This window comes from Kitasatospora sp. NPDC002551, from assembly GCF_040296005.1.
Lineage (GTDB): Bacteria > Actinomycetota > Actinomycetes > Streptomycetales > Streptomycetaceae > Kitasatospora.
On sequence record NZ_JBEOWI010000017.1, the window covers coordinates 1,550 to 116,892 of the forward strand.

The window sequence follows — 115,343 nt, forward strand, 5'->3', positions numbered from 1 at the left end:
CGGGACGACCGTCCGTCGGGCGGTTACGACCGTGGCGGCCGTGACGACCGTGGTGGCGACCGTGGCGGGTTCCGTCGCGATGACCGTCCGTCCGGCGGTGGTTTCCGCCGTGACGACCGTCCGTCGGGCGGTTACGACCGTGGCGGCCGTGACGACCGTGGTGGCGACCGTGGCGGGTTCCGTCGCGATGACCGTCCGTCCGGCGGTGGCTTCCGCCGTGACGACCGCCCGGGTGGCTTCCGCCGCGACGACCGTGACGACCGTCCGCGTCGTGAGGACCGTCCCTTCCGCGACCGCGATGACCGTGGTGGCGACCGTGGCGGGTTCCGTCGCGACGACCGCCCGGCCGGCGGTGGCTTCCGCCGCGACGACCGTGGCGACCGGGGTGACCGCGGCGGCTACCGTGGCGGCCGTGACGAGCGTGGTGGCGACCGTGGCGGCTTCCGCCGTGACGACCGCCCGGGTGGGTTCCGCCGTGACGACCGTGACGACCGTGGCGGCTACCGCGGTGGCCGTGACGAGCGCGGCGGCCGGGACCAGGACGACCGCCGGGGCAACTACGAGCCGGTCAAGCGCCTGCCGATCCCGGAGGACGTCACCGGCTTCGAGATCGACGCCGACGTGCGCCAGGAGCTCAAGAGCCTGCCCAAGACGCTCGCCGACGACGTCGCCCGCAACCTGGTGATGGTCGCCCGCCTGCTCGACAGCGAGCCGGAGGAGGCCTACCAGTACTCGCGCGTGGCGCTGCGGCTGGCCTCCCGCGTCGCCGCCGTCCGCGAGGCGGCCGGCTTCGCCTCCTACATGACCCAGCGCTACTCGGAGGCGCTGACCGAGTTCCGCGCCGCCCGCCGGATGACCGGCCGCGCCGACCTGTGGCCGGTCATGGCCGACTGCGAGCGCGGCCTGGGCCGCCCGGAGCGGGCGCTGGCGATGGCCGGCGAGCCCGAGGTCAAGCAGCTGGACAAGGCCGGCCAGGTCGAGATGCGCCTGGTCGCGGCCGGTGCGCGCACCGACATGGAGCAGTTCGACGCGGCCGTCGTCACCCTGCAGAGCCCCGAGCTGGCCTCGCCCGCCGTGCACTCGTGGACCGCGCGCCTGCGCTACGCGTACGCCGACGCGCTGATCGCGGCAGGCCGTGGCGAGGAGGCCCGCGACTGGTTCTCCAAGGCCGCCGAGGCGGACACCGACGGCACCACCAACGCCGCCGAGCGTCTCGCCGAGATCGACGGTGTGGAGTTCGTGGACGCCCTCGACCCGGAGGTCGCCGAGGAGGAGGCCGAGCAGGCCGTCACCGAGCCGGCCCGGCGCAAGGGCGGCGAGACCTCGGACGAGCACGTCATCTTCGAGGACGAGGAGGACGTCGAGGAGTACTACGACGAGGACGACCTCGAGATCGACGACGACTTCGACGGCGTGGTCCCCGAGCGCACCCCCGCCGCCGAGAAGGCCGACGAGGCCGAGAAGGCGGAGCAGCCGGAGCAGGACGACGAGGCCGGCAAGTAGGCACCGGACCTGACGACGAGTGAGGCCCTGCCGCGCCCCGGGAGATCCCGGAGTGCGGCAGGGCCTCACTGCGTGTCGGACGGGCCGCGCCCGCGCGGCCCGGGCCGTCCGCGTCAGCCGAGTTCGAGGTTGCGCAGCACCAGCCCGGTGGCCGGCTTCGGGCCGAAGGACGTGGACTTGCGCGGCATGGTGACGCCCTGTTCGGCGAGCCGCCGGACGACGCTCTCCCGTACCGGGTGCAGCAGCACGGCCGTCCCGCCGCTGCGGGCGGCCTCCCGCTCGGCGGCGGCCGCGGTGTGCAGGTAGCCGATGTCGTCGGGGCCGTCCGGGACCCGCCAGGTGTGGTCGAGCAGGGTGGCGTGCAGCACGGTGGCGTCCAGGTGGCGCCACTCCTCGGGCTTGTCGTGCGGCACGGTGGCGTCGAGCAGGCTCTCGTCGGGGTCGCCGACGAGCCGGTAGACGCCGTCCCCGCCGGTCAGCAGGAAGCCGCTGCCGCCGTGCCGCTTCTGCTCGGCGAGCGCCTGCAGGGCGGTCTCCAGCGGGCCCGGGACCTCCTTGACCCGCCACTGGTCGCCGAGCCGCTGGAGGGCCTCGGCGACCGGCAGGCGGTACAGCACCCGGTGGATGGCCCGCACCCGCAGCGGGTAGCGGGCGGTGTCGACCAGCAGCACCAGGCCGCGGTCCCAGGGGCTGCGCGGCAGGTGGCGGTGCTCGCGCTGGAGCCGCAGGTACATCTCCCAGCGGTGGTGGCCGTCGGCGATCAGCGCCCGGCAGGTGGCCAGGTCGCGGCCGACCGCGGCGATCTCGGCGGAGCCGGTGACCGCCCACAGGCGGTGGTGGGTGCCGTCGGAGGTGGTCGTGGTGAGCAGCGGTTCGCCGCGCACCGCGTTCTCGATCACCTCGGCGGCCCCGCCGCTGCCGCGGTAGGTGAGCAGCAGCGGTTCGAGGTTGGCCCGGGTGGTGCGCATCAGGCCGACCCGGTCGGCGACCGGGCGGGGCATCACGTCCTCGTGGGGCAGGACGACGCCGGCCTCGCTGCCGCTGACCGCGAGGGCGCCGATGAGCCCGCGCTGCAGCAGTTCGGGGCTGTCGCCGGTGGCCGGCACCCGCTGCTCGTAGACGTAGAGGGCCGGCTCGGGGTCGGCGGCCAGGACGCCCTCGCGCTGCCACTCGCGCAGCAGCCGGGCGGCGTGCCGGTAGCGGGTGTCGCGGTCGGGGCGGTCGCCGGTGTCCTCCGGCTCGGGGCGCGGCAGGATCAGCCGGACGACGTTGTGCGGGTCGGCGGTCTCCAGATCGAGCCGGCGGCCGGGGTCGACGACGTCGTACGGCGGTGAGGTGACGGCGGCCAGGGCGCCGACCCGGTCGGGGACGTATCGCAGGCCGCGGAACGGGGACAGGGACAGACCTGCGGTGGCGACGTGCCCGGGATCGCCGGGGCCGCCCTGCGGAGACTCCACTCCGCTTTCTGCACTGGGTGTGCTCATTCTGGGCATCGTAACCGGGTACGCGTTGTTCAGAGATCGGAACACCCGTGCCGGTCCGGTGGGCGGGTGTCGTGACCGAGGGCGAGGTACGGGGTGAAAGAGCGCGACGAGCGGGTGGACGACGGCGTCGGCGGCGGTGCCGGCGGGGCCTTCGGTGGTGGCGGCGTGCCGGAGCAGCAGCGGCGGTCCGGGGAGCCGGAGGGGGACGTCTACGAGTGGTTCCGCCGGGGTGTGAAGCTGCTCGCCCAGGGCAATCCGGCGGCGGCCGAGCAGCTGCTGGCCCGGGCGGCCGCGGCGGAGCCGGCCTCGCGCAGCATCCGGGAGGCGCTCGCCCGGGCGCAGTACGACGCGGGCTCGTACGCGGCGGCGCTGGAGAACTTCCGGGCGGTGGCGCTGGCCGATCCCTCGGACGACTACGCTCAGTTCGGGTGGGGTGTGGCGGCGGCCCGGCTGGGGGACTTCGAGACCTCCGCCGAGCACCTGGCGCTGGCCGTGGCGATGCGGCCGGACACCGACCACTACCGGGCCGCGTTGCGGCAGACCCGGGCGACGCTGGCGGCCCGCGCCGGGGCGTTCGGCCCGCTGCTGCCGGGCGCGCCGGGGTACCTGGAGCCGCCGGCCGGGGCGGATGAGCCGCGCGGGCGGGCTTCCGGGCAGGAGCCGGGAACCGGGGCGGGCCCGGAGCCGACGGGTGAGCGGGACCGGCAGGACGGCTGAGCCCGGAGGGACGGTGCGCGCCGTCGACGGCGCCGGCAGCACCGACGAGCAGGACTGACGCGATGAGTGAGGTAGAGCAGGCATGACCGAGACGGCCACCACTGTGCGACGGACCGCCCCGGGCGGCAGCGAGCCGCCGCTGACCGAGGCGTACGACACGGCGCTCCTGGACCTCGACGGCGTGGTGTACGCCGGACCGGACGCGATCGAGCACGCCGTCGACTCCCTGGCGGCGGCCCGCGCGGCCGGGATGAAGCTGGCGTACGTGACCAACAACGCCTCCCGCCCGCCCCGGGTGGTGGCCGCGCACCTGAGCGAGCTGGGGGTGCCGGCCGAGCCGGCGGACGTGATCAACTCCGCGCAGGCGGCGGCCCGGGTGCTCGCCGACAAGCTGCCGGCCGGGGCGAAGGTGCTGGTGGTGGGCGGTCTGGGCCTGGAGGAGGCGCTGGCCGAGCGCGGCCTGGTGGCGGTCCGGACGCTGGCCGAGGGGCCGCTGGCGGTGGTCCAGGGCTTCGACGCCTCGGTCGGCTGGACGCACCTGGCGGAGGCCTCCTACGCGGTGCAGTCGGGGCTGCCGTGGGTGGCGTCCAACACCGATGTGACGGTGCCGACCGCGCGCGGGATCGCGCCGGGCAACGGGATGCTGGTGGCGGCCGTCCGCGCGGCGACCGGGGTGGAGCCGGAGGTGGCGGGCAAGCCGCTGCCGCCGATGCACCGGGAGACGGTGCTGCGCACGGGTGCGGAGCGGCCGCTGGTGGTCGGCGACCGGCTGGACACCGACATCGAGGGCGCGTTCAACGGCGGGGTGGACAGCCTGCTGGTCTTCACCGGGGTGACGACGCCGGCGCAGCTGCTGGCGGCCCCGGCCGAGCACCGGCCGACGTACCTGGCGGCGGACCTGCGGGGGCTGCTGACCGGGCACGCGCCGGTCGGCGCGCAGCCAGGCGGCGGGTTCTCCTGCGGCGGGTTCGTCGCGGTGGCGCAGGACGGCGTGCTGCGGCTGGAGGGCGTCGGGGCGGACCGCTGGGACGGGCTGCGGGCGCTGTGCGCGGCGGCGTGGACGGCGCTGGACGCGGACGGCGAGCCGGCCGACGGCCGCAAGGCGCTGGCCGAGCTGGGGTTCTAGCCGGGGTTCCGTCCGGGAAGGGGAGCGGACCGGGTCAGAGCAGGGTGCGCAGCCGCAGCAGGTCGCGGAAGCCGGCCTCCAGCCTGACCCGGCCGCTCGCCCAGGCGGACGCGAAGTTGAGCCGGCCGCCGACCAGGGCGAGCAGGTCGTCGCTGGTCATGGTGAGCCGGATGTCGGCCTTCCCGGCGGGGCTGCCGGGGGCCTCCTTGAGGTCCTGGATGCTGCCCTCGCGCAGCCGCCCGGTGAAGGTGAGGTCGAGGTCGGTGATCCGGCAGCTGAGCGAGCGGTCCAGCTCGGTGGCCTTGCGGACGTCGCCGGTGGCCTTGGCGAGGTTGCGGCTGAGCTGCTCCAGCGCCTCGCGGCACTCCTCGGCGTCGGCCATGACGGCGGATCCCTCCCTCGGCGGGCCGCGGTGCCCCGGCGGGTGGCCGGACCCGGCGGCGGGTGACTGCCGGGCCACGGTACCGCAGGACGTATTTGGCGGTAGCGTCGTCTGTGGGATGCCCGGATTCGTCCGGGCGTCGACGCGACGGAGCGATGCGCGCAGGCGAATGGGAGGCACCCGGATGCTGCCGAGGACGGTGCGAGGAGCGGTGGCGGCCGCGGCCGTGCTGGTGGAGGAGGTCGGCAAGCGGGTCGTCGGGACGGCGGCCGGCCTGCTGGAGAAGGGCGGGGTCGACGTCGCGGAGGTGGAGCGCCGGCTGGGCGGGCAGTTCCCGCCGTCGGCGAAGTCGCTCCAGACGCTGGCCGAGGAGGCGGTGACCGCCGGCCGAGCCGGGGTGGACCTCGCGGTGGGGGTGGCGCGCGGTGAGGTCGAGAAGGTCTTCGAGCGGGTCGGTGACCAGGTGACCAAGGTCGGCGTGGTGCTGGCCTACCTGGAGAACAAGCTGCGCGAGGTCGAGGAGGACGAGGCGGGGGCGGACGGGTCCGCGCCGGCTCCGCCCGCGCCCCGGGCCGGCGGGCTGTTCGAGGACGGCTGGGAGCGGGAGACGGCGGGATCGGCGGAGGCCGAGCGGATAGCGGTCGACGAGCCGGTGGAGGTCGACCCGCCGGTGCCGCCGGCCGGGACGGCTCCGGTCGCCCGGGCGCCGCAGACGGCGGCCCCGGCGCCCTCGGTGGAGAAGGCGGCCACCGGGAAGCCCGTCGCCGCGAAGAAGACCGCTGCGGCGAAGAAGACCGCCGCCGAGAAGACGGCCGGGAAGAAGACGGCCGCGAAGAAGACGGCGGCGAAGAAGACCGCGGTGAAGAAGACGGCCGTCAAGAAGACCGCGACCGCGAAGAAGTCCACGACCGCGAGGGCGGCCGGCGAGGCCGGGCAGGAGCAGCCGCCCGCCAAGCGGACCGCGACCAGGAAGACCACCGTCCGCCGGACCAGCACGAAGAAGCCCGATGCCTGAACCCGAACCCGGACCGCAGACCCCGGCCGGGGCCCCCGTCCCGGTCCCCGCGCCCCTGCCCGCCCCCGGTGAACCGCTGCCGCTCGGTGTCGGGCTGACCCCGACCGGGCACCCGGCCGTGGACGCCGGTCTGGCCCGGCTGGAGGCGCTGGACGGGGTGCCGACCGACGCGCACGTCCCGGTGTACGAAGATGTCCATCAGCGGCTGGTCGACACGCTGGCCGCCCTCGACCGGGACTGACCGGGCGAACGAGAACCACCCGTAGGAGCTGAAACACCAGTGGCAGTGGCACGACGCCGACTCGACGCGGAGCTGGTCCGCCGCAAGCTGGCCCGGTCGCGGGAGCACGCCTCCGAACTGATCGCGGCCGGCCGGGTGACCGTCGGCGGGACCACCGCGACCAAGCCGGCCACCCAGGTGGAGACCTCGGCGGCGGTCGTGGTGGCCAAGGACGAGAACGACCCGGACTACGTCTCGCGCGGCGGCCACAAGCTCGCCGGGGCGTTCGCGGCGTTCGTGCCGCAGGGCCTGGTCGTCGAGGGCCGCCGGGCGCTGGACGCGGGCGCGTCCACCGGCGGGTTCACCGACGTGCTGCTGCGCGCCGGGGCCGCGCACGTGCTGGCGGTGGACGTCGGCTACGGACAGCTGGCCTGGTCGCTGCAGAGCGACGAGCGGGTCACCGTGATGGACCGCACCAACGTCCGCGAGCTGACCCCGGAGATGATCGGCGGGGCCCCGGTCGACCTGGTGGTCGGAGACCTGTCGTTCATCTCGCTGGGCCTGGTGCTGCCCGCGCTGGCCGGCTGCGCCGCCGAGGACGCCGACCTGGTGCTGATGGTCAAGCCGCAGTTCGAGATCGGCAAGGAGCGGCTGGGCAGCGGCGGGGTGGTGCGCAGCCCGCAGCTGCGCGCCGAGATGGTGCGCCAGGTGGCGGGACAGGCGTGGGAGCAGGGACTGGGCGTGCGGGCGGTCACCGCGAGCCCCCTGCCCGGCCCGTCCGGAAATGTCGAGTACTTCCTGTGGATGCGCCGGGACGCGCCGCCGCTGGACCCCGCGGAGGCGGACCGGGCCGTCGCCGAAGGCCCCCGATAGGGTGCTTTGCGGACGTCCGGTCCGTCATGCTGGGTGGGGCGGCCGTACCGGGCCGACGGTGACCCGGCCGGCGTAGGGAGAGGGCAGCGGGCATGAGTGATGAACGTACGGTCTTCCTGATCGCGCACACGGGCCGGGAGGCGGCCCTGCGCAGCGTCGAGGGGCTGGTGCACGGCCTGCTCAAGGCGGGGATCCGGATCAGACTGCTGGCCGCCGAGGCGGTCGACCTCGATCTGCCGGACGGGGTGGAGACGGTCGCCGGGGGTCCGGGCGCGGCGGACGGCTGTGAGCTGATCCTGGTCGCGGGCGGGGACGGCACGCTGCTGCGGGGGGCCGAGCTGGCCCGCGAGCACGGCCTGCCGATGCTCGGCATCAACCTGGGCCGGGTCGGTTTCCTGGCCGAGGCGGAGCGGGACGACCTGGCGGTGGTGGTCGAGCGGGTGGTCGAGGCCGACTACGAGGTCGAGGAGCGGATGACCCTCGACGTGATCGTCCGCACCAACGGCGACGTGGTGCACCACGACTGGGCGCTGAACGAGGCCTCGATCGAGAAGGCGTCCCGGGAGCGGATGCTGGAGGTGGTGACCGAGGTGGACGGCCGCCCGGTCTCCAACTTCGGCTGCGACGGGGTGGTGTGCGCGACGCCGACCGGCTCGACCGCCTACGCGTTCTCGGGCGGCGGGCCGGTGGTCTGGCCGGAGGTGGAGGCGCTGCTGATGGTGCCGATCAGCGCGCACGCGCTGTTCGCCCGTCCGCTGGTGACCTCGCCGGATTCCGTGCTGGCGGTGGAGGTGCAGCCGAAGACCCCGCACGGGGTGCTGTGGTGCGACGGCCGGCGTTCGGTGGAACTGCCCGCCGGGGCGCGGGTGGAGGTGCGCCGGGGGCAGACGCCGGTGCGCCTGGCCCGGCTGCACCGGGCGCCGTTCACCGACCGGCTGGTGGCGAAGTTCGCGCTGCCGGTGACCGGGTGGCGCGGCCGGACGGACACCCACTGAGCACCGCGCGCCGACCCGCTGACGGTGCGGCGGTGTGACGGTATGACCGTGTGACGGCCCGCCCGGGAAGTGGCGGGCCGTCAGACCGCGAGCGGCTGGGTGTCGACGCCGCCCTGCCAGCGCCCCTCCTCCTCGGCGCGGGCGGCGACGCCGGCCAGCCGGCGGACGGCGTCCGGCACGGCCGGGGCGGGCACGGTGAGCGGGAGCCGCAGGTGGTGCTCGAAGGCGCCGTCGGAGCCGAACCGGTTGCCGGCGGCGATCCGGACCCCGGCGCGTTCGCCGGCCCGGGCCAGCGCCGTGCCGGAGACCCCGCCGGTGGCGACCCAGAACGACAGGCCGCCCGGTGGCACGGCGAACCGCCAGTGCGGCAGCTGCGCGCGCAGTTCGGCGCTCAGCGCCTCGGCGGTGTCCCGCAGCCGGGCCAGCTGGTGGGCGCGGACGGCCGGCAGGTCCTCGGTCAGCAGCTCGGCGGCGATCAGCTGGTCCAGCACGGGCGCGCCGACGTCGCTGTAGACCCGGGTGGTGGCCAGCCGGCGGATCAGGGCGGGCGCGGCGCGCACCCAGCCGATCCGCAGGCCGCCCCAGAGCAGCTTGCCGGCCGAGCCGACCGTGACCACCTGGGCGGCGCGGTCCAGGGCGGCCGTGGGGCGGGGCGGGGCGACGCCCGCGGGCAGGCCCCAGCCGAGTTCGGCGGTGGTCTCGTCGACCAGCACGACGGTGCCGGCGGAGCGGGCGGCGGCGAGCAGCGCGCGCCGCTGCTCCTCGTCGATCAGCGCGCCGGTGGGGTTGTGGAAGTCCGGGATGACGTACGCCGCCTTCGGAGCGGCCCCGTTCAGCACCCGCCGCCACTCGGTGAGGTCCCACCCCGGCCGGGCGGCGGGTTCGCCCGCGTGCCGCCAGGTGTCCTCCGGGCCGGTGACGAGCGGGACGGGGACCAGGCGGGCCTCGTTGAGCCGCAGCGCCTGGAGGGTGTGCGCGTAGCTGGGCGCGTCGACGGCGACCCGGTCGCCTCGGCCGAGCAGGGCCTGGCGCACCAGGTGCAGGGCGCCCATCGCGCCGATGGTGATCAGGATCTGGTCGGGGGTGGTCGGCACCCCGCGCTCGGTGAAGCGGCGGGCCACCGCCTCGCGCAGCACCGGGACCCCGGTCGGGTAGTGGCCGTGCCCGGCGGCGTAGGCGGGCAGCTGCTCGACGGCGCGGGCGGCGGCCGCGGAGAGGAAGGGCTGCGGGGCGGGCAGCGCGGCCACGCCGAGGTCCAGGGTGCGGCCCTGCTCGTCCGGCGGCACCGGGTGCAGCGCGTCGCTGGGCGGGGCGGAGCCCTCGGGCAGGGCGGTCCAGCTGCCGGAGCCGCGGCGGCTGCGCAGGTAGCCGTCCGCCCGCAGGGCCTCGTAGGCGGTGGCGACGGTGGTGCGGCTGAGCCGCAGGGCGAGGGCGAGCTCGCGTTCGGCGGGCAGCCGGGCGCCGACCGGCAGCCGGCCCTCGGAGACCAGCAGCCGGACCTGGGCGGCGAGCGTGCGGTAGGCGGGGCGGCGGGCGGCCCCGGGCGGTTCGGGCAGCCGCGCGGTGGCGAGCAGCCGGGCGAGCGCCGGGGACGTCACGGTGGTCTGCCAGTCGGCCATGGCACATCAGTCCACTTGCTGGGGATTGGCCCTGTCGGGGGCCGTATTGGCCTGGCCATCATGACAGGGCGGCCGTCTCGTCCGCCACCGCCGGGCCGTCGTGTCGCGGCGGTGCAGCACCACCTGCCCGGAGATTCCATGGCCACCACCGCGACCCCGTTGCCGCCGTCCCCGTCCGATGCCGCCCCCGCCCCCGGGCGGCCGGGTCTCGCCGTCCGCGTGCTGGGCGACACCCACGCGCTGGGCCGCCGGCTGCCGCAGCTGTTCGTGGGTCTCGCCCTCTACGGGGCCAGCATGGGCCTGATGCTGCGCTCCGGCCTCGGCCTGGACCCCTGGGACGTCTTCCACCAGGGACTGCAGGGCACCTTCGGACTCTCGGTGGGCGCCTGGGTGACGATCTGCGGCGCGCTGGTCCTGCTGCTGTGGATACCGCTGCGCCAGCTGCCGGGCGTCGGCACCCTCGCCAACGTGCTGGTGATCGGCGCCGCGATGGACGCCACCCTGCGCCTCGTCGGCGCGCCCGGACCGCTGCCGGCGCGGATCGCGACGATGGTGGGCGCGATCGTCCTCAACGGCCTGGCCACCGGTCTCTACATCGGCGCCCGGCTCGGCCCGGGACCGCGCGACGGCCTGATGACCGGCCTGCACCGGCGCACCGGCCGCTCACTGCGGCTGATCCGCACCGGCATCGAGCTGACCGTGCTGGCCGCGGGCGTCCTGCTCGGCGGCACCGTCGGCGTCGGCACGGTCGCCTACGCCCTGGCCATCGGCCCGCTCGCGCAGTTCTTCCTGCCCTGGTGCACCGTCCCGACGGCGGGTCCCTCCGGCAGCCCGGAAATTCCCGCCGGGGACTCCCGGAAGGGGTGAACTTCGGGGTACGGAGTTGCCGCGCGCCGTTGTCGCTCGTCGCGCGCCGGGGGCGGAACCTCGTAAGGTCGTCTCCGTGTTGGACGAGATGCGGATACGGGATCTTGGGGTCATCGACGACGCGGTCGTCGAGCTCGCCCCCGGCTTCACCGCCGTGACCGGTGAGACCGGCGCCGGCAAGACCATGGTGGTGACCAGCCTCGGCCTGCTGCTCGGCGGACGAGCCGATCCGGGCCTGGTGCGCAACGGCAGCGCCCGCGCGGTCGTCGAGGGCCGCCTCGAACTGCCCGCCGGTTCCCCGGCGGCCGCCCGCGCCGTGGAGGCCGGCGCCGAGCTGGACGACGGCGCGCTGCTGATCAGCCGGACCGTTTCCGCCGAGGGGCGCTCGCGCGCCCACGTCGGCGGCCGGTCCGTCCCGGTCGGCCTCCTCGCCGAGCTCGGCGAGGACCTCATCGCCGTGCACGGCCAGACCGACCAGCAGCGGCTGCTGCGCCCGGCCCGCCAGCGCGGCGCCCTCGACCGGTACGCGGGCGAGTCCGTCGCCGAGCCGCTGGCCCGCTACCGCGAGGTCTACCGCCGGCTGCGCGAGGTCTCCGCCACCCTGGAGGAGCTGACCACCCGGGCCCGCGAGCGCGCCCAGGAGGCCGACCTGCTGCGCTTCGGCCTCGACGAGGTCGCCGCCGCCGAGCCGGTGGCCGGCGAGGACGAGGAGCTGTCCGCCGAGGCCGAGCGGCTCGGCCACGCCGACGCGCTCTCCTCCGCCGCGACCCTGGCGCACGCCGCGCTGGCCGGGGACCCGGCCGACCCGGAGGCGCTGGACGCGGGCACCCTGCTCGCCCAGGCCCGCCGCGCGCTGGACGCCGTGCGCCACCACGACGAGCGGCTCGCCGGCCTCGCCGACCGGCTGAACGAGGTCGGCTACCTGCTCGCCGACGTCGCCGGCGACCTGGCCGGCTACGCCGACGACCTGGACGCCGACCCGGTCCGGCTGGCCGCCGTCGAGGACCGCCGGGCCGTCCTGTCCCAGCTGCTGCGCAAGTACGGCGGCCCGGAGAACACGCTGGCCGAGGTGATCACCTGGGCCGAGGCGGGCGCCGCCCGGCTCGCCGAACTCGACGGCGACGACGACCGGATCGACGAGCTCGGCGCCCAGGAGACCGCGCTGCGCGCCGAGTTGGCCGAGCTCGCGGCCGAGGTCTCGGCCGCCCGGCAGGCCGCCGCCGGGCGCTTCGCGGACGCCGTCTCCGCCGAACTCGCCGAGCTGGCCATGCCGCACGCCCGGGTCACCTTCTCGATCGGCCGGCTGGACGACCTGTCCGGGATCGAGATCGAGGGCCGGACCGTCGCCTACGGCCCGCACGGCGTGGACGAGGTCGAGGTGCTGCTCGCCCCGCACCCCGGCGCCCAGCCCCGGCCGATCGCCAAGGGCGCCTCGGGCGGTGAGCTGTCCCGGGTGATGCTCGCCGTCGAGGTGGTCTTCGCCGGCGCCGACCCCGTCCCCACCTACCTGTTCGACGAGGTGGACGCGGGCGTCGGCGGCAAGGCGGCGGTCGAGATCGGCCGCCGGCTCGCCAAGCTGGCCGAGAGCGCCCAGGTCGTCGTGGTCACCCACCTGCCGCAGGTGGCGGCCTTCGCCGACCGCCACCTGGTGGTCGAGAAGACCAACGACGGCACGGTGACCCGCAGCGGCGTCAAGGTGCTGAACGACGAGGAGCGGGTGCGCGAGCTCTCCCGGATGCTGGCCGGCCTGGAGGACTCCGAGCTCGGCCGGGCGCACGCCGAGGAGCTGCTCGCCGCGGCCCGCGCCCCCCGGCGGCGGTAGCCGTCCCGCGGCGGCCCTCGCGGACCGGTCACGACGCGCCCCACCGGGGGCGCCGACTGTCCAAGAGGGCCGCCGACCTGGCATGGTGGCCGCTGGACACTGGCCTTCCTGTCCCGAGCGCCGCCGGCGGGAAACCCCCGCCCGGGGCGCGCGTAGCTGATCGAGTCGGAAGCGATACGACGTGGACCATTCCGCCGCCCGGGCCGCCGCGGCCACCCCCGAACCGGGGCAGCTGCACGTGGTGCTCGTCCTGGCCGCCAGTACGGGCGGCATCGGTGCGCATGTGCGCTCGCTGGCACAGGGCCTGGTCGCGCACGGAGTGACCGTCACGGTGTGCGCCCCCGCAGGCGCGGACGCGCTGTTCGGCTTCTCCCGCACCGGCGCCCGGTTCCACCTGGTCGACATCACCCCGACCGCGGGCGCCCGCAGCGACGCCACCGCCATCGGCGAGCTGCGCCGCGCCTTCACCGGTGCCGACGTGGTGCACGCCCACGGCCTGCGCGCGGCGCTGCTGTCCGACCTCGCGCTGCGCACCGCCGGCCGCTTCCCGGGCCTGCGCCCGGAGACGCCGCTGGTGGTCACCTCGCACCACGCGCTGCTCGCCACCGGCATGGAGCGCCGCCTCCAGCGGCTGATGGAGCGCCGGGTGGCGCGCGCCGCCGACCTCGTCCTCGGCGCCTCCTCGGACCTGGTGGCCCGGGCCCGGGAGCTCGGCGCGACCGATGCGCGGCTCGGCCCGGTCGCCGCCCCGCCGATGCCCGAGGGCCGGCCGGAGCGTACGCGGGCCCGGGCCGCGCTGCTCGGCGGGGAAGCCGACCGCCCGCTGGTCCTGGCGGTCGGCCGGCTCGTGCCGCAGAAGGCGTTCGGGCTGCTGCTGGACGCGCTCCAGGAGCTGTCCGCGACGGACCCGCAGCCGCTGCTGCTGCTCGCCGGGGACGGCCCGGAGGCCGCCGCTCTGCGCGAGCGGGTGACCTCCGAGAGGCTGCCGGTGCGGCTGCTCGGCTACCGCACCGACGTGCCCGACCTGCTGGCCGCCGCCGACGTGGTGGTGGTCCCCAGCCGCTGGGAGGCCCGCTCGCTGGTGGTCCAGGAGTCCATGCGGGCGGGCGTGCCGGTGGTCGCCACGGCCGTCGGCGGCATCCCCGAACTGGTCGGCGACGCCGCCGTGCTCGTCCCGCCCGGGGACGCGGCGGCGATCGGCCGGGCGGTGCGCGAGCTGCTGGCCGACCCGGCGCGCCGCGAGCGCCTGGTGGCGGCCGGCCGGCAGCAGGCGGAGACCTGGCCGGACGAGGCCGCCACCGTCGCCCAGGTGCTCAGCACCTACGACGAACTGGTACAGCGCGACGGGTAGCCCGTCCCGGGAGGAGCGGACGGGGGCCGGACGGGGATCAGACGGTGGCCTGCTCGCCGGCCCGGTCGGCGGCCAGGCCGTCCGGCTGGGCGGAGAGGTAGGCGCCGCCGCAGGCGGTCAGCCGCAGCGCGGTGTCGATCAGCGGCACGTGGCTGAAGGCCTGCGGGAAGTTGCCGACCTGCCGCTTGAGCCGCGGGTCCCACTCCTCGGCGAGCAGGCCGAGGTCGTTGCGCAGCGACAGCAGCCGGTCGAACAGCTCGCGCGCCTCCTGCACCCGGCCGATCATCGCGAGGTCGTCGGCCAGCCAGAACGAGCAGGCCAGGAAGGCGCCCTCGTGGCCGGAGAGGCCGTCGACGTTGGTGCCCGACTCGTCGTGGGTCGGGTAGCGCAGCACGAAGCCGTCCTCGGTGGCGAGTTCGCGCTGGATCGCCTCGATGGTGCCGATGACCCGCTTGTCGTCCGGCGGCAGGAAGCCGACCTGGGGGATGAGCAGCAGCGAGGCGTCCAGCTCCTTGCCGCCGTAGTACTGGGTGAAGGTGTTGCGGCCCGGGTCGTAGCCCTTGTCGCAGACGTCCCGGTGGATGGTGTCGCGCAGTTCCCGCCAGCGCTCCAGGTGGCCGCCGGTCGGGGCGTCCTCGGGGGTCTGCTCCAGCAGCTTGATGGTGCGGTCGACGGCCACCCAGGCCATCACCTTGGAGTGGACGAAGTGCCGGCGCGGGCCGCGCACCTCCCAGATGCCCTCGTCCGGCTCCTGCCAGTGCTCCTCCAGGTACTCGATGAGCCGCAGCTGGAGGTGGTGGGCGTGGTCGTTGCGGACCAGGCCGGTCATGTGGGCCAGGTGCAGCGCCTCGACGACCTCGCCGTAGACGTCCAGCTGGAGCTGGCCGGCCGCGCCGTTGCCGACCCGCACCGGCTGGGAGCCCTCGTAACCGGGCAGCCAGTCCAGCGAGGACTCGGTGAGCTCGCGCTCGCCGGCGATGCCGTACATGATCTGGAGGTTCTCCGGGTCGCCGGCCACCGCGCGCAGCAGCCACTCGCGCCAGGCCTTGGCCTCGTCGCGGTAGCCGGTGCGCAGCAGCGAGGAGAGCGTGATCGCGGCGTCGCGCAGCCAGGTGTAGCGGTAGTCCCAGTTGCGCTCGCCGCCGATGTCCTCGGGCAGCGAGGTGGTGGGGGCGGCGACGATGCCGCCGGTGGGCGCGTAGGTCAGGCCCTTGAGGGTGATCAGCGAGCGGACCACGGCCTCCCGGTAGGGGCCCTGGTAGGTGCACTGGCCGACCCACTCGTGCCAGAAGTCCGCGGTGGCGTCGAGCAGTTCCTCGGCGTCCGGGGCCTTGGGCGGCTCCAGGTGGGAGGCCTGCCAGGTGAGCGCGAAGGCGATCCGCTCGCCGGCCGAGACGGTGAAGTCGGCGTAGGTGGTGAGGTTGCGGCCGTAGGTGTCGGCCTCGCCGTCCAGCCAGACCGAGTCGGGGCCGGCCACGGCGACGGTGCGGTGGCCGCCGTCGGGCTGCTCGACCCGGTGCACCCAGGGCACCACCCGGCCGTAGCTGAACCGCATCCGCAGCGCGGAGCGCATCCGCACGGTGCCGGCCACGCCCTCGACGATCCGGATCACCTGCGGGACGGCGTCCTTGCCGGCGAGCGGGCGGGGCGGCATGAAGTCGATCACCCGGACGGTGCCGCCCTGGGCGTCCCACTCCTGTTCCAGGATCAGCGAGTCGCCCCGGTAGCGGCGGCGGTCGGCGGGGACGGCGGGGGCGGCGGCGGTGGGCGGCGGGATCCGCAGCTCACCGGTGTCGGCGAGCGGGAGCCTCCCGGCGGCCGGGGCGGCCGGGGCGGCCGGGGCGGCCGGGGCGGCCGGGGCGGCGGGGACGGGCGAAGGCAGTTCGACGGCCACCGCCTCGGCGGGACCGATTCGCCAGAAGCCGTGTTCGTCGGTGCCGAGCAGGCCGGCGAAGACCGCCGGCGAGTCGAATCGGGGCAGGCAGAGCCAGTCCACCGCTCCGTCCCTGCTGACGAGGGCGGCGGTCTGCATGTCCCCGATGAGTGCGTAGTCCTCGATACGGCCGGCCACGTGATCTCCAGTTCGCAATGTGGTCACGACGCATCGGCGATCCGAGGGGGAGCCAGCGGGTTTGCGGCGGGACCGGTGCCACCCCGGGACGTCCGGCCCGCCGTGGGGTGGTGGCGGGCCTTGCTGGAGTGTCCGCGAGGGCTCGGCCGAGCCTCTGGGTGGGTGGGGCGAGCGGGAAACAACGGGGAGGTCCGGTCGCGCATCGGGGACCGAGAGGTTCCTGACCCTCCCACGCCCTCCGCGTGCTCGTGTTGTCGGCGATGCGTCCGAGCAGCTTACGACGGACGAAAGGGGCGAAGCACGCGGGCGCAGCGCGGTGTGGCGCCGCATTTCGGCGGAAATACCGCGCATCGCGGGAGCGGCGGCCAGGATGGCTCGGACGGATCAGCTCCGGATGGCACGAAGTGGGGATCCGCGATGGCCCGGAGGAGCTGGTCCGGACCGCCTGGAGGTGGCCCGGTCGGGCCGGTGGTGCGACGCGTGTGACGCTTGCGCCGGGTGGTGCGCCGGCGGCGCGCCCGGCGTGCGCCCCGGGAGCGCTCCGGCGTGTTCCGCCCGGGAAACCGGCCCCCGGGCGGCGCGCGGCGGCGGCCCGGAACGCGTCCGGGCCGGGTCACTGTTACCCTGGTATCCCGTGGACCGGTGGGATCAAACGCCCCGGACCGGCCGAACCGACGACCTCACGGCGCCGTGCTCCGCACCGCCCCCCTCCGTCGGGACGGCGAGCCGCGAGCCTCCCACCACGTCACCTTCGACTCGCGACCCACGGGAGCCCCCTCTTGGCACAGCCCCATTCCGGCAAGGCATCGAACGGCCGCGCCGTGACGACCAAGCACCTCTTCGTCACCGGGGGTGTCGCCTCGTCGCTCGGCAAGGGCCTCACCGCCTCCAGCCTCGGTGCCCTGCTCAAGGCCCGTGGCCTGCGCGTCACGATGCAGAAGCTCGACCCGTACCTCAACGTGGACCCGGGCACCATGAACCCGTTCCAGCACGGTGAGGTCTTCGTCACCGACGACGGCGCCGAGACCGACCTCGACATCGGCCACTACGAGCGGTTCCTGGACACCAACCTGCACGGCTCGGCCAACGTCACCACCGGCCAGGTGTACTCGACCGTCATCGCCAAGGAGCGCCGCGGCGAGTACCTGGGTGACACCGTCCAGGTCATCCCGCACATCACCAACGAGATCAAGTCCCGGATCCGCCGGATGGCGACCGAGGACGTCGACGTGGTGATCACCGAGGTCGGCGGCACCGTCGGCGACATCGAGTCGCTGCCGTTCCTGGAGGCCGTGCGCCAGGTCCGCCACGAGGTCGGCCGGGACAACGTCTTCTTCGTGCACGTCTCCCTGCTCCCCTACATCGGCCCCTCGGGCGAGCTGAAGACCAAGCCGACCCAGCACTCCGTCGCCGCGCTGCGCAACATCGGCATCCAGCCCGACGCCGTCGTGCTGCGCGCCGACCGCGAGGTCCCGCAGGCCATCAAGCGCAAGATCTCGATGATGTGCGACGTCGACGAGGAGGCCGTGGTCGCCGCGATCGACGCCAAGTCGATCTACGACATCCCCAAGGTGCTGCACGGCGAGGGCCTGGACGCCTACGTCGTCCGCCGCCTGGACCTGCCGTTCCGCGACGTGGACTGGACCACCTGGGACGACCTGCTGCGCCGCGTCCACGAGCCGCAGCACATCGTCAAGGTCGCGCTGGTCGGCAAGTACATCGACCTTCCGGACGCCTACCTGTCGGTGACCGAGGCGCTGCGCGCCGGCGGCTTCGCCAACAACGCCCGGGTCGAGATCAAGTGGGTCACCTCCGACGACTGCGAGACCCCCGAGGGCGCGCAGGAGCAGCTCGGCGACGTCGACGCGGTCTGCATCCCCGGTGGCTTCGGCGACCGAGGTGTCAACGGCAAGGTCGGCGCGATCACCTACGCCCGCGAGAACCGGATCCCGCTGCTGGGCCTGTGCCTGGGCCTGCAGTGCGTGGTCATCGAGGCCGCCCGCAACCTGGCCGGCCTGCCCGAGGCCAACTCCACCGAGTTCGACGCCGCCGCCAAGCACCCGGTCGTCTCCACCATGGCCGAGCAGCTGGCCATCGTCGACGGCAAGGGCGACCTGGGCGGCACCATGCGCCTGGGCCTGTACCCGGCCAAGCTCGCCGAGGGCTCGATCGTCCGTGAGGTCTACGGCGGCGAGCAGTACGTCGAGGAGCGCCACCGCCACCGCTACGAGGTCAACAACGCCTACCGGGCCGACCTGGAGAAGGCCGGTCTGATCTTCTCGGGCCTCTCCCCGAAGGGCGACCTGGTCGAGTACGTCGAGTACCCGCGCGAGGTGCACCCCTACCTGGTGGCCACCCAGGCCCACCCGGAGCTGAAGTCCCGGCCGACCCGCCCGCACCCGCTCTTCGCGGGCCTGGTGAAGGCCGCGATCGAGATCAAGACGGCCCCGGCCGACGCCGAGTAGGCGACCCGCGTTCCACCGGACGGCGGCCCCGCGATTCCTGCGGGGCCGCCGTCCGGCGTTAGATTGTGTCGTACTGACGAAAAGGGGAGAGCGTGATGGACGACCGCAGCTTTGCCGATGTCGCCGACATGGCCGAGGAATGGGAGATCCGGGGGAGCAGCACACCGTTCCAGGGCCGGGTCACCGGCGTGCGCAGCGAGGAGGTCCGGATGCCCGACGGCAGCTGGGCCCGCCGCGACTACCAGACCCACCCCGGCTCGGTCTCCGTCCTGGCCCTGGACGACCGGCAGCGGGTGCTGATCCTGCGCCAGTACCGCCACCCCGTGCGCCAGCGCCTCTGGGAGCTGCCGGCCGGCCTGCTCGACGTGCCCGGCGAGAACCCGCTGCACGCCGCCCAGCGCGAGCTGTACGAGGAGGCGCACTGCAAGGCGGGCAGCTGGCGGGTGCTGGTCGACTTCTACACCTCGCCCGGGGGGACGGACGAGGCGCTGCGGCTCTTCCTCGCCACCGACCTCGCCGAGGCGCAGGAGGAGCGGTACGAGGCGCACGGGGAGGAACTGGAGCTGGAGGCCGCCCGGGTGCCGGTGGAGGAGCTGGTCCGGCTGATCCACGCCGGGAAGCTGCACAACCCCACCCTGATCACGGGCACCCTGGCGCTCTACGCGGCCCTGCACGGCCCGGGTGGCCTGGACGCGCTGCGCCCCGCCGGCTCCCCGTGGCCGGCCCGCCCCTTCTAGCCCGGCCCTGTTCCCGGCCCTGTTCCGAGGGGCGCGACTCCCACGGGGCTCGGCCGGCGGGGTGATTTGCCGATTGGTACGACCGGATGTCACCTCGGCCGGGGCGGACGGTCGAACTACGCTTCGCAGACGGGGCGTCCGCTGCCGGCCGCCCCCGGTGAGTGCTGACGAGGTCGGGAGTGGCACGGGTGGCGAGGAAGACGGTGACGATGGAGGCCGGGACCGCCGCGCCCGCCGGGCGCGTTCCCGGGCTGGACCGGCTGCCCGCCGGCCCCGCCCTGTTCGTCGGCCGGCGCTCCGAGCTGGCCGCGCTGCGGGCCGCCGCCGCGCGGCCGGCGGAGGGCCGCAGCCCCGTTCTGGTGCTGGCCGGCCGCCCCGGCTCCGGCCGTACCGCGCTGGCCGTGCGGTTCGCCGTCACCGTCGCCGAGCAGTACCCCGACGGCGTGCTCTTCGCCCGGCTCTCCGCGCCCGACGGCGGCCGGGTGCCGCCCGCGCGGGCCGCCCGCCGGCTGCTGGAGCAGCTCGGCGCGGACACCGCCGGCGTCCCGCTGCCCGGCGCCGTCGAGGACGGCCGGGACGACCCGGCGTGCGTCGCGCTGCGCGCGGCCCTGGCCGGGCGGCGCGTCCTACTGCTGCTGGACGACGTCCGGGACGCCGGACAGCTGTGGCCGCTGCTCGCGGACGAGCCGGGCTGCCTGGTGCTCGCCACCACGGCCGGACCGCTCACCGGGATCGAGGACATCGACCCGGTCATCCTCGGCGGGCTCGACCGCCCGGCGGCGGCCGACCTGCTCGGTGACCTGGTCGGCGGGACGCGGATCAGCTGCGACCCGGTCGGCGGGGCCGATCTGGCGGAGGCCTGCGGCTCCCAGCCGGCCGCGCTGCGCCTGATGGCGGGGCGGTTGCGCGGCAACCCGAAGCTGGCGGTGACGGAGGCGGCCGAGGAACTGGTGCGGGCCGTCGCCGAGGCCTTCGCGCCGGGCGCCGGGCCCGCGGCGGAGGCGAAGCCCGAGAAGCCGGAGAAGACCGAGAAGGCCGAGAAGACCGAGAAGACCGAGAAGACCGAGAAGACGGAGAAGTCGGGGAGGACGGGGAAGGCCGACAGGCCCGGGACGACGGCGAAGGCGGCCGGGACGGCGAAGCCCGGGAAGGCCGCGCCGGGCAAGCGGAGAAGAGGGGCCGGGGAGGAGCCGAAGACCGCCGGGCCCGAGCCCGTCGCGACGCCCCCGGCCGAGCCGGCCCGGGACCCGGCGTCCTGGGTGCGGCCCGCGCCGGAACCCGCCGAACCCGTTCCGGTACCGGACAACGACCCGCTGATCGGCGCCTTCACCCTCGCCTACGCGGCCCTGCCCGCCGCCCAGGCGCGGATGCTGCGCGCGCTCACCCTGGCCCCCGCGCAGTGCGCCGACCTGCGCACCGCCTCCGCCCTGGTCGGCTGTCCGGCCCCGGAGGCCGCCGGGACGCTGGCCGCGCTGGCCGAGCGGGAGCTGCTCACGGAGGAGCCGCCGGCCGCCGACGGCACCGCCCGCTACCGCGTCCCGGGCCGGCTGCACCCCCGGCTGGTCCGGCTGCGCGAGCGGGAGGACCGGCCCGCCGAGATCGAGCTGGCCCGGGCCCGGCTGCTGGAGCGGCTGGTCCGGCTCACCGAGTCCGCCAGGGCGCTGCTGGACCCCGCCGGCGGCCCCGGCCCCGACCCGCTGCCCGGTCCGCTGCGGCTGACGTCCGCCGCGCACGCCCGGCAGTGGCTGCTGGGCGAGCGCGACCTGTTGCTCGGCGCGGTCGCCGACGCCATCGGCCAGGGCGACCTCGACGGCTCGGCCGGCCGGCTGGTCACCGCCCTGCTGCGGGCGCTGCCGCTGACCGGCGGCGCCGCCCCGGCCGACCTCTACCAGCTGCACGAGCTGGTGCTGACGGTGGCCGAGCGGCACGGCCGTCCGCGCCGGGCCTCCGCCGCGCTGCTCAACCTGGGGGACCTGCAGGCCGCCGACGGCCGCTGGGAGCAGGCCCGCGGCCACTACCGGGCCGCCCTGGAGCACGCCCGGGGCGCCGACGACGAGGCGCTCTGCGCCCGGGCGCTGGAGGGCGCGGCGGGCTGCCACCGGGCCCTCGGCGACGCGGTGCGCGCGGCCGACTGGTACGGCCGGGCGCTGGGCCTGCGGCAGTCGATGGGGGACCAGGCCGCCGAGGCCCGGCTGCTGGCCAGGGTGGCCGAGGCGCACACCGCCCAGCGCCGGTTCGAGGAGGCCGAGCGGGAGTACCGCGCGTCGCTGGCGGTGCTGCGCAGACTGGGCGACGAGCGCGGCCGGGAGGCCGTCGGCACCGCCCTCGCGGACCTGCGGGAACGCGTTTCCGCCGGGTGGTAGCGGGCGGTTGGGGAGTATTGTCGAAGATGCCCGGTCGGTGCGACTTTGTCAGGAAGATCGAGAGGGAAGCCTACGAACCTGCCAATGTCTCCGGCAGATTTATTCACTTTGGAAGGCTGACAGGCCGCCTGGGCTTCATTACACTCGAACTCGTCGCGCAGCGATCGTGCCCCGGTGTCGTCCGGAGGCTTCCCCCCGTGCGCGTCGCCCGCCGGTCTTCTCCGGTAGGGACCCCCATGGCAAGAGGACGTGTTTAGCCGTGAAGGTCGGCATCCCCCGCGAGGTCAAGAACCACGAGTACCGCGTGGCCATCACGCCTGCCGGTGTGCATGAGCTGGTCCGCAACGGACACGAGGTCTACATCGAGGACAACGCCGGCGCCGGCTCCTCGATCCCGAACGAGGAGTACGTGGCCGCCGGTGCCACCATCCTCCCCACCGCCGACGAGGTGTGGGCCACCGCCGACCTGGTGCTGAAGGTCAAGGAGCCCATCGCGGAGGAGTACCACCGCCTGCGCAAGGGCCAGACGCTCTTCACCTACCTCCACCTGGCGGCCGACCGGCCCGGCACCGACGCGCTGCTCGCCTCCGGCACCACCGCCATCGCGTACGAGACCGTGCAGCTCGCCAACGGCGCCCTGCCGCTGCTCGCCCCGATGTCCGAGGTCGCGGGCCGGCTGGCCCCGCAGGTCGGCTCGTACCACCTGATGCGTCCGGCCGGCGGCCGCGGCACCCTGCCGGGCGGCGTGCCCGGCACCCACCCGGCCAAGGCCGTCGTCATCGGCGGTGGCGTCTCCGGCTGGCACGCGGCCACCATCGCCATCGGCATGGGCTACGACGTGACCCTGCTGGACCGCGACATCAACAAGCTGCGCGAGGCCGACAAGATCTTCGGCACGAAGATCAAGGCCATCATGTCCAACGCCTTCGAGCTGGAGAAGGCCGTCGTCGAGGCCGACCTGGTCATCGGCGCCGTGCTGATCCCGGGCGCCAAGGCCCCGAAGCTCGTCACCAACGAGCTGGTCTCCCGCATGAAGCCGGGCTCCGTGCTCGTCGACATCGCCATCGACCAGGGCGGCTGCTTCGAGGACTCGCACGCGACCACGCACGCCGAGCCGACCTTCCAGGTCCACAACTCGGTCTTCTACTGCGTGGCCAACATGCCGGGCGCCGTCCCGAACACCTCCACCTACGCGCTGACCAACGCGACGCTGCCGTACGTCGTCGAGCTGGCCAACCGCGGGTGGAAGGAGGCGCTGCGCCGCGACGCCGCGCTGGCCAAGGGTCTGAACGTGCACGAGGGGCAGATCACCTTCGCCGCCGTCGCCGAGGCCTTCGGCCTGGAGTCGGTCTCCCTGGAGTCCGTCCTCGCCTGAGTGTGACGTGCGTTGCCCCCGGCCCGGTGCATTCCGGGCCGGGGGCTTCGCCGTGCCCGTGCACAGGGGGTCACCGGATCTCTTCGGAAGCCGTGTGAACGAGGGGTGAATCCGGTGGTGACATCGGGAATGGCGAGGGCGGGTCGCTCTGTCGTCAATTTCCGTCGGTCGTGTCACCCGACCCCGGAAACCCCGGAGTCACGGGCCCTCACTCCCCTTGACAGGGGGTTGCCCGATAGTCGACACATCCTGCCCACTACCGTGGATTGTGTTGCTGCGAACGCCTTGAACGGCCTAGAGTCGCAAACCGTCGGCATGCTGCCACGCTGACGAATCGACATAGAGTCCTGGATGCCCAAGGAGGTAAGACGACTTGTGAATGAGTCGACATTTGCTCCCGGGGGTGGTCAGCCAGGACTGGCGGCGCACACCGCCGGCCAGCCGAGTGAGGAGCCCGGGGCCAGGCAGCCCTCCGTGGGCTCGGCCGAGGTCGGCTCGGTCGCTCTCCGTACTTTCGAAGCACGCCAGAACACAGCACAGGTGACCACGGTGACCGACTACGACGCCGAACTGCCGGCCCACGGCCTGGCCTACGGCGAGTTCGCCTACGGCGCCTACGACGACCCCGACGCCGAGTACGAGCCGGACCCGGAGTACGCGGCCACGCTCGCCCCCGACGCCGCCCGCCAGCGTCGCGAGCGGATCGGCCCGACCGGGCGTCCGCAGCCCTACTTCCCGATCCCCGCGCCGGTGGCCGAGCACGGCCCCGCGCAGATCATCGCGATGTGCAACCAGAAGGGCGGCGTCGGCAAGACCACGTCGACCATCAACCTGGGCGCGGCGCTCGCCGAGTACGGCCGCCGCGTGCTGCTCGTCGACTTCGACCCGCAGGGCGCCCTCTCCGTCGGCCTCGGCGTCAACCCGATGGAACTCGACGTCACCGTCTACAACCTGCTCATGGAGCGCGGGCTGACGGCCGATGAGGTGCTGCTGAAGACGGCCGTGCCGGGCATGGACCTGCTGCCGTCCAACATCGACCTCTCCGCCGCCGAGGTGCAGCTGGTCAGCGAGGTGGCCCGGGAGTCCGCGCTGGCGCGCGCCCTGAAGCCGCTGCTGCCCGACTACGACTACGTCATCATCGACTGCCAGCCCTCGCTGGGCCTGCTGACGGTCAACGCGCTGACGGCCGCTCACAGCGTCATCGTCCCGCTGGAGTGCGAGTTCTTCGCGCTGCGCGGCGTCGCGCTGCTCACCGAGACCATCGAGAAGGTCTGCGAGCGGCTCAACCCCGAGCTGCGGCTGGACGGCATCCTCGCCACCATGTACGACTCGCGCACCGTGCACAGCCGCGAGGTGCTGGCACGCGTCGTCGAGGCGTTCGGCGACCACGTCTTCCACACCGTCATCGGGCGGACCGTGCGCTTCCCGGAGACCACCGTCGCCGGCGAACCGATCACGACGTACGCGACCAATTCGGTCGGTGCCGCCGCCTACCGCCAGCTCGCCAGGGAGGTGCTCGACCGGTGCCGCCCCGCCGAGTGAGTCTCCCGGGTGCCGACGAGCTGTTCCGGACCACCGGCGGGATGGCGCTGTCGCCGTCCCTCGCGTCGCGTTCGGCCTCCGAGGCGCCCAGAGCGGAGACCGCGCGGGCGCTCAACGGCGCCGGTGACGCGGACGGCGCCGAGGGCGTCGACGGCGCCCCCGGCAGCGGTGCTTCCGCCGCCGGCGAGGGCCCGGAGCACGCCGAGGGCGGCGCCGGGCCGGCCGACGACCAGGCGGGGACCAGGCGGGCGCCGCGGCGCGGGATCGGCGCGCCGGGCGCGGCCACCGTGCCCGCCCCCGCGCAGCCGGGCGGCCAGGGCGCCACCGGGCCGGGCAGCGGCACGACGGCGGCCGCCAAGGCCGCGCCGGGCCGCGCCGCGGCCCCGGCGCCGCGTCAGCACGCCGGTGCGGCCGAGGACCAGACGGGCGCCGCGGGGCGGCCCCGTCCGCGCGGCCGTGCGCCGCGCCGTCCGAGCGGGCGCGAGCGGCACGACGAGAAGATCACCGTGTACGTGTCCGCCGAGGAGCTGATGGACCTCGAACACACCCGGCTGGTGCTCCGCGGCGAGCACGGCCTGGCGGTGGACCGCGGCCGGATCGTCCGGGAGGCCATCGCGGTGGTGCTGGCCGACCTGGAGCAGCGCGGCGAGGCGAGCATCCTGGTGCGGCGGCTGCGCGGGCGCTGAGCACGCGCCTCGGGGCCGCGGGGGGTCCGGGGCGGTTCGGTGCGGTGCGGCCGTCGGGCCGGGCGGTCCGGCGTGTCGGCGGGCCCCGGTGCGCGGCACGCGGTGCGGGCGGGCGAAGATGGACCGTCATGCCGAGCACCCCTGAGAGTCCCGTTGTCGCCCAGGCCGCCGCCGGAGCGGCCGGGCCGGGTGCGCCGCAGGACGGGCCGCAGGGCGGCTTCCTGGTCCGGCTGGACAACTTCGAGGGCCCGTTCGACCTGCTGCTGAGCCTGATCGCCAAGCACCGGATGGACGTCACCGAGATCGCGCTGGCGACCGTCACCGACGAGTTCATGGCCCACATCCGCGCCATGGGGCCGGACTGGGACCTCGACGCGGCGACCGAGTTCCTGGTCGTCGCCGCCACCCTGCTCGACCTCAAGGCGGCCCGGCTGCTGCCCGCCGCCGAGGTCGAGGACGAGGAGGACCTCGCCCTGCTGGAGGCGCGCGACCTGCTCTTCGCCCGGCTGCTGCAGTACCGGGCGTACAAACGGGCGGCGGCGCTGTTCGGCGAGCGCTGGGCCGCCGAGCTGCTGCGGCAGCCGCGGGACGTCGGCCTGGAGCCGCGGCACGCCGCCCTGCTGCCCGAGGTCGTGATCGGCATCGGTACCGAGCGCTTCGCGCAGCTCGCCGCCCGGGCGATGGTCCCGAGGCCGAAGCCGGCCGTCTACGTCGACCACATCCACACCCCGCCGGTGAGCGTGCGCGACCAGGCGGGCCTGGTGGTCGGGCTGCTGTCCGAGCTGGGCGAGGCGACCTTCCAGCGGCTGGTCGCCGACGCGCCGGACACCATGGTGGTGGTCGCCCGGTTCCTGGCGCTGCTGGAGCTGTACCGGGAGCGGGTGCTCGCCTTCGAGCAGCCGGACGCGCTCGGCGAGCTCGTGGTGCGCTGGGTGGCGGAGGCGGACCGGGGCGCGGTCGAGGTGACGGACGAGTTCGACCGGCCGGCGGGCGAGGCCGCGGCGCGGGCGGCGAAGGGCGAGGAGGACGGGCGATGACGGCCGGGAACGGCGGCGCGGGCGGCGGGCGGCCGGCCCGGCGGGTGCTGGGGCTGCCCGGGCGGCCGCGCGCCGGGGAGTGGCTGGAGCCGGCGCCGGGCGTGCCGGCGGAGGCCCCGCCGGCGGAGCTGCCGGAGCTGCCGGAGCCGGAGCCGCGGCCGGAGCCGTGGCCGGCCGCGTTCGCCGGCCCGCCGGCCGACGCGGCCGGCCCCGGGCTGCGGGCCGAGCTGGAGGCGATCCTGATGGTCGTCGACGAGCCGGTGGGCGAGGCCCACCTGGCCTCGGTGCTGGAGCGCCCGCGCGCCGAGGTCGCGGTGGCGCTGCGCGAGCTGTCCGCCGAGTACACCGCCCACGGACGGGGCTTCGACCTGCGGCTGGTCGCCGGAGGCTGGCGGTTCTACAGCCGCGACGCCTGCGCGCCGGCCGTCGACCGCTTCGTTCTGGACGGCCGGCAGGCCCGGCTGACCCAGGCGGCGCTGGAGACCCTGGCGGTCATCGCCTACCGGCAACCGGTGTCCAGATCGCGGGTCTCGGCCGTCCGCGGTGTGAACTGTGACGGCGTGATGCGTACCCTGGTACAGCGAGGACTGGTGGAAGAGGCCGGATCCGAGCCCGAAACAGGTGCGATCCTGTATCGGACGACGAACTACTTCCTGGAACGGATGGGGCTCCGCGGCCTGGACGAGCTGCCGGAGCTCGCTCCCTTCCTGCCCGAGGTCGACGACGTGGAAGCGGAGTCCCTGGAGGGCACGATGATCGCGGAGGCGGTCGCCGCCGCTGCCGTGCAGGCCGCGGACGGCAGTGGCGAGGCCGGTCGGGCTGCGCCCGATCGGTAGGGGGCGGTGAGGTCGGCCGAAACGACCGCACAGCCCAGACGGTAACGACGTACGGACACTTTGATGCGTAGCAGTGGCAACGGCAGGAACAGCAGCGGCGGCGGCAGCGGTCGCGGCGGACAGGGCGGGGGCGGCCGGGGCGGCTCCTACGGGGGCGGCTCGGGGGGCCGCGGCGGCTCCGGCGCGCGCGGGGGTTCGTACGGCGGCGGGTCCGGCGGCGGGCGGGGCGGCGCGGGCTCGCGCGGCGGCTCCGGCTCCGGCTCGTACGGCCGGGACGACCGTCGCGAGGGCCGCCGGGACGACCGGCGGGACGACCGCCGCTACCCGGACCGCCCGCTGCGGCCCGAGGAGCGCAAGTACGACCGCCCCGAGTACGGCGGCGGCCCCAACGCCACCCCGGCCCGCGGCGGCTTCGCCGGGCGCCGGCCCGGCCCGGCCCCGCGGCCGCGCCGCGAGGGCCAGGGCGCCCCGGGCGACCCGCGCCGCCAGCCGCAGCGCTCGCGCGAGCTGCAGGCCCGGATCGAGGACGCGGTGCTGGCCCGGCACGACAAGCCGGCCGTGAAGCTCCCGAAGACCTTCGGCGAGCCCGAGGGCGAGCGCCTGCAGAAGGTGCTGGCCCGGGCCGGCGTCGGCAGCCGGCGCGCCTGCGAGGAGCTGATCGACCAGGGCCGGGTCGAGGTCAACGGCAAGCGGGTCACCGAGCAGGGCAAGCGGGTCGACCCGCAGAACGACGAGATCAAGGTGGACGGCCTGACCGTCGCCACCCAGTCCTACCTGTTCTTCGCGCTGAACAAGCCGGCCGGCGTGGTCTCCACCATGGAGGACCCGGACGGCCGCCAGTGCCTCGGCGACTACGTGACCAACCGCGAGACCCGGCTGTTCCACGTCGGCCGCCTGGACACCGAGACCGAGGGCATCATCCTGCTCACCAACCACGGTGAGCTGGCGCACCGCCTCACCCACCCCCGGTACGGCGTGACCAAGACCTACCTGGCCGCCATCCAGGGCCCGATCCCGCGCGACCTGGGCAAGCAGCTGGCCAAGGGCATCGAGCTGGAGGACGGCTACGCCCGCGCCGACAGCTTCAAGGTCGTCTCGAACGTCGGAAAGAACTACCTGGTCGAGGTGACCCTGCACGAGGGCCGCAAGCACATCGTCCGCCGGATGCTGGCGGAGGCGGGCTTCCCGGTCGAGAAGCTGGTGCGCACCCACTTCGGTCCGATCGCGCTCGGCGACCAGAAGTCCGGCTGGCTGCGCCGGCTGACCAACCCCGAGGTCGGCCAGCTGATGCGCGAGGTCGGGCTGTAACAGCGACCCCTCGCAGGGCCTCCCCGTCGTTCGGCGGGGGGCCCTCCGTCGTTCGGCGGCTCCTGCTGTGAAGCGGGCCGCATCGGGGGTGATCGCCTTGTCAGCCCGATCATCCGTGGCCGAGGATTGCCACCTGACCACGACCCGCCGGGTGGCGGGACTGCGCCACCCGGCGCGGGGCGAGGGGCGAAACGGGGAGCGACGCCGTGTCCGATGCACCACTCAGCGCACTGGGACTGGCCGGAGCGGACGGCCGGGTCTACGCGGCGCTGGTGGCCAACCCGCAGTCGACGGCCGAGGACCTCGCCGTGCTCTGCGAGCTGACCCTCCAGCAGAGCCTGCGGGCCCTGGACCGGCTCGCCCAGCAGGGCATGGCCACCCGGGCCCCGGTGGACCGCCAGCGCTTCCTGCCGGTCGCCCCGGACGTCGCCATCGGCACCCTGATCGGCCACCGGGAGTCCGAACTGCGCCACGCCCGGGCCGAGATGCACCGGCTGATGGACGCCTTCCGGGAGGCCTCGCGCTACACCGACCCGGCGCACTCGGTGGAGGTGCTGACCGGCGCCGAGGCGATCGCCCAGCGGCTGGAGCACATCACAGGGACCAGCCAGTACCAGATCCGCGGCTTCGACTGCCCGCCCTACATCCAGGACCCGGTGGCCAACATCCCGCTGCAGCGCCAGCGGCTGAAGGAGGGCGTGCGGTTCCGGACCATCTACGACCGGGAGGCGGTGGCCTGGCCGGGCCGGCTGGAGAAGAACATCCTGGCCGGGGTCGCCGACGGCGAGGAGGCCAGGGTCCGGCCGGTGCTCCCGATGAAGATGGTCATGTCGGACGACCGGATGGCGATCATCCCGATCAGCGTCGGCGACAGCGTCCTCGACGCCGCCTACGTCATCCACCCCTCGGCGCTGCTCCAGGCGCTGGACACGCTGTTCGAGGCGGAGTGGGAGCGCGCCGTCCAGCTGCAGGCCGCGATCGGCGCGGGCGACGGGGCGCTGGAGCCGGAGGCCGACCACCGCAAGCTGCTCGGACTGCTGGCGGCCGGCCTCACCGACGAGTCGATCGCCCGCTCGCTCGGCTGGAGCGCCCGGACCACCCAGCGCCGGCTCCAGTCGCTGATGCGCGAGCTGGGCGCCACCACCCGCTTCCAGGCCGGCATGGCGGCCCGGGAGCGGGGCTGGCTGTAGGGCCCCCGTGGTCCCCTCGCACCTGCGGTCCCGCCGCGGGCGCGGGGCGTCAGCTCCAGGGGGAGAGCGAGACCCAGCGGCCGTCCGGGCCGCGCTCGACCTTCTCCAGGCCGACCACCGCCGTGCGGTTCAGCCGCCCGTAGATGTGCGGGTACAGCACACCGGGGGTGGCCCCGGGCGCCGGTGCGCCGTGCGGGGCCTCCCACTTGACCATCGGTTCCACCAGCGACTCCTCGATCAGCAGCACCATCAGCGGCTCACGGGCGTCGGCGAAGAACGCGTTGGCCACCGCGAGCGCGGTCTGCTCGTCCGCCGAGCAGTGGATGAACCCGTCGGTGAGCAGCGAGGCGGTCGCGTACGGCCGGCCCGGGTCGGCCAGCCAGTCGTCCAGGGGGGCGAGGTGCAGGATCATGCTCCTGTTGTACCCGCTCCGGCCGGGCCGGGGCGGGCGCCCGGACGGCGGTTCGCGCGCCCGGGCCCCGTGGCTCCTCCGGGGGCGCCCGCCGTCAGAGGCCCGCGACCTTCCCGGAGGCGGAGATCTCGTACACCAGGGTGAGCGTGCGGCGGGCGCCCGGGCCGAGCGGGACGTCCCAGCGGACCACGCCCTCGGCGTCGAAGGCGTCCGGCGCGGGCGAGCACTCCTCCTTGCGCAGCCGCACCTCCACGGCCGACACCTCGGAGACCGGCACCCGCTCGCGCACCGCGACCAGCTGCTCGTCCCGCTCCTCCGGGCCGGAGAACCGCGACAGGTGCAGCCGCACCGTGCGGGTGGTCACCGACCGCTGGCTCAGCCCGGCGGTGGAGCGGCGCTCGTCGGTCTCGCGCACCACCCGGTAGCCGTCCGAGCTGCCGAAGGACAGCTCCGCGTCGGCGCCGGCCGCCGTGAACGGCAGCCGCCCGCGCCCGGTGAAGCCGCTGCCGCGGACCAGTTCGACCGGCCCGGCGAGCAGCGGGTGCCCGGCCGTGTTGCGGAACCGGACCACCTGGGTGACCAGCGGCGACAGCTCCGGCGCGCAGGCGTACTCGCTGTGCGCGGCCCCTTCGAAGGAACCCAGCGGCACCCGGTGCGCCCGTCCGTCGGAGGGCACGGTGGCCGGCGCCGGGGCGGTCAGCACCCGCACCTCGCCGCCGTCGTCCACGCCCGGCAGCGCACCGTCCGGGCGCAGCTCGGAGATCGTCTCCTCGCGCAGCTCCACCTCGACGGTGCGCCGCTCCTCGGCGGTGCGCTCGCGCAGCGTCAGCACGTCCTCGGCGAGCGCGGGCGGTTCGGTGGCGAGGGCGGAGCGGGCGGTGGAGAAGGTGAGCCGGGCGCCGGTCCAGGCCTCGCCGGTGCGCTGCCAGACCACCGCCTCGGACTCCAGCCGCAGCACGCCGTCGGCCAGGGTGGCCCGGTAGGACGGCCGCCACAGGGCGCACGGCACCAGGTGGTGCACGCTCAGCCGGGCGGGACCGGCCTGCCGGGCCTCGACGGTCAGGTCGAGGTGGGCGAGCAGTTCGGCGGGCTCCTCCTCGGCCTCGGCCGCGGCGGCGAAGGCCGCGTTGCGCTCGTCCTCCAGCCGGTCCAGCCGGGAGCGGGTGGCGCGCAGTTCCTCGCCGTGGCGCTCGCGTTCGGCGTCCACGCGTTCCAGCTCGCGGTGCCAGCGGGTCCGCTCCACCTCGCCGACGCCGGCGCCCTCGCCGACCTCGCGCAGCAGGTCTTCGGCGAGCTGGGCGAGCAGCGCCAGCCGGGCCTCCAGGCGCTGCGCCAGCGCCTTCTCGGCGAGGTCGCGCCGGTCCAGCTCGTGCAGGCGGTGGCGCAGCGCGGAGTCCTCCGGGCCGGGCGGCAGCGGGGCGCGCGGCGTCCAGACGCGGGTGATCCGGGCGTCCAGGACGCGCACGCCGGCGGTGTCGGACTCCGCGCGCAGGGTGCGGTCGACGGCGAGCGCGGTGAGCGGGCCCAGCCGCAGCCGCTGGACGCCGGCGGCCAGCTCGGCGGTGGCGGTGCGCTCGACCTGGGCCCGGTCCTCCAGGCAGGTGACGGCGGTGACGGGCAGCGGCGTCGCGGGCCGCGGGGGGAGGGGGGTGACGGTCACGTTCAGTTCCTCCGGTTTCCGCCGACGATGGCCTTTCCGGCCGGGATCCTGATCTGGTAGCCGGCGTCCAGTTCGGCCCGGCCGCCCGGCGGCAGCTCGACCCGCCGGAGCCGGGTGCTGGGCGGGCACTCGGTGGACGGTTCGTCCGGGGCGTGCCAGCCGGGGCGTTCCTCGATCCGGATGTCGGCGTCGGAGCTGACCGGCACCCGTTCGCGGACCTCGACGGTGACCGGGCGGCCGAGCCGGTTGGCCAGCTCGACGCGCACCCGGTGGTCGAGCACGGTGCTGCTGTTCAGCATGCCCGCGGTGGACTCGCGCAGCTCGGTACGGCGCGTCACCTCGACCGACTCGGCGACACCGATGCCCAGTCGGCGCACACCGCCGGGGGCGAGGGTGGGCAGGGCGGCGGTGAGCAGGAACTGGTCGTCGACGGTCACCTCGACCGGGCCGGCGAGCACGGCCTGCGCGGTGCCGTTGGTGATCACCAGGGTGGCGTAGACGCGCTCCTCGACGGCGGGCACGGTGACGTACTCGGGGCTCACCTGCACCGGGATCTCGTCGATGGTGACGGTGTGCCAGGTGGCGTCGGACGGCAGGTCGGCGGGGGCGGCGGCGTCGAAGCGGTGGTCGAAGGAGCCGGCCGAGACGCGCGGCGGCACGGCGTGGTGCGGCAGCGGGAGGTGGGGCAGCCCGGGGGCGGGCCGGCCGGCGGCGCGCCGGTCGTCCGGGTGGTGCAGGGTGCCGCGCCGGGCGGCGGCGTCCGGGCCGGAGAGTTCCAGCGCGGGGTAGTCGAGCAGCAGCTCGTCCGGGACCGGCGGGCCGGGCGGGGGCGTGAAGGGGGCGGGGGCGTCGAACCTGGCGAGGGCCTCCTCGGCCGGGAACGGGGCGCCGGGGGCGGGCGGGGGCCCGCCGTAGCCGGCGAAGGCGACCGACTGCCCGGCCCCGCCGGCCTCGTCCGCCGAGCGAAGGCCGCCGGTGCGGGCGCGGGCCCGGGGGGCGGGCCCGCCCGGGGGCTGCGGCGCCGGGGCGGCGGCCGGGGGCGGGAGCGGCGCGGCGACGGCCGGGCTGACCGGGGCGGAGAGCCGGGGCTCGGCGGCCGCGCCGACGGGCCGGGCGGACCCGGCGTGCATCCGGCGGGGGCCGGACGGCACCGGGCGGGGGCCGGCCGCGTCGTAGCCGGTGAACAGGTCGGCCAGGCCGGCCGGGGGCTCGCGCCAGCCCGACGGCGGCGGGGCCGGCTGGCTGCGGCCGATCCGCAGCGAGCGCAGCTTGGGCAGCTCGGTGCGGCGGTCGAGGTCGGCGGTGGAGAGCGCGAGGCGCACGCCGGTCCAGTCCTCGCCGGTCTGCTGGGCGACCGAGGCGCGCAGCAGCAGCCGGCCGGTGTCGGCGCCCTGGCGGTAGGAGAGCCGGTAGGAGGGCACCCAGCGGGCGGCCCGGACGGTGTACTCCAGTTCGATCTCGACGGCGGGGGAGTCGTCGGCGGAGCGCTCGGGGGCGGTGAGGGTGAGCAGGGCGGTCCGCGCGGTCCCGACGGCCTCGCGCCGCCCGGCGGAGGACGCCCGGGCCACCCGGTCGGCGAGCACCTGGGTCTCGTGGTCGGCGAGTTCGAGCTCCCGGGTGAGCCGCTCGGCGCGCTCGTGGAGGGCGGTGAGGCGCTCGTCGACGAACTCGGCCAGCTCCAGCCAGGCGTCGGCGGGGGTGCGGCGCAACGGCTCGTCACGGCGCCGGGGCGGCGGGACGGCGCGCAGCGCGCGGGTCTCGACGACGGCGGCGTGGACCAGCCGGCGCCGCTCGCGCAGCGCGTCGGCGTGCTCCTCGGCGGCGGCCAGCCGGCGTTGCAGCTCGGGCAGTTCGGAGGCCTCGCGGAGTTCGGCGAGCGCCTCGGTGCGGGCCTCGGTGACGGCGGTGCCGGCCGGGCCGGTGAGCACCCGGGCGCGCAGCGAGCGTTCGTCGAGCCCCTCGGGCAGGCCGGTCAGCCGCAGCCGCCCGCCCGGGGGCAGGGCCGTCCGGGCCCGGCGGCGGCAGACCGCGCCGGCCGCGTGGACGACCACGGAGTCCAGGACCGAGGGCACGGCGGGCACCGTGCTCCGGCCGGTGCCGTCGTCGTGCGGTCGATGCTGGTCGCTGCTGTGTTGATCGTTCACCCGGCCAACCCCTTCGTCGCGTACCGTCGGCGGCCCATCCTGCCGTGCGGTGCCGCCCGCGTCGCCGGCTTTCCGCCGTGGGCGGCGTGCGGGCGGCGCGGCGGGCGCCCCGGTGGCGCGCCCGCGTGAGGGGGACGGCCGGGGGTAGTGGTGCGGTTGCGGTACCGGCGGGGGTGATGGGGCAGGATGGGGGCCGACCCGTTCCACCCAGTCGACCGCGTTCCGCGCCGTTCCGTGAGGAGAACCACCCCACCATGCGCACCGCCGCCGTCGTCGGTACCGGACTCATCGGCACCTCCGCCGCGCTCGCCCTCACCGGACGGGGCCTGACCGTCCATCTGGAGGACGCCGACCCGGACGCCGCCCGCACCGCCGCCTCGCTGGGCGCCGGGACCACCGAGCCCGCCGACGGGCCGGTCGACCTCGCGATCATCGCCGTCCCGCCCGCGCTGGTCGGCAAGGTGCTCGCCGACTGCCAGCGCCGCGGACTGGCGCGCTGCTACACCGACGTCGCCAGCGTGAAGGCCGGCCCGCGGGCCGAGGTCGCCGCGCTCGGCTGCGACACCACCCACTACATCGGCGGCCACCCGATGGCCGGGCGGGAGCGCTCGGGCCCGCTGGCCGCCCGCGAGGACCTCTTCGAGGGCCGGCCGTGGGTGCTCACCCCAACCGCCGACACCGACACCGAGACGCTGAACGCCGTCCTCGAACTGGTCGCGCTCTGCGGGGCGGTGCCGATCGTCATGGACGCCGTGGCGCACGACCGCGCGGTCGCGCTGGTCTCGCACGCCCCTCAGCTGCTCTCCTCGCTGGTCGCCGCCCGGCTGGAGAAGGCCGACGAGACCGCCATAAGGCTCTCCGGCCAGGGCGTGCGGGACGTGACCCGGATCGCCGCCTCCAACCCCGCGATGTGGGTGGACATCCTCTCCGCCAACGCCGGCGCGGTCGCCGACGTGCTGGAGGAGGTCGCCACCGACCTCGGCGAGACCGTCACCGCGCTGCGCGCCCTGCAGGCCGCCGAGGAGGACCGGCGGCGGGGCGGCGCCGAGGGCATCGAGGCGGTCATGCGGCGCGGCAACACCGGGCAGGCCCGGATCCCCGGCAAGCACGGGGCGCCGCCCACCCGGTACGAGACGGTGGCCGTGGTGCTCGGCGACCAGCCGGGCGAGCTGGGCCGGCTGTTCGGTGAGGTCGGCGCGGCGGGCGTGAACATCGAGGACGTCGACATCGAGCACTCCACCGGGCAGCAGGTGGGCTTCGTCCAGCTGTCGGTGGCGCCGGCGGCGGTGCGCCCGCTGACGGCGGCGCTGCGGGCGAGCGGGTGGAGCGTGCGGGACTGAGCGGGCGGCGCCGGGGCGCTCCGGGGGCCGGTGCGGGGGCCGGTCCGGCGGGAGCGCCACCGGCGGGGCCGGGTGGGTCGGCGGTCCATTAACCTTGAGGGAGACCATCCCCGGCTTCCCCGTCCTTCGGGTTGCCATGCTCAGAGATTCAGAGAGAGGTTCGCGCCGTGGACACTGCCGACCGAGCGCACGCCCCGGTCGTCGTCGCCATCGACGGACCCTCCGGCTCCGGCAAGTCGACCGTCTCCCGGGCGGTCGCCGCCCGACTGGGCCTGAGCTTCCTGGACACCGGTGCCATGTACCGGGCGATGACCTGGTGGATGCTGGCCAACCACGTCGACGTGAACGACCCGGAGGCGGTGGCCCTCGCGTGCGGCAAGCCGGTGATCGTGTCCGGCACGGACGCGGACGGCCCGACCATCACCGTCGACGGGCGGGACGTCGCCGGCCCGATCCGCGGCCCCGAGGTGACCGCGCACGTCAGCGCCGTCGCCGCGGTGCCGGCGGTGCGCGCCCGCCTGGTGGAGCTGCAGCGCGGCTGCGCCCGGGTCGCCGCCCGTGGCATCGTCGCCGAGGGCCGGGACATGGGCAGCGTGGTGTTCCCGGACGCCACCGTCAAGATCTTCCTGACCGCCTCGGAGACGGCCCGCGCCGAGCGCCGGGCCGCCGAGCTGCGGGCCAAGGGCGTCGACGAGGCGACCATCACCGCGATGGCCGCCGACCTGGCGCGCCGGGACGCGGCGGACTCCTCGCGGGAGACCGCCCCGCTCACCCAGGCCGCGGACGCGGTCCTGGTGGACACCAGCGCGCTCACCCTGGAGCAGGTGATCGACCGGATCACCGCGCTCGTGGCGGGGCGGGCCGGGGCTGCGCTGTCGACCGTCTGAGCCCCCCCGGGGCCTTGAGACCGGTCGGTCATCATCCGATGAACGGGGTGCCGTGGTGGCACCCGGAACCATTCGCGCTGCCCCGGTGGGGCAGGTACGCACGGCACGTCCCTGGGAAGGGCCGGGCCGGGAAACGGACAGTACGAACATGACCGCAGAGCACTCCACCGCCGGCCACGGCGAGCTGGACGCCTCCGAGTACGCCGAGTTCATGGCGCTCGCCGCCGAGGAGGGTTTCGACCTCGACGACGTCGACGGCCTCGGCGACGGCAGCCACGCCCCGCTGCCGGTGCTGGCCGTCGTCGGCCGCCCCAATGTCGGTAAGTCGACCCTGGTCAACCGCATCATCGGCCGCCGCGAGGCGGTCGTCGAGGACAAGCCCGGCGTCACCCGCGACCGCGTCACCTACGAGGCCGCCTGGAACGGCCGCCGCTTCAAGGTGGTCGACACCGGCGGCTGGGAGATCGACGTCCTCGGCATCGACGCCATGGTCGCCGCCCAGGCCGAGCTCGGCATCGAGCAGGCCGACGCGGTGCTGTTCGTCGTCGACGCCACCGTCGGGGCCACCGACACCGACGAGGCCCTGATCAAGATCATCCGCCGGGCCGGCAAGCCGACCGTGCTCTGCGCCAACAAGGTCGACGGCCCGTCCACCGAGGCCGAGGCCGCCTACCTCTGGTCGCTCGGCCTCGGCGAGCCGTACCCCGTCTCGGCCCTGCACGGCCGCGGCTCCGGTGACCTGCTCGACGCCGTGATGGCCGCGCTGCCCGAGGCCCCGCCGCAGACCTTCGGCGACGCCGCCCCCGGCGGCCCGCGCCGCATCGCGCTGATCGGCCGGCCGAACGTCGGCAAGTCCAGCCTGCTCAACAAGGTCGCCGGCGAGGAGCGGGTGGTCGTCAACGAGCTGGCCGGCACCACCCGCGACCCGGTCGACGAGATGATCGAGCTCGGCGGCAAGACCTGGAAGTTCGTCGACACCGCCGGTATCCGCCGCCGGGTCCACCTGACCGCCGGCGCCGACTTCTACGCCTCGCTGCGCACCGCCGCCGCACTGGACAAGGCCGAGGTCGCGGTCGTCCTCGTCGACGCCAGCGAGACCCTGGCCGAGCAGGACACCCGGATCATCTCGATGGCCGTCGAGGCCGGGCGCGCCGTCGTCATCGCCTACAACAAGTGGGACCAGCTCGACGAGGAGCGCCGCTACTACCTGGAGCGCGAGATCGAGCGCGACCTCGTCCAGGTGCAGTGGGCCCCGCGGGTCAACGTCTCGGCGAAGACCGGCCGGCACATGGAGAAGCTCGTCCCGGCGATCGAGACCGCGCTGGAGGGCTGGGAGACCCGCATCACGACCGCCCGGCTGAACGCCTTCCTCGGCGAGCTGGTGGCCGCCCACCCGCACCCGATCCGGGGCGGCAAGCAGCCGCGCATCCTGTTCGGCACCCAGGCGGGCATCCGTCCGCCGCGCTTCGTGCTGTTCGCCTCGGGCTTCCTGGAGGCGGGCTACCGGCGGTTCGTCGAGCGCCGGCTGCGCGAGGAGTTCGGCTTCGTCGGCACGCCGATCTCGATCTCGGTGCGGGTGCGGGAGAAGCGGAAGAGGAAGTAACGGCAGCAGCTGACGGAAGGGCCCCGTCGGCCGGTCTCGGGACCGGGCGGCGGGGCCCCTTCGTTCGTGCGGGCGGTGCGGGTGGTTCGGGCGGTTCGGGCGGTGCGGGGGCGGTTCGGGCGGTCTTTCGGTGCGCCGTGCGCGGTGTGCGGTTCGTGCGCGGGGTCAGCGGTGGTCGCCGCCGCGGCCCGGGGGGAGGGAGAGCAGGCTGCGGTGGCGACCACCGCCGCCCGTGCCCCGGGCGCCGTGGCCGAAGGCGGCGCCCACCGCCGGGGCGGGCGCCGGAACCGGGACCGTCACCGGGGCGGGCGCGGGCACCGGCGGCGGGACCGGGCCGAGGTAGCCGGCCGCGACCCAGCCCTGGCCGTTGCCGGCCTGGGAGCCCGCCGGGGTGGCCGACGGGGCGCCGCCCGGGTGGCCACCCGCCGGACGGCCGGGGGCGGGGGTGGCGGGGAAGCCGGCCGGGTACGGGCCCGCCGGGTGGCCGGTGCCGGCGGCGCCAAAAGGGTCGTGCGGGTGGCCGGTGTGGCCGGTGTGGCCGAAGGGCTGGTCCGGCTGCCCGGGTTGGTCGGCTCCGCCCGGCCGGCTGGGCATGAACTGCGGGATGCCGACCGCCTGTCCCGCGTACGTCTGGAAGGCCTGGTGCTGCGGCGGGTACGGGCGCGGGTCGGTGCGCGCCGGAGCGGTGTCCCGGACGGCGAAGCCGGTGAAGGCCAGGTCCTCCTCGCCCGAGCGGTCGCCCGGCAGGGCGCGGAAGAGCCGGCGGTACTCGGAGTACAGCTCGTCGTAGATCGGCGTCGCCGAGTGCGGGTGCTCCGCGTCGTACGAGGGGCGCATGCCCGGGATCGGGCGGGAGGCGGTGGTGGACCGCCGGGGGGAGGCGGGGACGTCGTAGCTGTACACGCAGGGCCCAACGAGCGAGGGCGCCCGGGGGATGCGGGTGGGCGCCCCCGGGGGCGGGGTGGGGCCGTGGGGCCGTGGGGCCGCCCCGGGGGCGGGGTGGGGCCGTGGGGCCGCCCCCGGAGGCGCGGCGCGGCTCAGGTGCCGGCGAGCGGGAGGGAGGCGGCGACCACCTGGCCGAGTGCCACCGCCCGCTCCAGCGCCTGGCGCAGCAGGTCCTCGCGCGGCTGCCGGCCGACGGTTCCGGCCGGGACGGCGTACATGGTGACCTCGCCGAGCTGGTTGGCGGCGAACCGCCAGGCGTCGGTCACCTGGAGCGGCTGGTGGGCCTGCCACCAGCCGGTGCTGCCGCCGGCCGCCGCGGGCTGGAGGATCGCGTGCAGCTTGCCCATCGCGACCAGCACCGACCAGCCGGGCAGCTGGTCGGGCGTCTTGTCGAGGTCGGTGACCGGCTGGAAGCCCGCGTCCTGGAGCAGGTCGAGGAACTCGTCCTCGCCGGAGGTGTTGCCCGGGCGCCCGACCGGCCCGGTCGGCTCGACGACCAGCGAGGCGTGGCCGGTGTCGCCGTGCAGGACCAGCCCGCAGGTGATGCCGAGGATCGCGGCCTGGCCGGGAGCGACGGGCCGCCCGTCCGCCGGGGCGGAGGCCGCGTCCGGGGCCGGCACGCGCACCGGCGGCTGCGGGGGGACGGGCGCGGCGTCGGCGGCCGGGGCGCCCTGGGACTCGCTGATGCTGCGGACGGCGCCGGCCAGCTGCTCCTCGGAGACCGGGACCACCTGGGAGGGGATGCAGCGGGCGTGCGCGAAGGCCAGCACCGCCGTCTCCTCGCCGACGAACAGCACGGTGCTGGTGGGCTCCTGGAACGCGTCGCCGGGGGTGCGGCAGGAGGTGCACTCGTAGCTGTCGGGTGCGTGGGCGCCGCCGAGCAGGCGGTCGGCCTCGTCGTCGCCGATCTCGGAACGGACCTCGTCGCTGACGTCGAGCATGCGCGGCACTGGGTTTCTCCTCGGTGCGGTGTCGGGGGTCGAAGGGGAGGGGTGGAAGGCCGGCTCTGTTCGAGCCGGAGACGGGGGCGCCCCGGCCGCCCTTACCAACGGGCCCTTGTGGCAGGGGTCACGGGTGGGGTGCCGGGCTGACGGGAATTGCCTCGGATTCGATCGCGGAGGGTGCCGGTGGCATCGCAATGTGTCGATCTCGGTGGCGGGAGTGCCGGAATGCCGGTGTGAGGTAGCCCACGGCCTGCGGATGTTTGATCTAGGAAATGACGCCTAAAACGGACATTAAGGACATGAATGCCAGGTCATTACCGGCGGTAACCCCCTGCTGAGCTGGGGAGACCCGAAAGTGTTTGGTTCCCAGGCGGCCGACTCGTAGCTTCATTGGCGGTGCAACGAGCACCACCCGGGTTCACCCCCGACGCACAGCCCGCCGGTTTCCTCCGGCGCCGGCCGTGCCCGCCGATGCGACCGCTCGAACAGGTCGCCGGTGCGTGGCGGGTGGCCGGGGCGGCGCGGGACGTCCGACACGTCTCCGGCCGCCCGACGGACGCGGCGAGCGATTCCAGTCCCCTTCCAGGGCTTGGTTCCGCATGCCCGCCCGGGGCTGTCGAGAGGAACCCCATGACCTTCCGTCACGAGACCGCCGCTGCCACCACCGCCTCCGCCACCAAGCGCAACCGCGTCCGGATGGCTGTCGTGGCGGGCGCCGCTGTCGCGGCCCTGCCGGTGGCCGGCCTCGTCACGGCCACCTCGGCCTCCGCCGCCTCCGTCTCCACCTGGGACGCCGTCGCCCAGTGCGAGAGCGGCGGCAACTGGGCCATCAACACCGGCAACGGTTTCTACGGCGGTCTGCAGTTCACCTCCAGCACCTGGGCCGCCTTCGGCGGCACTGCCTACGCCCCGCAGGCCAACCTGGCCACCAAGGCGCAGCAGATCGCCGTCGCCGAGAAGGTCCTCGCCTCGCAGGGCCCGGGCGCCTGGCCCGTCTGCTCCGTCAGGGCCGGTCTGACCAAGGGCGGCGCCCCGGCCGCGGTCGACACCTCCGCCCCGGCCGCCAAGCCGGCCGCCCCCGCCGCGAAGCCGGCCGCCCCGGCCGCCACCGCGACCCCGAAGCCGGCCGCGCCGAAGGCCGCCGAGGCTCCCAAGGCCGCCCCGAAGGCCGCTGAGGCCCCCAAGGCCGCCGCCGCGCCGAAGGCCGACACGACCGCGAAGTCGGGCAAGGGCTGGACCTCGAACGACGCCAAGAAGGCCAACGGCACCTACACCGTCAAGGCCGGCGACACCCTGAGCACCATCGCCGCCGCCCAGGGCGTCGACTGGCACGACCTGTACAGCAAGAACGCCAAGGTCATCGGTGGCAACCCGAACCTGATCCTCCCGGGTCAGACCCTCGCCGTCTGATCCGCACGCCCGGTCCGCCGGCCGCCCTCCCGCACCCGGGAGGGCGGCCGGCGGCGTGCGGGCCGCTCCGCCGTCCGGGGCCGGTGTCGGACCGGTGCGCGAGGATGGGGGAGTGACCCAGGGCGAGTTGTTCGGCTTCGGCGGTGCGGACGGCGCCGGTCCGGGGCGGGGGCGGTTCGAGCCGGCGCCCGGCGCGGTGCTGCTCCCGGGCTGGCTGGACGCGGCGGCGCAGCGGCGGCTGGTCGCGGCCTGCCGGGCGTGGGCCCGGCCGCCCGCCGGGATGCACACCGTCCGGATGCCCACCGGCGGCATGATGTCCGTCCGGATGGTCGGCCTGGGCCTGCACTGGTACCCGTACGGATACCGGCGGGTGGCCGAGGACGGAGCGCCGGTCAAGCCGTTCCCGCCCGAGCTCGGCGCGCTCGCCCGGCGGGCGGTGGCCGAGGCGTACGGCGCCGCTGTCGGCGGGATCGCGGGCGCGGCCGGCTACGCGCCGGACATCGCGATCGTCAACCACTACCCGCACGGGGCGCGGATGGGCCTGCACCAGGACCGCGACGAGCGGGCGGACGCCCCGGTGGTCTCGCTGTCGCTCGGCGACTCGTGCGTCTTCCGGCTCGGCAACACCGCGACCAGGACCAGGCCGTGGACCGACCTGGAGCTGCGCAGCGGGGACCTGCTGGTGTTCGGCGGTCCGGCCCGGTTCGCGTACCACGGCGTGACGCGGACGCTGCCGGGGACGGCGGACCCGGCGCTGGGGCTGACCGGGCGGCTCAACATCACCGTGCGGCAGTCGGGGCTCTGAGTGCGGGCGCCGGGGGTTGGGGGCTGGGGTCCGGGTTTCGTGCTGCGGTGCTGCTGGTGCTGCGGCGCTTCGGGGGCGGGGGTCCGGTGCTTCGGGGGTGCTGGGGCCCGGTGGTGCGCCCGTCCACCTGTGCGCCGTGTTCGACCTCGTTCGAGTGAATCGGCGTCCGCGGCCCCGATCCCGGGAATGCCCCGGCTCGCTGAGGAATTCGATTGAGCTGGAGAATTCGAGAGGAACGGGTCGCGGCAGCCGGGCGGAAGACCTCCGGCCGGGCGGCGGCCCGGAGAGGACGTGTTCCATGGGTACCCCGGTCGACGATCTCGTCGCGCTGCTGGACCTTGAGCAGATCGAGCTGAACATCTTCCGCGGGCGCAGCCCCGAGGAGGCGCTCCAGCGCACGTTCGGCGGACAGGTCGCCGGTCAGGCGCTGGTCGCGGCGGGGCGCACCGTGGACGGCGACCGGCCGGTCCATTCGCTGCACGCCTACTTCCTGCGTCCCGGGGTGCCGGGCGTGCCCATCGTGTACCAGGTGGACCGGCTGCGGGACGGCCGCTCGTTCACCACCCGCCGGGTGCTGGCGATCCAGGGCGGGCGGTCGATCTTCGCGCTGACCGCCGACTTCCACGCCCCGGAGCCGGACAGCATCGAGCACCAGTTCCCGGTACCCGAGGTGCCGGCCCCCGAGACGCTGCCCAGCGCGCTGGAGGAGGTCGGCTCCCGGCTCGGCGAGCTGCCCCCGTTCATCAGCCGCCGCCAGCCGTTCGACATCCGCTACGTCGACCGGCTGCGCTGGAGCACCGAGGAGCTGGCCGGTGTCGAGGCGCGCAGCGGCGTCTGGCTGCGGACCAACGGCGAGCTGCCGGACGACCCGCTGATCCACGTCTGCGCGCTCACCTACGCGAGCGACATGACCCTGCTGGACGCCGTCCGAGCCCCCGTGGAGCCGCTCTGGGGCACCCGGCACTTCGACATGGCCTCGCTCGACCACGCGATGTGGTTCCACCGGCCGTTCCGGGCCGACGACTGGCTGCTCTACCAGCAGGAGTCCCCGATATCCCACGGCGCCCGGGGCCTGGCGCGCGGCGAGATCTTCGACCGCAGCGGCCGGCTGGTGGTATCCGTGGTGCAGGAGGGCCTGTTCCGCCGGATCAAGGACTGACCGGTACCGGCGGGGCGGGTGTGACCGCCGTGTTGAACGGCGTGGCCGGCGCGTTGAACAGCGTGACCGCCGCGTTGAGCGGTGTGACGGTCGTACGAAGGGATCCGGGGCCGGGAATGCCCGGCCCGGGTGCCGGGCGTTCGACCGGGTGACGGAGAACGGACGGCCCGCCCGGCGGGCCCTGGAGCACAGTGGGAGGGCGAGCCGATGACGGCGACGGCCGCGGAGGAATGGAAGCACTGGAGCGATCGGCGGGCTGCGACGGTCAGCACCCCGCACGGTCAGCTGGCGCTCACCGGCACGTACTGGCTGGAGCCCGAGCCCGCGGAGATTCCGGGGCTGCCCGGGGTCTGGTGGGCCGACGCCGAGGGCGTCCGGGTCCGGGCGGCGGCGGCCGACGGCCTCGCCGTGGCGGGTGCGGACGCCCCCGTCGACGGTGAGGCGCTGCTGCGTCCGGACACCGACCCGGCGGCGGACACCGCCTCGCTGGGTGAGCTGCTGCTGGTGCCGATCGAGCGCGAGGGCGAGCTGGCGCTGCGGGTCTTCGACCCGGCGGCGCCCCGGCGGGCCTCGTTCGCCGGGATCTCCGCCTACCCCTACGCGCCGGAGTGGGCGGTCTCCGCGGTCTTCACCCCGTTCGAGGGCGAGCAGGCGCAGGCGGTGGTCGTCCCGAACGCCGACGGCAAGGAGCGGCCGCTGGCCGTCACCGGGCAGATCGCGTTCACCGTGGCCGGCGAGCACCGCACCCTGACCGTCAGCCGCTCGGCCAACGGCCTGAGCGGCGTGATCGCCGACGCCACCAGCGGCCGGGACACCTACCGGTTCCGCTTCATCACCCTGCCCGCGCCGGACGAGGACGGCCGCACGGTGCTGGACCTGAACCGCGCCTACCTGCCGCCGTGCGCCTTCGCGGACCACTTCATCTGCCCGTTCCCGCCGCCGGGCAACCGGCTGGACTTCGCGGTGGAGGCGGGGGAGAAGCAGGTCCTCACCCGGTAGCGGTCGTCAGCTGGTCGCTGGTCGCTGGTCGCTGGCCGGTCGCCGGTCGCCGGTCGGCCACCGGCCGGTGGCGGCTGCTGGTCGGCCGCTCTTGGTCGCCCGTTGGTCGCTCGTTGGCCGGGCCCGGATCCCCGGGCCCGGCCAACTGTGCGACGCGCCGCCTTCGTTGACAGCCCCGGGGGAGCGTGCCACGCTAATCAATAGCACGCTATCTATGTTCTTCGAAAAGTTCTCCGGGGGGCGCCAGCCATGCCCAATGCCACTGCCAGTACCACCGCCCGTGTCCGGGTGACCGGGTTCCAGAGGTTCGGCAACAAGATGATGGAGGTCTTCCACGGGATCGGCCTGCCGGTCGGCCCGTTGCAACTGTTGAAGGTGAAGGGCCGCAAGTCCGGCCGGGAGTACACCAATCCGGTCGCCCCGCTGAAGGTCGGCGGCGCGGTGTACATCCTGCAGGCGTTTCCCGGGTCGGACTGGGTGAAGAACGTCCGGGCGGCCGGCGAGGGGGTGCTGGTCCGCGGGCGCAAGACGCAGCGGGTCAGGCTGGTGGAGGTGCCGCCGCACGAACGCGGGCCGATCGCCCGGCACTTCCCGACCCAGGTCCCGATGGGCGCCGGCATCTTCGTCAAGAACGGCGTGGTGCCGGACAAGCGCCCGGAGAGCTTCGAGCGGGCCGCGCGGGACATCCCGGTGTTCCGGGTCGTCCCGCTCTGATCGTCCGCCGCCGCGAACCTCCGCCGCCTGGGCACCCGTTCCGGCGCGCGGGGGAGGGGCCCGCACCGTGGTCACACGGTGCGGGCCCGCCTCTTGTCCCCACGTCGGTGCCACTCACGGCTGTTCCGATCGGCGTCCGGCCCCACAGCTGCCCGGGGCTGGTCAAGGCGCCGGTCGGCGCTACGCTGCACAGAGGATTTCGTGACGAATGGGAGGCTCGGATGCCCGGCCGGCAGAGCGCAGAACGGGTCCCTGCCGAGGCGGACGCCGGCCCGACGTGGCTGCGCAGCAGCGTCGCGCCGAAGCTGCACCTGACCGCGAAGTCCTGTCGGGCGTTCTTCGAGGAGCGCCTCGCCGAGGCGGGCGCGACCTTCGCGGCGTGGACGGTGCTCGCCGCCCTGAAGCTGGAGGGCCCGATGATCCAGCGCGCACTCGCCCAGTACCTGAGCATCGAGGGCCCGACGCTCTCCCGTCACCTGGAGTCGATGGAGCGGCGCGGTCTGGTCGTCCGCAAGCGCACCGGCGTCGACCGCCGGGCGGCGACCGTGGAGATCGCGCCCGACGGCGAGGAGATGTACAACCGGATCGCCTCGGTCGCGGTCAACAGCCAGCAGGAGATGCTCAAGGGCCTCAGCGACCGGGAGGTCGCGCAGCTCGCGACACTGCTGGACCGGATCCTGGAGAACGTCGGACCGCGCTGACGCCGGGCCGCGCATCCCACCCCGGTGTCAGCGGGCCGGGCGGGCGGGGCCACGATGGTCCACTGTGTCGACCAATCATCCTGCCAATTCCGAGGCCGACGGGGACACGCCGCCCGCTCCGTCCGACGCCGTCGCCGCCTCTGCCGTCTCCTCCGTCTCCGCTCCCGTTTCCTCGCCCGTCTCCTCTTCGTCCTCCTCCCCGGCCGTTTCGCCGCCGGCCTGGTACCGACGGTTCGCCCGCGGTGCCTTCGCCGACCTGAGCCCGCTGCGCGACCACGCCGACTACCGGCGGGTCTGGTTCGGGCAGTCCGTCTCCTCGATCGGCCAGCAGATGACGGCCGTCGCCGTCTCCGTCCAGGTCTACGACCTGACCGGCTCCACCTTCGCCACCGGCCTGGTCGGCCTCTTCTCCCTCGTCCCGCTGGTCGCCTTCGGCCTCTACGGCGGCGCCATCGCCGACAGCGCCGACCGCCGCCGCCTCGGCCTGATAGGCGCGGCCGGCCTCGCCGCCGTCTCCGCCGTCCTGGCCGCCCAGGCGCTCGCCGGCCTCGGCCTGGTCGCGGTCCTCTACGCGGCCGTCGCCCTCCAGGCCGGCTTCTTCGCGCTTGCCTCGCCCGCCCGCTCGGCGATGATCCCGCGCCTCGTCCCCGCCCACCAGCTCCCCGCCGCCAACGCGCTGAACACCGTCAGCATGAACCTCGGCCTCACCGTCGGCCCCATGCTCGGCGGCGTCCTCATCGGCGCCTACGGCGTCCAGGCCGCCTACGTCGTCGACACCGTCGCCTTCGGCGCCACCCTCTACGCGATGTGGCGCCTGCCCGCCATGCTCCCGCTCGGCGACCGCAAGGGGCGGGCCTCCGTCCTCGACGGCCTCCGCTTCCTGCGCGACCAGCCCAACCTCCGCACCAGCTTCCTCGCCGACCTGGCCGCGATGATCTTCGGCATGCCGCGCGCCCTCTTCCCGGCCCTCGCCGTCACCTTCTACGGCGGCGACGCCCGCACCGTCGGCCTGCTCGCCGCCGCCCCCGCCGTCGGCGCCCTGGCCGGCGCCCTCTTCTCCGGCTGGATCGGCCGCGTCCACCGCCAGGGCGCCGCCGTCATGGCCGCCGTGATCGCCTGGGGCCTCGCCATCGCCGCCTTCGGCCTGGTCCGCGACCTCTGGCTCGGCCTCCTCCTGCTCGCCGCCGCCGGCTGCGCCGACACCATCAGCATGATCTTCCGCAACACGATGATGCAGGTCGCCGCCCCGGACGAGATGCGCGGCCGCCTCCAGGGCGTCTTCATCGTGATCGTCGCCGGCGGCCCCCGCCTCGGCGACTTCGAGTCCGGCGCCGTCGCCTCCCTCACCAGCCCGGCCGTCTCCGTCGTCAGCGGCGGCCTCGCCTGCGTCGCCGCCACCCTCCTCCTCGCCGCCCGCCGCCCCGCCTTCCTCCGCTACGACGCCCGCCACCCCACCCCCTGACCCCCGCACCCCCAACCCTGCAGCGAGCACCCCCCGACGTGCTGTATTGTTTTCCTCGTCGCCGGGACAACCGGCCGACAAGGTCGAGAAACCCGAAGGCCGAGCCCCCCAGGCTCAGCCCAGGGCCACGAGACCACGGGACGTGGCGCAGCTTGGTAGCGCACTTGACTGGGGGTCAAGGGGTCGCAGGTTCAAATCCTGTCGTCCCGACAGTGATGTCGGAGCCCCGCTGACTGGACGAAGGTCCAGGCCAGCGGGGTTTTTGCCGTTTCCGAGGATGGGTCAGCGCACGAGCCGCAGGCGGCGGCCGGGGGAGTCCGGCGGGACCACTTCGGGACCAGGGGCCTCACGGGGCCCGCTCAGGTGCGCGCTCAGCGCCTCGCCGGCCAGCTCGATCGAGCGCCGGTCCGGGTGTAATGGTGGAGTCGGGTATTGGAACTCCCTGAATGCCCTCGCCCTCGGGCTCCTGTTGTTGATGCCTTTAGCTGACATATAGCGCCGACATCTGTCACCGCTGGCCGACCCACCGACAACGCCCCTGGTCATTCAGATGGGTGCGGCTCGTTTCGAGTGACGGCCGCGAAGGGGCCGGCACCGGCACTGCGGGGGCCAGGGTCGTGTGGGCCAGCACCTCCGGTGAGCGCAACGACACGGCGCTCGTGCTCGTCGACTGGCGGGGAGCGTCATTCCGATCGTGCGATATTCCCTGGCACGCTGGCGGTTGTCCTGGGGAGAACATGGTGGTGGCCGGTGGTTTCCAGGGCAGGGCAGCCCCTGCTGATGCACCGGCGAACGGGGCTGCTGGCAGCCCTGGTGGGTCCGGGGCGGTCCGGGCCCACCAGGGGCGCGTCTCGGTCAGGCCGGGGTGACCTGGGCCCGGTAGCGGGCCGGGTTGCTGCCGGGGTTACGGTGGGCCTCTACGCTGATGGTCACCGTGCCGGGGGTGGGGCCCGCGGTGAGCTGGGGGGCCTTCGCCGTGCCCTGGGCGTCGGTGACCGCTTCCGCGGTCGCGGCACCGTCGGGGAAGTGGGAGCCGGTGCCGCCGGAGACGGTGAACAGCACGGGAATTCCCGCGAGCAGCGAGCCGTCGTCGGTGCTCCTGGCGGTTACCGTGAGGCGCTTCTTGAAGGCCGCGGCCGGCGTGGTCCTCTGGTTGTCGCAGGACGCCTGCCCGGAGAGGTTCGCGCGGGTCTTCGGCACTGTGGGTGCCGGTGCGGGTGCCGGCTTCGGAGCGGTGAACGTCACCTTCCGCACGGTGCCGCTGTCAAGGATGTAGAGGTTGTCCTGCGCGTCCACGGCCACCGCGTTCGGAAGCGCCAGCCGCGCTTTGATGGCGGGGCCGCCGTCCCCTCCGGTGCCCTGCTTGCCGTCTCCCGCGACGGTGGTGATGGTCCCGTCGCCGGCCGACACCATGCGCACCCGGTAGTTGTGTGAGTCTGCGATGTAGAGGTTGCCCCGGGAGTCCAGCGCCACCCCTTCAGGACGGTCGAAGTAGGCCTCGCGTGCGGGGCCGCCGTCACCGCTGTACAGGCGAAACCCTCTTCCCGCAATGGTGGTGATGGTCTGGTCGCTCGCCGACACCCTGCGCACCGCTTCGAGCATCCCGTCGGCCAGGTAGAGGTTGCCCTCGGCATCCACCGCCAGACCGTTCGGGGTGTAGATGGCCGTGAGCCGAGCGGGGCCTCCATCGCCGCCGCCCTCGGCCCTGCCGGTGCCCACGACGGTGGTGATGGTCTGGTCGACGGCCGACACCCTGCGCACCCGGGAGTCGCTCGCGATGAAGAGGTTGCCTTGCGCGTCCACGCACAGCGCCTCCGGCGCCTGGAGCCGGGCACGGGTGGCGGGGCCGCCGTCACCACCGAAGCCGCGCTCACCGGTACCCGCCACCGTCGTGATGGTCCCGTCACTTGCCGACACCTTGCGCACCCGGTGGTGCTCGGTGTCGGAGATGTAGAGGTTGCCGTGCGCGTCGACCGCCACCCCTTGCGGCTCATACAGCGGCGGGCGGGTGGCGGGACCATCACCACCGCTCCCGGCATGCCTGTTTCCCGCGATGGTGGTGATGATCCCGTCGCCCGCCGACACCTTCCGTATCCGGCTGCGGCCGGTGTCGGCGATGTAGAGGTTGCCGTGGGTGTCCACCGCCACCGCCGACGGGAAGGTGAGATCCGCTTGTGTCGCGGGCCCGCCGTCGCCCTTGCCGTCCGTGAACTCCAAGCAGCCCGCGACGGTGGTGATGATCCCCACCACGCCGTCCCCGGGTCCCGTCTTCGCCATGCGAGCCCTCCCCTTGGTCGTATGAACATCACGGGAGCCTAGTGAGCCGCACCGTTCGGGCTCGCAGTACCGGCCGGTATCACCCGTTCGGCCTATGCGGGCCCCCGTCGATCGCAGCGACGGCCCCGGCGAGCCGCGTCCGTCCACGGCCCAGGGCCGCGCGCTCGGCGTCGTCCGGTCCGGGCCGGCCAGGACCGGGGAAGCTCCGGCGTCCTGCGCGACTTTCGGCCTTCGCCCCCAATGGGTGCCGTGCTGTGGGTCGTTCCCTGCGCGAGGGGTGAGCGACGTGGACTCGGCCGGGACCATCGCGCGCTTCGAACGGCACACCGGCCCCGGCTCGCTACTGCGGTCCCGTGCGGTGTCCGCGACAGGCGGTGCGCGATGTCCGGTTAGCGCCTTCAACAGGTCGTAACCGACTGATTGTCTGGGCTTCGCGTGGCGTGCCGGCCGGTGCACCGCGAACCGCGGGGCGGGGAGGGGCAATGAGCCAGGAGCGAGGAACCGGCGAGCGGGCCGGCGCCGACACCACGGCCGGGGCGCTCGGTCAGTGGGCACGCGAGGGCAAGGACATCTCGCAGACCGCGATCGACGCTGTCAAGGTCGCCTTGCCGGCGCTGCTGAAGCTGGTTCCCGGCATCGGGACGGTGGCGGGCGCGGCGATGGGGCTGATCCTGCAGCACCTGTTCCCCGGCCCGGACGTGTGGAGCCAGCTGCGCGAGAAGGTCGAGAAACTGATCGGCGAGAAGCTCAACCAGGCGTACTACGAACAACTGCAGGCGGACCTGAACGGCCTGCGGACCGCCGCCGAGGACTACAGCGACCTCGCCCGTCTCGGCGAGGACCTTCCCGCCATCCGGGCGAAATGGATCGCCACCGAGACGGTCATCGCCGCGGCGGCACCACGCTTCAACCCCACCGGCACGCAGCTGAACCCGGTCCTGGTCCTGCCGCTGTTCATCCAGGTCGTCAACCTCCACCTGGTCCTGCTCCGTGACATGACCCTGCACGGCCGCGCCTGGGGCTTCGAACCCTCGACCGTGGACACGTTCAGCGGGAAGCTCACCAAAATCGTCGGGACCCAGGACCCCGACTCCTACCCCAACCGTGCCAAACGCACCTACGACAAGGGCTTCAACGCCTACAGCGCCGACGAGGACCGCCTGCGCTACGAACGCGAGATGGTCTTCAACGGCTGGGCCCAGCACAGCTCCTGGCCCTACTTCGACGCCCTCCAGTACCCCGAGGGTCACGATGTCGACCTGGACTGGGTCGTCTACGACGGCCCGCTCGGCAGGATCATGGAGGATATGCCCGCCGCCGTGCGCGCACGTCCCCTGCCGTACACGCAGGTCCGCGACCTCACCGTGTACCGCAGCAGCGTCAAGGACGGCTCGCGCGTCGCGGGCGCCCGCTGGCAGCCCTGGAACGGCAAGCCCGTCGGTCCGGTCGTGTCGGTCGGCAAGACCGACACCGGCGCCCCGAGCCCGATCGAGACCGGCGCCCGCCCCGTCACCCACGTGTGGGGCATCGAGTGGGACGGCGCCGAACACGGGGTGCTCAAGCTCGCGTTCGGCGTCGGCGGCGAGAACGACACCACCAAGGCGCCCCCGGGATGGGTCGGCAACACGGGCACCCTGAGCCGCGACGGGATCGACTTCTACCGCACCGACTACGTCCTCTCCGACATCCAGGGCGGCAAGTTCAACGACTGGGGGCGCCCCGTCATCGCCGGCATCGAATGGATGGCGTTCGGGTTCCGCCCGCTGCCAACACACCACAGGCCCTCGGAGAAACCCGCGGCGGGCGGACAGTACCTGCTCCAGTCCGTGCACGACGGCCGCTACCTCGTGCCGAAGAGCCTCGCGCAGGGCTCGCAGATCGGCCTGACCCGCGACTTCGACGCCACAGGGGCCCTCTGGTCGCCCGACGACGCCGGACGCCTGAGGAACACCACCTCCGGGGCGTACCTGCGCGTGAAGCCTCCCGCGGTCGCCGTGACCCTGGACGTGCCAGGCACGTCGTTCGCGTGGACGCGCCAGGACGACGGCACGTACGTCGTCAGCCGAGGAGCACAGGGATTCCTGACGACGAACGTGGACACGCTCGTGGACGCCGCCGTGTTCGACCCGGAAGACCTCCGGATGAGGTGGGTCTTCGTCAAGGTCGCCCCCCGGCGCCGACACGACGGGACCCGGCCGAGCCTGGCCCTTCGCACGCGGCGCCGCGACGTGGGCTACTTCGAGGCCGCCGTCACCGTCTCCAACCCCTCCCGAGGCAGGACCATCCCGGCAAACTGGCGCCTGTCCCTCGTCCTGCCCCCACAACTCGGCGGCCCGGTGAACGCCACCGGCCACCCGATCACACCCGAGGTGGTCTCCGCGAAACCCCACGACCGCGGACTGCTCGTCGAACTGAGCGCCGCGCCCTGGTCGGCCCGCAAGGCGATCGAACCGGGCGAGACCTTCACCTTCACCCTGACCGGGGGAGCAGCCACCGCCACCACCGACATCAGGGACGTCCACATCTGGGCGGACGTCCCGCGCATCGACGGCCTTCCGATCGAGAACACCACACACCCCGAGCACGGTACCCACCCGAACCCCTGACACCCCCGTCCCTGGTACGCACGGCGCGCCCCGGGCCTCGGCCTTCGGGCCCGGGGCGCGAGGACCGAGCCGGTTCACGGGCCCGGTGGTTCTCGCCGGTGATCAACGCCGAGGACACCGTGTCGCCGTCGCCCCGCAGCCTTCGGTGGGGTTCTGGCGGCCGTCCGGCCCAGCCGGAGATCCGGCCCACGGTGTTCAGGCGGCACGGCAACAGCTCGAAGGAGCGGAGGCACTGCCGGCCCCGTGGCCGCAGACCTGTCCGGCGTACCTGGAGGCCGGTCGGCCCGCCATCTCGCGGCGAGCCGACCGGGCGAGAGGCGGGGGCGTGGCTAGCTCGCGGCGGTGACGGGGACCGGGACCATGGGCAGGCGGGTGGGGAAGTGGATGGCCAGTGCCGTGGAGCGCACCGGCCCGGTGGCGGCCGGGGTCAGGTGCCAGCGGCGGGTCACGGTGGCGAGGATCGTGATGATCTCGTTGACGGCGAACGCGGAGCCGATGCAGCGGTGCGGGCCGGCGCCGAAGGGCAGGAAGGCGCGCTTCGCTTCGGCGGTGGGCTCGATCCACCGGTCCGGGTCGAACCGCTCGGGCGCGGGGAAGAACGCCGGGTCGTGGTGCAGGACGTAGGGGCTCCACAGCATCAGCGTCCCCGCCGGGACACGGTGCCCGCCCAGGTCGAGGTCGGTGTGCGGGGAGCGGGTGAACAGGAACGCCGGCGAGTGGAACCGCAGCACCTCGTCGACCAGACGGGGCAAGTAGTCGAGGCGGGTGATGGCCTCGTACGTCACCGGGCCGTCGCCGAGGACGTCGTCGAGTTCGGCCCGTACCTTCGCCGCGATGTGCGGACGGGATCCCAGGATGTGGAACATCCAGGCCAGCGTACGGGCGGTGGTCTCGGACCCGACCGCGAGCAGCCCGGCGCACTCGTCGTGGATCTGGGCGTCCGTCATCCGCTCGCCGCTCTCCTCGTCCTGGGCGTCCAGCAGCATGGACAGCAGGTCGCCGTGGCGGACCGCGGTGGCACGGTAGTCGGCGATGATCCGGTCGATCACCGCGTGCATGTCGTGCAGCGACCGCTCGTAGCGCCGGTTGGCAGGCAGCGGGAGCCGGAACGGCAGCTGCGAGGGGGACAGGGCCCGCATGGCGACACCGGTGGCCACCGTCGGCATGGAGCGCATCGCCACCGCGGCGGCCTCCTCCGCCAGCCCCGGCGCCGAGAACAGGCACACCATCACCGCCGCGGCGCTGATCCTGAACATCTCCTGGTCGACTGCGATGGTGCGGCCGCTGTGCCAGCGCGCCGACATGTCCTGCGCGACGTCGCGGATGAGTTCGGTGTAGGCGCCGAACCGCGAAGCCGAGAACGCTGGCCGCAATAGGTTCCGTTGACGTTTGTGGAAGTCCCCTTCCGAGGCGACGATGCTGTTCCCGGTGACCGCCTTGCCTTTTTCGAACAGGGCGCCCTTGTTGAAGTCCTGATTGCGGGTCACCAGGACTTCCCACACCGCCTCGGGACTGACCAGGAGATGCGCCGGCCGGGGTCCCAGCCGCAGTGCGGCCACGTCACACGTTCCCGCCAGGGAGGACAGGAACGCCAGCGGCCGGCGCCACAGCTCCCACGCGTGCCCCAACAAGGGAAGGGCACCGGGGGCGTCAAGCACCCTCGATCGATCCATCATTCGAGCTCCAGCAATGTCGGACGACATGGTCTCCGGCCCGCTACGTGCCCCTGGCAGACGTCGTGCAAGCACGCCAGGACGGCACTCAAGGGCACCCAACACCGGTGGTTCGGCCATATCGGGCAAGAGGGGATCAGCAGAGCAAGGGGGACCATTCGCCGGTCGGGCCGGTGTAGCGGGATGAGGGATCCGCTGCCCACCAGAGGTGGTCGAGCGAGGCGAGGATCGAGTAGGTGCTGAGGGTGTTCAGGCAGCGGCAGTCGGTGTACTTGGTGCGGTAGGCCGCCTCGATGAGGGGGACCCGCTGCTGCCAGGTGGCGGTGTCGTAGCCGCGGCATCCGGGGCAGTTCTGGAAGTGGGCCAGGCAGGCGTGGAGCAGGTGGTCGTAGCGGGCTTTGTCCTGGCAGCGCGAGCGCAGGTCGTAGTCGTCGGGGGTGGGGCTGGGCGGCAGAGGGTTGAGGGTGTTGAGTACGGGGTCGCCGTAGGGGTCGACCTTGGCTTTCTTTCGGCGGGCGGGGGCGGTCAGGTGGTCGAGGAGGACGTCGGCCTGGTAGCGGGCCATGTAGACCTGCCAGACCAGCAGCCGGCCCGCGATGTGCAGGGCCCAGTCGGCGCCTTGGTCGATGGCCCACGCCCAGACATCGGTACAGAACCGGCGGACGATGTCGACGCTTTCCATGCCGGTGTGGGCGGCGATGAAGGTGAGGGTGTTGTAGTACTCGTTGGCGGTGTTGTCGTGGCGGCGGTCACAGGCGTCGTGCGTCACCGCAGCGGCCAGCGCGACCGCGTCGATGGTGTTGTCGTCCCCGATGAGTGGGCCCTGCTCGTGGCGGGCTTGGAGGGTCAACGCCCGGATCGCGGCGTTGATCACGCGGTACCGGATGGTGCGGAGCTCGTCGTCGGGGAGACGAAGCCGCTTGGCCTTGGGGTGGAGGACGTCGGCGTAGATGGCTTGGGTCGACGCCAGCCAGGCGTCCATGATCTTGCGTTCCTGGCCGTCGACCGCGTGGTCGCGGTGGACGTGGTCGATGTACTCCACGACGCGTTGTGCGCAGATGTCGAGGGTCTCGGGCATCTGTTCGGCGAAGTGGTAGTAGTCGGCGAAGGAGTCGAACAGGCTGACGGAGCAGGATCCGTGTACACACTCTCGGCACAGACGGTTGTTGTCGATGAGGCACCAGGCGTACCCGTAGGTCTGTTCGGCCACTGCGTGCCAGAAAGGGGTGTCGGGTACCGGGATCGCTTCGGTCATGGCCCGCAGCAGTGCCGTGCCGCGGGCAGCGAAGCCGTGGCGGCGTGGGGCGTCCGTGGCGAGGGGAAGGTCGGGAAAGTCCTTCAGGGCCCGGGTCTTGGCCAGGTTCTCCTGGAAGGGGATGCCTTTCATGTGGGAGTCGTAGGTGCCGACCGGATTGCGGCTGTCGAACAGCCGGGTTCCCATCGTCGGGTTCCAGGTCTTCCTGAGGTCGGGAATGCGTCGCATGTCGGCGGCGAGGCGGCTCGCGGTCAGCTCGTCGGGCCGGAAGAGGTCCGGCCCGTACAGAGCGGTGGCGACGGCGGAGTCTCCTCGTCCGTGGAGACGCCCTGCTATGCCCATGAGATGTCGTCCTCAGCGTTGTCGTCGTCGCATCCCGTGCACCTTCGGGAGAGTTCTTTCCAGACGCGCCATCGCTAATCTCACGGTCAATCCCCTCCAACCGAAATACCGGCGATTGGGTCATTTCCCGACTGCTTGAGGTGGCTCGGTCTTCTGCGGGCCGAGCCCCGTCAGTTCCGCGAGGCGGACCGGGGACCGGTGGAGGCGGAAGGACACCGCAGCAGGTGGCCGGCCACGGACTCCTCCGGTAGCGGTGCCAGGCTGCGGGCCATCGGCCGGGAGGTCATGGGGTCGTCCGTTGTTCGCCGGTCCGTGCACCGCCGTCGCACCAGGCGGCTGTCTGCTGCGTGTAGGCGGCCAGGCGGGGAAGGAGGCGTGCCTTGGCGCCGCGGCGGGCGCCCGCGAGGCGGGGCAGGTCGCGAACAAGGTCCGGGCCTCCCGGCAGTCGCCCGCCCCAGCCACGGTCCCGCACCAGTGGGCTGAACAGGTAGTCGCCCTCGGTGGCCTGAGTCCACACCAGAACCGACGCGCAGATCCGCAGTTCGGGAGCCGCGTCGAGGGTGGGCAGGCCATCGGTGAGGTGGGCCCAGTGGGCCGGCGGGATGCTCCAGTCCTCAAGCACCGTTCGGCGGCGCTGGTAGTCGATGCGGTGTTCCTGGCCGTCGAAGCTCGCGCGGGTCGTGCGCCAGCGCTGGAAGGTCCGCAGGTGCTTGCCGCAGTCGCGGCAGACCGGCGGCGAGGTCGTCACGGCTCCGGCCTTGCGGAGGGCGATCAGCAGGTCGCCGATGGCCCGGAGTGCTGGAGAGCGGCCGTCGGTCAGGACCTCGGGCTGGGCCTCCAGGGCTTCGGCGAGCCGGCGCGACTTCGCGCGGCCGCCAACGACGCCGAGGACCACGGCCCGGACGGCCGCGGGGTCGAGGTTCTTCTCGACGCGGGTGATCAGGTCCGTGATCAGGCCGACGGGGTCCGTGACCGCGCGGGCCGACTGGTCGGTGGTGGTCATGGCAGGTCGACACCCCTGATCCGGGCCCGCTTGGGCCGCAGGTCACCGAGTCCGTCCGCTGCCGGGGGCGCGGCACCCGCGGCAGCGGCCTTCTTCGGCTTCTTCACCGTGCCGGCCGCGGCGGTCGGCTCGATGAGGTCGTCCATCCTGCAGTCGAGGATGTCGAGCAGGGCCATGAGGATCTTCAGGCTGAGGCGCTCGGGACGCTCAACGGCGAGCCGGTAGACCTGGCTCGTCGACAAGGTGATGCCCCGTTCGGCGAGCGGTGGGATGAGGTCGGTGGTGGAGAACATCCCGCGGTCCGCCATCACCTTGCGCAGGTGCCAGCGGTAGTCGAGCTTGGCGGTCATCGTCAGGTCCTTCCCGTCAGACTCCGGCGAACGCCGGGGGCAGTGCCTTGTGCAGGGCAGTGTTCATGAAGTCGTCGCTGACGTGGGTGTAGATCGCCGTGGAGCTGTCGCACTCGTGGCCGACCTGTTGCTGGATGAAGCGCCGGTCCCCTCCGTCCTCGGTCAGATGGGTGACGTACGAATGCCTTGTCTCCGCAGAGGCCGTGTGCGCGTGAGTTCGTGTGGTCATTGAGTGGCCGCTTTCTGCAACCGCACTCGCGACGGCCGTGACGCCCTGTGTTGCCTTTCCAGCGATGCCATGTGAGGTAGATCACTGTCTTGGTTCGTGGTCGGGCAGCAGCTGGAGCCCACCAGTATCGCGGCGGAGAAATGCCGTTGAACGTGTCTGCTCCGCAGTGGAGGCTGGGCAAGATCACCGATGAAGAGCACCGCGAGGAGTCGTCTGTGACGAGCGACGTGGCCGCCGACCTCTTGCTGGGCGGCGTCGTCTTGTTGGGCGCATCCGTGCAGCGGCTGGCCGGGATCGGCTTCGCGCTCGTCGCGGCGCCTGCCCTGGTGCTGCTTCTCGGCCCGGGCGAGGGCGTGCTGCTCTCGAACTGCGCGGCTGGTGCCATCAGCGCGGTCGGCCTCGCTGGCAGCTGGCGGCAGGTCCGCCTGACCGCGATGCTGCCCTTGGTCGTGGCGGCTGCGTGCACCGTCCCAGCCGGGGCCTGGGTGGCTGCCCGGCTGCCCGCGCCGGTGCTGCTGGTCGGCATCGGGGTGCTGGTCAGCGCGGCCGTACTGCTGGTGATGTGTGGCACTCGGGCGCCTGCTCTGCGTGGTGCCAAAGGCGCGCTCGCTGCCGGTGCCGCAAGCGGGTTCATGAACTCCTCGGCCGGGGTGGGCGGCCCAGCGGTGTCGTTGTATGCGATGAACGCGGGCTGGACCGTGCGGGAGTTCGTGCCCAACGCACAGTTCTACGGGGTCTTGGTGAACGCATTCTCCCTTGCTGCCAAGGGCATGCCGCAGCTCACTGCCCCTGCCTGGCTGCTGGCTGCAGTCGGGATTGCGGCAGGCGCCGTCATCGGGAGGGCACTTGCGGAACGGGTGCCGGAGGGTCGGGCCCGACTGATAGTGCTGGCGCTTGCGCTGGCCGGCGGACTCACCACGCTGGGCAAGGGACTGTGGGGACTGTGATCCCGGAACAGCGCGGGACGAGGACGGGGCAGCCATGTCAGCTGCACGATCCGATCGTGTTCCCTCGGACTGCGGGGATCCGGGTCACGCGGTTCGCCATGGCAGCAGCCCCGCGCAGGTGGACGATCTCCTCGTGCTGGGCGGCGAGCCGGGCGATGGCCTGGGTGCGGAAGTCGGCGAGCTCTTCGATGTCGCTGTCCGCTCGGGCGAGCCGGGCCTTGAGCTTGGTGATCTCTGTTTTGAGCCGCTCGATCTGGGCGTCCCTCGGGTCGGGGCTGTCGCCGGCGGCTTGGAGGGACGGCAGGCGGTGTTCGAACTCCTCGCGGAGGTGGGCATAGGGGCGGGTGCCGTAAAAGGCGGTGCGGTCGACGGCGGCCTCTCGGGCGAGGGTCTTGATGTCGCACTTGCCGCCGGGCGGGATCTCTCCGCGCAGGAGCCGGTCCATGGCCGCCCGGACGCGGTTCTCGTTCTCGGTCCGTTGTGCTGCGGTGATCCTCATGCGCAGTCCTCGTCGGGCTGGTCGGTGGCGGCTGCGTCGATCTCAGCGACGACCCGAAGGGCCCGCTCGTAGTCGTTTCGCAGGCGGGCGTGCTCGGTCTTGCGCGTCTTGCCCAGGTCGCCGAGGAACGTCTTCGTCCGTTCGGCGTGCTCGGCCCAGACGGGCCGATGGTAGGGGTGGTGGGTGGCCTGCGGGCAGCGAGCGGAGTCACACATACCGACCAGTGGACGGTCGGCGGTGGGGGTGCCGGCGAGCTTGAGGCAGAGCGCCCGGGACGGGTCGGTGAACCAGCAGTAGTTCGCCGGACCCAGGTGGAGCACGTTCGCGCGCTTGGTCAGCAGGTTCAGCACGTCGCGGTCATTGCGCTGGGTCTTCGGCGCCGCCGACGTCGAGGTGTCGAGCTGTGCGTCGATGCTGGCGAAGAACTCGGTGAGGCTGCGGGCGCCGGGACCGGCGGGCAGGACGCCCTGCTGGTAGTTGCGGAACTCCGTCAGGACCAGGTCGAGATTCCGGTCGCTCTCGTGCCGGTTGACCTCGGCCAGCAGCTCGGCCTGAGCCCCGCCGGGACGCGAGGCATACCCTTCCGTCGTGGCCACGGCGATATGCTTCAGGTGGATCTTGGCAGCCAGAACACCGCCCGGACGGTAGGCCATCTCCAGGGCCAACGACCTGCGGAGCATCCTCAGATTCACCTGGCCCTGCGGGATGGGAGCGAGTCCGAGACGTTGCCCCGCCGGTGAGTTAACCCAGTTCCGGAACCACGTGTAGCGGACGGTGAAGGCGAACCGGCCGAAGAGCAGGGCTCCGTCCCGCTGGTCCTCGTGCAAGTCTTCGGCGAGTTCGACGGCGCGATAGACGGGCTCGATGACGACCCACTCGTCGTCGGTGCCGCCCAGCGGCTGGCCTTTGATCACCTTGCTGGCGAGGCGGTAGCGGGTGAACCCGGGGACGGGCTCCTCCGGGGGACGGCGGCAGCCGATCCGCAGTTCCATCAGCTCGCTCGCCCGCATTCCTGATGCGGTGGCCAGCACGATCATCGCGGCGGTCCGGACGATGCCGACCAGGGCGACGGCCTGAGCCCGGTGCAGAGGCAGCGTCCAGGGCAGCAGGGAACAGGTGTCCGCCGTGGTGATCTGGTCGGCGCCGCGGCCGAAGACCTCCATGACGCCAACTGCGGCAACCGCCTCTTCCAGACGGCCGCGCAGTGCGGGCATCCACTGGGCCCTGAACTGACTCTCGCCGGCCTGACGGGCCAGCACGCCCGTGGCCACCGACAGCAGCGGATCCTCGGCGGACCAGCCGTCGGCGAGCCGGCTGGCGACGTAGTGCTGAGCCAGCTTCGGAAGCGGTGTGCTCGCTTGCTCGTACTCGCCCAGCAAGCTGGCGAACTCGCCGACGGGAGCGCGGTTGCTGCTGCGGAACCCTGACGTCTTCCTCGACGAGAGGCGGTCGGCCTGTCGGATCTGCTGGGCGAGTTCAATGGCGTGGGGCCCGAGCGACGAGGTGAGGAACAGGGCAGCGGCCAGCATCGGCTGCAGGACCGCGTCGTCGACGGGCTGGGTCTTGTTCTCCGTCCGACCATTGGGCATCTCGGCGATCGCGGAGGCGGTGGCCCCACCCCAGGGCCGCAGGTCCACGGGAACGCGATCAGCGGTGAACAGCTCCCGGTAGTTGACCAGATCCACCACGACCTGCGCGGCCGAGCGCCGAGTTGCCGGGCCCTGCTCGCCGACGACGGCACCGTGTTCGTCGAGCACGTAGCGCCGGTGCGCCAGGTAGGCGTCGCAGAGGCGGGTGTCGAGCTGCTGGAGGCTCGACGTCCCGCGCTCAGTCAGCCACCGGAAGAACCGGGTGAACTCGTCCAACCGGCCCGCGCAACTGCGCAGGTGCAAGGTGGTGCGATGAGCCCGGGGCAACTCGGCGACGGCCGGGTGCCGCGGGGCGAGCATGGCCAGCACCAGTTCCTTCGCGACCAGCCGCCACCGCGAGTCGGTGATGTCGGCGAAGTCGAATCGACGGGTGCAGAGCGCGAGCTGAACGGGCAGGCCGACGACATCGGTGAAGTCCCAGACATCGTCTTCGAACAGAATCCGAGGGGTCCCTTGAGGCAGGGTGAGCCCGGCTTCGTGGCAGACGTCGGCTCGGGCGAAGACCGCGGACCGGCCGTCGAAGGCTGGTGTGGCGAGGGCGCTGGTCACGCGGTCATCTCCTCGGGTCGCAGGGGAAGTTCGCAGTCCTGGTCGTCGACACGCTGGGCTGCCGCAGCCAGGACGGCGGGGTCGAAGCGGTCCAGGACCTGCTGGATCCGGGCGGCGTAGGGGCCGAAGACGGCCATGAAGTGGGCGGCGGGCATCTGCTGCCACTGCCGGGAGAAGAACGCTTTCAGCCGTAGCAGGTTGACCGCATGCCGCGGCGCGAACACCGCGAGCGGGCAGAGCAGGCAGACCCACGGCCTGGCCGGGCAGGGCTTGCCCTTCGGCCCGTGCAGCCCGGAGAGCTGGTCGCCGCAGGCGGCGGTGAACACGTCCCGCTGCCCGCCGATCAGCTCGGCGATCGCCGCGTCGTCCAGGTCCATGGCCGCGACCAGCTGCGGATATCCGGCGGCCAGGGCCGCGGCCTCCTCCTCAGTGATCACTGTGGGCGGGTGGGCGCGTCGCAGCATGTCGTGCTGGGCGTCCTCGATGACCGCCTCGACGGCGTGCTGCTGGGCCGGGGTGGTTGCGGTGAGGTAGTGGTCGCCCTCGACGGAGGGGGTGTGGTTCGGGTCGATGGTCGCCCGTCCGCTGCCGGTCCAGGCGCTCTTGTCCCGCATGGCCTCGTGGGTGGTGCGGATCCGCGACCGGTGGATCTTCAAGGGGGCTTCGTCGTCGCCGGTGAGCCCGTGGCGAAGGACCCAGCGCTGGACGGCGACGCGGTCGATCTGACGCACTCGCCGGTCTCCGCCAGCGCGGCTCAGACCCAGCCAGAGCCCGCGGCGCTCGTCCAGTGGAACGAAGCTCCGCAGCAGGGCGGAATGGGCCAGCCACTGCTCCAGCAGCCGGACCGCCCGACGGGGAAGATTCAGGCTCTCCGCCGCGGTGCGGCCCTTGACGTAGGAGAGCAGGATCGTGGAGTCCCCGGCCCAATCGACGTCATCGGTGACCAGGTCGTCGATGCCGTCGGGCACGATGCCCGAGTAGATGCCGAACAGCAGCCGGTAGGCGATGAGCACCCCGAGGTCCGGGAACATGGCGCGGACCGCGTCATGGAAGCCGCCACGTTTGTGAACCACGGCGGCCGAGACACCGAGACTCCGCCCGAACTCGCCGATGCCCACCGGCCCTAGCCCGGCCAGCAGCCAGCACACATTCTCCGGCTTCCACCCGCCCTCGGCCGGATGCCGGGCACGAGCAACGGCGGCCAAGCTCTGCCGGTGGGCAGTGTAGGACTCCTCGACCAGCTCACCGCAGACCTCGGTCAGCCGTCGCCACTCAGTCTCGGAGTAGGGAGGCAGGGTGTGGTGGTTCGGCTGGACATTGAAGTTCCGTCCGACCGCCAGGTCCAGCACGCCGTCGGCCAGCGTGCCGGCGGCCTGCCCGAACACCGTCACCATCGCTCGGGCGCAGGCTTCCTGCGAGCCCGAGCACCCCATCAGGTACTCGGCCAGCTGACCGCGTCTGACTCGGTGCAGACCACCGACCAGGCCCCGCGCCGACAAGGTCCGCGTCATGCGCCGAATGGCCTGGGCGTAGTGGTTCACGGTGCCGGCGGAATCGGCGGTGCCGTGAGGGTGGATCAGGTCCACCAGGCCAGTGGCCAGGTCCCGGGCCAGGTCCGGGTTCGGCAGACCATCGAGCGAGAACTTCGCGCGACTGCCGTCGCTGAAGACGCAGGTGATGCCGAGCGGATCGTCGATGAGCATCGTCGGCATCAGGCTTCCCCGTCCTCAATGTCGGCGCCGAACTCCTCCGCGGCCTCGCGGTCGGCAGCCAAGTCGCTGGTCAGCCCGGCCGCAGCCCCCGCGCCGTCGTATGCCTCCCGGTAGATGCGGGTCGTGTCCAGGCGCCGGAGGTACTTTTCCGTCGTCAGGACAGTGGAGTGGCCCAACAGGTCGCGCAGGACCAGCAGCGGGTCCGCCTTGGTGAGGTAGAAGACCAGCGCCGCGTCGGCTTCGGTCTCCCGCACGAGCTTCGCGGCCTGTCGGTAATGCCCGGTGACCAGGTATTCCAGGGTCCTCATCGAGAACGTATGGCGACATCGATGGGGCCAGACGTGCGGGAACCGGGGCTCGAAGCGGGCTCGGATCCGGTCCGAGGTCCGTTCGAAGACGGTGGCCCAGGCGGTGAACGGGCCGCCCCCGTTCTTCACCGCCAGCAGGCACGAGCCGCCCTCGGGGGCGACCAGGCGTCGGCGTTCGGCCGGGGTCAGCGAGTCCCACGAGCGGCGCACCCCGTTGATCCGTCCGCCTCGGGGACCGGGATCTGTGACCATGAGCGGCTCGCCCCACCGGCGCGGCGGTCGCCAGCCGGAGCCCTCGGCAGTGGCCGCGCGGTCCAGCTCCAGGTAGTCGTGCAGCCCGGCCAATGCCTGGTAGGAGGTCCAGGTCGTGCGGAACTTGCGACCCTTGGTGACGCCCGCGGGCACCGGGAACGGGATCGGCACTGCGGTCGGCTCCGGCGGCAGCACCGGGATCTCCCACGGCAGCAGGTAGGTGAACTCCTGCAGCCGCAGCCCGGTGGACAGTGCGAGGTCCCCGACCGCGGCGTTGCGGGCCAGCTCCCGTCCGTGGAAGCCGGTGTCCTGGGTGCCGTCCGGGGCCAGACCTCGCAGGCCGCACCGGAACAGCTCGGTGAAGTCCGGCTCCAGGTACTTGATCGTCACGTGCGGCTTCGGGGTGCGGCGCACCGCCAGATTGACCTTCACCTCCCGCCCGGTCCCGGCGAACAGAGCCTTGGCGGCGCGATAGGTGAACGGCTCCGCTGCCGCATGCCCCTCGGCGATCGCCCAGCGGTAGAACACGGAGAGGATGCTCATGTGCTGGCCCCACGTGGTAGCTGCGAAGCGGGCCTTGGCCGGACCGGCCGCACGGTGCTCGGCGTACCGGCTCAACCCCGCCTTCAACCGTTCACGCGAGTCGAACAGCCCCACGCCGTGTTCGGCGAGAAACTCTGTCCACCCCTTGACCGCCCGCGCGTAGGTCTCCCACGAGCTCGGTGCCGGGGCCCCGCTCGCCGGGAGCTCACGCAGCCACCGGTTCACCACCACCGTCGGGCGTGGTGCGGCGGGGCCGTCCTCGAAGCGCAGGTCGTCGTCGACGAGCACGGGCATCCCCTCAGGGATCAACGGCCGGTGCCCAACATCCCAGGACTGCCAGCCGTGGGACGAGAAGAAGGTCAGGATCACGAGCCCTGACTGTAGGAACACCACACGAGCCAGCGCAAAGCCCAAACACCAAGACCAGGAGCCAACTTGGGTTCATTCGCTACACGGGAACTAAGCAGAGACAAAATGTCTCATCGAGTGCGGAACCAGCTCTTTTGGGAGTTTCAGGGCGTCGCGGTATGCCTCGAAGCGGTCGTTGATGGAGCCGGGCTGGAGGCGTCCACCGCGCTCAGTGATCCACAGGGCCGGATGGTCGGGGAACCCGAACCGCGGCCGGACGTTCTCGACGTAGTCCGCGACCGCATCGACGGCCCAGTCCATCACAGACAACACGTTCCGGCGCCGGGGCTGCTGACCCCTCTTCGCCTTGCCGTAGCGGACGTTGAGGGTGCCGTACCGGCCGAACTGCGGAGCCTGCGGGTTCCGTCCGAAGTCGACGACATCGAGCTTGGACGTCTCGGTCCGCCGAAGTCCCCAGCCGTAGATGAGCTTGAAGAGGGTGGCGTCGCGGTAGGCGGCCAGGGCGCCCTTACGCTTCGCACGCACCGCGCGGTCGACCTGGTCGTCGGCGTAGTCCAGGAAACGCTGCAGCTCTTCCCGCGTGAACGGCCGGGCTTCCGGGCTGCCTTCGTACTCCTGCAGGTGCGGGATGGTGTTCCACTCGTGGCAGATCGCCACGGGGAAGACGCCGAAGGCTTCCTCGCAGGCGGGCACCCAGCCGTACCGGCTGTCGATGACGAACTCGCTGAACAGGCGGACGGTGTCTTGGTAACCGCGGATCGTGGACGGTGCCAGGTGCTTCTCGCCGGTCAGGCACACCGACCACTCGTCCATGTGGGCCGGCGTCCACTGCCACGGATAGTCGTTCGCGAACTCGTGGAACCGGCGGGCCTCACGCCCGTCCCGTGAGCTGCCGACCTGCGACTTCTCGCCCGTCTGATGCAACTCCCGAGGGTTGGCGTACTCCTCCGTCGTGATCAGCCCTGGAGGGCTCGTAACCAGCAGGTAGCCCCTGCCCAAAACGCCCCGAAGGCCGTCGTGATCAGCCCTGGAGGGCTTGCAACGTGTATGGGGAACAGCGGGCCTGTCATGAACTCGTTGCACTCCGCTCGCCCCATCGGTCAGCCGAGCTTGGCGAGCCGGGACTACCTCAGCCACCGAGGCATCCGGGTGCTTGACAGCCGAGCCTTCGGGCTCGAGAACTGGCAGGCGAATCTGTGCTCCCTGGCCGAGTCGGACAGTGCGCCGAACCGGATCGTCTTGATCGAGGAGCCCTTCGTACTCCTGCATCCCACTACGGAACGCGCGGTGTTCGACACACTCTCGGGACTTGCAGACCAGGGCTTCCAGCTGATCGTCACCTCGAAGCGGACCACCTTGACAACCTTCCCGGCGGCCCGCGTCATCCAGATCGGTCGAAGCGCCTACCGTTTTCCGGAACCGCTTGCTGTGTGGAGATCCCGGGGCATAGCTTCATGCCTTCTTCATCGAGTTCGAAGGCGGTACGGGAACGTGGGTAGCGGGATAGCCGGAACAGCCGCGCGACGGGTGTTCCGGCCGGCGGCGATCGGGTACGCGGGATTGGCCGCACTGGCGTTGTTCGTGACGGCGTGTGAGCCGCCGTCGCCGTCCGCGCCGTCCGCGGGGGCGAATTCGGTCGCGGCGGCGGCGCCGAGCGGGACGTCGGTGCCGGAGCTGGTGGGGCTCCAGCTCGACAAGGCCAAGACGGCGGCGAAGCAGGCCGGGTTCAAGAGCGTCGAGTCGACCGACGTCGCCGGGGGAGACCACAAGCGGACCCAGATCGTCGACGCGAACTGGAAGGTCTGCCGGCAGACCCCGGCCTCGGGCACCGCCGCGCCGGTGACCACGAAGGTCACCCTCGGGGTCGTCAAGGACGCCGAACCCTGCCCGGGTGCTGCTGCCGCCCCGACCACGGCGGCGCCGAGCCCGACGACACCCCCGACGACGCCCCCGGCGGCCGCGCCCGCCCCGCCGGTGCCGACGCCCACGAAGGCGGCCCCCGCGCCGACTGCCGCGCCCAGCTCCGAGCCCGCGGCGGCGGCCCCGGCCCCCGGCGGGACCTGCGCCCACCACACCGTCGGCCTCTGCGGCTGGGACCACGGCCAGACGCCGACGGTCGCCGACCAGATGGCGGTGTGCAAGGACGGAACCCCGTCGACCTCCAAGACCCCGAGTGGGACGTGCTCGAAGCACGACGGCGTCCAGTACTGGTTCAAGTAGGAAGCCCGGCCGCCCCGGCCGCTCATACGGCCGTGGAGAGGGAGACGTGCTGCCAGGTGTCGAGCTCGCCCTGGACCAGGGCGAGCTCGGCCTCCACCTGGTCGACGGCGTCCGCGCCGAGCTGCAGGCGTAGCGGCGGGTCGGCGGCCTCGATGACGTCGACGATGGCCTTGGCCGCCTTCGCCGAACCGCCCGGCTCCACGACCGTCACCCGCACGCCGAGCGGGGCCAGCTCGCCGTGCAGCGCCTCGGTGATGCCCTCGACGGCGAACTTCGACGCCCCGTACAGGCCGGTGCCCGGTGCGGTGGCGAAGCCGGCCACCGAGCCGATGTCGAGGACGTGCCCGGAGCGCTGGGCCCGCAGCGTCTTGCACAGTGGCCCGCGGGGTGTTCAGCACTCCGAAGACGTTGACGTCGAGAGCGCCGTGACCGCGTCGTCCACCTCGGGCCCGACGACGGCCCGAGCCATGGGAGGCTCTGCCGGGACGCGCTGGAGTTCACCGGCCTGTTTGGGGACGGCCGCCGGCCTGATCGTGGCGGTCCGCGCGACCCCACGCGGATGGACGCGGCGCTCGGGATCAGGATCCCGCCCGAGGCGGCCGTCCCGTGGCCGGCGGCCACTCTACTCTGCGACCTCGGCCGTCGCTCCGCATCCATCCCCGTGCGGCACCGTGACAGCGAGATCGGCGAGTACGACTGCGGATTGATCTCCCACCGACCCGCTGAACACCCCGCGCCTGCTCGGCACCGCGACCGTAGGCGGTGGGATCGGCGGGCGAACGCGACTGACCTCCCCGAGGACGACGGCTCGGGCACGGGACCGGCGCCGGCGCTCCACGCCGAACTCGCGGCGGGCCGCGCTCCGCTGCGCCGTGGGCGTTCCCCGCCGGTGGTGCGCGCGGCGATCCGCAGTGCCCGCTCCTCGCTCCCGCCCCGGCGTTCGCGGCTCCTGCCCGAACGGGCCCGGGCTCCGGCGGGAGTCGGCGGCTCAGGCGGCCGTGACCGCGAGGAGGCCGGTGACGCGGTCGGCCCTCAGGACGCCGAGGATGTAGCCGTCCTCGTCGACGACGGGCCAGACCACCAGGTGCTTGACGCGCATGGTGACCGCGGCCAGGGCCAGGCCCATGGTCGGCCAGGCGAACGGGCCGCGCTGGTGGGAGGTGGCGCTGATCGCGGTGCGCTCGGTGTACCAGGAGCGGGCCAGGAACGGGTGGAGGCCGGTACGGGTGACCAGTCCCTCGCAGCGGCCGTCGTGGCCGCGGACGAGCAGGTACTCGACGTCGGCGCCGCGGAAGATGTCGTTGGCCTGGTCGACGGTGCTGTCGTCGGCGATCTGGTACTCGCAGGGGTCCATGGCGTCGGCGACCGTCAGGCCCTGGCCGGGCCGTGCGAGCTGGGGCGGGTACATGGTCACGGCGTCACCGTTCCCGTCTCCGGCGGCCCGCCGGAGCGGGATCTGCCGGGCTGTCCTGAACCCAGAACGAAGCCGGAACGGGTACCGGGATGCGGGATGCCCTGGATGTCTCCGAGGCTACTCCCGCGACGCACGGTCCGAGGAGGCTACGGCGGAGTAGCGTGGAAGGCAGCCGAGGACGTTCCGCACACCGGCATCAGCGTCGACGTCGCCCTGGGTCATGACGGGTCCCTCGTGGACCGGACGGGCGGCTTCGCATGATGCCGATCCCCCTTCCCGTTCCTCCCCCTTCCGGGTCGTGGACCGTGCCCGGTGTCCCGCTTTTGCCGCGCCTGGAGCTGGAGCCGACGATGGCGCGGGAGGGCGTCTTCGACGGGGCCTGGTGGCCCCGCTCGAACCACGTCCTCGCCGAACTCCCGGACCTGGTCACCGCGCTCGGCGCCCACCTGGGGCGCATCGTCCGGGTCGGCCTCGACACCTCGGCCTGGGACGGCGTGCCCGGGGCCGTCGCCGCGAACGGGCTGGTGATCAGGATCAACCGGTTCGCCGGAAGCGGCGCGACGATCAGCGTCACCCGGGGCCTCCAGGACCACTTCCTCCTGCTGGTGGTACCGCCCGGCACCGACCCGGCGACGGCCGCCTCGGCCATGGCCGGCGCCTCCAGGACCGGGAACCACACCCCGGCCGCGGAACTCCTGCTCGGCTGAACGGCCCGGGCGGACGCGGGCACCGCGGCCGTGCCGGGTCCGGGCCGGACCAGGAGTAGCCTGGACATCACCGAAGGCACTTCGCATGCCGGCACCGGACACTGGCGTCGTCTCCGGCGAACGGCAATGCCGGACCCGGCTTCTCGGCCGGGCCCGGGGACGGGTCCCAGATCATGACCACGACCCTCGATCGTGCGACGACGCCCACCGCCCCGGATCCCACGGCACGGCTCTCCCTCACGCCCGGTGGCGTGCGGCCCGGCCGCCTGGACGGAGCCTGGTGGCCCCGCTCGCGTGATCTTCTCCTCGAACTCCCCGCCCTGGCCGCCGAGATCGACGAACGGTGGGGCCGGATCACCCGGATCACCCTGAACCCCGCGCAGTGGCCCGTCATCCCCCGGCGGATCCCGGTCGCCGGGCACACCGTCCACGCGGGCTGGTTCACCACCGAGCAGGACGAGCACACGATCGCGGTGTTCTCGTACGCCCCGCGCCGGCTGAACCTGCTGGTCGTCCCGCCGGAGACGGACGCCGTCGGTGCCGCCCGGCTGATGGCCGAAGCCGCCGACCCCGCGAACACCATGGCCGCGAGCGGTCTCCTCGCGGTGGAGACGGGCGGCGACGCACGGCGGCCGAGGTCCGGTTCCGATTTCCTGCCGTCGGCCGTCACCCCCTCCGACGCCGCCGGCGAGGCGGACCGACGGGCGGATGTCGCGCGCGGCCGGGCCGCCTCCTGGCCGGTGCCCGCGTAGCCGGCGGAACGGCGGCCGGCCGCTCCGCCCGCTCCGGCCGCGGGGCCGGGTGTGTCACTCGCGTGACCACTCGGCCTCGGCGTGCGGCGGGCCGGCGACATCGGCGCCCTCCCAGAGGCGGATCCTGATCGCCCGGGGGCCGGGCGCGGGCCGGGAGAGCGTACGCACGAACACCTCCCGCAGGTGGTTGGCCGCCCGCTGGGGCGGCCCGTCGTACTCCAGCGGATCCTGCATCGGAGCGCCGCGCTGCCGGGACCAGCGGCCGTCGTCGTCCTGCGTCTCCAGAACCCACCGGTACTGCCGCATCCTGACCTCCGTGCCGACGATCCCGGCCCCCGGACACGACGGTACGGACCGGGCGGATCGACCGCGACCGGTGGACAGGCGCCGCGTCCCGGCCCGCCGGGGCGGCGGGCCTCGTCCGTGCCGGTCATCCGTGCCGGTTCGGCGCGCGTGTCACGCGGAGGAGTTCCTCGTGGAGCAGCCGGCCGACCAGCGCGCCGCCGAAGACGACGACTCCCACGCCGACCAGCCACGACTGGATGACCAGGACGGTCCCGAACGAGCCGTAGGTGACCGCGTTGGACGCGATCAGCGGTGAGAAGACGAGCCGGGAGAAGAGCCGCAGGCCGATCAGCCCGACCACGGTCGCGACGGCTCCCGGCAGCAGGGCCCGCCAACGCACCCGTCCGCCGAGCAGGAACCCTTGCGACCACCAGACGAACAGGACGGCGCCCAGCGCCGCCACGAGCCCGCCGGCCGGGGAGCGGCGCCAGAGCGTGCTGGTGGCGGACAGGAAGAGGAACCCGATGAGCACGGCGAGCCACAGCACGTGCCGCCACCGGGCCCACCAACGGGCCGGCGGCAGGCTCCAGGCCTTCTCGTAGCCGCTCTGCACCGCCGCGCCGAACGACAGCCCGAACACCGCCAGGGCGGCGAGGCCGAACGCCGTCGTGGCGCGGAACGCCTGGCCGGGCCGTCCGAAGAGCTGCTCCACCTCCTGCCTGGAAGCCAGCGACACGCCGAGCCCGTCCCCCAGCCACTGCGCGAACCCCCGGCCGCGGTCCGGATCGGCCGCGGAGACCACGATCAGCAGCGGGACCAGGGTGAGGAACCCGAGCGCCGCGAAGCCCAGCGACCGCTGCGACAGCTGGAGATCGCCGGCCCGCGCCCAGCCGCGCCCGGCCGGCGACCGGCGGACCGCCTGCCGCAGCCGCTCGAACGGGCGCGGCCGGTCTCCGTCACCGGGGGGCTCCTTCGGCATGTACGTTGACTACCACGGCCGCCACGCCGCCGGGGGAGGGCGCGACCACCGGGGCCGGCCGGGTCCCTCCGGCGACGGCCTGCGGGCCGAACGGCCCGGCCGGGCCGTTCCCGCGGTTCGTCCGGGGCGGATCGCCGTCAGTACTCGGCGCCGCTCCGCAGGTAGCTGCCCACGACCTGGAGCCACGCCCCGGGGCCGAAGCAGACCTCGATCCGGTACGGCGTGTCCTCGAAGACCCGCAGGACGCGCAGTGCACCGCTCGGGTGCAGGTCGTACTCGAAGGTGACGCCGTCCGCACCGTCCTCGTACTGCATGTCCAGCGGCCCCTTCGAGGGCTCCGCCGGCGCCCGGGCGTCGGCCGAGAGCTTCACGTAGACGGACATCTCGCCGTCCCGCCTTTCCTGTCTGCCCGAGGAGCCGGCCCACGGGGCCGGCCCTCAGGACTCCTCGCCCGGCGGCTCGGAGCCGATGCCGGTGGTGACGAGGATCTGCCGCGCGGAGTCGGTTCCGCCGGCCTCGACCGCACGCGCCATCGCGGCCAGGGCCGCCTCCCGGCTCGCCCGCGGGGGGACGACGAGCAGGCTGAAGTGGTCGCGGTCGTCCCGCGTGACGATCACGGTGTCGTCGCCGACCGGGTACCGGTCGATGCGCACCGACCGCCCGTCGACGACCAGCCGGGCCGGCACGTCGTCCCAGGCCTCGGTGTCCAGGCCGACGCTCGCCACGGGGCCCAGGTGTTCGGTCAACGCCCTCACCAGGCCGGGCAGTTCGGCGTCGACGTCCCGTGAACGCGGCCACCACGCGCCGTCGAGCACGCCCTCGCGCGACCGTGTGGTCTCCAGGCGCAACAACACCGTTCCCGGCTTCGCGGCCTGCCGGAACCGGTCCGGCAGGAGCCCCGGGAGCGCGGCACCGGTATCGTCCGACATGGCCCGCCACCTGTCCGTGGACGCACGCCGACCCCGCAGGGCGAGGGCCGGCCATCGGGGAGCGGCGGTCGGGCCGCTCCGATATCCCCACGGTACTCCGCCCGCGCCCCGCCGACCCGGCGCGGCGGGGGAGCCGGCGCGGGGGCCGGCCCGCTCAGCGCCACTCGATCAGGAACAGGGTGGCGTCGTCGCTCGTGCGACCGCCCCGCCTCTCCTTCAGGACGTGGGAGAGCGCGCGCACCGTCGCCCGGACACCGGCCCGCGAGCGCTCGACGCGGTTGACCCAGTCGATGAGCTGTTCCTCCCCGAACTGCTCACCGCCCGGCTCGCGCTCCTCGACCAGGCCGTCGGTGAAGCACAGGACCCGGTCGCCGTGCCGCAGTGTCCGCTCGCTGATCACCGGCTGCTCGCCGCCGAACCCGACCGGCAGCGTGGTGGCGCTCTCCAGCCGCTCGACGACGGCGTGGTCGCGGATCAGCAGCGGCCGGGGATGGCCGGCGTTGACCCACTGCAGGTGGCCGGTCCCGGTGTCCAGGCGCATCATCTGCGCGGTGACGAAGTGGTCGGGGCCGAACTGCTCGGCGATGGCGCGGTCCATGAACGCGTAGATCTCGGCCAGTCCGGTGTCGGCGCGCCGGGCGTGCCGGTACGCGCCGATGGCCACGGTCGCCATGGTCGCGGCGTCCAGCCCGTGGCCCATGGCGTCGATCGTGGCCACGTGCAGGAGGTCGTCGTTGAGCGCGTAGTCGAAGCTGTCGCCGGCCACCTGGTAGGCGGGTTCGAGGATGCCCGCCACCGCGACCCGGGGCACGGTCATCGACAGCGGCGGCAGCAGCGACCACTGGATCTCCGCCGCCACGCTCATCGGTTCCAGGCGCCGGGCCTGGAAGATCCGGTCGGTGTAGCCGCTCTTGGTCACCAGCAGATCCGCGACCAGGGCGGCGAGGCGCCGCAGCAGCGGCCGCACGTCCTCGCCGACGGTCTCCAGTGTGAGGGCCAGCACCCCCACCTCGTCGCCGCCGTCCAGCAACGGCAGGAACACCCGCACCCCGTCGGGCCGAGGCACCTCGACGGGGACACCGCGCAGGAACGCCGCACCCGCGGGGGTGCCGTCGATCGGGACCGGCTCCCCCGCGGCCAACCCCTGGCCGGGCAGCGGCACCAGCACCAGCTGGCCGTAGTCCTGCAGCAGGAGCACCGGATCCCGGCCGCCGACCCTCGTCACCGTTTCGGCGACCAGCGGGCCGATGAGCCGGGGCGGCAGCTCATGGGCCCGGTCGAGCAGCGCGCCCAGCAGGTGCCCGCCGGATTCCTCCGGTCGGCCCGGTCGGCCCTCGTCGTCGCTGCTCACCGCCGCGTCCTCCCTAGCCCCGTGCCATCGGCGCGGGCGCGATCGCCCCCGACACCCGGTGCGGTTCGCCGGACCGGTCCTTCCATTACGCCCGACGGCAGCGCGTCGCGCCCCTCCACGCCCTTCGGGCCCGCAGGGCCTGACGCCCCTCGTCTCCCGGCGGCGGACCGGATGCCGTCTCGGCCCGGAGCGCGTCGACCTGTACCTGATGCACCAGCCCTACGGCGACGTCTACGGCCAGTGCCGCGCCATGGCGGCCGCCCGATCGGGAGGGACTGGCGCGGGTGATCGGCGTCGCCGACTTCAACCCCGACCGCCTGCTGGACCGGATCCTCGACGACGAGACCGTCCCGCAGGTCGACCAGATCGAGACCCACCCCTTCCTCCAGCGCGACGTCGACCACGCCCTGATGCGCGAGCACGGCGTGCGGCACCGGTGAGGCGCACGGCAAGTCCGTGGCCCGGGTCGTGCTGCGCCGGGTCGTGCTGCGCGACATCGTCACCATCCCCAAGTCCGTCGACCCCGGCCGGACGGCGCAGAACATCGACGTGTTCGACTTCGGACTCACCGACGAGCAGATGACGCGGACCGCCGCCCTCGACACCGGCAGGACCCTGTTCTTCGACCACCGCGACCCCGAGATGGCCGCCTGGCTCGGCGAGCGCCGGTCTGCGGCCGTGTGACCGTCAGGTCATGTCCGCCTCACCGGTTTTGAGGAAAGCGGAGTCCGTTTGTGAATGCTGTGCGAGGATCGGCAGCCGGAAGTACACGGCGCGCGGACGACTTCCTGTTGTGATCACCCGGCGGCTGCGGGCCGGCCCTGAGGCCGACCGCACGTCACCGGGGCGAGGGCCCGCGCGTCGCAGGTTCCCGTCACCCGCTGACGTCCAGCGGAGCGTACATCCCGTGCCGTGCCGCGTCGTGACAGGCCAGGAGGGCCTGCCGCAGCACGGTCACCCCCCTATGGAGGGCACTCACCCATGTCCCGTTCCACGGTCACCGCGATACCGGCCCGCCGTGACAGGCGCGGCCTGCCGATCCTGCTCACCGCGGCGGCCACCGCGTTCGGCCTGCTGGCCCTCGCGAGCCCCGCCCATGCCGACGCCGTCGTCCACGTCGCCGGCCCGGCCGGACCGGTCCCGGTGAACACCGCCTACACCGTCACGGTCGACCTTCCCAACAACGGCCCCGACTTCAAGTCCAAAGCCTCCCTGGTCAATATCGCCCTGTCCGGTGCCGCGGCGACGGTGACCTCCGCCCGGGCCTCGGACGAGAACTGGTACTGCGACTTCGCGGCCGGATCGTCCGGCGCTTGCTGGAGCATGGTCGGTATCCCCTTCCCGGTGTCGCTCACCCTCACCGTCGTCCCCACCGCCGGGGGGACCGTCACCGTTGGGGCCGACGCCCGCAACTACGCCAGCGAGTCGGTCGGTGCGGGCACCACCAGCGCGCTGGTCAGCGCGCCGACCCCGACCGCCACGCCGACCCCGACCAGCACGGCCACCGCAACCGCCACGGCCACGCCGACCGCGACGGGCACGCCGTCCCCGACCGCCACGGCCACCGCAACCGCCACCGCAACCGCCACGGCAACGGCAACGGCAACGGCGACCCCCACCGGCACGGCGACCCCCACCGGCACGGCGACCCCGACCACCACGGCAACCCCGACCGCCACGGCCACCGCAACCACTACGGCCACGCCGACCGCGACGGGCACACCGACCGCGACCAGTTCCCCTTCCGCCACGGCCGCCACCGCCTCCAGCAGCACGAGTTCCCCGACCGGCGCCCCCGCCGTCGGCACCACCGGCACCTCGGCCGGCAGCGGCGGCAGCCTCGCCGACACCGGTACCTCGACCCTGGTGCTCACGGCCGGGGCCGGCCTCCTGACCGCGGTCGGCGCCGCGGCCGTCCTCGCCGCCCGCCGCCGCACCGCCTCCGCCCCGGGACGGCACCGGTGAGCCGCTGATCCGTCCGGCCGTCCGGTCATCCCGGCCCCGGCCCGACGTACGTCTCCGGTAGCGACCCGGGGGCCGGAACCGTTCCCGGCCTCCGCGTCGCTGCGGATCGAACAGCCGCGGAGTCGCCTGAGGTTCATCCGGTGGGCGCCAGGCCGATCAGGAGGAGCACGGTGCCGTGCCGGACATTCGCTCGGCCGTCCCCGGGATCGCACGCATCGAGGGCAACCGCCCGGCCGCCGGACCGGGCGGGGCGTCCATGGGGAGAGGCCCCTCACCCGACGTGCCGGGCGCCCGCCAGGGCGGCGTGCAGACTGGGGTGGATGGTGAATGCCGTGTCGGCACCGGTGATCTTCAGCAGCCGCACGGTCTGAGGCGGCGGGGCGGCGAGCATCATCTCCACCCCTGCGGCGTTCGCGTCGAGGCGGGCGGCGAGCAGGGCGTTGAGGCACACGGAGTAGCAGAAGGTCTGGCCGGCCAGGTCGATGACCAGCCGGGGCGGGCGGTCCCGGAGAGCGCGGGAGAGGGCGTGGTCCAGCCCGGGGCGGTCTTCCTGGTCCGCTTCGCCGTCGAGGCGGACGATCACGGCCGTCCCGGGGAGCGTCCTGATGGTGATCCGCAGGCGCGGGGTGAGAACGCGCGGGGCGCCGGGACGGTCGTACCGGGTGGATCCGGCGGGGTCGGGCACTGGACTCACCGCCTCAACGGGAGGGGGTGGCGGCCGGGTGGCCGGCATGCGCCCACGGTGCGGCGGGGCGCGGGAGACGGGTCGGCGCGGCTTCACGGATGCTCGTCATGGTGATCACCGGTGGTGGTCGCGGGCTGGTGTTCTCCGCCGGGGTCGGGATCGGCGAGCAGGGCGAGCAGTCCGGCGATCTCGTGGTGGCCCTCGGCGGGATGACGGAAGTGCGTGCCGCGGACCACGTGGTAGCGGTTGCGGCGTCCGTGTCGGGTGTGGGTCAGGTAACCGGCCTTCTCCAGGTCCGTGACGATCGCCCGCGCGGCCCGTTCGGTCATGCCGCACATCGCGGCCAGGTCCCGCAGGCGGACGTCCGCGTCCCGGGAGATCATCAGCAGCACGCGCGCGTGCTGCGTCAGGAACGTCCAGCTCGTCCGAGGCTCCCGCTCATCCGACATACCACAAGTATGAACCCGGATTCCGCTTTTGCCGTGCCGGATCCGAGGATCCGCTGACGGGCCGCACCGGGGCCGCGGAGAAGTGGGGCGGGTGCGCGCCCGTGGATCCGGGCCCCGGTGGTCCGAGCCCGGTCCCGAAGGCGCGACGGGGCTGTTCCTCCGTCGACGCGGCGGCGGGACTGCACGGCGACGGCGGCGGTCGTCCGGAGGGTACGAGGAGTTCGGCCCATACGGCCTTGCCGCCGCCGTCCGGGAGGGCGCCCCAGCTGAGGGCGAGGCGGTCGACGATGAACAGGCCGTGGCCGCCGACCCTGGTCGGCCGGTGCGTGCCGGGGTGGGGAAGCGCGGTGCCGGAACGGGGATCGGTGACGGTGATGCGCAGGCACGGGCCGTTCAGATCCAGATCCAGTGCGAGGGGGCCTGCCGTGTACCGGGTGGCGTTGGTGAGCAGTTCCGAGACGACGAGCTGGGCGTCGTCGCCGAGGACGGACGGGGCGAGGTGCCAGCCGGACAGGGTTCGACGCGTGAACGCCCGCCCTTCGCCGACGGGGGACACGCCGTCCCGGGCAGTGAATTCCAGACGGCGGTGGTAGTGGACCGCTGCTGGGCCGAGGTGGCTCTCCATGGCGGTTCGCCTGCTCCCGTTGCAGTTCCTCGCACCGAGCGGCTACCCGCCCGGGCAGGGGCCATGCACGTGACGAAGCCGGGGGTTCTCCCGGGTTCCGGCGCCATCGAGGTGGTCCGGAGCGGCCGTTCGTCGCGTGCCGACGAACGGCGACCACGGCTTGCGGAAGGCCCCGGCCGGAAATCCGACTGGGGCCTTCAACTGCCCTGCTGGGCGAAGGCGGAGGATGCGGGATCTGCCGCACCGGCGTGATGTCCCACCGTCCTGCGCGGCGTGCCCCGCCCGCGAGGTGCGCGGCACGACCGGCCGGGCGCCGGGGCGTCCGGGGTCAGAGTTTGAACATCGCGGTGTACGGGTGGGGGATGCGCTCCTGCCGTGATCCGAAGTCGACGAGCACCGCGGTCTCGCCGTCCCCTTCGGCGTCGATGACCCGGCCGAGGCCGTACGTGTCATGGGTGACACGGTCACCGACGGCGAAGTGCTTGGGCGGCGCCTTCGCGCGAGGTTTGAAGGGGCTGGTGGGCAGAGGGCGGCGACCTGCTGCAAATTTCGTCATTGCGGCCAGTATGCGCCCGGAAGGGCGGGTGTGGGACCTTCCGGGGCCAGCGAGTTCGACTCTGACCGGAATGCCGCACGCCTCGTCCTCGCGGCCGGCGGCGGTGGGCGGGGCGCGCCGCGCCGCGATTCCCGGGGAGCCGGCGGCCCGGACAGGGGGCGGCCCCATGCTCAACGGGCCTGCTCGCCACGGGTGTTCACGGTTCTTCCGGCTCGGAGCGGCCGTTCGACGGGACGGCGCCCGCGCGATCGGCGGTGAAGCATCCCGCCGCATCGGGTGGCGGCCTGCTACAGTCGACGTAGTTGCAGTAGTGGTTCCCATGAACTTTGTGTGCGCCTGCTCATGTGTTGCAGGCGCATTTTTTGTTCCCCGGCTCTTTCCCCGGTGGGCGCTCCATGCGGTGACTCGAAGCCCGCGCTGTGCGTGCTTCGGACAGTCCCTTGAAGGAGATTTTTGATGGCTAATGGCACCGTGAAGTGGTTCAACTCGGAGAAGGGCTTCGGCTTCATCGAGCAGGAGGGTGGCGGCCCCGACGTCTTCGCCCACTTCTCGAACATCAACGCCAACGGCTTCCGTGAGCTGCTCGAGGGCCAGAAGGTCGAGTTCGACGTCACGCAGGGCCAGAAGGGCCCGCAGGCCGAGAACATTCGCCCGCTGTAGTTCCTCTGCCACGGCACCCGCCCGGCAGCGAGGGGCCCGCACCGCGTACACGCCCGGTGCGGGCCCCTCGGCCATTGCGCCACGGCGCATCCCCCCGGCCAGGCGCATCCTCTGGCCGGGCGCATCCCCCTCCGGCCGTTCAGGCCCCTGGCTCAGCCACCGGCGGCCATCCCCGCGCGGGACGTTCAGCGCCGCGCTCCCGGATCGGTGCCCGCCGTGACAGCTCATGGTTCGAGGTTCTCCGCTCCCGCCCTCCGCGGTGAGCGCCGACCGCAGGTGACCTGCCGCACGGCTCCACCGTCCACGCCCCGCTCGTCACACTTCCGGCCCGTTCCCTTGCGGCTTCCGCCCGGCGCCCCGCGCCTCGGGGCCTTCCCCGTGACGTGCCGCCCCGAGGAAGGTCCTCCGCATGGCCCGATCCAGTCGTTCCTCGTACCACCACGTCGACGTCCGCTCCAGCGGCGCCCGGCCCGCCGACGGTCGGCGTCCCTCCGCCCGGAGCGCCCCGCGAGGCCTCTCCGCGAAGGGTGAGTTCGCGATGCCGGTGAGCACCACCCCGGCACTGCCGGCCGTCGGGTCCTTCGACGAGCTGGACATGCCGAAGGCGTTGCTGTCGGTGCTGACCCGCCAGGGCGTCACCGCGCCGTTCCCGATCCAGGCCGCGACGCTGCCGAACTCGCTCGCCGGCCGCGACCTCCTCGGACGGGGCCGGACCGGCTCCGGCAAGACCATCGCGTTCGGCCTCGCCGTGCTGGCGCGCACCGCCGGGCAGCGGGCCGAGCCGCGCTGCCCGCTGGCCGTGGTGCTGGTCCCCACCCGCGAGCTCGCGCAGCAGGTCACCGAGGCGCTCACCCCCTACGCCCGCGCCGTGCACCTGCGGACGGTTTCCGTGGTGGGCGGGACGTCGATCAGCCGCCAGGCATGGATGCTGAACCGCGGGGCGGAGGTCGTGGTGGCCACCCCCGGCCGGCTCAAGGACCTGGTCCAGCGCGGCGACTGCCGGCTGGACCGGGTCGGCATCACGGTGCTCGACGAGGCGGACCAGATGACCGACATGGGCTTCCTGCCCCACGTCACCGAGCTCCTGGACCAGGTCGCCGAAGGCGGCCAGACCATGCTGTTCTCCGCCACCCTGGACCGCAACGTCGACCGCCTGGTGCGGCGCTTCCTCAAGGACCCGGTCACCCACTCGGTGGACCCGGCCGAAGGCGCGGTGAGCACCATGGAACACCACGTGCTGCACGTGCAGAACACCGACAAGAACGCCACGATCGCCCACATCGCGTCCCGCGACGGCAGGGTGATCATGTTCATCGACACCAAGCACGCCGCGGACCGCCTGGTGGAGGACCTGCTCGCCAACGGCGTGAAGGCCGCGGCGCTGCACGGCGACAAGTCCCAGCCGCAGCGCACCCGCACCCTGGAACAGTTCCGCACCGGCGAGGTGACCGCGTTGATCGCGACCAACGTCGCCGCCCGCGGCATCCACGTCGACGGACTCGACCTCGTCGTCAACGTCGACCCGCCGGGCGACCACAAGGACTACCTCCACCGGGGCGGGCGCACGGCCCGGGCCGGCGAGGCCGGCACCGTCGTCACGCTGGTGCTGCCCAGCCAGCGCCGTGCTACGGCCCGCATGATGACCACGGCCGGCATCACGCCCGTCGCCACCCGGGTCAGCTCGGGCGACGAGGACCTGGCCCGCATCACCGGTGCCCGCGTGCCCACCGGCGTTCCCACCGTGATCGCCAACCCCGTCGTCGAGCGGCCGCGCCGCGGCCCGTCCACGAGCTTCGGCCGCCGCGGACGTCCCGCCCGGACCACCGACGACGCCCGGGCCGCCGCCGGCCGCGACGGTCAGGGTTCCTCCGGCCGCCGCCGGCCGTCCAGGCGCGCCGCACCCGTCGCGTAGCACCCCTGGGCCCGCCGCCCGCCGAGGACCTCCTCCGCGTGGCCCGGCCCGGACGGCAGGAGCCGGTCGGCGCACGTCTCCCGCACGGAGCGTACGAGTCGTTCCGTGCGGGTTGTGGTTGGGCTGCGCGGCTGCCTTCGCGCACCCGCGCAGGGCGTGGCTGGCGGCCGTATGAAGGGTTGCTGACAGCGAACCCGCACGGGCGGCTGCCGACGGAAACCGCTGAGACCTTCCGGTGACGCAGCCGGCGATACTTATCGGGATGCATACGGGGGCGAGCGGCCGCTTTCTCGCACTGCATGCGGGCGCGCCCGTCCCCTTCTCTTCGCAAAAGCAATGGGCTCACTCAAACCGGACGATCTAGGCGGGTCTTGCATGGCAGCGGTACTTACCGAAGCAAGAGCAAATTTTCACAATAATCTCGTCGGCAGGAATACTCTTTCTCTGTCGCGCGATGGCGTGGCTTCGAATGCTGACAGCAGTCAAAATACCAGCAGGGCTATCGCGCTCAATATTGCGCAGGATCTTGGTGCTGAGATTATTCGGGAGAAACTCAAGGGGCAGCGGGCTGGTAAGCAGTTCGAAGAGGCGGTGGAGTCCTTCCTGTCGGACACCTTCCCGGTGTTTCAGACCCTCCGCCCGGGCGGCTGGATTATTGAGAATGTCGGGGGTTCGCGCACCGAGTATCAGATCTCGAAGTATGAGCCATTTTCTCACCTGGCTGCCCTGGCGACTGCTATCGGGCAGGACCGGACTCTGGCCTCGGTTCTGGGAAATTCCTACGAGATTAGCCCCGACATCCTGGTGCTGCGGAATCCCGAGCCTGATGCGGTGATCAACCGGGAGCGCGAGCTCGTTGACACGGAGTCTGGTCGATATGCTGTCATCAGGAGCGCCAATCAGGAGCGTTCCATCGTCCATGCGATAGTTTCATGCAAGTGGACCTTGCGTAGTGACCGTGCCCAGAACGCTCGCTCAGAGGCGCTGAACGTCATCCGGAACCGCAAGGGGCGAACACCGCATATCGCGGTCGTCACAGGGGAACCGTCACCCGCGAGGCTCGCATCTCTTGCCCTTGGGACTGGCGATATCGATACCGTCTACCACTTTGCTCTCCCGGAGCTGATCAGGGCGGTGGAGATGACGGGCAATGACGAGGCAAGCGCAATGCTGCACACCTTGGTTGCAGGAAATCGCCTCCGTGATATCAGTGACCTTCCACTGGACCTGGCTGTATAGACTGCCATGAAGGTGAAAAGGTGAAGTCTGTGCGTTCTCCGGGCACTGGGACGGGCATGTCTGCTGCCGCGGATGGCCTGGCGATATCGCATGGGCCCGTGTGAGGCTCGAGCGGTCCCGCCACGGCAGCTGGATTCCGTCGGGGCCGCCGTGACGGGGTCCTCACGGAGCCGTGCCCGTCTCAGCAGTCGGTTTGGCGGTCCGCACCTGTATGGTCGGGTGGGCTGGGCGGCTGCCGTCTGTGCCAGTACGGCAGGCCGCAGCCCGCCCGCCGTACCTGACCGAGCCACGTTCTCTGTTCCCGTCTGTCCCGGAGGCCTGATGTCCGCCCCCGTCGCTCCTGACATCCTGGACCTGTTCGCCGGGCCCGGCGGCTGGTCCGAAGGCTTGCGCGGTCATCACGGGATCACTGACATCGGGATCGAGTGGGATGCTGCGGCCTGCAGGACGCGGGCTGCTGCCGGGCATCCGACTGTCCGCGCGGACGTCGCCCAGATCGCCACGGCACCGATGGTCGGCCGTATCCGCCGCTTCATCGCGTCTCCGCCGTGCCAGGCCTGGTCCAGGGCGGGCAAGCAGCTGGGGCTCCAGGACCAGCCCCTGGTCCACCAGGCGATCGATGACCTCGCCAGAGACCGAGACACCCGGCCCAAGCTCCTGGCCGCGTGCCAGGACCCCCGTTCCCTGCTCGCCGCCGAGCCAATGCGCTACCTCCACGCCCTGCGGCCAGAGGACGCCGTCATGGAGGAGGTTCCCGATGCCCTCCCGCTGTTCCGCCACTACGCGGAGGTGCTCCGGGGCTGGGGCTACAGCACCTGGTGCGGCAACCTGAATGCCGCCGACTTCGGTGTTCCGCAGAGCCGGCGCCGAGCCATCCTCATAGCCTCACGCCTGCGTACCGCCCAGCCTCCCGAGCCGACGCACACCGAGCACGGCGAGGAGGGCAACCTCTTCGGGGAGTCGCGGGGCCGTTGGGTTTCCATGGCGGAAGGCATCGACTGGGGTGCCACCGACCGGCCTGCGCCCACCGTTACCGCAGGCGGCGGCAAGACCGGTGGCGCGGAACCCTTTCCAACCCAGGCCCGCCGCGCTCTTGCCGAGTCCCGCGACCGCGGATGCTGGAAGAGCCGCAGTACCGCTTCTGATACAGCGCGCATCACCGTCCGCGAGGCGGGCCTGCTGCAGTCCTTCCCCGGGGACTACCCGTGGCAGGGAACCCAGACGAAGCAGTATGAGCAGGCCGGCAACGCCGTGCCGCCACTATTGGCCGCACACGTGGTGGCGGCGGCATTCGGCCTGCCCCAGCCGTCGACGGTGCCGGTGGTGACGGCAGTTTGATGCGGCGGTTCACACGGCCGGAAGCCTGAGCCGGCGGAAAGCCGGGATCAGGGCAGCGCGCATGTCGTTCCGGAGGGCTGTGCGCGTGTCCTCGTTCACATCGGCGCGTTGTGCACGGCGAGGCGGAATTCCGGCCATGTGGGCCGTATGTGTGAGCTCGCAACTACACTGGCCGATCCGCACCGGCCGCTTGTCCCCGGTGTGCCCCGCAGGTGAGGCCTGGTCCGGGCGGGGGATGGAGCGGCAAGGTCATACCCCGAAGGGGAGGTAGCTCATTTGTTCGATATCATTGCTGTTCCTAGCTCGACGCCTTGCGCCTCCCGTCCCGCAGGCTCAGCGCGTGTTGTACGGAGGAAGAATGTCTGCCCTTGAGGTTGTCGAGATCTGTGCAGGAGCAGGAGGGCAGGCTCTCGGCCTCGAACAGGCAGGATTCAAGCACCGGCTCGCAGTGGAGCTCGACCCGAACGCGTGCGACACCCTCAGGCTGAACCGGCCGAGGTGGAAGGTTGCAGAGGGCGATGTCGCAGACGAGTCAGTCTGGACCCCCGAGGACTACGACGGCGTCTCGCTGCTGGCGGGAGGTGTCCCCTGTCCGCCGTTCACCATCGCGGGCAAGCAGCTCGGTGCCACTGACGAGCGTGACCTGTTCGCTTGGGCGGTTCAGCTGGTTAGCCGTGTCAAGCCCAAGGCACTCATGCTGGAGAACGTGCGAGGGCTCAGCGCCAACCGTTTCTCGGCCTACCGGCAGCACGTCCTGGACACGCTCCGCGACTTCGGTTACGTGGGGGAGTGGCGGCTCCTCCAGGCATCCTGGTTTGGGGTGCCACAGCTCAGGCCGAGGTTCGTGCTGGTGGCACTCCAGGACGAGTACGCAGAATACTTCCACTGGCCCGAGCCTCTCCCCGGACCTGAGCCCACCGTCGGCGAGACGCTGAAGGACCTCATGGCAGCCAATGGCTGGGGAGGCGCCGAGGAATGGGCCGCCAGGGCCGACAGCATCGCACCCACGATCGTCGGCGGTTCCAAGAAGCACGGAGGGGCAGACCTCGGCCCCTCCCGGGCCAAGGCGGCCTGGGAATTGATGGGTGTCAACGCCTGGGGTATCGCAGACGAGGCGCCAAAGCCGGACTTCACGCCGGCAGTGAGCAAGAAGGGCGAAGTCAGGGGCGGCCCGAAGCTGACCAGCCGCATGGCCGCGCGAATCCAGGGCTTCAGTGATGAATGGAAGTTCTCCGGGGGGAAGACCACCCGGTACCGCCAGATCGGCAACGCTTTCCCGCCGCCGGTCGCCAAGGAGGTGGGGCTCTCCCTCGCACGGGCGCTCAGGAAGCAGGGAACCCCTCGTGAGCGGGTTGAGACCCCCCACGACCCGGTGTACCGGCTCCTCCGCGGCAAGAGCGAAGCGATGACCGCAGAGCAGATCATTGCCGCACTGGACAAGACTGGTGTCGCCATGGGCATGCACGACGTCGAGCGGCGCCTCTCCCACTTGGGCCGCGACTTCCACATCGAAGTGACCGAAGCCGGCCGGGAGGGCGCCATGACCTACCTGCTCCGCGACTTCAAGGCATTCGTCGGTCAGGAAGGCCACGACCGGCACGAGCTCTTCAAGGCCAACCGGGCCAAGATCAGCTGAGTCTGACCGGCATGCCGCCCGCAGGTATCAGCCTGCGGGCGGCGCGGTGTCGGCCGTCCTACTCCTTCTCCGCCCGCTGCCGCTTCCGCTCGGCGAGCTCCTTCCTCCGGGCCGCGACAGCGGCTACCACTGCGTCTGCGCACTCCTCAGGCGGCTGGTGTGCCCAGAACCGCAGTACGAGCCACCCTTCTCCAGCGAGACGCTCGTCGGTGTCCCGGTCGCGGGTGATGTTCCCGCTGATCTTCGACTCCCAGTACGAGGGGTTGGTCTTCGGCGGAACGAAGTGCTCCGGGCAGCCGTGCCAGAAGCACCCGTCGACGAAGACGGCCACTCGTGCGGGGCGGAACAGAAGATCAGCCGTCCGCCGCATACCGGGCAGCGGCTTGGCCGCCACCCGGTACCGAAGCCCCTCGGCGTGAACAAGGGAGCGCAGCGCTAGCTCGGGAGACGTGTCGCGGCTCCGGATCGCCTGCATGTTGCGGCGCCGGGCAGCCGAAGATGCCCAGGATCCCTCCGGGGCGACCCACGCGGCAGTGTCCGCGCTCACCGTTCCCGCGGCTCCGGGAGCTGCGGCGCCTCCACGACCGGGTCGCTTTCCCGCGCTACCACCCACTCGATGCCCTCCAGCTCCACCCTGCGTGCGTCCGCGTGCTCTCGAGTCCAGGGTGCCAGGCGGACGCTTACGGATTCGCCGGCGCCCGGCACCGGCAGGCCGAGGGCCTGCGCCACCACCTGGTGATTCCCATACTGGCCGAGAATGACGATTCCCTCCGGCCGGAGCGCCGAGCGGGAGCCGCCGTTGTACCTTATGCGTTTCATGAAGTCGTCCTGCTGCGCGACCGTGGCGACTACACCGCGGGAGACGATGCGGCCCTGTGTACGCCGGAACAGCTCATGCACCCGCTGGGTGCCATACCGTGACGCGAAGATCGCGGTGATGTCCTCCGTGGACAAGCGCAGCAGAATGTTCTCGGGGAGCGGCGCATCCTCGAAGAGCCAGTGAACGGCGTTCTTGCGGGCAGCGGCTGTGAGAGACCGCTTGCCGTCCCGGTTTCCCTCCTTCTTGGTGAGCACCTCCTCAGTGACCCGGAACAGCCCTGCAGACCAGCGGCCGATGTCATCACTGGCCCATACCCCGAGACATAGATGCCCCATCGCCTCAGGCGGGATCATCCAGCGGCCCAGGTCCTGGGAATACTTGCAGTCCACCTCGACGCCGTGAATCGAGTAGTCCATCTTGTCGCCGTCCGCGAAGCCGAAGGCACGCTGGAGGTTGATCTCCACAAGAGTGCCGGCATGCGTTTTCTCGGTCTTATGGAGATCCTCCCAGCGGAACCGGCCAGTGTGCTGGCCGTCGAGCAGCATGTCGAAGGTGCGGCGCAGGGCGGAAGCGAAGATCTCGCCGCACGGGTCTGCCGCCAGGATTTCGGTGCGGACGCGGGCCAGTTCCGGATCAGGGGGCATGACCGCGGAGGCGGAAAATAAGGTGCCGACTGACGTCATATCAACTCAATTCTTCTGAACGCTGAACAGGAGAACTCTGACACGCTGTCTCCGGTGTGCGGCCGGGGTCGGATCCGAGGACTCCCCTTGATCCGTACGGCGCTCCGAGGCCCGCCCCGGTCACGGGCCCCGGCCCTAACCCCGCAGTTGCCCGTCCGGCAGGGCCGGGGGTTCGAGGTGGCGCAGGAGTTCACGGATGTCCGCCAGGTCCAAGCCGGCGCTGCTGACGGGCTCTTCGACGAGGTCTGCGAGCTGGCGCACCTCCGGGTCGTCCAGGATGCTGCCCATGAACTCCAGTTTCGCTTCGAGACGCAGCTGAACCACCTCGTCGATGGTGCCTTCCGCGACTAGGACGGTGACCCTCGTCTCGGTTCCGGGGGCCAATCCCAAGCGGTGGATACGGTCGAGGCTCTGCAGGAAACGGCCAGCCATGAAGTCGCGGTCGACGTAGACCGCGTCGTGGCAGACCTGGTGCAGGCTGATGCCCTCGCCCAGGGTGGCCGGGTTGGAGAGCAGCACCATGCAGTCGGGGTCCTCGCGGAACCGCCTGATCTCCTCGTCCCGGTTGTCCGTGCCGCCATGGACGACGGCCGGGGAGTAGGGGGAGAGAAGGTCGGCCAGCGTGGTGATGTTGCGCACGAAGGTCGTCCACACGATCGTCTTGCGGCACGCTGCCGCGTTGGCGGCGACGATCTGGACGGCCTCCTGGAACTTGGGGGAGAGCTCATAGCGGGGCAGGTCGCGTAGGAGCGCGTGGAGAGACTCCCCGGGCGCGGCCTCCAGCGCCGGCACCCGGTAGGCGAGCGGCTCGTGCGGGCTGCTGCCCTCGACCAGGAGCGCCGGGCTGGTTGCGGCCATGAGCAGGCGCAGTGCTGCCCGCCCGAGAGCCTCGATGTCCGCGCGGGAAGCCTCGGCCCGTGGGGAGAAGTTGCCTTTGAGCGCCTCGTAGACCTCCCGGTGGATCGGCGGAAGGCTGACGTACCGGACCCTGGGTTCGAACGGGGGCAGGCCAAGCTCGCGCTTGGTGGTACGGGTGAACAGCGGCCGTAGCACCGAACTGGCGTAGGCGAGGTCGCCGCCGCGTACAGCGTCGGAGACGACGCGCTTGCCGCGGCCGGGCCAGACGAACGACAGCAGGTTCTCCAGATCCCGGGCCCCGTTGGGGGCCGGAGTGCCGGTGAGGATGAGCCGCCGGGTGGCGGTGGGCCCGAGCGCGAGGCAGGCAGAGCCGTATGTCCCGTTGGCGCCGAGCTTCATGCGGTGAGCCTCGTCGAGCACCAGCATCGACGGTGCCGCGCCCAGCCAGGACGCGAGCCCGGGCACGGCCCGGGCCAAGCGCTCGTAGTTGACCAGCAGGACCTCTGCGCCGTAGTCGGGGGTGCGGCCCATGACGGCGATGCGCGGCGGTGTGCGGAAGCAGAGCTGGCTCTCGGTCTGCCATGCTTCGTAGGCGGACTTGGGTCCGACGACCAGGAGCCGCTTGGCTAGGCCCTGTTCACGCATGGCGGCGTAGACGGCGAGTGAAACACGGGTCTTGCCAGCTCCGGGGACACTGAAGTTCGCGCCGTGCCCGAGTGACAGTAGTTGCGCGGCATCGCGGAGCTGGAAAGGGGTGAGGTCTCCGGTCCAGCTGTCGCCCAGGAGACCTGGTACGTCCTCCGGCGCGACCGCGCCCTGGAGGGTGTTCGTGTCGCTGCGGAGGGTCTGCTCGGCCCGCTCGGCGTCGTCGAGGACGCCGGTGACGAGCCGGACCAGCGCTTCCTCCCATTCGACGCCGTCGTGGCGCCAGGAGCCGAGCTCGATGATGCGGTCGAGGAAGTCGTCGAGGTCGAACTCGCCCACCAGCGGCCCGCGCTGGCCGCCGGGGGCAATACGCGCGGCGAGGTCCGCGAAGTCCTGCTCGTGCCCGGGCGTGGTGCGCAGGACGACACGGGTCCGCGACACGTCGAACGCGATCCGCAGCGACGGATCGGTCTGGATCTCCGTCACTGCTGCCTGCCCACTGCCCTGTTGAGCCAGGTCAGGCCGTCCCCGGGGAGCGGCACGCTCTTGCCTGCCTCGACTGCCACGCGCTCCATGATGGTGCGCAGCTGCAGCAAGGCGTCGTCGAACGCCCCTTCGTCCAGGCTGCCGTTGCCGCGAGCGAGGACGAGGTCGGTCACACACTGCTCCAGATCCTTGCAGGCATCGGTGACGCGGTCGGGGGCGGCGAGGCGCTTCTTCCGGAGCCGGAAGTCCTTGCCGGCGAACTCCAGTGCCTCGTTGAAGATCTTCCGGGTGCGGTCGTAGACCTCGGCCGCGGCCGACCGCTCCTCGGGGGTCACGGCGGTGCCGGCTGCTTTGACGGCCTTGGCCTGCAGGAGGGAATCGGTGAGGGCCTTGGCCGCAGCGACGCTCGCACCGGCGGCTTGGACGGTCCGGCCGAGGCCGGGGATGGCTACCGCCGCGGCCGTGCGGGCAGCCGGGGCGGGCCTGAGATCTGCGGGCAGCCGCTGGTCCAGGAATCGTTCCTGGAAGTCGGGCTGGATGAACCGGACATCCGTCTTGGCGAACTCCAGCACGATGGCCGCGAGCCGTGCCTCCTTCAGCAGGTCGGCACCCTCCCGGTTACGCGCCGACTCAGTGTTGTAGGTGCGGTAGAGCTCGAAGAACCGCTCCTTCGCCTCTTCGAAGTCCATCAGCCGCAGCGAGACGGTTCCAGTGGCGCTACGGCTGATGAGGTCCCGGAGCTGGGACAGGATCCACAGGTCGCGGTCGCAGGCCGGCGTCGTGGTGTGGAAGTTCTTGGCGATCCCCGACAGCGGCTTGCCGAGCGCCACCTGCTCCTCCAGGGCGAGCAGGTGGTTAATGTAGGAGTAGTTCCGCCGGGTGTCCGGGCGCAGCTGGAGGGAGAGCTCGACGGCGTGGATGTCGCTCCACTCGCAGCTCTCCGGCAGAACGCCGACCCGCATGCTGGTCTCGCCGAGCTCCTTGAGGGCAGCGCGGCGGGTGTTGCCATTGACGAGGATGCCCTCGTGCGTGATCAGTCCGGGTTCGTTCTGCCGGTACTCGCGCAGGCTGTCCGTCAGTTCCTCGAAGGCCTTGTCCGTTTTGGAAGGGTCGGCCGGCAGGGCCTTCAGCAGGTGGTGGAGGTAGTCCTGGCTCTCCGGGCTCCAGGGGTCCTCGCTCAGAGACCGGTCCCGGGCCGGGTCGTAGGCGCGCTGAGCGCGGATGCGGTGCGTGCCGGGGTTGTACCGCAGGACCTCGACCGGCATGTCGATGACCTCGACATGGGCGGGCTTCCCGCGCCACTCGACGGTCAGCGTTTCCGGGACCCCGTTACCGTTGCGCAGCTCCTTCAGCCGGTGGGCCACGAGCTCGCGGTTGCCGGCGGCTTCGTGGGGCTGGCCGAAGTCGATCAACACGTGTGTGCTCCTTCGTGTGTGTGAAAGCGATGCAGATACTGCCAGGGCCGCGAGAGGGACAGCACGGGGCGTTCCGGTGCCGCTCGGGGTGGAACTACGGGAGCATGTCGCGGACGCTGGTCCGCGCCGAGGCCGGCAGGGTGCGGTAGACGCCCCAGAGCTTCTCGACCTCATTGAAGCCGCGGGCGTCCTGTTCGATCCAGGCAGAGAGGATCTTGCGCTCGTAGGCCGAAAGCTGCGCCAGGGCCGACGCGAAGGCGCCCAGGTCCGCGGCGGCGTCACGCCCTCCGACACGGCATCGGTTGCACTCGGTGACGAGCTGTACTTCGGTGCCGCCGCCGGGCAGGGCGACCGGGCGTCGGGCGATGTCCAGGTGAGAGGTGGCGCCGTGTCCGTCGGCGTACTCCTCACCGTTGCCGATGCCGCACGTTCGGCACAGGAAGTTGTCCTTCAGGAGCACGGCGCGGCGCTGTACTGCTCCCACGGATTCGGTAGCCTTGCGGCTTCCCAGACCGGGCTCCCACACCGGGACCCCCTGCTTCACGAAGCGGTGCTCGCTGGGGTCGAGCCCCGGGTCCTCGCGGTTGGTGTCGATCTGCCACTCGTGGTCGCGAAGCTCCCTCATGCGGCGGTCCACCTGGCTGACCCCCTCGAATGCGGTCCGCAGCTGCTCCTTGGTGAACACGTTGCCGAGTCCGATCTCCTGCACCAGCCACAGCGCGACGCGCTTCTTGGTGCCGAGTGCCTCGTCGGTCCAGGACGGGATTGCGACCACCATGCTCTTCGGGTCCTCTCGTGTACAGCGCAGTGACGGCCCTGGTGGGCTGCCAGCGTTCCGGTTCCGCCTGCTCCTCAAGCGAAGCGCACGTCCCGGGGACATGGGAAGGCTCCCCCTGTCCCTCGGTGTCCCGCTTCGCCCGGTGTCCCGCGGTGTCCCTGTCGAGCCGTAGGATCGCTTGACTGTCGTAGGCGTTTGCCAAGATGGGCTGACACTTTATTGACCCCCCTAGCTCCGGGGAGCACTCCTTGCCTCCACGCGGTCAGATGAAGGCCCTGCCACTCACCATTCCCCCGGCACGCCGCGAACTCGCCCAGGCGGTCCGCACCCTGCTGGACGCCACGGGCGGGTCGCTCCGCGGCGTCGCAGGCCAGATCCACAGCTCCCGCTCGGCCCTCCATCGGCTAGCGTCGGGGAGCTTCCTGTTTCCCGACGCGGACACGGTCCTCAAGCTCCAGCGGCTCGCGGAGCACAAGGCCGGTGCTGAAGTAGTGGCCGTGGACGACCTGCGGAGCCTCCTGCAGCGCGCCTCGGGCAGGCATGAGCCCGTTTCCGCCGCCAGCAGCCAAGCCGCAGCCGACAGGCCGGCCGCCGACGCCCTTGATGGCACGCGTAGAGGGACGCTGGCGGCGCTGGAAGGCGGGACCGGCGCGCCGCCCGTTGCGCCGGTCCCGCCCGTGGAAGGGGACCGGCGCAACGGGCAGATCGCGGATCTGCACTGGCCCGTCGACGAGCTGGCGCTGCACCTGGACAGCGGTCGGTACGAGCATGCCATCGGCATGCTGGAGTACGCCGGCGGCGAGGCGCCTGCGGTGGAGTCCGCCGCCGCCATCCAGGCGTGCCGTAGCCGGGGCCTCACCGAGGCGGTCGACACGCTCCTCCGAAAGGTCGTGAGCCGGCCCGATGGGGTCGTCCTCGCAGTGGTTGGTCACCTGATGGACTCCGGTAGCCACGCGGACGCCCGGGCACTGATCAGCTGCAGCACACACGCACAGGCGGCGTGAGACGTTCTGATGGTTCTTCCCGGGCCAGAATGCTTCTGGACGATCCGCACCAGCTAATGGACGGCGGTGCGGGGCCGTTCAGGGGTCGGTAGCCAAGAAGCACAGCTCCTTCAGGATCTGACCATGCGCCACAGGCTCCGGTGGTGCCGGCAGGTACGTTGATCACTGCCGCACTCTTTGATGGAGGCCAGCCCGATGCCGCAACTCGCACTTTCCGTCTCCTTCTGGGAGCAGTACGAGCAGTTGGAGAAGCACGTCCGCGCCGGGGTACGGAAGGCGGTGGTGAAGTTCCAGCAGCTGAGCGCCGCGGAGCTCCACCAGGACAAGGGCCTGCACCTGGAGTCGGTCGAGAATGCCAGGGATCCGCGGCTGCGGACCATCCGCATCACTGGCTTCTGGCGAGGCGTTGTGCTTGCCCCGGACGACGGGGGAACGACGTTCCTGCTGGTGAACGTGTTGCAGCACGACAAGGCGTATGAGTGGGCCGCGAAGCGGATCTTCAGCGTGAACTCGGCGACCCGGGGGCTGGAGGTGCGGAACGTCGAGGCCATCGAGCAGATCACACCGCTGCTGGAGCGGGTGGCAGCCGGCGCACCGTGCCGACTATTCGACGCCTACTCGGACACGGTGCTGCGTGACCTCGGTATCGACAGTGCTCTGCTGCCGGCGGTGCGCTCGCTCACGGATCAGGCCCAGCTCGATGCCTTCGTACCGATGTTCCCTGAGGACCAGTGCGAGGTGTTGCAGTACCTCGCTGAAGGGTTCACACCGGAGGAGGTGTGGAGCGACATCGTCTCGCAGCGCCGTCCGGCCGACCCCGGGCCACTGGACTCGCGCGACGTATCCACCGCCATCTCGAACACTGCCAGCCGCATCGTCGTGGTGTCCCGGCCGGATGAGCTCGAGCACATGCTCTCCCAGCCGTTCGCTGCCTGGCGGGTGTTTCTGCACCCCCGGCAGCGGCGGGTCGCGTACCGCGACTCCTACACCGGTCCGGTCCAGCTCTCCGGCGGCCCCGGGACGGGCAAGACGGTCGTCGCGCTTCACCGCGTCAAGCACCTGCTGGGCCGGCCGCGGAAGGGAAGCCAGCCCGATGTCCTGCTGACCACCTATACGAACGCGCTCGCCGCGATCCTGCGGGAGAATCTGTCACGGCTGCTCGACGACCGGGCGGCGCTCGCCCGCGTCGAGACCGGGACCGTCAACTCCCTGGCGTTCAAGGTCCTGCGCGAGCATTCCGGCCGTGTACCGCATGCTCTTGACGACGGTGAGGAGCGCAACCGCTGGCGGGCGGTCGCCGAGAAGCTCAGCCTGCCGTGGTCCGGTGAGTTCCTGATGCAGGAGTACCGCCACGTCATCCTCGCCCAGGACCTGCTCACCGAGGAGCAGTACTCTGCCGCAGAGCGCAAGGGGCGGGGCGGTCAGCTGGCAATGGCGAAGCGCCCGCTGCTCTGGCAGGCGGTGGAGGAGTTCACCGGCCAGCTCGACGCGGAAGGACGCAGTACTCAGCTGCGCCTGTGCGCGGAGGCGGCCCGGATATTGCGGGCGGCAGAGCCCGGCTCGTCCCGGTACCGGCACATCGTGGTAGACGAGGCCCAGGACCTCCACCCTGCCCAGTGGCGTCTCCTGCGTGCGGCGGTCGCCGAGGGGCCGGATGACATCTTCCTGACCGGCGATCCCCACCAGCGGATCTATGACTCCAGGGTGTCCTTCGCGGCGCTCGGCATTCCCGTTGCCGGGCGGAGTTTCCGGTTGCGGCTCAACTACCGGAACACTGAGGAGATCCTCCGCTGGTCCGGAGCGGTGCTGTCCGCACAGTCACTGGACGACCTGTCGGGCGACCAGCCGGACGGTGGCCTCACCGACTACACCTCGCTCCTCCATGGAGCCCGTCCAACCGCCCACGGTTACGCCTCGGAGGAGGCGGAGCTGACCGCGCTGGTTGACCGGGTTCAGCAGTGGCTAGCCGCTGATGTCCCCTCGGCGGAAATCGCCGTGTGTACGAGGTTCCGGCAGCTCGGTACCAAGGCGATGTCCCGTCTGAAGGCGGCGGGAATCGACGCCGTGCTGCTGAAGGACGGTCCCGGCGCTGACGACGCGGGCGTGCGCGTGGCCACGATGCACGCCATGAAGGGACTGGAGTTCCGCTGTGTCGCTGTGCTCGGCGCCTCGGACTCGGTACTCCCGTTGCTGTCGGCGGTTACTCCGGAATCCGTCGACCCCCTCCAGCACGCGACCGACCTCCTCGCCGAGCGGTGTCTGCTGTTCGTCGCGTGCACCCGGGCGCGGGATGCCATGGCGGTCAGCTGGAGCGGTTCTCCCAGCCCGTTTCTCACGGACCTCGTGTGCGAAGAGGAAGAGGTCTGAGCGGTCGGCGGCTACGGGGCCAGGAACTGGGCTTCTCCGTTGACGGTCACCGAAGCATCGGTGACCGGTGCCCGGTCGGCCACGGCTCTGGCCCGGGGTGCTGCTGCGGGGGCGGCTGGCACAGCAGTCTCCGGCGCGTCGGCGAACGGCCGTGAGGTGTGCGCGAGCAGTCTGGTGAGCTCGTCCGCCAGGCCGTCCTGCAACGGGGTGCCGTCGGGGCCGAAGGAGTCGATCTCGCGTTCGGCCAGGAGAACCCCGGAGATGGCATGGGTGGCGGTGAAACGGAGGATCCCGCTCTCGTTGTAGCGGAAACGCACGGTGATCCGGTTGCGGGCGGGGTCGTGTTCTGCCTGCGGCAGCGGGACGTCGAAGGCGGCGAGTGGGAACGCCCGGCCGCTGTCAGCCGAGTATCCGTACTCGCCCTCGACAATCTCGACGTGCACGGAGGTGGCCCCGGGGGCGGAGGGCTGGAAGGCCGATGTCCCCTCGGCCGGGAGCGTGGCGTTGCGGCGGATGATCGACCTGAGGCCACGCTCCCGGCCGGCGTTGAAAGCGGCTCCCAGGTCGTAGTTGCTCACCAGGGAGAAGTCGCTGAGGTCGTTGAGTTCACCGTCGAGCGAGGCCGCGTAGATGGCCGCGCCCCGGGCGACGGCCGTCATGGGTCGGCACAGCCGCGGATCGACGATCCGGTCGTGGCCCAGGACCCGGCCGAGTGTCTCGCGGACCAGCGGGATCTGGGACGTCCCGCCGATCAGCAGGACGGAATCGATGTCCGCAGAGCTGATGCCCAGGTCGTGGAGAGCCTGCTCGACCGGCTGCAGTGCCCGTTCGACCAGCGGGGAGATCTCGGCGGTGTACTCCTCCACCGTGATCTTCGCTTCGTGCGCGCCACGACGGGACCGCTCGCTGGGCGGGGTCTCGAAGAGGGCGTAGCCGTCCGGCGGCAGGCGGGAGAGCTCGATCTTGGTGAGCTCGACGTGCCGGCGCCACTGCCGGCGCTGTGCCATGCTGAGCCGCTCCGGGGCGGTACCGAGCTTGCTGAGGATCAGCTTGGCGAGCTGTTCGTCGAACTCCATCCCGCCGAGGGCGGTGATGCCGCGCGACGTCTGCTCCTCAAACAACCCGTCCGCGTGCTCGAGGACGGTGACGTCTATGGTGCCGCCGCCCCAGTCGAAGACCAGAAGCCGGCCCGGAATGGGATAGTCGTAGGCGTACGAGATCGCTGCCGCCGTCGGTTCGTTGATCAGCGACTTGACCTTGACGCCGCCGAGGGCGGCAGCGGCGCGCGTGCGGTAGCGGGCGCCGCCGGTCGCGTTGGCGGGGACGGTGACGACGGCCTCGGACAGCTCCAGCAGCTCGTTGGCGGCTCCCGCTCGCATGTGGCTGAAGAGCGCCGCTGCGGCCGCTGTGCTCCGGAACTGCTCGCCGCCCAGCCACACCCGGTGCTCTTCCAGGTGCGGAAGTGCCGCCTCGTCGGCATCCGGGGCCCGTTCCGCACTGGAACGGGTGCCGAGCATCCGCTTGACGGCGTCGAGCGGATCGCTGGTGCCGGTCTTCGCCGCCCACCCGGAGCAGAGCGTACGGCGGAGGTCGTGGACGGAGAGGACGGAGGGGAACAGCTGCCCGAACTCCGGTTGCTGCCAGTTCGCGGGTACGTTTCCACCGTCGACCGGGACGACCTCGGCGGCCATCCCGTTCCAGCGGGCGACGACCGAGTTGCTGGTTCCGAAGTCGATGCCGAAGCTCATGGGGTGCCCTTCTGGTGCCGTCCAGTCTGCTGATTCCCGGCCTCGCTGCGGCTGCGCGCAGGCCGGGGCCCGGGAGTCTCCTGGTTCGCGGGCGGGAGCGGCTGGGGGCGGGCGGGAAGCCCCTTGCGGGGTGACTTCTTAGCCCTTCCCTCTGCCTTGGCGGGTGCGGCAGGAGCTGGCGGACGCGGTATCCGGGAAGGATGCGCCTGCCGCTTCTGGCGTGGGGTCAGGCGCGTTTGCTGGCCTTCGGGGTCGGCTCGCAGCCAGCCCGCCTCGACAAGGCGGCCCGACTCCCGGTCGGTGTAGGCGGGAGAGGTCACCGAGAAGACCGCGGCCTCGCTGCCGCCCGGGAGGTCATGGTCCGGGTTCACCAGGCTGAAGAGCGTCAGGTCGTCCGGTTCGACGACCCGGACCAGCCCCGCCTTCGTGATCTCGTGGTCGATCCGTGCCCTCAGTGCGGGCAGCTTGGAGGTCTGGCGCGCGGTCCGGTCGATGGCCGCGAGTTGGGCCAGATGCATCTGACGGGCACGCATTCCGTCCATGACCGCTCCGCGGACCGCCTCGGTGAACTGGGGAACGAGACGGCGTGCGAGCTCGGTACGGATCGCAGCCGCCACGTCGGTACCCTCGGCGGCGGAAACTGACGTGGCGAGGGAAGCGGAGATCTGCTCGAGCTGTGAGTCGATCACGGGACGCAGGGACTCCGTGACGGATGCCAGCAGCGCGGCCGCGTCGAAGGTACCGGGGGCGATCTCCGGCAGCTGGCTCCCACGAGTCCGCAGGGCCTCTCCGGAACGTCTCGGTGCGTCGCTCCGGTGACCGGCGCTCCGCAGGGGCTGCTGCTTGTTCACGATGGGCTGCTCTCTGCTGGCGGGGGTCCGGAAGGCCGGGACAGGAGGTTTGCGGCAGAGGAGATTACTTCGCGCGCGGCGGCCTGTCGTGCCCAGGCCCGGTCGGCGTCTGACGGTGGTTCGGTCCGCCGCGGCATCGGTTCAGGAGGCAGGTCGAGCCGCCGGCTGATTCCCGGCGGCACCAGCCAGCGGTGCGGGGCGAGGGGGAGCACGAATCGTGCCAGTTCCAGCTTCCCGCGCTGGGCGGCCTCGATGGCGTCCTTGGCCTGGTTGACGGCGACCTTCCCCGATTCGTCGAGTCCGCGACGGAGCGTACGCCAGGACTGCTTCCAGTCCGGCGAGGCGTCCTCGACACCCAGCACGAGGTAGGGGTTCAGTGGCCCGTTGCGCTCCGGGCGCGAGCGGCTTGCGAGGAAGCGGCGGTTGCGCTGAAGCGCGTGAGCGGCGGACTGGCCCAGCTCCTTGAGCAGGGGAGGCCGGGACTCCGCGTCGAGTTCCAGACAGGGGAGCGCTTTGCCGGGATCGGATGCGGCCAGCAGGTAGGCGCGCACGTTCCTCGCCTCCCACCGGACGTTCTGAGGACCGTGGTCGAGCCGGTCGGCGCATTCCCGTGCCGCTGCCCGCAGGTGTTCCGCACGCACCGTCTCACCGTGGAGTTCAGCGAGCTGGGCCTGGCGGACCGCCCGCAGCATCCTCCTGACACCGAGCCAGCCCGTGAACTGCCGGGAGCCGCTGCGGTTGCCGGGAGCCAGGCGTTCGAGGAGCAGCCAGAGCGAGCGGTCGGCGGCGAGGTCCTGACTCACCTGGCCGGTCCGGCGCGCCGCTCGGAGCTCACCGAGGAGTTTCCGCACGTCCGCTGGGAGCCCGGACCACTCCTCCGTCACGGCCCGGGCATCGGCCCGCCGGAGCCGGTGGAGCAGGTGCCACGAGCGGGGCCAGTCGTCCCCTGGCCCGGCGATTGAGTCGGCGGCCCGCCGCTCACGCTCCAAGGGCCAGTCCAGCTGGGACAGTTCCTCATCAGAGAGGGCGTCCGGCGCTAGTCGTGCCCGGAGGTAGGCGGCTCGGGGGGAACTGTCCGGCTCGGGGACGGCGGTGATCCACTCCTCGTCGACGAAGTCGTCCAGGAGGGCGAGCGGCAGGACCGAGAGCAGTGCCTTCTGTCGGTTCGCCGGAACGTGGAACTCGTTGATCGACTGCTCGTCCTGATAGACCTGCCAAGCGCTCCCGGCGGCCCCTGGCACGGCCCGGGGCGTGTTCGCGAGCAGGGCACGTGCCATGCTCGCGCCGGGTGGGCCCAGGACGGGGATTCCGTGGTCGGCGGCCTCGGCGAGTACCGAGACTCCGGCGACCGGTGCCAGCGCTGAAACGGCGCGGACGACTTCCGCCGCCATCTGGTGCGCCGTCAGGGATTCGGCCGGTCCGGCGCCTGGGGCCGAACCGTCGAGGACACGCCGGGTGAAGGCCAGGGCCTCCGACCACGCCCCCGCGTCGGCGAAACCCTCGGGGACCACCGGCGCCGGGCTTCCCGTCGGTGCGGGGCCCCGCACGGCCGCCGCTGATGCGCCGCCCGCGCGCAGCGGAGGCCGCTCGCCGCGCGCACGTGCCTCGGCGAGCGCCCTTCGCCGGTCCAGCTCACGCTGGCGGAGTCCCTCCAGCTCGTCGGCGGGGCCGACGGTGCCGCCGACGGATATGACACCGGTGCTCTCCGCCATCATTCCTCCGCGAACCTGTGGACCTCGTCGATCACGGCCGCGGGGGTCCGGTCAAGGCAGTACGCGTCGACGAACGCGAGCCGCTCGGCGATGTTCGCCGCGGCGACCTCCTTCCGCAGCTGCTGCAGCCGCGGCGCCTCGCAGACGGTGCTGGAGGACTCCAGGGGATGTTTGACCGCGACGGCGAGCGGCTCGCCGGTGAAGTCCGAGGTGTGGATACAGACCAGGCCACTGGCGGTGTCCTCCAGGCGGACGGCGGGGTCCTCCTTCGCCCAGCCGCGCAGGAGGTCGTCGTACCGGGACGACTCCGGCCGCAGGCTCCGGCCGCGCAGGGTGCCGACGAGGTCCCGGGCGAGACGCCAGTCCAGCAGGGGGTGCAGACGCATGTTCGTGTAGTCCCGCAGGCACGAGTAGCAGGAGCTGCTGCAGGCCTCCGCGTGCCGGCTGTCCTCTCCGAACTGTATGAGGTAGTCGTCCACCGCGTCGAGGAACCCGTCGATCTGGCCGGGCGATCCCAGGTGGGTGCTGAAACCCGCGCCGTTGTCGAGACTGTCGGCAAGGTAGGCCATGACCGGTGCCGCCACCGGGGCCGGGGACCCGTGGATTCCGCTGAGCAGTTCGTCGGGCTGTACGTCGAGGTACGGTGCCGCGGCCCGCCGCAGCAGGGCGGCGAGCGAGTACCAGGCGGCGCGGCGTCCGTGGTAGGCGTCGGCGAAGCCGTCTGGCTGCACGGAGCGTGAGATGTCGAAGCGCAGGCCCCGCAGCTCGTCCACGGCCGCCTTCGCGCCGAGGAACAGCATGTCGGTGTGCTGGGTGGCGCCGAGGGCGGTCTGCAGGTCCGCGTCGGCCCGCGGGTTCCCGACGTGCCAGTAGCCCTTCCACTTGCCGCTGTCCTTGCGGAAGCGGAACAGCTTGCCGCCGTTGCTGTTCACCACGTAGCGGTCGCCGCTGCCGCAGTGCACGACCAGCCAGTCGTCCGCATGCCGCGGCACCCGGGGCGCGGTGCTCTCCAGATCGGCGGCGGTGCGCGTGCTGGTTGAGCCGCTGCCCCAGTCGCGTGTGCCGTCGTAGTCGCGCGGGTCGGGTGCGGCACGGAAGCCGCCGGGCTCCCGGAAGGGGACGGCCCGGTAGTTCTTGCCCTCCGCGCCGCAGGCAGGGCAGCGGTCCGGCGGTTCGGCACCATCCGGTACCGGATCGACGCTGGCGCAGATCCGGCACATCGCCACCAGCTGTTCCGGGCCGAACGGATCCTCGGCGGCATGGACCCGGCGCCCGCCCGGGCTGAGCGAGACGACGCCGTTCGAGCGGAGCAGACGGCCGTCGCGCGGGGTCTCGCTGCCGGGCGCGAACTTGCTCAGTGCCACCGCGAGATCACGGTTGACCGAGTCGGCCGGCGGCCACGGGAAGGGCTTGTCAGGGAAGCTGCAATACAGCAGGCGGGCCCTGGTCGGGAAGCCGAACATCGGCAGCAGCCCGGCCTCGGCGAGCCGCTGGCTCAGCTCGGCGTGGCCGACCCGTTCCTCGGCGACGCCGTCGATCTGGTCCAGCAGGCCCGCGACGCAAGCCACCGGGTCGATCGACGAGACCGGCTCGGGGGTGCGGGCCTGCAGAGCAGCCGCCGCCGCCCGGATCAGTTCGGGGTGCTCGGTGGTCCAGCGCCTGATGGCGTCGCGGTGCTGCGTCCAGTCGGCCGAGAGGCCGAACTGGCCATGGACGTTGTTCGTCAGAGACGGGGCGTCTGCATCAGCGGCGGACATCGCCTCGAAAGCCTGGCGCAGGACCTCGCCGAGCAGCACGCGCTTGAAGATCGTCGGCATGCCCAGGGCGAGGTAGGGCGGCGGTGTCGGGCTATTGGTGATCGCTTCGGGGCGGGCGAAGTAGTGCTCGTCGTGGCTGCGCCCACGGCAGACCGTGAGCGCGATCGCGACCGGGCTGTTCCGTCGGCCGGCCCGGCCCACGCGCTGCTGGTAGTTGAAGCGCGTCGGCGGCATGTTGGCGAGGAGAACGGTGTTCAGCGGGCCGACGTCGACGCCGGCCTCCATGGTGGTAGTCACCGACAGGAGTTCGAGCCCATCGGCCTCCTCGACGTCGTGTTCGCCGAGGAAGACGTCCTGGAAGACGCTCTGGCGCCGCTGGGCCTCCAGCCGGTCGGTCTGCCCGGTCAGTTCCGCCGTACGCAGCGCGAAGTCGCCCGTCCCGTGCTCGGCCTTCCACGCGTAGTAGTCGTCGGCGAGTGCCCCCTCGAACTCCTCGGGCTTCGCCGGGAGTTCGGTGCGGCACTTGGTGCACAGCCCGGCCCCCGGGTGGAGGTGCGGGCGACGGCAACTGGTGCACGCCCAGACCTTGCCGGTGCCGGTGCGCAGCGCGACCTTCTCGGGGTTGATCACGTACTCCACTACGGCGTCCTTCCAGACGCTGAGCACGCGGTCCATGACCGTGTCCAGGTCGGTGCCGTCGCGGTTCGCCACCTCCTGCCAGAAGTGCTTCAGCGGAGCCGGCGGATTCTGCAGCCCGGCGCGCAGCTGGTGGAAGCGGCGCATCTGGCCGAGGATGCGCAGGCTGGCCCGGGCCAGGCCGTCGTCGCCGCCGGCGGCCGCCTCGATCGGTGCACGGTCGTCCTGGAGGCAGAGCCACCCCAGTCCGAGAGACTCGAAGTCGCGCCCCGCGCTGGAGAACAGTCCATGCAGGAACTCGGTGCGCAGCCGCTTGCGGATCCGCTCCAGCAGCTCTCCCTGGGCCTGTGTCCCGGCAGTTGACTCCCGGTTGCGCTTCCAGTTGAAGAGCGCGGTCCAGCTCTGTCCGGCCGAGGTCTGCTGCAGTGAGGCGGACGGACCGCCGGGGTTCGTACCGTAGCCGACGAGGAGTCCTTCGAGGTCGCCCGGGAGGGAGTCGAGCGACGGCAAACTGGCGAAGCGGCGTTCGAGATCGGGCAGCAGGTCCGGCTCGGCGTCGATGTCGTCCGTGAGGATGGACTTCAGCTTGCCCCAGTCGGACGGGTTCCGGTCGCGGAGCCGGACCATGGCGGCCTTGACCATCTCGCGGTCGGTCGGCTCACCGGCATAGTGGTACTTCACCAGCTGCAGGTCCGCGAACGGGTCGCCCTGCTCCCGGACGGCCTTGGCGGTGAGCAGTCTCAGCAGGTCCTGGTAGTGGCGCAGAGCGAGGCCGCTGGCGAGCTCGGACGCGTCGTCACGGCTGTCGGAGAAGGCGATCGCTTTGCGCTCATCCGCCGGGAGGTGGCCGAGGGTTTCGGTGGCGAGCACCTGGTTGATCTTGTCGAAGCCGGTGCGCATGCGGCGTATCGGGGCACTGCGGAGCCTGGCGGGGTCCTCTAGCGGGATGTGGCGGCCGTCGCGGTCCCGCCGGATCTCCCAGTCGTCACCGCACGCGGGACAGCGGGTCGGGAAGGGCCGTAGCTGCGCCGGGTCATGGGCGGGCTCTTTCGAGTCCTTGCCCTCCGGAACGGTGATGTGGAACGACCAGCCGCTGTGCCCGACGTCCTTGTTGACGAGACGCCCGGTGGCGGGCTGGTACGCGCTGCGCCGGAACTCGAAGCCGACGCTGCCCCGGCTGTCGGACAGCCCGGCCGACCAGTCGGGCTTGTCCAGTCCGAGGGCCTTGGGCCTGGGCCAGTACACGATGTAGTTTGCCGCCGTCGGCACGCCGCTCGCCTCGTCCGGCAGCAGGTCAAGTTCGGGGAAATCGGTGTGCAGCGCGCCGGTGAACCGCCGTTTCCGGGCGTCGGCCGGGCTGGCATACCCGCCGAGCATCAGGTCGCCGCAGGTCTGGCAGTACAGCAGTTCCAGCACCCGCGCACCGCAGCTGCAGCGGGAGGCCGGTTCGGCGAACAGGCGGCCGACCCGGCGGTCCTTGTCCGCCTCCACCGGGATGTCCGGGCACTGTGGGTCAGAGCAGGCCCAGACGCCGCCGATGTTGCGGAAGAAGAGGTGGGCCCGAAGCTTGGGCAGGTCGGGGTCCTCCGCCGCGCCGAGGACCCGCAGCGCTCCGTGCAGGGCCGCCTCGCGCTGTTCCTGGGCGGTGACACCCGGGAAGAGCTGGTCGGCGAGTGCCGAGATCCGCAGCGTCCGGGGCTTCCCGCCAGGGGAAAGGACGTGGGGGACCGCCCCGCCGAGGCCGGTGGCCTCGGCCAGGCCGCGGGCCTGCTCGCGGCTCAGCTCGCCGTCCGAGGCGGTCGTGAGGAGCTGCGCGTGGGCGGACAGGTCGGTGCCGACGCGCTTCGGCAGCAGGGCGGTGCCGGGGATGATCCGAGTCCGGGACCTGGGGAGCGCGAAGAAGTCCTCGAGGAAAGCGTCGTCGCGTCCCTCCTCCAGCGATGCGGATGCCGCCAGCACCCGGAACTTCTCCGGGGCGGAGTCCAGTCCGAGCCGGTGGCGCAGATTCCGGAGCAGGTACGCCACTTCGGTTCCGGCCGTGCCGCGGTACATGTGGAGCTCGTCGAGGACGAGTGTGAACCGTGCCCCCGGTGTGGTCTCCAGCCACCGGCGGGTGGCCGCCCAAAGGCCCGCCTCCCGCGGGCGCAGCAGCATGATGTTGAGCATGGAGTAGTTGGTGACCATGATGTCTGGCGGTGCGGTCTGCATGTCCCAGCGGCTCAGCATCTCCGCTCCGGCCAGGCGCGGGATGAAGGCGTGGTGGCGGCTTTCGGCACGCTGCTCGCGCGCGTCGAGGGCCCGTAGGTAGTCGCGCAGCCTGGCCACGGCGGGTTCGGATTTGCTGCTGCCTGACACGGGTGTGGCGCCGGTGTAGCGGCCGAAGTAGAAGCGGTGGCCGTTCCGGTGGTCATCGAGCCACTGCCGGGCGCCCTCGCTGTCCAGTGCCTTGCGGAGCCGCACCATCTGGTCGTCAGCGAGGGCGTTGGTGGGGTAGAGGATGAGGGCCCGGACCGCCGCGGGGTGGCCGCTCTCGGTGGTGCGGCTCGCCCGGAATTCCTCCTCGCCTCGCCACCAGGAACGCTGAACGGCGCGGCTGCCGGTCCAGGAGGCGGATTCGGCGACGAGGTCGGCCAGCAGCGGCAGCAGGAACGCCTCGGTCTTGCCCGAGCCGGTTCCGGCCGTGACGACGAAGTCCTTGCCGTCCCGGCAGGCCGCCAACAGGGCCTCGTGCTGGTGGCGGTAGAGGCTCGAGACACCACCGGGCAGCGCGAACTGGGCGAAGTCGGCGGCGTCCGGGTGCGCGGCAGCGGCGGCGAACGATTCCTGGACGGTCATCCCGCTGGCCGCGTACTGGGGGCGCAGCTCGATCAGCGGCTCGCGCCATGCGCCGTTGTCGCGGTCCAGCAGCAGGCCGCGCTCCTTCATGACCGAGAGGTCATCGACACCGAAAGGGGTGTCGTAATAGCGGAACAGCGCCCGGCGGAGATCACCGAAGGTACCGATGACGTCGCCGGGTGCTGTGCTCCTGGTCGGAGTGCCTTCGTCGGCGCTCACGTTGCCCTCCCTGGTACGGCCGCCAGCGGCGGCAGGATCTGCAAGTCCTGCAGCAGCGAGGCGGCCAAGGCCTCGGCCAGAACGAGCGGGACGTTGTCGTAGGCCAGGGTCTGGCCCTGGTTCCCCCTGATCGGCGGCAGGCCCGTGCACAGCACGGCGGCCCGGGCGTGGAGGGGAGGCAGCGGGGTGTTGCGGTCCACGAACAGCCGTCCGAGACGGGTGCGCCCCGCGCCCGTCTCCGGGCGCCACCGCATGGCGTTGTCATTGTGGCGGGCGAGTTCGAGGTAGATGCCCGTCTCGCGCTCCGTGCGGGTGAAACGGCCGCCCCGCAGCAGCCGCACCAGCAGGGTGTGGTCGGCGCCGCGCCAGCGGTACAGTCCGTCCTCGGAGTGTGACCCGGCCGGGACGAACCGCCGCGCGGTGAGGTCGTAGCGTTCTACCGTGTCCAGCCCGGCGCCGCCCGGAGGAGCTGCTTCGGCCTCCGCCTGGGCACGCGGCAGGAGCGCGCCCAGCTGGAGTGCGGCGCAGGGGACGTAGGCAGCCCCGAGGCGGGCCGCCAGTTCGCCCAGCCGTGCCGCATCGTCGTACTGGACCATGAGCGTGGCCGGCAATGGGACAGCGCCCTGACGGGTCTCGCCGGGGATCTCCAGCAGCTCCAGCCAGTCCGCGGAGGCGGAGTCTAGGGCCCTTCGCACCGCGGCCGGGCGGGCGCCGGTGATCAGTGCCAGGCCATCGGAGAACGGCAGACGGGTGAGGACCAGCGGGGCAGCGGACCACCGGTCTGTCCGGAAGTCCGCGTCCAGGAATCCGAGGGAGGACAGGTCACGCACCCAGTCCCAGTCCGAGTACTCGGTGGTGCCTATGCCGTAGGCCTGCGCTGTGCTGCGGACCCCCTCGCGCAGCGCCGTCACCGAACCTCCCTGCCGCTCGCTCAGCCAGCGCAGCAGCAGGTCGCCGATCGTTTCCGTGCTCACTGGGCCATCTCCTCCGCCGCGCGGACGTATGCGGCCCACCTCGGGTCCGTCGTGCAGTTCCGCGCCGCGAGGACCGCTTCCGCCCAGGCACCGGCATTCGGCGATGAGGCGGGATCCGGAGTGCCGGGGCCGGCGGCACGCCCGCGCCAGCGTCCGGCGCGGCGTTCCAGCAGCCAGCCGCCCACGGAGTGCAGCTCGGCCTCGAACAGGTAGGGCGCCGACGCGTGCGGCAACCGCTCGGCCAGCCAGGCGGGCGGTTCGGGGGAGGCGATGCGCCATAGCCTCCCGTCGGAGGCGGCGAACAGCAGTGCTTCGGCGCCCCGGCGGCTGAGGACCACCTCGGGGACAGCGGCGGCCCGGTGCCCGGCACAGTCCGCGCCGGACAGTGCCGGCCCGCTCCCGCACACCGTCGGGTACGCCGACGCCTTGAAGCCTGACACCTCGAATCCACATCGGTGATCCACTGCCGCAGGGACCTGGAGCCCCTCGGCCGTGGTGAACCGGACCGCCCTGGTACCGAGCGAGACCGTGTGAACGTCCGCGTGGAGCCCGAGCCCTGTCAGGGGCACCGGGCCGCCACGGGCCCTTGCGGCACGCAGTTCCGGGCGCTCTCTGCCATCGATGAGGAGGGCCTCCGACGCGCCGTCCGGGACGACTACGGAGGGCTCGCCTCCAGCGAGGTAGAGCTGCCGCTCCAGTAGCGGGGCCAGTCGCAGGCCACCGACCAGCCGCAGCTCTGACTCCTGAGCGGGCCGGAGCAGGCCGACGGTGCCCTGGATCTCACCGAGTGCCTGGCGCAACGTCACCGCGCAGTCGAAGACCACTCGCGTGTGGAGCGCCCAGCGCTCGGGAACCCAGGGCAGTCGCCCTCCTTCCCTGGTACGGCCCGGGGAAGCGGCCCGGTCCAGGAGGCGCCGCACGTCCGGCTGCGCCTCGGGCGCCGCCAGCACTATGTACTCCTCGCCGGGGACGAAGGTGCGGACGCTCACCCAGGTGCCCAGCACGTCGTCGCGCCCGAGCGCCAGCACTGGCGTAGGCGCTCTGTTCAGCACCGTTTCGCCCAAGCCGGCGTCCAGCCAGCAGGCCAGGCTCCGTGCGTCCGGCACTCCCAGCCCGTCGACCGAGTAATAGGAGGTGTCACCGAGGCGCTCCAGGACGACTCCGCCCGAGAGGCTGGTGTACCGCGCTTCCGCGCCCGGAACGCGGGCGAGCCAGGACAGCCGCCCGGCCTCGAACTTCACGAGCAGCTCGGTCCGCCCGCTGCCACGGGCCGCCTTGGCCTCCGAGCTGTCCCAGGATACGGCGAGGTTGCCCAGGAGCCGGGCGATGTGCGGACGGAGGTCGGGAACCTTCTTCGCCCGCCGGAAGCCTGCCGAGAATCTGCTGTCCCAGCCCCACTGTTCCAGAGTGGCCAGCAGCATCTCTCCGTCCAGCGGCCAGGCGTGGGAGTTGTGGCTGCGCAGTTTGGCGAATATCTCCGGAAGCGCCTGCCGGTCACCGCCGTTCAGCAGTGCCTGGGACAGCGGGAAGCCGATCCTCGACTGGTTGCGCGGCAGGTCAGTGGCAGCGGGGATGGTGCAGATTCCCCGCGTCGTGCCCTGGCGGTGCTGCCAGTCCGCGAGGACCTGCCACATCTGTGACACCGCTTCGAACTCATCACTGCCGAGCAGGTCCTCACGGCCGGTCAGCAGCTCGGAGAAGCGAACGTGATAAGCGTTCGCTGGGTGGTGGCCGTCGTTCACCATCTTTGTCGCCGCGAGCACGGAGGCGGCCAGCAGCGGAAGGAACGCGGGTATCGCGCCCTTGTCCTCCTTCCGCCTCCGCCAGCGGTAGTTCTCCACTGGAGCGTAGGGCCGGTCCGTGCCGGGGTTGAGAAAACTTCCCACGCACTCGGCCAGTCGAACGCCGATGCGGTAGCGCTCCCGCAGCCCCCGCTCAACGTTGTCGTCGACGTAGAACAGGGTGAGGCGGCCTGCCTGAGCCGGGCCGAAGAACTCGTCCTCCAGCGCCTGCTGCCACGCTCGGTAGTGGAGGTCCAAGCTGTCCTCGCGAAGTGTCCCGTACTGCCGACTTTAAGTCAGCGCTAATGCTCACCAAGCCTACCGCGCGCGGGTCCTGTGGTGTGTTCCCGGGCGCGGACTCAAGAGTCTCTCCATGGGTGGGACGCCTGAAAACTCAGTCGTGACCGGGGATCCTCCGGGTGCCGGGAAGAACCAGGCCATCGAGGCGATCAGTGCCGGTCGGCCCGTTCAGCGGCGGCGTGCTACTCGGGCCCTGGGTGAAAAGTGGGTGATATGGCATCAATTTGACTACTTAGTCAGGTGTTTGTTGAGCCGCCCTTAAGCTTCGGTTCACCAAGGCGGATCGCTTCGCCTGAACGATGAGAGCGGGAATGACACCTACAAGTGAACAGATGAACCCCGGCCGCCGGTTGGTGGGTCGTGCGGCCGTGCTCGCCGTGGGGGTCGGCAGCTGGTCGATGCTGGCGGCTCCGGCGGCGTTTCCGCAGGTGGATGACGGGGCGGTGACGGTCCGGGTGGTTCGGGCGGTCGGTACCACCGGGGTGTGGAGTCCGGTCCTGGAGCCGGGTATGGGCGGTGTCACGGTGACGCTGACCAATGACGACGGTGTCGGGGTCACCGGGGTGACGGCCGTCGACGGCACGGTCACCCTGGCGCCGGGCGCGGCCCGGTCGTCGAGCGGGATGTACCGCGTCCAGGTCGTGAACCCGAAGCCGGGGGTGCTCTTCCCGGCGTTCGCGTCGCGGCAGGGGCTCGACGGTGCGCCCGGCCGGCTGAGCAGCAACGAGGAGTTCGTCGACCTCGGCGGCGGAAAGAACGTGGCGTACACCACGGGGCTGTGGAATCCCGGCGACTACTGCCAGAAGAACGCGCCGCTGGTCACGGCCTGCCAGCCCCCGACGAACGAGCCGCGGGACGGTCGCACGCTGGTGACGTTCCCCTACGGGGCGCGCGGCGACAACACGGACACGACCGATGTGGCCACGAACGCCGAGACCGGCACCGTCTACGGCCTGGGGTGGAGCAAGCCCGGCAAGCGGCTGTTCAGTTCGGCGCTGGCCAAGCGGGACACGGCGTACGGCCCCGGCGGCGCCGGCGCGGTCTACGTCACCGACGTGGCGAACAGGACGACGTCGCTGTTCGCCACCGTCCCGGACGCCGGCGCGTCGGTGCACGGTGTCGGCGCCGCCGACGAGGCCTTCCGCTCCGCGGCGGGCAAGGAGAGCCTGGGCGCCCTGAAGGTCTCCGAGGACGGCCGCGACCTGTTCGTCGTCAACCTCAACAACCGCAGGCTGTACCGCTACGACGCCACCAGGCCGACCGCGTCGGCGCCGGAGGCCTCCTACGCGATTCCGGACCCGGGCTGCCCCTCGTCGGTGGACTGGCGTCCGTTCGGACTGGGGCTGCAGGACGGCGTCGGGTATCTCGGCGGTGTCTGCTCGGGCGAGTCGACCGGGAAGGCCGCGGACCTGCGAGCGGTCGTCCTGCCCTTCGACCCGGTGACGGGGGCCTTCGGCGAGGCGGTGCTGGACCAGCCCCTGGACTACCCGCGCGAGATCTCGGCCAAGGGCGGCCCCTGCCCCGGGGCCGGCTGGTTCCCGTGGACGGACACGATCCCCGCCCAGCAGAACGGCAAGGAGTGCACCGGCACCGGGTTCTACGCCAACCCCGAGCCGGAGCTGGCCGAGATCGCCTTCGAGACCGACGGCTCCATGCTGCTGGCGTTCCGCGACCGGCTCGCCGACAAGGCGACGGCGTTCCAGCGGACCGGGGACCCCTCGACGTACCACCGCTTCGCGTCCGGCGGTGACCTGAACAAGGCGTGCCTGTCCGGCGGCGTGTACGTGATGGACACCAACACCGGCTGCGGGACGACCGCGCGCGGGACCAGGTTCTTCAGCGTGGGCACCTTCCAGGGCTACCACCCGAACGCGGCCTACGCCGGCATGGCCCTGTCGAAGGTGGAGGACTCCATCGCGGTCTCGGCGGTGGACCCCACCGACGTCATGTGGACCATCGGCACGATGTTCACCGGCCGCGACGGGACCCGGGCCGTCGGCTCCGGCCTGGGCCTGAACTCCCCGGACTCCTCCAGCACCAGGCCCGGCTTCGGGAAGGGCGCCTCGATGGGCGACCTGGAGGTGCTCTGCGACCAGGCGCCGCTGCAGATCGGCAACCGGGTCTGGTACGACGCCGAGCGCAAGGGTGTCCAGAGCCCGGGCCAGCGTCCGGTCCCCGGCGCCACCGTCAACCTCTACGACGAGTCCGGCAAGCCGGTCGCCTCGACGAGGACGACAGCGCGCGGTGAGTACTACTTCGACGACTCGAACGTGCCCGGCGGTCTGAAGCCGAGGACCACGTACACGATCAGGATGGACAACCCGGCGGACTACGCGCCGGGCGGGCCGCTGTACCGGTGGGTGCCGACCGAGGCGGGCGTCGGCGACAACCGCTTCGTGGACTCCGAGGGCACCGTCCCGGAGGGCGCCCGCTACCCGGAACGGACGCTGACCACCGGCGGACCGGGCCAGAACGACCACACCTTCGACCTCGGCTTCCGCCGGCAGGAAGGCGTGGTGCGCGTGGTCAAACACGACCAGGACGGAAAGCCCCTGGCCGGGGCGGCGTTCGCGCTGTGGAAGGAGACGAACGGCGCCGACGGGCTGCAGACCTCGGGGCCGAAGCCCGACACCCGGGTCGGCGAGCCCTGTACGACCGGGGCCGACGGCGTCTGCGCGTCCACGGCCGAGCCGGGGACCTACCACTGGCAGGAGGTCGGCGCGCCCCAGGGCTACGCGGCGCCGGACGACCCGGTGTCGGGCCCGCTGGTGCTGAACGACGAGAACCTCGACGCCGGGGTCTCCGTGACCGTGGTCAACCGGTTGCTGCCCACTCCCACGCCGACTCCCACGCCGACGGCGTCGGTGACCCCGGTGGCACCCGTGACGCCGACGGCGCCGGGCACGCCGACGCCGACGCCGCCGGCGGTGACTCCGACGGCGCCGGTCGCACCGGCGGCAGCGGTGACACCGGTCGCACCGGTCGCACCGGGTGCGCCGAGCGCCGCGCCCGGGTCGCGGTTGGCGAGCACCGGCGTGGACCGGGTCGCACCGACGGCCGCCGCGGCGGCCGCGTTCACGGCCCTCGGCTGGGCGCTCGTGGAGCTCCGCAGGCGCAGGGCCCGGCGCCCGTAGCTCCGGGCACGGTGGCCGGCTCCCGGCCCCGCGTGTCCGCCCGGGCGGCGGGCACGGGGGCCGAGGCCGTTGGGCACGGGGGACGTGGGCCGGGCGCTCAGGGGGCGAGGAGGTGGTCGAACTCCGTCACCGGGGTGCCGTGGCGGGTTCTCGTGTGCTCCAGGACGGCTGCCTTCAGGACGTCGGTGTGGACGTCGGCGGCGGCGCGGGGGGAGGCGGTCCCGGGCGTGTGCTCGTAGTTCCAGACGACGGCGTCGAGGAAGACCGGTGCCGTGAACCGCCAGCCCCGGGCCAGGATCGCCTGGGAGATCGCGGGATAGGGCGTGTGGACCGGATCGCCGAGCCAGCTGAGGAGTTCGGGCCGGGGGACGCTGAAGTCCACGCCGGCCCTGTCCAGTGCCCGCAGGACGGCGGGGGCGAGCGGCGGCGCGTTGCGGTCCGGGTCCAGCCCGTTGAGCTCCTCCCACAGCCGCACCGCGTCCGCGACGGCCGCCCGGGCGTCGCGGGCCCTTCCCTCCCGGTCGAATGCCTCGGCGGCGGCGAAGAGTTCCCGTGCGCGTTCGACCGACGCCGCGGGCGGTCCGCCGCTGCCCTCCGGGCCGCACTCGTCCGGCCGGAGGACGCGCGCCGACACCATCGCCGCGGGCAGGACCACCGCGACCAGGACGGCCAGCAGGGCGCGCCGGTGGGACGTCCGCACCCGCGGCCGGCTCGACGGCGCGGGAGCGGCCGCGGCCGTGTCGACGGGCCCGGGCGGCACCTCGGGTGACGGCGGTGTCCCCGCCGGAACGGGAGGGGCGACGGCGGCGGCCGTGCGGTGGGCGAGCGCGGGAGGCGAGGCTTCTCGCGGCGGGTGCCGATCCCCGATCAGGACGCTCTGGTAGAGCGCCCGGAGCTCCTTGCCGGGGCCGACGCCCAGTTCCTCGGCCAGCCGTCGCCGGAAGGCGCCGTAGCGGTCCAGGGCCTCCGCACCCCGCCCGGCCGCGTGCAGCGCCTGGATCAGGACGCATTCCAGGGGTTCGGCCAGCGGGTACTCGGCGGTGAGATCGGGCACCGCGGAGATCACCGCGGTGGGACGGCCGAGCCGGAACTCCGCCTGCGCCCACCGCACCACCGCGTCCAGCCGCCGCTGGTGCCAGCTCGCCCGGACCTGCGCGGCCCATTCGCCCGAGAGGCCGGCCAGCGGCTCTCCCCGCCACAGGCCCAGAGCCTCGGCGAGCGTCGCGGCCCGGGCCTCGTCGCACGGTCTGTCGTCCCGCTGCCGGCAGGGTGACGACCGGCCGTCGACCTGCTCGACCCGCTCGACCAGCCGGCGGAACCGGTGAAGGTCCACCAGCTCGGGGTCGATGTCCAGCACGTAACCGGCGTGCCGGCGCTCGATCCGCGCCGCCGTCGCGTCCCCGGGGGCGGCCGTCTGTCTCAGCAGCCCCCGGATCCGGCTCAGGTGCGCGTACAGCACCGGCCGGGGGTTGGCGGGCGGGTCGTGGCCCCAGACCCGGTCCACGAGTGCCTCGATGGAGATGGGTCTTCGGGCGTCGACGACCAGCGCGGCCAGGACCACCTGCTGCCGCGGCGTCCCCACGTCGAGCGGCCGGCCCGCCGACCGCACCTCGATCTCGCCTAACAGCCGGAAGTCCACATGTACCCCCCATGTGATCAACAGCGCGCGCGAAACGTCCCCACCGCCCATGCTGGCTGGCCCGCAAGGTGCCCGCAAGGTTGGTGCACAGGCCGCGGGGCCAGGGTGGGGGACGTCGTCCGGGCCGACCGGCTCGGCCCACACCCCACGGAGGAGAACACCATGCGGACACCCCTCCCGCGACGGCCCGGCCGTCGCCCCCGCACGGCCACGGAGCCGGCCGCCCCGCCGGCGCCGGCCGGGCGCGCAACCTCTCGGCTCACCCCGGCGGCCGTCGTCGCGGCCCTGGCGTTCGCCGTCTTCGCGGCACTCGGCTCCACCCCCGCCCAGGCGGCGGAACCCACCCGCTACGAGCTCGTGAACGTCCGGACCGGGCTGCGCGCCGACGTCATGTGGGCCTCGGCCGATCCGCTCACCGGCGTCTTCCTGTGGCCGAACAACGCCAGCGCCTCCCAGGAGTACGAGCTGCTCGACAGCGGGAACGGGTACTTCCGGATCAAGGCCCGGCACTCCGGCCAGTGCCTCATGCTCGACTGGCGCGCGGGGACGTACTCGAACGGCACCGGCGTGCTCCAGCACCCGTACTGCGACGCCGGCTACGCACCGGCCGAATGGACCACCGCCTGGGTGGGGCACACCTGTTACTGCTTCCCCACGGTCATGGTCCTGAAGAACCAGGCCACCGGCAGGTGCCTGGACGCGGAGGCTCCGTCCGGCACGCCCGGCCAGCAGGCCCGCCTGCAGCAGTGGGACTGCATCACCACGGACGAGGCGTGGAACACGGCGAACCAGAACTGGAACCTCCTGCAGCTCAACAACCTCCCCACCCCTCCGCACTGAGCCCCACCGAACCCCACCGAGCCCCACTGACCGGCGCCCCGAGGTGAAACGGTCCTCCACGGACGGCCCCCACGCCGGCCGTGGAGGACCCGCGCCGTGACGGCCGGTGCGGACGACCGGGGCGCAGGGCGCGGGCGTGCGCTGTGGTGCCAGGGCGGGGGCGCGGGGGGCACAGGTGGGTGGCGGGGGCGGTCGTAGCGTCGGGGGAGCCGAGCACTCGGCACGGCGGGCGGGCCGCGGCGACGCTCCTCCGCTCCGCTTCGAGCAGTAGCAGTAGCAGTAGCAGTAGCAGTGAAGGAGAGAAGCGCGCGATGACCACAGCCTCACCCGACGCCGCCGCCGACGACGGGGTGGACGCCGTCGCGGGACGCCGTTTCGAGCCGGACCTCCGGTCGATCACCCGGATCAACCTGCGGCCCATGGCCTCGCCCATGCCGCTGGGCTTCTTCACGGTGGCGATCGCCTCCGTGATGACGGGGTGTCTGCAGCTCGGTGTCCTCGGTCCCGAGGCGCGCGGCGCCGTCGCCCTGTGCGTGCTGCCCGCCTTCGCCCTGCAGTTCCTGGTGAGCGTCCTGTGCTTCGGCGCCCGGGACGTGATCGCGGCGACGCTGATGGGCGTGTTCGCCGGCAGCTGGCTGGCCTACGCGCTGGTCATGGTCAGCGGTGTGCCCGACGGCCTGCGGGCGCTGGGCGTGTTCAACCTGGCGTTCCTCGGCTTCGGCGCGCTGATGGCCGCCGTCACCCGGCCCAAGCGCGCGCTGTGGTTCGTCCTGGTGGTCTCGCTGCCCCGCTGGGCGGCCACCGCGCTGTCGGGCCTCACCGGCGCCGAGTGGCTCACCCGCACCTCCGGGGCCCTCGGCCTGCTGGTGGCGCTCGTCGCGACGTACGCGGCCTTCGCCCTGCTGCTGGAGGACATGCGCAGCGAGGAGGTGCTGCCCATCGGCCGCAGCGGTCCGGCCCGGGCCGCCGTCGACGGTGACCTGTCCGTCCAGCTGCGCAACCTGGAGCGGCAGGCGGGCGTGCGCCGCACGCTCTGAACGCACGGGCCGCACCGGGCCCGCAGACCGGTGGGAGCGGATCGCGGAAGGTGGGGCCGCGCGATCCGCTCCCACCCGCACGGTCGGGGGCGCTCAGGAGAGGAAGGCGTCCACGACGGCGTTGAACGCCCCGGGGTTCTCCAGGAAGGGGAAGTGCGAGGAGGCGACGCTCGCCGGGAAGACGTGCAGTTCGGCGCCGGGGATCCGCTCGGCGATGAAGGCCTGTGAGGCGGGGTCGACGTGGCTGCCCTCGCAGCCGAGGACGAGGGTGGGGACGTCGACGCGGGGCAGGACGTCGCGCCAGTCCTGGGCGCAGTGGTCGAAGAGCAGCGGGACGCCCGCGTACGCCGGGGTGGCGCGGACCTGGTCGGTCACGAAGGCGAGCAGCTCCGGGTCGGTGTCGCCGTCGAACATCGAGCGCACGAAGCCGTCGAGGGCCTGCGCGCCGTCGGGGCCGGCCAGCGCGGCGCACAGCTCCAGCAGACCCGCCACGTCGAAGATGGCGCCGGACGCGCGCTGCTCCGCCTCCGCCGTCCAGGGCACCGCCGCCACCGCGGCCGGCTGGTCGACGACGACGAACCGGCGGATGCGGCCGGTGCCGTACCGGTCGGTGAAGCTCCACCACACGGAGGCGCCCATCGACCAGCCCAGCGCGTCGAACCTCTCCAGGCCGAGGTGGTCGACCAGTTCGAGGACGTCGTGGGCCAGCCGCGCGACGCGGTAGCCGTGACGGGGCTTGTCCGAGCGGCCGTGGCCCCGGAAGTCCACCGTGATCACGCGCCGGCCCGGGGCCAGCCCCTCGGCCTGGTGACGGAACATCTCCTGCGTCTGTCCCCAGCCGTGCAGCATGACCAGCGGGACGCCCTCGCCGCCGCTGTCCCGGTAGGCCAGGCGCACTCCGTCGTTGGTGGTCAGTTCGCGCGTCGTGCTCATGTGCGTCCGTTCATGGTGATCGGTTGTCTCCCGGCCGCACAGGTAACAAGCCGTCGATCCGGAAGGTCAAGCTTTCGATGAACGGGAACCGCCCCGGTGGATCCCGGGGAACGGCCCGGCTACCGGGCAGTAGGTGTGCGTCGTATCCGGCCGCTCCCCCCGAGGTGTGCACGGAGGGACAAATGGCGGGGTGGAGCGGCGGCTAGGGTCGGAGGTGTTCGGCGGCCGGGCGGTCCGGGTGACGGGAGGGCGCTCGGTCGGGGACGGCCGCCGCCTTGGCGCGGAGGGCCTCGGCGTCGGGGTGGCCGAGGGCGGTGAGCAGGTCGGCGGCGCGGTGCCAGGCGGCGCGGGCCTCGGCGTGCCGGCCGAGGGCGAGGTGACTGTCGGCCAGGTGGTCGAGGACCTCGGTCTGGTTGTACTCGTCGGCGGCGTCGCGGTAGCCGTCGAGGGCCTGCGCGTAGCACTCCAGGGCCCGGTGGTGGCGGCCCAGGTGGTGGTGGGCGTGGCCGATGCTGTCCCAGGTGGCCGCCTCGCCGCGGCGGTTGCCGTTGGTCCGGAGGATGGGCAGGGCCTGTTCGCAGTGCCGGATCGCCTCCTCGTGCTCGCCGAGCAGGGTGTGGTACCAGCCGACCGCGTTGAGTTCCCGGGCGACGTTGTTCTCGTTGTGGTCGTCGCTGCCGAGGGCGCGGTAGAGGGCGAGGGCCTGCTGGGCGTGCCGGAGGGCTTCGCGGTGGCGGCCCTGGCGGCCGCGGACCCAGCCGGTGCTGCGCTGGACGGCCGCTTGGAGCTTGTCCGGAAGGGTCGGCAACTCGTCCAGGAGCGTGAGGAGTTGGGCATCGGCCCGGGCGTGGTGGCCGCTCTGGGCGTAGACCCGGGCCAGGCCGAGGCGGCCCATGACGACCTCGTCGCGCGGGCCGAGACGGGCGGGTGCGCCGAGGGCGATGTGCAGGATCTCGATCTCGTCCCGCGCCCAGCCCTGCTGGGAGGTGTAGAGCCGGCAGGCGAAGGCGACGCTCCAGATCCGGCGCAACTGCTCCTCGCCGGCGACCGAGCGCAGCAGGGTGAGGATGGTGCGGTACTCGGCCGCGTACCAGGCCATGCCGGCCGCCCGGTCGTCGAAGGCGGGCACTACGGTGCCCGGCAGGGCCGGCTCCAGGGCGACGTGTTCGTGGCGGGTGGAGACCGCGTCGTTCGCGGCGGCCGCCGCGTGCGCGTAGTGGTCCAGCAGCCGGCCGAGGGCGGCGGGGCGGTCGTCGTCGGCTTCGGCGGCCAGGTCGGCGGCGTAGGCGCGCAGCAGGTCGTGCAGGGCGTAGCGGTCCCGGGCGTGCTCGGCGAGCATGTTGGCCTCGCACAGGTCCCGGGCCAGCGCGCGGACCCGGTCGGGGGAGAGGCCGGCGGCGCTGGCGGCCGAGGCGAGGGAGATCTCCGGGCCGGGGTGCAGGGCGAGGAGGCGGAAGAGCCGGGCGGCGTCCGGGGCCAGCGCCTGGTAGGACCAGGCGAAGACGGCGCGCAGGTCGGTGTCCGGGTCGTCGAGTCCGAGGGCGGCCAGCCGGTCGCCGCCCGGGGCGAGTTCGGCGGCGACGTCGGTCAGGGTCAGCCGGGGGCCGAGGGCCACCCGGGCGGCGGCGATCGACAGGGCGAGGGGCAGTCCGCCGCAGGCCGCCAGGACGGCCTCGACCGCCTCGGGCTCGGCGGCGAGCCGGTCCGGGCCGAGGCGGGTGGCCAGCAGTTCGCGGGCCTGCGCCGGGGACAGCCGGTCGACGGGGACGGCCAGGGCGCCGTCGCGGACGACGAGCGAGCTCATCCGGTTGCGGCTGGTCACCAGGGCCAGGCAGCCGGGGGAGCCGGGGAGCAGCCAGCGCACCTGGTCGGCGTCGCGGGCGTTGTCGAGCACCAGGAGGAGACGGCGCCCGGCGACCGCCGCACGGAAGCGGGCGGCGCGCAGGGGCAGGTCCTCGTGGGTGTTCTCGGTGGGCTCGCCCAGGGCGACCAGCAGCATGGTCAGCGCCTCGGCCGGATCCAGCGGCGGGCTGCCCGGGTCGAAGCCGCGCAGGTTGAGGTAGAGCCGCCCGTCGGGGAAGCGCTCGGCGACCCGGTGGGCCCAGTGCACGGCCAGGGCGGTCTTGCCGACCCCGCCCATCCCGGCCAGCGCGGTGATCACGACGGTCGCGGCCGGGTCGCCGAGCCGGTCCAGGGCGCTCGTCAGCACGTCCGTGATGTCCGGGCGTTCGGTGTAGCCGGCGACCGGCAGCGGGAGGTTGTCGGGGCCGGTGGTGGGCGGCGGCGCCGGTGCGGGCACGGCGGGTGCGGCCGGTGCGGCGGGCGCGGTGGTGTCCGGCTCGCGCAGCGCCTCCTGGTGGGCGGCCCGGAGGACGGCGGACGGGCCGACGCCCAGCTCCCCGGCGAGTCGGCGGCGGACCGCGTCGAACACGGACAGGGCCTCGGCCCGCCGCCCGAGCGAGGTCAGCGCGCAGATCACCGCGGCGTGCAGCGGCTCGTCGAAGGGGGCGTTCCGGGCGACCTCGCGCACGGCGGCCAGCAGGGACGCGGCGTCCCCGGCGGCGGTGGCGGCGGTCATCGCCTCCGTCGCCGCGGTGATCCTGGCCCGCTCCACGGCCGCGAAGTGCGGCCGGGCCAGTGCGGCCGGGTCCAGCCCGGCCAGCAGGGGCCGCCGGAGGAGTTCCGCGAGCTCGCGCCGGGCGGCGGGCGCGTCCGGGCCGCCGGCGCGGACGCGCGCCGACAGGTCGCCGAGGAGCGCGAGGTCGTTCCCGGCGGCGGCCGAGGTGTCGAGGCGGTAGCCGGACGGGCCGGAGAACAGCCAGCGGCCGCCCGCTCGTGCGGGCAGGTCGGGCTCCAG

The 115,343-nt window shown here is 72.8% G+C and carries 93 protein-coding genes, 1 tRNA gene and 1 pseudogene (1 of these 95 cut by a window edge); 50 read left to right on the top strand and 45 right to left on the bottom strand.

Going from position 1 to position 115,343, the window contains the following annotated elements:
* Positions 1-558, top strand: a pseudogene (locus tag ABT093_RS16865) (hypothetical protein); the annotation flags it as partial.
* 63 nt (positions 559-621) lie between these two features.
* Positions 622-1,503, top strand: a complete 882-nt coding sequence (locus ABT093_RS16870; RefSeq protein WP_350564879.1) for a hypothetical protein — start codon at positions 622-624, stop codon at positions 1,501-1,503.
* A gap of 113 nt (positions 1,504-1,616) precedes the next feature.
* Here ABT093_RS16870 and ABT093_RS16875 read toward each other — a convergent pair whose 3' ends face one another.
* Entirely contained in the window at positions 1,617-2,987 is a 1,371-nt protein-coding gene (locus tag ABT093_RS16875; protein ID WP_350564881.1) for a DUF1015 family protein, read from the bottom strand.
* A 93-nt stretch (positions 2,988-3,080) separates the two neighbouring features.
* Here ABT093_RS16875 and ABT093_RS16880 point away from each other — a divergent pair, with 93 nt between their 5' ends.
* Both ABT093_RS16880 and ABT093_RS16885 read left to right on the top strand, forming a co-directional pair.
* Positions 3,081-3,704 (top strand): tetratricopeptide repeat protein, encoded by a 624-nt coding sequence (locus ABT093_RS16880; protein WP_350564882.1) that lies wholly within the window; start codon positions 3,081-3,083, stop codon positions 3,702-3,704.
* Positions 3,705-3,786: 82 nt separating this feature from the next.
* Positions 3,787-4,830 (top strand): HAD-IIA family hydrolase, encoded by a 1,044-nt coding sequence (locus ABT093_RS16885; RefSeq protein WP_350564884.1) that lies wholly within the window; start codon positions 3,787-3,789, stop codon positions 4,828-4,830.
* A 34-nt stretch (positions 4,831-4,864) separates the two neighbouring features.
* Here ABT093_RS16885 and ABT093_RS16890 read toward each other — a convergent pair whose 3' ends face one another.
* Positions 4,865-5,212 (bottom strand): alkyl sulfatase C-terminal domain-containing protein, encoded by a 348-nt coding sequence (locus ABT093_RS16890; RefSeq protein ID WP_350564886.1) that lies wholly within the window; start codon positions 5,210-5,212, stop codon positions 4,865-4,867.
* A gap of 184 nt (positions 5,213-5,396) precedes the next feature.
* Here ABT093_RS16890 and ABT093_RS16895 point away from each other — a divergent pair, with 184 nt between their 5' ends.
* The 4 genes from ABT093_RS16895 (at position 5,397) to ABT093_RS16910 (ending at position 8,315) form a co-directional block, all read left to right on the top strand.
* The gene (locus ABT093_RS16895) at positions 5,397-6,227 is read left to right on the top strand and encodes a hypothetical protein (RefSeq protein WP_350564888.1); all 831 of its coding nucleotides are present in this window, start codon (positions 5,397-5,399) and stop codon (positions 6,225-6,227) included.
* Positions 6,220-6,468 carry a hypothetical protein gene (locus ABT093_RS16900; RefSeq protein WP_350564890.1) on the top strand — a complete coding sequence of 83 codons (249 nt, stop codon included), beginning with the start codon at positions 6,220-6,222 and terminating at the stop codon, positions 6,466-6,468. The genes ABT093_RS16895 and ABT093_RS16900 overlap by 8 nt, the downstream gene beginning before the upstream one ends.
* A gap of 45 nt (positions 6,469-6,513) precedes the next feature.
* Complete coding sequence (locus tag ABT093_RS16905; RefSeq protein ID WP_350565056.1) at positions 6,514-7,320, top strand: TlyA family RNA methyltransferase; 807 nt, start codon at positions 6,514-6,516, stop codon at positions 7,318-7,320.
* A 92-nt stretch (positions 7,321-7,412) separates the two neighbouring features.
* On the top strand, positions 7,413-8,315 hold the full coding sequence (locus ABT093_RS16910) for an NAD kinase (RefSeq protein ID WP_350550376.1): 903 nt from the start codon (positions 7,413-7,415) through the stop codon (positions 8,313-8,315).
* 80 nt (positions 8,316-8,395) lie between these two features.
* Here ABT093_RS16910 and yczR read toward each other — a convergent pair whose 3' ends face one another.
* Positions 8,396-9,934, bottom strand: coding sequence for a MocR-like transcription factor YczR (yczR, locus tag ABT093_RS16915; protein WP_350564891.1), 1,539 nt, complete (start codon positions 9,932-9,934; stop codon positions 8,396-8,398).
* A 138-nt stretch (positions 9,935-10,072) separates the two neighbouring features.
* Between yczR and yczE the strand changes: the two genes are divergently transcribed.
* From yczE to ABT093_RS16930, 3 genes are all read left to right on the top strand, one after another.
* The gene (gene yczE / locus ABT093_RS16920; protein ID WP_502884239.1) at positions 10,073-10,801 is read left to right on the top strand and encodes a membrane protein YczE; all 729 of its coding nucleotides are present in this window, start codon (positions 10,073-10,075) and stop codon (positions 10,799-10,801) included.
* A gap of 88 nt (positions 10,802-10,889) precedes the next feature.
* The gene (gene recN, locus ABT093_RS16925) at positions 10,890-12,623 is read left to right on the top strand and encodes a DNA repair protein RecN (protein ID WP_350565059.1); all 1,734 of its coding nucleotides are present in this window, start codon (positions 10,890-10,892) and stop codon (positions 12,621-12,623) included.
* A 181-nt stretch (positions 12,624-12,804) separates the two neighbouring features.
* Entirely contained in the window at positions 12,805-13,974 is a 1,170-nt protein-coding gene (locus ABT093_RS16930) for a glycosyltransferase family 4 protein (RefSeq protein WP_350564893.1), read from the top strand.
* 37 nt (positions 13,975-14,011) lie between these two features.
* Here ABT093_RS16930 and ABT093_RS16935 read toward each other — a convergent pair whose 3' ends face one another.
* On the bottom strand, positions 14,012-16,045 hold the full coding sequence (locus ABT093_RS16935; protein ID WP_502884240.1) for a glycoside hydrolase family 15 protein: 2,034 nt from the start codon (positions 16,043-16,045) through the stop codon (positions 14,012-14,014).
* A 779-nt stretch (positions 16,046-16,824) separates the two neighbouring features.
* Here ABT093_RS16935 and pyrG point away from each other — a divergent pair.
* From pyrG to ABT093_RS16985, 10 genes are all read left to right on the top strand, one after another.
* Positions 16,825-18,510: a CTP synthase gene (pyrG, locus tag ABT093_RS16940; RefSeq protein ID WP_350564895.1), complete on the top strand. Its 1,686-nt coding sequence runs from the start codon at positions 16,825-16,827 to the stop codon at positions 18,508-18,510.
* Between the two features lie 95 nt (positions 18,511-18,605).
* Complete coding sequence (locus ABT093_RS16945) at positions 18,606-19,247, top strand: NUDIX domain-containing protein (protein WP_350564896.1); 642 nt, start codon at positions 18,606-18,608, stop codon at positions 19,245-19,247.
* 188 nt (positions 19,248-19,435) lie between these two features.
* A complete protein-coding gene (locus ABT093_RS16950) occupies positions 19,436-21,610 on the top strand; it encodes a tetratricopeptide repeat protein (RefSeq protein ID WP_350564898.1) in 2,175 nt (724 codons plus the stop codon).
* 259 nt (positions 21,611-21,869) lie between these two features.
* Positions 21,870-22,985, top strand: coding sequence for an alanine dehydrogenase (ald, locus tag ABT093_RS16955; RefSeq protein ID WP_350564900.1), 1,116 nt, complete (start codon positions 21,870-21,872; stop codon positions 22,983-22,985).
* 474 nt (positions 22,986-23,459) lie between these two features.
* On the top strand, positions 23,460-24,527 hold the full coding sequence (locus ABT093_RS16960) for a ParA family protein (protein WP_376090262.1): 1,068 nt from the start codon (positions 23,460-23,462) through the stop codon (positions 24,525-24,527).
* On the top strand, positions 24,524-25,213 hold the full coding sequence (locus ABT093_RS16965; RefSeq protein WP_350564901.1) for a hypothetical protein: 690 nt from the start codon (positions 24,524-24,526) through the stop codon (positions 25,211-25,213). Before ABT093_RS16960 ends, ABT093_RS16965 begins: the two co-directional genes overlap by 4 nt.
* A gap of 128 nt (positions 25,214-25,341) precedes the next feature.
* Complete coding sequence (locus ABT093_RS16970; protein WP_350804504.1) at positions 25,342-26,250, top strand: segregation and condensation protein A; 909 nt, start codon at positions 25,342-25,344, stop codon at positions 26,248-26,250.
* 242 nt (positions 26,251-26,492) lie between these two features.
* Complete coding sequence (gene scpB / locus ABT093_RS16975) at positions 26,493-27,086, top strand: SMC-Scp complex subunit ScpB (protein WP_502884243.1); 594 nt, start codon at positions 26,493-26,495, stop codon at positions 27,084-27,086.
* Positions 27,087-27,149: 63 nt separating this feature from the next.
* Positions 27,150-28,394: a pseudouridine synthase gene (locus ABT093_RS16980; RefSeq protein WP_350564905.1), complete on the top strand. Its 1,245-nt coding sequence runs from the start codon at positions 27,150-27,152 to the stop codon at positions 28,392-28,394.
* Positions 28,395-28,600: 206 nt separating this feature from the next.
* Positions 28,601-29,584: a helix-turn-helix domain-containing protein gene (locus tag ABT093_RS16985; protein WP_350564907.1), complete on the top strand. Its 984-nt coding sequence runs from the start codon at positions 28,601-28,603 to the stop codon at positions 29,582-29,584.
* A gap of 49 nt (positions 29,585-29,633) precedes the next feature.
* On the opposite strand, the gene ABT093_RS16990 is transcribed toward ABT093_RS16985, so the two are convergent.
* The 3 genes from ABT093_RS16990 to ABT093_RS17000 form a co-directional block, all read right to left on the bottom strand.
* Positions 29,634-29,996, bottom strand: a complete 363-nt coding sequence (locus tag ABT093_RS16990; RefSeq protein ID WP_350564909.1) for a DUF952 domain-containing protein — start codon at positions 29,994-29,996, stop codon at positions 29,634-29,636.
* 94 nt (positions 29,997-30,090) lie between these two features.
* Positions 30,091-31,656 carry a DUF4139 domain-containing protein gene (locus ABT093_RS16995; RefSeq protein ID WP_350564911.1) on the bottom strand — a complete coding sequence of 522 codons (1,566 nt, stop codon included), beginning with the start codon at positions 31,654-31,656 and terminating at the stop codon, positions 30,091-30,093.
* A gap of 2 nt (positions 31,657-31,658) precedes the next feature.
* On the bottom strand, positions 31,659-33,800 hold the full coding sequence (locus ABT093_RS17000; RefSeq protein WP_350564912.1) for a DUF4139 domain-containing protein: 2,142 nt from the start codon (positions 33,798-33,800) through the stop codon (positions 31,659-31,661).
* A 254-nt stretch (positions 33,801-34,054) separates the two neighbouring features.
* Here ABT093_RS17000 and ABT093_RS17005 point away from each other — a divergent pair, with 254 nt between their 5' ends.
* From ABT093_RS17005 to der, 3 genes are all read left to right on the top strand, one after another.
* Positions 34,055-35,140 (top strand): prephenate dehydrogenase, encoded by a 1,086-nt coding sequence (locus tag ABT093_RS17005; RefSeq protein ID WP_350564914.1) that lies wholly within the window; start codon positions 34,055-34,057, stop codon positions 35,138-35,140.
* A 167-nt stretch (positions 35,141-35,307) separates the two neighbouring features.
* Complete coding sequence (cmk, locus tag ABT093_RS17010) at positions 35,308-36,027, top strand: (d)CMP kinase (RefSeq protein ID WP_350564916.1); 720 nt, start codon at positions 35,308-35,310, stop codon at positions 36,025-36,027.
* A 148-nt stretch (positions 36,028-36,175) separates the two neighbouring features.
* A complete protein-coding gene (gene der, locus ABT093_RS17015) occupies positions 36,176-37,630 on the top strand; it encodes a ribosome biogenesis GTPase Der (protein ID WP_350564917.1) in 1,455 nt (484 codons plus the stop codon).
* A 165-nt stretch (positions 37,631-37,795) separates the two neighbouring features.
* On the opposite strand, the gene ABT093_RS17020 is transcribed toward der, so the two are convergent.
* Both ABT093_RS17020 and ABT093_RS17025 read right to left on the bottom strand, forming a co-directional pair.
* Positions 37,796-38,533, bottom strand: coding sequence for a hypothetical protein (locus ABT093_RS17020; RefSeq protein WP_350564919.1), 738 nt, complete (start codon positions 38,531-38,533; stop codon positions 37,796-37,798).
* 134 nt (positions 38,534-38,667) lie between these two features.
* Positions 38,668-39,525, bottom strand: a complete 858-nt coding sequence (locus tag ABT093_RS17025; protein WP_350564921.1) for a DUF8842 C-terminal domain-containing protein — start codon at positions 39,523-39,525, stop codon at positions 38,668-38,670.
* A 624-nt stretch (positions 39,526-40,149) separates the two neighbouring features.
* Between ABT093_RS17025 and ABT093_RS17030 the strand changes: the two genes are divergently transcribed.
* The 8 genes from ABT093_RS17030 to ABT093_RS17065 all read left to right on the top strand — a co-directional run bounded on the left by ABT093_RS17030 (position 40,150) and on the right by ABT093_RS17065 (position 46,979).
* On the top strand, positions 40,150-40,929 hold the full coding sequence (locus ABT093_RS17030) for a transglycosylase family protein (protein WP_350564923.1): 780 nt from the start codon (positions 40,150-40,152) through the stop codon (positions 40,927-40,929).
* A 112-nt stretch (positions 40,930-41,041) separates the two neighbouring features.
* Positions 41,042-41,734 carry an alpha-ketoglutarate-dependent dioxygenase AlkB family protein gene (locus ABT093_RS17035; protein WP_502884241.1) on the top strand — a complete coding sequence of 231 codons (693 nt, stop codon included), beginning with the start codon at positions 41,042-41,044 and terminating at the stop codon, positions 41,732-41,734.
* 298 nt (positions 41,735-42,032) lie between these two features.
* Positions 42,033-42,893, top strand: a complete 861-nt coding sequence (locus tag ABT093_RS17040) for an acyl-CoA thioesterase (RefSeq protein WP_350564925.1) — start codon at positions 42,033-42,035, stop codon at positions 42,891-42,893.
* 207 nt (positions 42,894-43,100) lie between these two features.
* Complete coding sequence (locus ABT093_RS17045; RefSeq protein ID WP_350564927.1) at positions 43,101-43,892, top strand: DUF1684 domain-containing protein; 792 nt, start codon at positions 43,101-43,103, stop codon at positions 43,890-43,892.
* A gap of 249 nt (positions 43,893-44,141) precedes the next feature.
* Positions 44,142-44,606, top strand: a complete 465-nt coding sequence (locus ABT093_RS17050) for a nitroreductase/quinone reductase family protein (RefSeq protein WP_350564929.1) — start codon at positions 44,142-44,144, stop codon at positions 44,604-44,606.
* A gap of 221 nt (positions 44,607-44,827) precedes the next feature.
* Entirely contained in the window at positions 44,828-45,307 is a 480-nt protein-coding gene (locus ABT093_RS17055; RefSeq protein WP_350564931.1) for a MarR family winged helix-turn-helix transcriptional regulator, read from the top strand.
* A 64-nt stretch (positions 45,308-45,371) separates the two neighbouring features.
* On the top strand, positions 45,372-46,769 hold the full coding sequence (locus ABT093_RS17060; protein ID WP_350564933.1) for an MFS transporter: 1,398 nt from the start codon (positions 45,372-45,374) through the stop codon (positions 46,767-46,769).
* 136 nt (positions 46,770-46,905) lie between these two features.
* A tRNA-Pro gene (locus tag ABT093_RS17065) sits at positions 46,906-46,979 on the top strand.
* Positions 46,980-47,624: 645 nt separating this feature from the next.
* On the opposite strand, the gene ABT093_RS17070 is transcribed toward ABT093_RS17065, so the two are convergent.
* On the bottom strand, positions 47,625-49,016 hold the full coding sequence (locus ABT093_RS17070; protein ID WP_350564935.1) for an NHL domain-containing protein: 1,392 nt from the start codon (positions 49,014-49,016) through the stop codon (positions 47,625-47,627).
* 512 nt (positions 49,017-49,528) lie between these two features.
* On the opposite strand from ABT093_RS17070, the gene ABT093_RS17075 reads away from it, so the two are divergent.
* On the top strand, positions 49,529-51,652 hold the full coding sequence (locus ABT093_RS17075; protein WP_350564937.1) for an insecticidal delta-endotoxin domain-containing protein: 2,124 nt from the start codon (positions 49,529-49,531) through the stop codon (positions 51,650-51,652).
* Positions 51,653-51,981: 329 nt separating this feature from the next.
* Here ABT093_RS17075 and ABT093_RS17080 read toward each other — a convergent pair whose 3' ends face one another.
* The 5 genes from ABT093_RS17080 to ABT093_RS17100 form a co-directional block, all read right to left on the bottom strand.
* Positions 51,982-53,445 (bottom strand): cytochrome P450, encoded by a 1,464-nt coding sequence (locus ABT093_RS17080; RefSeq protein WP_350564939.1) that lies wholly within the window; start codon positions 53,443-53,445, stop codon positions 51,982-51,984.
* Between the two features lie 16 nt (positions 53,446-53,461).
* On the bottom strand, positions 53,462-54,922 hold the full coding sequence (locus tag ABT093_RS17085) for a hypothetical protein (protein ID WP_350564941.1): 1,461 nt from the start codon (positions 54,920-54,922) through the stop codon (positions 53,462-53,464).
* Positions 54,923-55,205: 283 nt separating this feature from the next.
* Positions 55,206-55,925 carry a hypothetical protein gene (locus tag ABT093_RS17090; RefSeq protein WP_350564943.1) on the bottom strand — a complete coding sequence of 240 codons (720 nt, stop codon included), beginning with the start codon at positions 55,923-55,925 and terminating at the stop codon, positions 55,206-55,208.
* Positions 55,922-56,275, bottom strand: a complete 354-nt coding sequence (locus ABT093_RS17095; RefSeq protein ID WP_350564945.1) for a helix-turn-helix domain-containing protein — start codon at positions 56,273-56,275, stop codon at positions 55,922-55,924. The genes ABT093_RS17090 and ABT093_RS17095 overlap by 4 nt, the downstream gene beginning before the upstream one ends.
* Before the next feature lie 16 nt (positions 56,276-56,291).
* The gene (locus ABT093_RS17100) at positions 56,292-56,570 is read right to left on the bottom strand and encodes a tyrosine-type recombinase/integrase (protein ID WP_350565065.1); all 279 of its coding nucleotides are present in this window, start codon (positions 56,568-56,570) and stop codon (positions 56,292-56,294) included.
* Between the two features lie 179 nt (positions 56,571-56,749).
* Here ABT093_RS17100 and ABT093_RS17105 point away from each other — a divergent pair, with 179 nt between their 5' ends.
* A complete protein-coding gene (locus ABT093_RS17105) occupies positions 56,750-57,451 on the top strand; it encodes a TSUP family transporter (protein ID WP_350565067.1) in 702 nt (233 codons plus the stop codon).
* 37 nt (positions 57,452-57,488) lie between these two features.
* Here ABT093_RS17105 and ABT093_RS17110 read toward each other — a convergent pair whose 3' ends face one another.
* The 5 genes from ABT093_RS17110 to ABT093_RS17130 form a co-directional block, all read right to left on the bottom strand.
* Positions 57,489-57,950: a hypothetical protein gene (locus tag ABT093_RS17110; RefSeq protein ID WP_350564947.1), complete on the bottom strand. Its 462-nt coding sequence runs from the start codon at positions 57,948-57,950 to the stop codon at positions 57,489-57,491.
* The gene (locus ABT093_RS17115; protein WP_350564948.1) at positions 57,947-60,148 is read right to left on the bottom strand and encodes a site-specific integrase; all 2,202 of its coding nucleotides are present in this window, start codon (positions 60,146-60,148) and stop codon (positions 57,947-57,949) included. The genes ABT093_RS17110 and ABT093_RS17115 overlap by 4 nt, the downstream gene beginning before the upstream one ends.
* Positions 60,145-61,860 (bottom strand): hypothetical protein, encoded by a 1,716-nt coding sequence (locus ABT093_RS17120; RefSeq protein WP_350564950.1) that lies wholly within the window; start codon positions 61,858-61,860, stop codon positions 60,145-60,147. The genes ABT093_RS17115 and ABT093_RS17120 overlap by 4 nt, the downstream gene beginning before the upstream one ends.
* Positions 61,860-63,257 (bottom strand): site-specific integrase, encoded by a 1,398-nt coding sequence (locus tag ABT093_RS17125; protein WP_502884244.1) that lies wholly within the window; start codon positions 63,255-63,257, stop codon positions 61,860-61,862. Before ABT093_RS17125 ends, ABT093_RS17120 begins: the two co-directional genes overlap by 1 nt.
* Positions 63,258-63,422: 165 nt before the next feature.
* Positions 63,423-64,256, bottom strand: a complete 834-nt coding sequence (locus ABT093_RS17130; protein WP_350564954.1) for a tyrosine-type recombinase/integrase — start codon at positions 64,254-64,256, stop codon at positions 63,423-63,425.
* Between the two features lie 741 nt (positions 64,257-64,997).
* Here ABT093_RS17130 and ABT093_RS17135 point away from each other — a divergent pair.
* Positions 64,998-65,552, top strand: a complete 555-nt coding sequence (locus tag ABT093_RS17135; RefSeq protein WP_350564956.1) for a DUF3761 domain-containing protein — start codon at positions 64,998-65,000, stop codon at positions 65,550-65,552.
* 22 nt (positions 65,553-65,574) lie between these two features.
* Here the strand turns inward: ABT093_RS17135 and ABT093_RS17140 are convergent, their stop codons facing one another.
* The gene (locus tag ABT093_RS17140) at positions 65,575-65,874 is read right to left on the bottom strand and encodes an SDR family NAD(P)-dependent oxidoreductase (protein WP_350564958.1); all 300 of its coding nucleotides are present in this window, start codon (positions 65,872-65,874) and stop codon (positions 65,575-65,577) included.
* Between the two features lie 666 nt (positions 65,875-66,540).
* Complete coding sequence (locus ABT093_RS17145; protein ID WP_350564959.1) at positions 66,541-66,966, bottom strand: CBS domain-containing protein; 426 nt, start codon at positions 66,964-66,966, stop codon at positions 66,541-66,543.
* A gap of 323 nt (positions 66,967-67,289) precedes the next feature.
* On the opposite strand from ABT093_RS17145, the gene ABT093_RS17150 reads away from it, so the two are divergent.
* Both ABT093_RS17150 and ABT093_RS17155 read left to right on the top strand, forming a co-directional pair.
* Entirely contained in the window at positions 67,290-67,673 is a 384-nt protein-coding gene (locus ABT093_RS17150) for a DUF5994 family protein (protein ID WP_350564961.1), read from the top strand.
* A gap of 173 nt (positions 67,674-67,846) precedes the next feature.
* A complete protein-coding gene (locus tag ABT093_RS17155; RefSeq protein ID WP_350564963.1) occupies positions 67,847-68,425 on the top strand; it encodes a DUF5994 family protein in 579 nt (192 codons plus the stop codon).
* Between the two features lie 54 nt (positions 68,426-68,479).
* On the opposite strand, the gene ABT093_RS17160 is transcribed toward ABT093_RS17155, so the two are convergent.
* The 5 genes from ABT093_RS17160 to ABT093_RS17180 all read right to left on the bottom strand — a co-directional run bounded on the left by ABT093_RS17160 (position 68,480) and on the right by ABT093_RS17180 (position 71,969).
* Positions 68,480-68,731 (bottom strand): hypothetical protein, encoded by a 252-nt coding sequence (locus ABT093_RS17160; protein WP_350564965.1) that lies wholly within the window; start codon positions 68,729-68,731, stop codon positions 68,480-68,482.
* Between the two features lie 124 nt (positions 68,732-68,855).
* Positions 68,856-69,689, bottom strand: a complete 834-nt coding sequence (locus ABT093_RS17165; RefSeq protein ID WP_350564966.1) for a YhjD/YihY/BrkB family envelope integrity protein — start codon at positions 69,687-69,689, stop codon at positions 68,856-68,858.
* A gap of 137 nt (positions 69,690-69,826) precedes the next feature.
* Positions 69,827-70,072, bottom strand: a complete 246-nt coding sequence (locus tag ABT093_RS17170; protein ID WP_350564968.1) for a class I SAM-dependent methyltransferase — start codon at positions 70,070-70,072, stop codon at positions 69,827-69,829.
* A gap of 54 nt (positions 70,073-70,126) precedes the next feature.
* Positions 70,127-70,618, bottom strand: coding sequence for a DUF5994 family protein (locus ABT093_RS17175; protein ID WP_350564970.1), 492 nt, complete (start codon positions 70,616-70,618; stop codon positions 70,127-70,129).
* Between the two features lie 154 nt (positions 70,619-70,772).
* On the bottom strand, positions 70,773-71,969 hold the full coding sequence (locus tag ABT093_RS17180; RefSeq protein WP_350564972.1) for a PP2C family protein-serine/threonine phosphatase: 1,197 nt from the start codon (positions 71,967-71,969) through the stop codon (positions 70,773-70,775).
* A gap of 284 nt (positions 71,970-72,253) precedes the next feature.
* On the opposite strand from ABT093_RS17180, the gene ABT093_RS17185 reads away from it, so the two are divergent.
* The 3 genes from ABT093_RS17185 (at position 72,254) to ABT093_RS17195 (ending at position 73,934) form a co-directional block, all read left to right on the top strand.
* Positions 72,254-72,409, top strand: a complete 156-nt coding sequence (locus ABT093_RS17185; protein WP_350564973.1) for a hypothetical protein — start codon at positions 72,254-72,256, stop codon at positions 72,407-72,409.
* Positions 72,410-72,425: 16 nt separating this feature from the next.
* Positions 72,426-72,653, top strand: a complete 228-nt coding sequence (locus ABT093_RS17190; protein WP_350564975.1) for a hypothetical protein — start codon at positions 72,426-72,428, stop codon at positions 72,651-72,653.
* A gap of 297 nt (positions 72,654-72,950) precedes the next feature.
* Positions 72,951-73,934, top strand: coding sequence for a hypothetical protein (locus ABT093_RS17195; protein ID WP_350564976.1), 984 nt, complete (start codon positions 72,951-72,953; stop codon positions 73,932-73,934).
* A gap of 271 nt (positions 73,935-74,205) precedes the next feature.
* Here the strand turns inward: ABT093_RS17195 and ABT093_RS17200 are convergent, their stop codons facing one another.
* From ABT093_RS17200 to ABT093_RS17215, 4 genes are all read right to left on the bottom strand, one after another.
* Entirely contained in the window at positions 74,206-74,628 is a 423-nt protein-coding gene (locus tag ABT093_RS17200) for an STAS domain-containing protein (RefSeq protein WP_350564978.1), read from the bottom strand.
* 83 nt (positions 74,629-74,711) lie between these two features.
* Positions 74,712-75,068 carry a MarR family transcriptional regulator gene (locus ABT093_RS17205; RefSeq protein WP_350564980.1) on the bottom strand — a complete coding sequence of 119 codons (357 nt, stop codon included), beginning with the start codon at positions 75,066-75,068 and terminating at the stop codon, positions 74,712-74,714.
* Positions 75,058-75,693: an ATP-binding protein gene (locus tag ABT093_RS17210; protein ID WP_350564982.1), complete on the bottom strand. Its 636-nt coding sequence runs from the start codon at positions 75,691-75,693 to the stop codon at positions 75,058-75,060. Before ABT093_RS17210 ends, ABT093_RS17205 begins: the two co-directional genes overlap by 11 nt.
* A gap of 328 nt (positions 75,694-76,021) precedes the next feature.
* Entirely contained in the window at positions 76,022-76,249 is a 228-nt protein-coding gene (locus ABT093_RS17215) for a hypothetical protein (RefSeq protein WP_350564984.1), read from the bottom strand.
* Positions 76,250-76,705: 456 nt separating this feature from the next.
* Between ABT093_RS17215 and ABT093_RS17220 the strand changes: the two genes are divergently transcribed.
* The 5 genes from ABT093_RS17220 (at position 76,706) to ABT093_RS17240 (ending at position 83,034) form a co-directional block, all read left to right on the top strand.
* Positions 76,706-76,909 carry a cold-shock protein gene (locus ABT093_RS17220; RefSeq protein ID WP_344640564.1) on the top strand — a complete coding sequence of 68 codons (204 nt, stop codon included), beginning with the start codon at positions 76,706-76,708 and terminating at the stop codon, positions 76,907-76,909.
* Between the two features lie 409 nt (positions 76,910-77,318).
* Positions 77,319-78,821, top strand: coding sequence for a DEAD/DEAH box helicase (locus tag ABT093_RS17225; protein WP_350564986.1), 1,503 nt, complete (start codon positions 77,319-77,321; stop codon positions 78,819-78,821).
* A gap of 375 nt (positions 78,822-79,196) precedes the next feature.
* Positions 79,197-80,060 carry an NgoMIV family type II restriction endonuclease gene (locus ABT093_RS17230; RefSeq protein ID WP_350564988.1) on the top strand — a complete coding sequence of 288 codons (864 nt, stop codon included), beginning with the start codon at positions 79,197-79,199 and terminating at the stop codon, positions 80,058-80,060.
* 321 nt (positions 80,061-80,381) lie between these two features.
* Positions 80,382-81,398, top strand: coding sequence for a DNA cytosine methyltransferase (locus tag ABT093_RS17235; RefSeq protein WP_350564990.1), 1,017 nt, complete (start codon positions 80,382-80,384; stop codon positions 81,396-81,398).
* 358 nt (positions 81,399-81,756) lie between these two features.
* Positions 81,757-83,034, top strand: coding sequence for a DNA cytosine methyltransferase (locus ABT093_RS17240; protein ID WP_350564992.1), 1,278 nt, complete (start codon positions 81,757-81,759; stop codon positions 83,032-83,034).
* Between the two features lie 58 nt (positions 83,035-83,092).
* Here ABT093_RS17240 and ABT093_RS17245 read toward each other — a convergent pair whose 3' ends face one another.
* From ABT093_RS17245 to ABT093_RS17265, 5 genes are all read right to left on the bottom strand, one after another.
* The gene (locus tag ABT093_RS17245; RefSeq protein WP_350564994.1) at positions 83,093-83,581 is read right to left on the bottom strand and encodes a very short patch repair endonuclease; all 489 of its coding nucleotides are present in this window, start codon (positions 83,579-83,581) and stop codon (positions 83,093-83,095) included.
* Complete coding sequence (locus ABT093_RS17250; protein WP_350564996.1) at positions 83,578-84,537, bottom strand: NaeI family type II restriction endonuclease; 960 nt, start codon at positions 84,535-84,537, stop codon at positions 83,578-83,580. The genes ABT093_RS17245 and ABT093_RS17250 overlap by 4 nt, the downstream gene beginning before the upstream one ends.
* 135 nt (positions 84,538-84,672) lie before the next feature.
* Entirely contained in the window at positions 84,673-86,517 is a 1,845-nt protein-coding gene (locus tag ABT093_RS17255) for a DEAD/DEAH box helicase (protein WP_350565069.1), read from the bottom strand.
* Between the two features lie 5 nt (positions 86,518-86,522).
* Positions 86,523-87,941, bottom strand: a complete 1,419-nt coding sequence (locus tag ABT093_RS17260) for a ParB N-terminal domain-containing protein (RefSeq protein WP_350564998.1) — start codon at positions 87,939-87,941, stop codon at positions 86,523-86,525.
* Between the two features lie 94 nt (positions 87,942-88,035).
* Positions 88,036-88,719 (bottom strand): KpnI family restriction enzyme N-terminal domain-containing protein, encoded by a 684-nt coding sequence (locus ABT093_RS17265; protein WP_350565000.1) that lies wholly within the window; start codon positions 88,717-88,719, stop codon positions 88,036-88,038.
* A gap of 266 nt (positions 88,720-88,985) precedes the next feature.
* On the opposite strand from ABT093_RS17265, the gene ABT093_RS17270 reads away from it, so the two are divergent.
* Together ABT093_RS17270 and ABT093_RS17275 are read left to right on the top strand one after the other, a co-directional pair.
* The gene (locus ABT093_RS17270; protein ID WP_350565002.1) at positions 88,986-89,723 is read left to right on the top strand and encodes a hypothetical protein; all 738 of its coding nucleotides are present in this window, start codon (positions 88,986-88,988) and stop codon (positions 89,721-89,723) included.
* A gap of 195 nt (positions 89,724-89,918) precedes the next feature.
* Positions 89,919-92,090: a UvrD-helicase domain-containing protein gene (locus ABT093_RS17275; protein WP_350565004.1), complete on the top strand. Its 2,172-nt coding sequence runs from the start codon at positions 89,919-89,921 to the stop codon at positions 92,088-92,090.
* 11 nt (positions 92,091-92,101) lie between these two features.
* Here ABT093_RS17275 and ABT093_RS17280 read toward each other — a convergent pair whose 3' ends face one another.
* Genes ABT093_RS17280 through ABT093_RS17305 form a run of 6 tightly spaced genes read right to left on the bottom strand, consistent with a single transcriptional unit; the run spans position 92,102 to position 104,861 of the window.
* Positions 92,102-93,838, bottom strand: coding sequence for an Hsp70 family protein (locus ABT093_RS17280; RefSeq protein WP_350565005.1), 1,737 nt, complete (start codon positions 93,836-93,838; stop codon positions 92,102-92,104).
* Positions 93,835-94,689, bottom strand: coding sequence for a hypothetical protein (locus tag ABT093_RS17285; protein ID WP_350565007.1), 855 nt, complete (start codon positions 94,687-94,689; stop codon positions 93,835-93,837). Before ABT093_RS17285 ends, ABT093_RS17280 begins: the two co-directional genes overlap by 4 nt.
* Positions 94,686-96,401: a hypothetical protein gene (locus ABT093_RS17290; protein ID WP_350565009.1), complete on the bottom strand. Its 1,716-nt coding sequence runs from the start codon at positions 96,399-96,401 to the stop codon at positions 94,686-94,688. Before ABT093_RS17290 ends, ABT093_RS17285 begins: the two co-directional genes overlap by 4 nt.
* On the bottom strand, positions 96,401-101,848 hold the full coding sequence (locus ABT093_RS17295; RefSeq protein WP_350565011.1) for a DEAD/DEAH box helicase: 5,448 nt from the start codon (positions 101,846-101,848) through the stop codon (positions 96,401-96,403). The genes ABT093_RS17290 and ABT093_RS17295 overlap by 1 nt, the downstream gene beginning before the upstream one ends.
* The gene (locus tag ABT093_RS17300) at positions 101,845-102,822 is read right to left on the bottom strand and encodes a hypothetical protein (RefSeq protein ID WP_350565013.1); all 978 of its coding nucleotides are present in this window, start codon (positions 102,820-102,822) and stop codon (positions 101,845-101,847) included. Before ABT093_RS17300 ends, ABT093_RS17295 begins: the two co-directional genes overlap by 4 nt.
* The gene (locus ABT093_RS17305; protein ID WP_350565015.1) at positions 102,819-104,861 is read right to left on the bottom strand and encodes a hypothetical protein; all 2,043 of its coding nucleotides are present in this window, start codon (positions 104,859-104,861) and stop codon (positions 102,819-102,821) included. The genes ABT093_RS17300 and ABT093_RS17305 overlap by 4 nt, the downstream gene beginning before the upstream one ends.
* A 551-nt stretch (positions 104,862-105,412) precedes the next feature.
* Between ABT093_RS17305 and ABT093_RS17310 the strand changes: the two genes are divergently transcribed.
* Positions 105,413-108,037, top strand: a complete 2,625-nt coding sequence (locus ABT093_RS17310) for an SdrD B-like domain-containing protein (protein WP_350565017.1) — start codon at positions 105,413-105,415, stop codon at positions 108,035-108,037.
* A 97-nt stretch (positions 108,038-108,134) separates the two neighbouring features.
* Here ABT093_RS17310 and ABT093_RS17315 read toward each other — a convergent pair whose 3' ends face one another.
* Complete coding sequence (locus ABT093_RS17315; protein ID WP_350565019.1) at positions 108,135-109,676, bottom strand: AfsR/SARP family transcriptional regulator; 1,542 nt, start codon at positions 109,674-109,676, stop codon at positions 108,135-108,137.
* Between the two features lie 162 nt (positions 109,677-109,838).
* On the opposite strand from ABT093_RS17315, the gene ABT093_RS17320 reads away from it, so the two are divergent.
* On the top strand, positions 109,839-110,516 hold the full coding sequence (locus ABT093_RS17320; protein WP_350565020.1) for an RICIN domain-containing protein: 678 nt from the start codon (positions 109,839-109,841) through the stop codon (positions 110,514-110,516).
* Positions 110,517-110,827: 311 nt separating this feature from the next.
* Positions 110,828-111,553: a GPR1/FUN34/YaaH family transporter gene (locus ABT093_RS17325; RefSeq protein ID WP_350565021.1), complete on the top strand. Its 726-nt coding sequence runs from the start codon at positions 110,828-110,830 to the stop codon at positions 111,551-111,553.
* A 93-nt stretch (positions 111,554-111,646) separates the two neighbouring features.
* Here ABT093_RS17325 and ABT093_RS17330 read toward each other — a convergent pair whose 3' ends face one another.
* Together ABT093_RS17330 and ABT093_RS17335 are read right to left on the bottom strand one after the other, a co-directional pair.
* Positions 111,647-112,486, bottom strand: a complete 840-nt coding sequence (locus ABT093_RS17330; protein ID WP_350565023.1) for an alpha/beta fold hydrolase — start codon at positions 112,484-112,486, stop codon at positions 111,647-111,649.
* 202 nt (positions 112,487-112,688) lie between these two features.
* Positions 112,689-115,343, bottom strand: partial view of an AfsR/SARP family transcriptional regulator gene (locus ABT093_RS17335; protein WP_350565025.1) — the 3' portion only. 240 nt of this gene lie beyond the right edge of the window; only the last 2,655 of its 2,895 coding nucleotides appear in the window; its start codon lies off the right edge, out of view; its stop codon occupies positions 112,689-112,691.

Coding starts and splice junctions, on each gene's coding strand:
- ABT093_RS16875 (WP_350564881.1), bottom strand. CDS start 2,987: ATGAGCACACCCAGTGCAGAAAGCGGAGTGGAGTCTCCGCAGGGCGGC.
- ABT093_RS16885 (WP_350564884.1), top strand. CDS start 3,787: ATGACCGAGACGGCCACCACTGTGCGACGGACCGCCCCGGGCGGCAGC.
- ABT093_RS16890 (WP_350564886.1), bottom strand. CDS start 5,212: ATGGCCGACGCCGAGGAGTGCCGCGAGGCGCTGGAGCAGCTCAGCCGC.
- ABT093_RS16895 (WP_350564888.1), top strand. CDS start 5,397: ATGCTGCCGAGGACGGTGCGAGGAGCGGTGGCGGCCGCGGCCGTGCTG.
- ABT093_RS16900 (WP_350564890.1), top strand. CDS start 6,220: ATGCCTGAACCCGAACCCGGACCGCAGACCCCGGCCGGGGCCCCCGTC.
- ABT093_RS16910 (WP_350550376.1), top strand. CDS start 7,413: ATGAGTGATGAACGTACGGTCTTCCTGATCGCGCACACGGGCCGGGAG.
- yczR (WP_350564891.1), bottom strand. CDS start 9,934: ATGGCCGACTGGCAGACCACCGTGACGTCCCCGGCGCTCGCCCGGCTG.
- yczE (WP_502884239.1), top strand. CDS start 10,073: ATGGCCACCACCGCGACCCCGTTGCCGCCGTCCCCGTCCGATGCCGCC.
- recN (WP_350565059.1), top strand. CDS start 10,890: ATGCGGATACGGGATCTTGGGGTCATCGACGACGCGGTCGTCGAGCTC.
- ABT093_RS16945 (WP_350564896.1), top strand. CDS start 18,606: ATGGACGACCGCAGCTTTGCCGATGTCGCCGACATGGCCGAGGAATGG.
- ABT093_RS16970 (WP_350804504.1), top strand. CDS start 25,342: ATGCCGAGCACCCCTGAGAGTCCCGTTGTCGCCCAGGCCGCCGCCGGA.
- scpB (WP_502884243.1), top strand. CDS start 26,493: ATGGTCGTCGACGAGCCGGTGGGCGAGGCCCACCTGGCCTCGGTGCTG.
- ABT093_RS16980 (WP_350564905.1), top strand. CDS start 27,150: ATGCGTAGCAGTGGCAACGGCAGGAACAGCAGCGGCGGCGGCAGCGGT.
- ABT093_RS16990 (WP_350564909.1), bottom strand. CDS start 29,996: ATGATCCTGCACCTCGCCCCCCTGGACGACTGGCTGGCCGACCCGGGC.
- ABT093_RS17005 (WP_350564914.1), top strand. CDS start 34,055: ATGCGCACCGCCGCCGTCGTCGGTACCGGACTCATCGGCACCTCCGCC.
- der (WP_350564917.1), top strand. CDS start 36,176: ATGACCGCAGAGCACTCCACCGCCGGCCACGGCGAGCTGGACGCCTCC.
- ABT093_RS17030 (WP_350564923.1), top strand. CDS start 40,150: ATGACCTTCCGTCACGAGACCGCCGCTGCCACCACCGCCTCCGCCACC.
- ABT093_RS17040 (WP_350564925.1), top strand. CDS start 42,033: ATGGGTACCCCGGTCGACGATCTCGTCGCGCTGCTGGACCTTGAGCAG.
- ABT093_RS17045 (WP_350564927.1), top strand. CDS start 43,101: ATGACGGCGACGGCCGCGGAGGAATGGAAGCACTGGAGCGATCGGCGG.
- ABT093_RS17050 (WP_350564929.1), top strand. CDS start 44,142: ATGCCCAATGCCACTGCCAGTACCACCGCCCGTGTCCGGGTGACCGGG.
- ABT093_RS17055 (WP_350564931.1), top strand. CDS start 44,828: ATGCCCGGCCGGCAGAGCGCAGAACGGGTCCCTGCCGAGGCGGACGCC.
- ABT093_RS17075 (WP_350564937.1), top strand. CDS start 49,529: ATGAGCCAGGAGCGAGGAACCGGCGAGCGGGCCGGCGCCGACACCACG.
- ABT093_RS17080 (WP_350564939.1), bottom strand. CDS start 53,445: ATGGCCGAACCACCGGTGTTGGGTGCCCTTGAGTGCCGTCCTGGCGTG.
- ABT093_RS17085 (WP_350564941.1), bottom strand. CDS start 54,922: ATGGGCATAGCAGGGCGTCTCCACGGACGAGGAGACTCCGCCGTCGCC.
- ABT093_RS17090 (WP_350564943.1), bottom strand. CDS start 55,925: ATGACCACCACCGACCAGTCGGCCCGCGCGGTCACGGACCCCGTCGGC.
- ABT093_RS17095 (WP_350564945.1), bottom strand. CDS start 56,275: ATGACCGCCAAGCTCGACTACCGCTGGCACCTGCGCAAGGTGATGGCG.
- ABT093_RS17110 (WP_350564947.1), bottom strand. CDS start 57,950: ATGAGGATCACCGCAGCACAACGGACCGAGAACGAGAACCGCGTCCGG.
- ABT093_RS17120 (WP_350564950.1), bottom strand. CDS start 61,860: ATGCCGACGATGCTCATCGACGATCCGCTCGGCATCACCTGCGTCTTC.
- ABT093_RS17125 (WP_502884244.1), bottom strand. CDS start 63,257: ATGCCCGTGCTCGTCGACGACGACCTGCGCTTCGAGGACGGCCCCGCC.
- ABT093_RS17155 (WP_350564963.1), top strand. CDS start 67,847: ATGACCACGACCCTCGATCGTGCGACGACGCCCACCGCCCCGGATCCC.
- ABT093_RS17160 (WP_350564965.1), bottom strand. CDS start 68,731: ATGCGGCAGTACCGGTGGGTTCTGGAGACGCAGGACGACGACGGCCGC.
- ABT093_RS17165 (WP_350564966.1), bottom strand. CDS start 69,689: ATGCCGAAGGAGCCCCCCGGTGACGGAGACCGGCCGCGCCCGTTCGAG.
- ABT093_RS17170 (WP_350564968.1), bottom strand. CDS start 70,072: ATGTCCGTCTACGTGAAGCTCTCGGCCGACGCCCGGGCGCCGGCGGAG.
- ABT093_RS17175 (WP_350564970.1), bottom strand. CDS start 70,618: ATGTCGGACGATACCGGTGCCGCGCTCCCGGGGCTCCTGCCGGACCGG.
- ABT093_RS17195 (WP_350564976.1), top strand. CDS start 72,951: ATGTCCCGTTCCACGGTCACCGCGATACCGGCCCGCCGTGACAGGCGC.
- ABT093_RS17205 (WP_350564980.1), bottom strand. CDS start 75,068: ATGTCGGATGAGCGGGAGCCTCGGACGAGCTGGACGTTCCTGACGCAG.
- ABT093_RS17210 (WP_350564982.1), bottom strand. CDS start 75,693: ATGGAGAGCCACCTCGGCCCAGCAGCGGTCCACTACCACCGCCGTCTG.
- ABT093_RS17215 (WP_350564984.1), bottom strand. CDS start 76,249: ATGACGAAATTTGCAGCAGGTCGCCGCCCTCTGCCCACCAGCCCCTTC.
- ABT093_RS17220 (WP_344640564.1), top strand. CDS start 76,706: ATGGCTAATGGCACCGTGAAGTGGTTCAACTCGGAGAAGGGCTTCGGC.
- ABT093_RS17225 (WP_350564986.1), top strand. CDS start 77,319: ATGGCCCGATCCAGTCGTTCCTCGTACCACCACGTCGACGTCCGCTCC.
- ABT093_RS17230 (WP_350564988.1), top strand. CDS start 79,197: ATGGCAGCGGTACTTACCGAAGCAAGAGCAAATTTTCACAATAATCTC.
- ABT093_RS17235 (WP_350564990.1), top strand. CDS start 80,382: ATGTCCGCCCCCGTCGCTCCTGACATCCTGGACCTGTTCGCCGGGCCC.
- ABT093_RS17240 (WP_350564992.1), top strand. CDS start 81,757: ATGTCTGCCCTTGAGGTTGTCGAGATCTGTGCAGGAGCAGGAGGGCAG.
- ABT093_RS17250 (WP_350564996.1), bottom strand. CDS start 84,537: ATGACGTCAGTCGGCACCTTATTTTCCGCCTCCGCGGTCATGCCCCCT.
- ABT093_RS17265 (WP_350565000.1), bottom strand. CDS start 88,719: ATGGTGGTCGCAATCCCGTCCTGGACCGACGAGGCACTCGGCACCAAG.
- ABT093_RS17270 (WP_350565002.1), top strand. CDS start 88,986: ATGAAGGCCCTGCCACTCACCATTCCCCCGGCACGCCGCGAACTCGCC.
- ABT093_RS17275 (WP_350565004.1), top strand. CDS start 89,919: ATGCCGCAACTCGCACTTTCCGTCTCCTTCTGGGAGCAGTACGAGCAG.
- ABT093_RS17280 (WP_350565005.1), bottom strand. CDS start 93,838: ATGAGCTTCGGCATCGACTTCGGAACCAGCAACTCGGTCGTCGCCCGC.
- ABT093_RS17290 (WP_350565009.1), bottom strand. CDS start 96,401: ATGGCGGAGAGCACCGGTGTCATATCCGTCGGCGGCACCGTCGGCCCC.
- ABT093_RS17310 (WP_350565017.1), top strand. CDS start 105,413: ATGGGCGGTGTCACGGTGACGCTGACCAATGACGACGGTGTCGGGGTC.
- ABT093_RS17320 (WP_350565020.1), top strand. CDS start 109,839: ATGCGGACACCCCTCCCGCGACGGCCCGGCCGTCGCCCCCGCACGGCC.
- ABT093_RS17325 (WP_350565021.1), top strand. CDS start 110,828: ATGACCACAGCCTCACCCGACGCCGCCGCCGACGACGGGGTGGACGCC.
- ABT093_RS17330 (WP_350565023.1), bottom strand. CDS start 112,486: ATGAGCACGACGCGCGAACTGACCACCAACGACGGAGTGCGCCTGGCC.